This window comes from uncultured Tateyamaria sp., from assembly GCF_947496075.1.
In the GTDB taxonomy this organism is placed as follows: Bacteria; Pseudomonadota; Alphaproteobacteria; order Rhodobacterales; family Rhodobacteraceae; genus Tateyamaria.
In genome coordinates, this window is the sequence record NZ_CANMBJ010000004.1 from 616,869 (window position 1) to 731,160 (window position 114,292).

The 114,292-nt window shown below is 59.7% G+C and carries 113 protein-coding genes (2 of these 113 only partly in view); 46 read left to right on the forward strand and 67 right to left on the reverse strand.

Going from position 1 to position 114,292, the window contains the following annotated elements; genetic code table 11:
• Positions 1-263: the start of an RluA family pseudouridine synthase gene (locus tag Q1A51_RS15400; RefSeq protein ID WP_299600377.1), read on the reverse strand. It extends 385 nt beyond the left edge of the window; only the first 263 of its 648 coding nucleotides appear in the window; its start codon is at positions 261-263; its stop codon lies off the left edge, out of view.
• Positions 264-368: 105 nt separating this feature from the next.
• On the opposite strand from Q1A51_RS15400, the gene Q1A51_RS15405 reads away from it, so the two are divergent.
• Positions 369-1,166, forward strand: coding sequence for an alpha/beta fold hydrolase (locus Q1A51_RS15405; RefSeq protein WP_299600380.1), 798 nt, complete (start codon positions 369-371; stop codon positions 1,164-1,166).
• On the opposite strand, the gene rarD is transcribed toward Q1A51_RS15405, so the two are convergent.
• The 9 genes from rarD to Q1A51_RS15450 all read right to left on the reverse strand — a co-directional run bounded on the left by rarD (position 1,163) and on the right by Q1A51_RS15450 (position 11,283).
• Positions 1,163-2,056 carry an EamA family transporter RarD gene (gene rarD / locus Q1A51_RS15410; RefSeq protein WP_299600383.1) on the reverse strand — a complete coding sequence of 298 codons (894 nt, stop codon included), beginning with the start codon at positions 2,054-2,056 and terminating at the stop codon, positions 1,163-1,165. The genes Q1A51_RS15405 and rarD overlap by 4 nt on opposite strands.
• A gap of 47 nt (positions 2,057-2,103) precedes the next feature.
• Entirely contained in the window at positions 2,104-4,551 is a 2,448-nt protein-coding gene (locus Q1A51_RS15415; RefSeq protein ID WP_299600385.1) for an FAD-dependent oxidoreductase, read from the reverse strand.
• Positions 4,552-4,560: 9 nt separating this feature from the next.
• Complete coding sequence (locus Q1A51_RS15420; RefSeq protein ID WP_299600387.1) at positions 4,561-5,454, reverse strand: homocysteine S-methyltransferase family protein; 894 nt, start codon at positions 5,452-5,454, stop codon at positions 4,561-4,563.
• A gap of 30 nt (positions 5,455-5,484) precedes the next feature.
• On the reverse strand, positions 5,485-7,929 hold the full coding sequence (locus Q1A51_RS15425; RefSeq protein ID WP_299600390.1) for an FAD-dependent oxidoreductase: 2,445 nt from the start codon (positions 7,927-7,929) through the stop codon (positions 5,485-5,487).
• A gap of 12 nt (positions 7,930-7,941) precedes the next feature.
• Complete coding sequence (locus Q1A51_RS15430; RefSeq protein ID WP_366870038.1) at positions 7,942-8,370, reverse strand: GFA family protein; 429 nt, start codon at positions 8,368-8,370, stop codon at positions 7,942-7,944.
• Positions 8,327-8,947 (reverse strand): LysE family translocator, encoded by a 621-nt coding sequence (locus Q1A51_RS15435; RefSeq protein WP_299600396.1) that lies wholly within the window; start codon positions 8,945-8,947, stop codon positions 8,327-8,329. Before Q1A51_RS15435 ends, Q1A51_RS15430 begins: the two co-directional genes overlap by 44 nt.
• Positions 8,947-9,519, reverse strand: coding sequence for a helix-turn-helix domain-containing protein (locus Q1A51_RS15440; protein ID WP_299600398.1), 573 nt, complete (start codon positions 9,517-9,519; stop codon positions 8,947-8,949). The genes Q1A51_RS15435 and Q1A51_RS15440 overlap by 1 nt, the downstream gene beginning before the upstream one ends.
• A gap of 66 nt (positions 9,520-9,585) precedes the next feature.
• Positions 9,586-10,038, reverse strand: coding sequence for a GAF domain-containing protein (locus Q1A51_RS15445; protein ID WP_299600402.1), 453 nt, complete (start codon positions 10,036-10,038; stop codon positions 9,586-9,588).
• 72 nt (positions 10,039-10,110) lie between these two features.
• On the reverse strand, positions 10,111-11,283 hold the full coding sequence (locus tag Q1A51_RS15450; RefSeq protein WP_299600405.1) for an acetyl-CoA C-acyltransferase: 1,173 nt from the start codon (positions 11,281-11,283) through the stop codon (positions 10,111-10,113).
• 91 nt (positions 11,284-11,374) lie between these two features.
• Between Q1A51_RS15450 and Q1A51_RS15455 the strand changes: the two genes are divergently transcribed.
• The 3 genes from Q1A51_RS15455 (at position 11,375) to Q1A51_RS15465 (ending at position 14,004) form a co-directional block, all read left to right on the forward strand.
• The gene (locus Q1A51_RS15455; RefSeq protein WP_299202772.1) at positions 11,375-11,713 is read left to right on the forward strand and encodes an STAS domain-containing protein; all 339 of its coding nucleotides are present in this window, start codon (positions 11,375-11,377) and stop codon (positions 11,711-11,713) included.
• Between the two features lie 29 nt (positions 11,714-11,742).
• The gene (locus tag Q1A51_RS15460) at positions 11,743-12,192 is read left to right on the forward strand and encodes an ATP-binding protein (RefSeq protein ID WP_299600409.1); all 450 of its coding nucleotides are present in this window, start codon (positions 11,743-11,745) and stop codon (positions 12,190-12,192) included.
• Positions 12,193-12,429: 237 nt separating this feature from the next.
• Positions 12,430-14,004, forward strand: coding sequence for a gamma-glutamyltransferase family protein (locus Q1A51_RS15465; protein ID WP_299600411.1), 1,575 nt, complete (start codon positions 12,430-12,432; stop codon positions 14,002-14,004).
• Between the two features lie 37 nt (positions 14,005-14,041).
• Here Q1A51_RS15465 and hspQ read toward each other — a convergent pair whose 3' ends face one another.
• The gene (hspQ, locus tag Q1A51_RS15470; RefSeq protein WP_299600413.1) at positions 14,042-14,368 is read right to left on the reverse strand and encodes a heat shock protein HspQ; all 327 of its coding nucleotides are present in this window, start codon (positions 14,366-14,368) and stop codon (positions 14,042-14,044) included.
• Positions 14,369-14,453: 85 nt separating this feature from the next.
• On the opposite strand from hspQ, the gene Q1A51_RS15475 reads away from it, so the two are divergent.
• On the forward strand, positions 14,454-15,335 hold the full coding sequence (locus Q1A51_RS15475) for an AEC family transporter (RefSeq protein ID WP_299600415.1): 882 nt from the start codon (positions 14,454-14,456) through the stop codon (positions 15,333-15,335).
• A 69-nt stretch (positions 15,336-15,404) separates the two neighbouring features.
• Positions 15,405-15,980: a lytic transglycosylase gene (locus tag Q1A51_RS15480; protein ID WP_299202786.1), complete on the forward strand. Its 576-nt coding sequence runs from the start codon at positions 15,405-15,407 to the stop codon at positions 15,978-15,980.
• A gap of 9 nt (positions 15,981-15,989) precedes the next feature.
• Here Q1A51_RS15480 and Q1A51_RS15485 read toward each other — a convergent pair whose 3' ends face one another.
• The 4 genes from Q1A51_RS15485 to Q1A51_RS15500 form a co-directional block, all read right to left on the reverse strand.
• The gene (locus Q1A51_RS15485; RefSeq protein WP_299548996.1) at positions 15,990-16,583 is read right to left on the reverse strand and encodes an outer membrane lipoprotein carrier protein LolA; all 594 of its coding nucleotides are present in this window, start codon (positions 16,581-16,583) and stop codon (positions 15,990-15,992) included.
• 96 nt (positions 16,584-16,679) lie between these two features.
• The gene (locus tag Q1A51_RS15490; protein ID WP_299600417.1) at positions 16,680-19,571 is read right to left on the reverse strand and encodes a DNA translocase FtsK 4TM domain-containing protein; all 2,892 of its coding nucleotides are present in this window, start codon (positions 19,569-19,571) and stop codon (positions 16,680-16,682) included.
• A gap of 18 nt (positions 19,572-19,589) precedes the next feature.
• On the reverse strand, positions 19,590-20,768 hold the full coding sequence (locus tag Q1A51_RS15495) for an aminotransferase class I/II-fold pyridoxal phosphate-dependent enzyme (protein ID WP_299600421.1): 1,179 nt from the start codon (positions 20,766-20,768) through the stop codon (positions 19,590-19,592).
• Positions 20,769-20,981: 213 nt separating this feature from the next.
• Positions 20,982-22,310 carry an amidase family protein gene (locus Q1A51_RS15500; protein ID WP_299600424.1) on the reverse strand — a complete coding sequence of 443 codons (1,329 nt, stop codon included), beginning with the start codon at positions 22,308-22,310 and terminating at the stop codon, positions 20,982-20,984.
• Positions 22,311-22,394: 84 nt separating this feature from the next.
• Between Q1A51_RS15500 and Q1A51_RS15505 the strand changes: the two genes are divergently transcribed.
• Positions 22,395-23,621 (forward strand): FAD-dependent monooxygenase, encoded by a 1,227-nt coding sequence (locus Q1A51_RS15505; protein WP_299671402.1) that lies wholly within the window; start codon positions 22,395-22,397, stop codon positions 23,619-23,621.
• A 146-nt stretch (positions 23,622-23,767) separates the two neighbouring features.
• Here the strand turns inward: Q1A51_RS15505 and Q1A51_RS15510 are convergent, their stop codons facing one another.
• From Q1A51_RS15510 to Q1A51_RS15600, 19 genes are all read right to left on the reverse strand, one after another.
• Positions 23,768-23,944 (reverse strand): Trm112 family protein, encoded by a 177-nt coding sequence (locus tag Q1A51_RS15510; protein WP_299202801.1) that lies wholly within the window; start codon positions 23,942-23,944, stop codon positions 23,768-23,770.
• Positions 23,941-24,582, reverse strand: a complete 642-nt coding sequence (locus Q1A51_RS15515) for an LON peptidase substrate-binding domain-containing protein (RefSeq protein ID WP_299202804.1) — start codon at positions 24,580-24,582, stop codon at positions 23,941-23,943. Before Q1A51_RS15515 ends, Q1A51_RS15510 begins: the two co-directional genes overlap by 4 nt.
• Positions 24,583-24,609: 27 nt before the next feature.
• Positions 24,610-25,527, reverse strand: coding sequence for a co-chaperone YbbN (locus Q1A51_RS15520; protein ID WP_299600430.1), 918 nt, complete (start codon positions 25,525-25,527; stop codon positions 24,610-24,612).
• Positions 25,528-25,561: 34 nt separating this feature from the next.
• The gene (locus Q1A51_RS15525; protein ID WP_299600432.1) at positions 25,562-26,038 is read right to left on the reverse strand and encodes a GNAT family N-acetyltransferase; all 477 of its coding nucleotides are present in this window, start codon (positions 26,036-26,038) and stop codon (positions 25,562-25,564) included.
• Positions 26,035-26,823: an exodeoxyribonuclease III gene (locus tag Q1A51_RS15530; RefSeq protein ID WP_299600434.1), complete on the reverse strand. Its 789-nt coding sequence runs from the start codon at positions 26,821-26,823 to the stop codon at positions 26,035-26,037. The genes Q1A51_RS15525 and Q1A51_RS15530 overlap by 4 nt, the downstream gene beginning before the upstream one ends.
• 271 nt (positions 26,824-27,094) lie before the next feature.
• Positions 27,095-29,185 carry an FAD-binding protein gene (locus Q1A51_RS15535; protein WP_299600437.1) on the reverse strand — a complete coding sequence of 697 codons (2,091 nt, stop codon included), beginning with the start codon at positions 29,183-29,185 and terminating at the stop codon, positions 27,095-27,097.
• Positions 29,186-29,204: 19 nt separating this feature from the next.
• A complete protein-coding gene (locus Q1A51_RS15540) occupies positions 29,205-30,371 on the reverse strand; it encodes a Gfo/Idh/MocA family oxidoreductase (protein WP_299600439.1) in 1,167 nt (388 codons plus the stop codon).
• A 91-nt stretch (positions 30,372-30,462) separates the two neighbouring features.
• Entirely contained in the window at positions 30,463-31,467 is a 1,005-nt protein-coding gene (locus Q1A51_RS15545; protein WP_299600441.1) for a LacI family DNA-binding transcriptional regulator, read from the reverse strand.
• Between the two features lie 36 nt (positions 31,468-31,503).
• Positions 31,504-31,812, reverse strand: a complete 309-nt coding sequence (locus Q1A51_RS15550) for a Dabb family protein (protein WP_299600443.1) — start codon at positions 31,810-31,812, stop codon at positions 31,504-31,506.
• Positions 31,809-33,404, reverse strand: coding sequence for a GMC family oxidoreductase N-terminal domain-containing protein (locus Q1A51_RS15555; RefSeq protein ID WP_299600445.1), 1,596 nt, complete (start codon positions 33,402-33,404; stop codon positions 31,809-31,811). The genes Q1A51_RS15550 and Q1A51_RS15555 overlap by 4 nt, the downstream gene beginning before the upstream one ends.
• On the reverse strand, positions 33,401-34,894 hold the full coding sequence (locus Q1A51_RS15560) for a GMC family oxidoreductase (protein WP_299600448.1): 1,494 nt from the start codon (positions 34,892-34,894) through the stop codon (positions 33,401-33,403). The genes Q1A51_RS15555 and Q1A51_RS15560 overlap by 4 nt, the downstream gene beginning before the upstream one ends.
• Positions 34,894-36,006 carry a sn-glycerol-3-phosphate ABC transporter ATP-binding protein UgpC gene (gene ugpC / locus Q1A51_RS15565; RefSeq protein ID WP_299600451.1) on the reverse strand — a complete coding sequence of 371 codons (1,113 nt, stop codon included), beginning with the start codon at positions 36,004-36,006 and terminating at the stop codon, positions 34,894-34,896. Before ugpC ends, Q1A51_RS15560 begins: the two co-directional genes overlap by 1 nt.
• Before the next feature lie 5 nt (positions 36,007-36,011).
• Positions 36,012-36,893, reverse strand: a complete 882-nt coding sequence (locus tag Q1A51_RS15570; protein ID WP_299202839.1) for a carbohydrate ABC transporter permease — start codon at positions 36,891-36,893, stop codon at positions 36,012-36,014.
• Positions 36,893-37,786, reverse strand: a complete 894-nt coding sequence (locus tag Q1A51_RS15575; protein ID WP_299600455.1) for a sugar ABC transporter permease — start codon at positions 37,784-37,786, stop codon at positions 36,893-36,895. Before Q1A51_RS15575 ends, Q1A51_RS15570 begins: the two co-directional genes overlap by 1 nt.
• 91 nt (positions 37,787-37,877) lie before the next feature.
• On the reverse strand, positions 37,878-39,137 hold the full coding sequence (locus Q1A51_RS15580; RefSeq protein WP_299600458.1) for an ABC transporter substrate-binding protein: 1,260 nt from the start codon (positions 39,135-39,137) through the stop codon (positions 37,878-37,880).
• Between the two features lie 36 nt (positions 39,138-39,173).
• Entirely contained in the window at positions 39,174-40,694 is a 1,521-nt protein-coding gene (locus Q1A51_RS15585) for an aldehyde dehydrogenase family protein (protein WP_299600460.1), read from the reverse strand.
• Positions 40,695-40,698: 4 nt separating this feature from the next.
• Positions 40,699-41,466: an enoyl-CoA hydratase/isomerase family protein gene (locus Q1A51_RS15590; protein ID WP_299600462.1), complete on the reverse strand. Its 768-nt coding sequence runs from the start codon at positions 41,464-41,466 to the stop codon at positions 40,699-40,701.
• Positions 41,463-43,034 (reverse strand): CoA-transferase, encoded by a 1,572-nt coding sequence (locus Q1A51_RS15595; protein WP_299600464.1) that lies wholly within the window; start codon positions 43,032-43,034, stop codon positions 41,463-41,465. The genes Q1A51_RS15590 and Q1A51_RS15595 overlap by 4 nt, the downstream gene beginning before the upstream one ends.
• Positions 43,035-43,417: 383 nt before the next feature.
• The gene (locus Q1A51_RS15600) at positions 43,418-44,104 is read right to left on the reverse strand and encodes a response regulator transcription factor (RefSeq protein WP_299202856.1); all 687 of its coding nucleotides are present in this window, start codon (positions 44,102-44,104) and stop codon (positions 43,418-43,420) included.
• 162 nt (positions 44,105-44,266) lie between these two features.
• On the opposite strand from Q1A51_RS15600, the gene ribA reads away from it, so the two are divergent.
• Positions 44,267-45,355 (forward strand): GTP cyclohydrolase II, encoded by a 1,089-nt coding sequence (gene ribA / locus Q1A51_RS15605; protein WP_299600467.1) that lies wholly within the window; start codon positions 44,267-44,269, stop codon positions 45,353-45,355.
• Entirely contained in the window at positions 45,352-45,846 is a 495-nt protein-coding gene (locus tag Q1A51_RS15610; RefSeq protein WP_299600470.1) for a L,D-transpeptidase family protein, read from the forward strand. Before ribA ends, Q1A51_RS15610 begins: the two co-directional genes overlap by 4 nt.
• On the opposite strand, the gene Q1A51_RS15615 is transcribed toward Q1A51_RS15610, so the two are convergent.
• From Q1A51_RS15615 to Q1A51_RS15625, 3 genes are all read right to left on the reverse strand, one after another.
• A complete protein-coding gene (locus tag Q1A51_RS15615; RefSeq protein WP_299600473.1) occupies positions 45,843-46,325 on the reverse strand; it encodes a hypothetical protein in 483 nt (160 codons plus the stop codon). The two genes, Q1A51_RS15610 and Q1A51_RS15615, sit on opposite strands and share 4 nt — an antisense overlap.
• A complete protein-coding gene (locus tag Q1A51_RS15620) occupies positions 46,325-46,978 on the reverse strand; it encodes a YggS family pyridoxal phosphate-dependent enzyme (RefSeq protein WP_299600476.1) in 654 nt (217 codons plus the stop codon). The genes Q1A51_RS15615 and Q1A51_RS15620 overlap by 1 nt, the downstream gene beginning before the upstream one ends.
• A gap of 121 nt (positions 46,979-47,099) precedes the next feature.
• Positions 47,100-48,089, reverse strand: coding sequence for a porin (locus tag Q1A51_RS15625; protein ID WP_299600479.1), 990 nt, complete (start codon positions 48,087-48,089; stop codon positions 47,100-47,102).
• 265 nt (positions 48,090-48,354) lie between these two features.
• On the opposite strand from Q1A51_RS15625, the gene Q1A51_RS15630 reads away from it, so the two are divergent.
• The 4 genes from Q1A51_RS15630 (at position 48,355) to holA (ending at position 52,945) form a co-directional block, all read left to right on the forward strand.
• Entirely contained in the window at positions 48,355-48,840 is a 486-nt protein-coding gene (locus Q1A51_RS15630; protein ID WP_299600482.1) for a DUF3576 domain-containing protein, read from the forward strand.
• 81 nt (positions 48,841-48,921) lie between these two features.
• The gene (gene leuS / locus Q1A51_RS15635; protein ID WP_299600484.1) at positions 48,922-51,474 is read left to right on the forward strand and encodes a leucine--tRNA ligase; all 2,553 of its coding nucleotides are present in this window, start codon (positions 48,922-48,924) and stop codon (positions 51,472-51,474) included.
• Positions 51,475-51,479: 5 nt separating this feature from the next.
• Complete coding sequence (lptE, locus tag Q1A51_RS15640; RefSeq protein ID WP_299600487.1) at positions 51,480-51,947, forward strand: LPS assembly lipoprotein LptE; 468 nt, start codon at positions 51,480-51,482, stop codon at positions 51,945-51,947.
• Entirely contained in the window at positions 51,944-52,945 is a 1,002-nt protein-coding gene (gene holA / locus Q1A51_RS15645; RefSeq protein ID WP_299600489.1) for a DNA polymerase III subunit delta, read from the forward strand. The genes lptE and holA overlap by 4 nt, the downstream gene beginning before the upstream one ends.
• A 98-nt stretch (positions 52,946-53,043) precedes the next feature.
• On the opposite strand, the gene Q1A51_RS15650 is transcribed toward holA, so the two are convergent.
• Positions 53,044-53,487, reverse strand: coding sequence for a GFA family protein (locus tag Q1A51_RS15650; protein ID WP_299600492.1), 444 nt, complete (start codon positions 53,485-53,487; stop codon positions 53,044-53,046).
• A 118-nt stretch (positions 53,488-53,605) separates the two neighbouring features.
• Between Q1A51_RS15650 and Q1A51_RS15655 the strand changes: the two genes are divergently transcribed.
• Positions 53,606-54,196 carry a glutathione S-transferase family protein gene (locus Q1A51_RS15655; RefSeq protein ID WP_299601134.1) on the forward strand — a complete coding sequence of 197 codons (591 nt, stop codon included), beginning with the start codon at positions 53,606-53,608 and terminating at the stop codon, positions 54,194-54,196.
• On the opposite strand, the gene Q1A51_RS15660 is transcribed toward Q1A51_RS15655, so the two are convergent.
• Positions 54,193-55,365, reverse strand: a complete 1,173-nt coding sequence (locus Q1A51_RS15660; RefSeq protein ID WP_299600494.1) for a TIGR03862 family flavoprotein — start codon at positions 55,363-55,365, stop codon at positions 54,193-54,195. The two genes, Q1A51_RS15655 and Q1A51_RS15660, sit on opposite strands and share 4 nt — an antisense overlap.
• Positions 55,362-56,636, reverse strand: coding sequence for a mechanosensitive ion channel domain-containing protein (locus tag Q1A51_RS15665; protein ID WP_299601136.1), 1,275 nt, complete (start codon positions 56,634-56,636; stop codon positions 55,362-55,364). Before Q1A51_RS15665 ends, Q1A51_RS15660 begins: the two co-directional genes overlap by 4 nt.
• Positions 56,637-56,767: 131 nt before the next feature.
• Here Q1A51_RS15665 and Q1A51_RS15670 point away from each other — a divergent pair, with 131 nt between their 5' ends.
• Entirely contained in the window at positions 56,768-57,073 is a 306-nt protein-coding gene (locus Q1A51_RS15670; RefSeq protein ID WP_299203627.1) for an HNH endonuclease, read from the forward strand.
• Between the two features lie 222 nt (positions 57,074-57,295).
• On the opposite strand, the gene Q1A51_RS15675 is transcribed toward Q1A51_RS15670, so the two are convergent.
• Together Q1A51_RS15675 and Q1A51_RS15680 are read right to left on the reverse strand one after the other, a co-directional pair.
• On the reverse strand, positions 57,296-57,904 hold the full coding sequence (locus Q1A51_RS15675) for an enoyl-CoA hydratase/isomerase family protein (protein ID WP_299600497.1): 609 nt from the start codon (positions 57,902-57,904) through the stop codon (positions 57,296-57,298).
• Entirely contained in the window at positions 57,901-58,653 is a 753-nt protein-coding gene (locus Q1A51_RS15680; RefSeq protein WP_299600500.1) for an SDR family oxidoreductase, read from the reverse strand. Before Q1A51_RS15680 ends, Q1A51_RS15675 begins: the two co-directional genes overlap by 4 nt.
• Positions 58,654-58,778: 125 nt before the next feature.
• Here Q1A51_RS15680 and Q1A51_RS15685 point away from each other — a divergent pair, with 125 nt between their 5' ends.
• The 6 genes from Q1A51_RS15685 (at position 58,779) to lpxK (ending at position 65,067) form a co-directional block, all read left to right on the forward strand.
• Positions 58,779-60,314 carry a DUF2125 domain-containing protein gene (locus Q1A51_RS15685; protein ID WP_299600503.1) on the forward strand — a complete coding sequence of 512 codons (1,536 nt, stop codon included), beginning with the start codon at positions 58,779-58,781 and terminating at the stop codon, positions 60,312-60,314.
• Positions 60,315-60,401: 87 nt separating this feature from the next.
• Complete coding sequence (locus Q1A51_RS15690; RefSeq protein ID WP_299600506.1) at positions 60,402-61,751, forward strand: TldD/PmbA family protein; 1,350 nt, start codon at positions 60,402-60,404, stop codon at positions 61,749-61,751.
• Positions 61,738-62,520, forward strand: coding sequence for a 3'(2'),5'-bisphosphate nucleotidase CysQ (locus Q1A51_RS15695; protein ID WP_299600509.1), 783 nt, complete (start codon positions 61,738-61,740; stop codon positions 62,518-62,520). Before Q1A51_RS15690 ends, Q1A51_RS15695 begins: the two co-directional genes overlap by 14 nt.
• Positions 62,521-62,598: 78 nt before the next feature.
• Positions 62,599-62,841, forward strand: coding sequence for a DUF4170 domain-containing protein (locus Q1A51_RS15700; protein ID WP_299202908.1), 243 nt, complete (start codon positions 62,599-62,601; stop codon positions 62,839-62,841).
• A gap of 7 nt (positions 62,842-62,848) precedes the next feature.
• On the forward strand, positions 62,849-64,069 hold the full coding sequence (locus tag Q1A51_RS15705; RefSeq protein WP_299600513.1) for a glycosyltransferase N-terminal domain-containing protein: 1,221 nt from the start codon (positions 62,849-62,851) through the stop codon (positions 64,067-64,069).
• Positions 64,069-65,067, forward strand: a complete 999-nt coding sequence (lpxK, locus tag Q1A51_RS15710) for a tetraacyldisaccharide 4'-kinase (protein ID WP_299600517.1) — start codon at positions 64,069-64,071, stop codon at positions 65,065-65,067. Before Q1A51_RS15705 ends, lpxK begins: the two co-directional genes overlap by 1 nt.
• A 133-nt stretch (positions 65,068-65,200) precedes the next feature.
• Here the strand turns inward: lpxK and Q1A51_RS15715 are convergent, their stop codons facing one another.
• Both Q1A51_RS15715 and Q1A51_RS15720 read right to left on the reverse strand, forming a co-directional pair.
• On the reverse strand, positions 65,201-65,899 hold the full coding sequence (locus Q1A51_RS15715; protein ID WP_299202917.1) for a DsbA family protein: 699 nt from the start codon (positions 65,897-65,899) through the stop codon (positions 65,201-65,203).
• Complete coding sequence (locus Q1A51_RS15720) at positions 65,896-66,417, reverse strand: DciA family protein (protein ID WP_299202920.1); 522 nt, start codon at positions 66,415-66,417, stop codon at positions 65,896-65,898. The genes Q1A51_RS15715 and Q1A51_RS15720 overlap by 4 nt, the downstream gene beginning before the upstream one ends.
• A gap of 82 nt (positions 66,418-66,499) precedes the next feature.
• Between Q1A51_RS15720 and mutY the strand changes: the two genes are divergently transcribed.
• A complete protein-coding gene (gene mutY, locus Q1A51_RS15725) occupies positions 66,500-67,543 on the forward strand; it encodes an A/G-specific adenine glycosylase (protein WP_299600522.1) in 1,044 nt (347 codons plus the stop codon).
• Between the two features lie 82 nt (positions 67,544-67,625).
• Positions 67,626-68,762: an alkane 1-monooxygenase gene (locus Q1A51_RS15730; RefSeq protein WP_299600525.1), complete on the forward strand. Its 1,137-nt coding sequence runs from the start codon at positions 67,626-67,628 to the stop codon at positions 68,760-68,762.
• Here the strand turns inward: Q1A51_RS15730 and Q1A51_RS15735 are convergent.
• The 4 genes from Q1A51_RS15735 to Q1A51_RS15750 all read right to left on the reverse strand — a co-directional run bounded on the left by Q1A51_RS15735 (position 68,759) and on the right by Q1A51_RS15750 (position 72,673).
• On the reverse strand, positions 68,759-70,111 hold the full coding sequence (locus tag Q1A51_RS15735; protein ID WP_299600527.1) for an adenylate/guanylate cyclase domain-containing protein: 1,353 nt from the start codon (positions 70,109-70,111) through the stop codon (positions 68,759-68,761). The genes Q1A51_RS15730 and Q1A51_RS15735 overlap by 4 nt on opposite strands.
• 136 nt (positions 70,112-70,247) lie before the next feature.
• On the reverse strand, positions 70,248-71,348 hold the full coding sequence (locus tag Q1A51_RS15740) for a site-specific DNA-methyltransferase (protein ID WP_299202930.1): 1,101 nt from the start codon (positions 71,346-71,348) through the stop codon (positions 70,248-70,250).
• Between the two features lie 87 nt (positions 71,349-71,435).
• Entirely contained in the window at positions 71,436-72,035 is a 600-nt protein-coding gene (locus Q1A51_RS15745) for a ribonuclease HII (RefSeq protein WP_299601138.1), read from the reverse strand.
• Between the two features lie 188 nt (positions 72,036-72,223).
• Positions 72,224-72,673 carry a hypothetical protein gene (locus tag Q1A51_RS15750; protein ID WP_299202932.1) on the reverse strand — a complete coding sequence of 150 codons (450 nt, stop codon included), beginning with the start codon at positions 72,671-72,673 and terminating at the stop codon, positions 72,224-72,226.
• Between the two features lie 173 nt (positions 72,674-72,846).
• On the opposite strand from Q1A51_RS15750, the gene Q1A51_RS15755 reads away from it, so the two are divergent.
• The 3 genes from Q1A51_RS15755 to Q1A51_RS15765 all read left to right on the forward strand — a co-directional run bounded on the left by Q1A51_RS15755 (position 72,847) and on the right by Q1A51_RS15765 (position 74,730).
• Positions 72,847-73,128 (forward strand): hypothetical protein, encoded by a 282-nt coding sequence (locus tag Q1A51_RS15755; protein WP_299202935.1) that lies wholly within the window; start codon positions 72,847-72,849, stop codon positions 73,126-73,128.
• Positions 73,100-73,804 (forward strand): hypothetical protein, encoded by a 705-nt coding sequence (locus Q1A51_RS15760; protein WP_299600530.1) that lies wholly within the window; start codon positions 73,100-73,102, stop codon positions 73,802-73,804. The genes Q1A51_RS15755 and Q1A51_RS15760 overlap by 29 nt, the downstream gene beginning before the upstream one ends.
• A gap of 158 nt (positions 73,805-73,962) precedes the next feature.
• On the forward strand, positions 73,963-74,730 hold the full coding sequence (locus tag Q1A51_RS15765; protein WP_299600532.1) for an HpcH/HpaI aldolase/citrate lyase family protein: 768 nt from the start codon (positions 73,963-73,965) through the stop codon (positions 74,728-74,730).
• Here the strand turns inward: Q1A51_RS15765 and Q1A51_RS15770 are convergent.
• Positions 74,727-75,857 (reverse strand): DUF3095 domain-containing protein, encoded by a 1,131-nt coding sequence (locus tag Q1A51_RS15770; protein WP_299600534.1) that lies wholly within the window; start codon positions 75,855-75,857, stop codon positions 74,727-74,729. The genes Q1A51_RS15765 and Q1A51_RS15770 overlap by 4 nt on opposite strands.
• 103 nt (positions 75,858-75,960) lie before the next feature.
• Between Q1A51_RS15770 and Q1A51_RS15775 the strand changes: the two genes are divergently transcribed.
• The 3 genes from Q1A51_RS15775 to Q1A51_RS15785 all read left to right on the forward strand — a co-directional run bounded on the left by Q1A51_RS15775 (position 75,961) and on the right by Q1A51_RS15785 (position 79,930).
• Entirely contained in the window at positions 75,961-77,133 is a 1,173-nt protein-coding gene (locus Q1A51_RS15775; RefSeq protein WP_299600536.1) for an MFS transporter, read from the forward strand.
• 63 nt (positions 77,134-77,196) lie between these two features.
• Positions 77,197-78,219: an aspartate-semialdehyde dehydrogenase gene (locus Q1A51_RS15780; RefSeq protein WP_299553607.1), complete on the forward strand. Its 1,023-nt coding sequence runs from the start codon at positions 77,197-77,199 to the stop codon at positions 78,217-78,219.
• Between the two features lie 97 nt (positions 78,220-78,316).
• The gene (locus Q1A51_RS15785; RefSeq protein WP_299600539.1) at positions 78,317-79,930 is read left to right on the forward strand and encodes a DUF4139 domain-containing protein; all 1,614 of its coding nucleotides are present in this window, start codon (positions 78,317-78,319) and stop codon (positions 79,928-79,930) included.
• Positions 79,931-80,435: 505 nt separating this feature from the next.
• Here the strand turns inward: Q1A51_RS15785 and Q1A51_RS15790 are convergent.
• From Q1A51_RS15790 to Q1A51_RS15800, 3 genes are read right to left on the reverse strand one after another with little or no spacing between them, the layout of a single operon-like run.
• Complete coding sequence (locus Q1A51_RS15790; protein ID WP_299202956.1) at positions 80,436-80,747, reverse strand: transcriptional regulator; 312 nt, start codon at positions 80,745-80,747, stop codon at positions 80,436-80,438.
• Positions 80,748-80,750: 3 nt separating this feature from the next.
• Complete coding sequence (locus Q1A51_RS15795; RefSeq protein WP_299600543.1) at positions 80,751-81,728, reverse strand: sodium-dependent bicarbonate transport family permease; 978 nt, start codon at positions 81,726-81,728, stop codon at positions 80,751-80,753.
• Positions 81,729-81,752: 24 nt separating this feature from the next.
• Positions 81,753-82,403, reverse strand: coding sequence for a carbonic anhydrase (locus Q1A51_RS15800; protein WP_299600545.1), 651 nt, complete (start codon positions 82,401-82,403; stop codon positions 81,753-81,755).
• Between the two features lie 209 nt (positions 82,404-82,612).
• On the opposite strand from Q1A51_RS15800, the gene Q1A51_RS15805 reads away from it, so the two are divergent.
• The 3 genes from Q1A51_RS15805 to Q1A51_RS15815 all read left to right on the forward strand — a co-directional run bounded on the left by Q1A51_RS15805 (position 82,613) and on the right by Q1A51_RS15815 (position 85,169).
• Complete coding sequence (locus tag Q1A51_RS15805) at positions 82,613-82,957, forward strand: hypothetical protein (protein WP_299202964.1); 345 nt, start codon at positions 82,613-82,615, stop codon at positions 82,955-82,957.
• A 74-nt stretch (positions 82,958-83,031) separates the two neighbouring features.
• A complete protein-coding gene (locus tag Q1A51_RS15810) occupies positions 83,032-84,402 on the forward strand; it encodes a M17 family metallopeptidase (RefSeq protein ID WP_299600547.1) in 1,371 nt (456 codons plus the stop codon).
• Entirely contained in the window at positions 84,399-85,169 is a 771-nt protein-coding gene (locus tag Q1A51_RS15815; protein ID WP_299600548.1) for an NlpC/P60 family protein, read from the forward strand. Before Q1A51_RS15810 ends, Q1A51_RS15815 begins: the two co-directional genes overlap by 4 nt.
• A 90-nt stretch (positions 85,170-85,259) precedes the next feature.
• Here Q1A51_RS15815 and Q1A51_RS15820 read toward each other — a convergent pair whose 3' ends face one another.
• Entirely contained in the window at positions 85,260-85,607 is a 348-nt protein-coding gene (locus tag Q1A51_RS15820; protein ID WP_299601140.1) for a DUF2794 domain-containing protein, read from the reverse strand.
• A 115-nt stretch (positions 85,608-85,722) separates the two neighbouring features.
• On the opposite strand from Q1A51_RS15820, the gene paaI reads away from it, so the two are divergent.
• A complete protein-coding gene (gene paaI, locus Q1A51_RS15825) occupies positions 85,723-86,157 on the forward strand; it encodes a hydroxyphenylacetyl-CoA thioesterase PaaI (protein WP_299600550.1) in 435 nt (144 codons plus the stop codon).
• The gene (gene paaK / locus Q1A51_RS15830; RefSeq protein ID WP_299600552.1) at positions 86,154-87,446 is read left to right on the forward strand and encodes a phenylacetate--CoA ligase PaaK; all 1,293 of its coding nucleotides are present in this window, start codon (positions 86,154-86,156) and stop codon (positions 87,444-87,446) included. Before paaI ends, paaK begins: the two co-directional genes overlap by 4 nt.
• Before the next feature lie 8 nt (positions 87,447-87,454).
• Here the strand turns inward: paaK and Q1A51_RS15835 are convergent, their stop codons facing one another.
• From Q1A51_RS15835 to Q1A51_RS15860, 6 genes are all read right to left on the reverse strand, one after another.
• The gene (locus tag Q1A51_RS15835) at positions 87,455-87,997 is read right to left on the reverse strand and encodes a septation protein IspZ (protein ID WP_299600554.1); all 543 of its coding nucleotides are present in this window, start codon (positions 87,995-87,997) and stop codon (positions 87,455-87,457) included.
• Between the two features lie 188 nt (positions 87,998-88,185).
• Positions 88,186-90,492, reverse strand: a complete 2,307-nt coding sequence (locus tag Q1A51_RS15840; RefSeq protein ID WP_299600556.1) for a glycoside hydrolase — start codon at positions 90,490-90,492, stop codon at positions 88,186-88,188.
• Between the two features lie 11 nt (positions 90,493-90,503).
• Positions 90,504-91,376, reverse strand: coding sequence for a polysaccharide deacetylase family protein (locus tag Q1A51_RS15845; RefSeq protein ID WP_299600558.1), 873 nt, complete (start codon positions 91,374-91,376; stop codon positions 90,504-90,506).
• Entirely contained in the window at positions 91,354-92,199 is an 846-nt protein-coding gene (locus tag Q1A51_RS15850) for a penicillin-binding transpeptidase domain-containing protein (protein ID WP_299600560.1), read from the reverse strand. Before Q1A51_RS15850 ends, Q1A51_RS15845 begins: the two co-directional genes overlap by 23 nt.
• Positions 92,200-92,583: 384 nt before the next feature.
• Positions 92,584-94,242 (reverse strand): DNA polymerase Y family protein, encoded by a 1,659-nt coding sequence (locus Q1A51_RS15855; protein ID WP_299600562.1) that lies wholly within the window; start codon positions 94,240-94,242, stop codon positions 92,584-92,586.
• Positions 94,243-94,315: 73 nt separating this feature from the next.
• On the reverse strand, positions 94,316-94,933 hold the full coding sequence (locus tag Q1A51_RS15860) for a TetR/AcrR family transcriptional regulator (protein WP_299202996.1): 618 nt from the start codon (positions 94,931-94,933) through the stop codon (positions 94,316-94,318).
• 137 nt (positions 94,934-95,070) lie between these two features.
• Between Q1A51_RS15860 and mbfA the strand changes: the two genes are divergently transcribed.
• From mbfA to Q1A51_RS15895, 7 genes are all read left to right on the forward strand, one after another.
• Positions 95,071-96,045, forward strand: coding sequence for an iron exporter MbfA (gene mbfA / locus Q1A51_RS15865; protein WP_299600564.1), 975 nt, complete (start codon positions 95,071-95,073; stop codon positions 96,043-96,045).
• 28 nt (positions 96,046-96,073) lie between these two features.
• Positions 96,074-96,997, forward strand: coding sequence for an AEC family transporter (locus Q1A51_RS15870; protein WP_299600566.1), 924 nt, complete (start codon positions 96,074-96,076; stop codon positions 96,995-96,997).
• A 100-nt stretch (positions 96,998-97,097) separates the two neighbouring features.
• The gene (gene fghA, locus Q1A51_RS15875; protein ID WP_299600568.1) at positions 97,098-97,928 is read left to right on the forward strand and encodes an S-formylglutathione hydrolase; all 831 of its coding nucleotides are present in this window, start codon (positions 97,098-97,100) and stop codon (positions 97,926-97,928) included.
• Positions 97,925-98,374: a YaiI/YqxD family protein gene (locus Q1A51_RS15880; RefSeq protein WP_299600570.1), complete on the forward strand. Its 450-nt coding sequence runs from the start codon at positions 97,925-97,927 to the stop codon at positions 98,372-98,374. The genes fghA and Q1A51_RS15880 overlap by 4 nt, the downstream gene beginning before the upstream one ends.
• Positions 98,371-98,991, forward strand: coding sequence for an HAD family phosphatase (locus Q1A51_RS15885; protein ID WP_299600573.1), 621 nt, complete (start codon positions 98,371-98,373; stop codon positions 98,989-98,991). The genes Q1A51_RS15880 and Q1A51_RS15885 overlap by 4 nt, the downstream gene beginning before the upstream one ends.
• Positions 98,988-99,902 (forward strand): ornithine cyclodeaminase, encoded by a 915-nt coding sequence (locus Q1A51_RS15890; RefSeq protein ID WP_299600575.1) that lies wholly within the window; start codon positions 98,988-98,990, stop codon positions 99,900-99,902. Before Q1A51_RS15885 ends, Q1A51_RS15890 begins: the two co-directional genes overlap by 4 nt.
• Positions 99,899-100,813: an alpha/beta hydrolase gene (locus Q1A51_RS15895; protein ID WP_299600577.1), complete on the forward strand. Its 915-nt coding sequence runs from the start codon at positions 99,899-99,901 to the stop codon at positions 100,811-100,813. The genes Q1A51_RS15890 and Q1A51_RS15895 overlap by 4 nt, the downstream gene beginning before the upstream one ends.
• Here Q1A51_RS15895 and Q1A51_RS15900 read toward each other — a convergent pair.
• Positions 100,810-102,051, reverse strand: a complete 1,242-nt coding sequence (locus tag Q1A51_RS15900) for an MFS transporter (RefSeq protein ID WP_299600579.1) — start codon at positions 102,049-102,051, stop codon at positions 100,810-100,812. The two genes, Q1A51_RS15895 and Q1A51_RS15900, sit on opposite strands and share 4 nt — an antisense overlap.
• A 135-nt stretch (positions 102,052-102,186) precedes the next feature.
• On the opposite strand from Q1A51_RS15900, the gene zapE reads away from it, so the two are divergent.
• Entirely contained in the window at positions 102,187-103,242 is a 1,056-nt protein-coding gene (gene zapE / locus Q1A51_RS15905) for a cell division protein ZapE (RefSeq protein ID WP_299600581.1), read from the forward strand.
• On the opposite strand, the gene Q1A51_RS15910 is transcribed toward zapE, so the two are convergent.
• The 5 genes from Q1A51_RS15910 to Q1A51_RS15930 form a co-directional block, all read right to left on the reverse strand.
• Positions 103,239-103,805 (reverse strand): hypothetical protein, encoded by a 567-nt coding sequence (locus Q1A51_RS15910; protein WP_299600584.1) that lies wholly within the window; start codon positions 103,803-103,805, stop codon positions 103,239-103,241. The genes zapE and Q1A51_RS15910 overlap by 4 nt on opposite strands.
• Before the next feature lie 139 nt (positions 103,806-103,944).
• Complete coding sequence (locus Q1A51_RS15915; RefSeq protein ID WP_299600586.1) at positions 103,945-105,222, reverse strand: folylpolyglutamate synthase/dihydrofolate synthase family protein; 1,278 nt, start codon at positions 105,220-105,222, stop codon at positions 103,945-103,947.
• Complete coding sequence (accD, locus tag Q1A51_RS15920; protein ID WP_299600588.1) at positions 105,219-106,157, reverse strand: acetyl-CoA carboxylase, carboxyltransferase subunit beta; 939 nt, start codon at positions 106,155-106,157, stop codon at positions 105,219-105,221. The genes Q1A51_RS15915 and accD overlap by 4 nt, the downstream gene beginning before the upstream one ends.
• Before the next feature lie 57 nt (positions 106,158-106,214).
• On the reverse strand, positions 106,215-107,120 hold the full coding sequence (locus tag Q1A51_RS15925) for a CPBP family intramembrane glutamic endopeptidase (RefSeq protein ID WP_299600591.1): 906 nt from the start codon (positions 107,118-107,120) through the stop codon (positions 106,215-106,217).
• A complete protein-coding gene (locus Q1A51_RS15930) occupies positions 107,120-110,203 on the reverse strand; it encodes an ABC transporter transmembrane domain-containing protein (RefSeq protein ID WP_299600593.1) in 3,084 nt (1,027 codons plus the stop codon). Before Q1A51_RS15930 ends, Q1A51_RS15925 begins: the two co-directional genes overlap by 1 nt.
• A gap of 166 nt (positions 110,204-110,369) precedes the next feature.
• Here Q1A51_RS15930 and ilvD point away from each other — a divergent pair, with 166 nt between their 5' ends.
• Genes ilvD through Q1A51_RS15950 form a run of 4 tightly spaced genes read left to right on the forward strand, consistent with a single transcriptional unit; the run spans position 110,370 to position 113,969 of the window.
• Entirely contained in the window at positions 110,370-112,133 is a 1,764-nt protein-coding gene (gene ilvD, locus Q1A51_RS15935; protein ID WP_299203044.1) for a dihydroxy-acid dehydratase, read from the forward strand.
• A complete protein-coding gene (locus Q1A51_RS15940; protein WP_299600596.1) occupies positions 112,114-112,761 on the forward strand; it encodes a hypothetical protein in 648 nt (215 codons plus the stop codon). Before ilvD ends, Q1A51_RS15940 begins: the two co-directional genes overlap by 20 nt.
• A gap of 49 nt (positions 112,762-112,810) precedes the next feature.
• Complete coding sequence (locus Q1A51_RS15945; RefSeq protein ID WP_299600599.1) at positions 112,811-113,584, forward strand: DUF6478 family protein; 774 nt, start codon at positions 112,811-112,813, stop codon at positions 113,582-113,584.
• Positions 113,585-113,597: 13 nt separating this feature from the next.
• Positions 113,598-113,969, forward strand: a complete 372-nt coding sequence (locus Q1A51_RS15950) for a hypothetical protein (protein WP_299600601.1) — start codon at positions 113,598-113,600, stop codon at positions 113,967-113,969.
• On the opposite strand, the gene Q1A51_RS15955 is transcribed toward Q1A51_RS15950, so the two are convergent.
• Together Q1A51_RS15955 and Q1A51_RS15960 are read right to left on the reverse strand one after the other, a co-directional pair.
• On the reverse strand, positions 113,966-114,151 hold the full coding sequence (locus tag Q1A51_RS15955) for a DUF2783 domain-containing protein (protein WP_299600604.1): 186 nt from the start codon (positions 114,149-114,151) through the stop codon (positions 113,966-113,968). The two genes, Q1A51_RS15950 and Q1A51_RS15955, sit on opposite strands and share 4 nt — an antisense overlap.
• On the reverse strand, positions 114,151-114,292 hold the 3' end of the coding sequence (locus Q1A51_RS15960) for an FAD-dependent oxidoreductase (protein WP_299600606.1). The gene runs 1,475 nt beyond the window's last position; 142 of the gene's 1,617 nt are visible here — the last part of the coding sequence; the start codon falls outside the window, past its right edge; its stop codon occupies positions 114,151-114,153. The genes Q1A51_RS15955 and Q1A51_RS15960 overlap by 1 nt, the downstream gene beginning before the upstream one ends.

Consider the following 114,292-nt stretch of genomic DNA (forward strand, 5'->3'; position numbering starts at 1 on the left):
CGCAGTTCGAATTGCTTGGACAGGAACCGCTGGGCATGTGGTGTAAGACCAAATACCATGACACCGCTTGTATCCCGGTCCAAACGGTGCACCAGCAACGCCTGCGGCCACACCGCCTGCACCCGTGCGATCAAGCAATCTGACAAATGCTCTCCCTTACCTGGAACACTAAGCAGGCCAGAGGGTTTGTCGACCAACAGCATCTCCGCATCATCATGCAGAATGTCCAAAGGATCGTTGGGCGGGGCATAGACATCATCCATGTCCCCGCCTCTCAAATGCGCAGCTCAAAGACAACCCCCATCACGTTTCGGCGAGGCTCGCATATCCTGTTTGCCTGAATCAGCGCGCCATGATCGTTGTGCGTTATGAAGTATTTAGCTGCCCTTTTGCTCGCCCTCCCGACCTTTGCCTTTGCCCAGTGTGGACCCGATGCGCCCTGTAAAATAGACGGCGGCAGTTATCACATGATCGACGGCAGCGAAGGCACGGAAGGCGCCCCTGTACTGGTCTTTTTCCACGGCCACAATGCAACGGGCCAGATGATCTTTCGCGGCGGGATCAAATCCGACTTCGCGGATGCGGGCTATGTCGTCATCGCCCCCAACGGCCAGCAAATACCGGGGCGGCAAACGCGCTTCTGGCCGGGGCGGGATGGCAGCGCGCGCGACGATATCGCCTTTACCCTCGACGTGATTGAAGATGCCAAGACCAGGGCGTCCATCGACGCCGACCGCATCTATGTCGCCGGGTTTTCCGCAGGTGGATCAATGGCTTGGCTCATGGCCTGCAAAGCCGCGGAACAGTTCGCTGGCTTCACGTCCATCTCTGGAGCCTTGCGGGAACCCAACGATACAACGAACTGCCCGACCACGCCTGTTCGGTTCCTGCAAATCCATGGATTTGCCGACAACCAGGTCCCCTTCGAAGGACGTGCCATTCGGGATTGGCATCAGGGCAGCCTGTGGGACAGTCTCGCACTGGCACGCGCCAGCAACCAATGCCGCACGCACCCAGACACAATCGACGTCGGCGACCGTTTTCGCTGTCGCGATTGGAACGCAAGCTGCTCAGACGGTGCGATAAAATTCTGCGAACATGACGGCGCCCACGGGATGCCACGCGGCTGGACCACTCTTGCCCGCGACTGGTTCGAGGGGTCCTAGGCCGTCGCCCGCATTTGACGGATCATGGAGGCCGAGTAGATCACCAGAGCCGCCCAGATCATCGGGAACGCCATAAGCCGCCCTTGGTCTAATGGTTCCTTGAACACAAACACAGCAATCAGAAAGATCAGAGTTGGCGCAAGATAGCCAAGAATGGCGATGGTGGTCAGGCGCAGTCCCTTGGCCCCGTTTGCATAAAGCAGCAGCGGTGCGGCCGTCACCGCACCACATCCCAGCAGCAACAGGGTATCACTTAAATCTGTTGTCAGGAAATGCCCTTGTCCGCTTGCACTTAACCATACTGCATACCCAAGCGCCGGGATCAGCAGGATCAACACTTCCAGTAAGAAACCCTGATTTGGGCCGATAGGCAGCTGTTTCTTGGCCAAAGCATACAGCCCCCAGGACAGGATCAGCCCGACGGCAACCCAAGGCACGCTGCCCGCCTGCCAGATCAGAACAACCACGGCGATCGACGCCAGCCCAATGGCAATCAACTGCAACCGCGTCACACGCTCGCGCAAAACCAACGCGCCCAGAGCGACTGAGAACAAGGGGTTTATGTAGTACCCCAATGCGGCATCCACCGTCTGATCCGAGGCAATGGCCCACACATAGATACCCCAGTTGATCGACACCAAAGCGGCTGTCACACAGCCCATGGCCAACATCCGCGGATTGCGCACCGCGGCCAGAAGGTCGCCCGTTCGCTTCAGTAAAATCAGAACCACTGCCGCGATGGGAACCGACCAAATGATACGGTGCGCCACCACTTCCGCCGCGCTGATATGGCTGACCATTTTCATATAAAGCGGCAGAAACCCCCACAGGAAATAGGCGGAAATGGCAAAGCCAAGCCCTTGGGGCGTGTCACCGTTCGATTGTGTCATGGAGGTGGTCCTTTCCGGCCCACCCCTAGCACCAGATCAACGTGGCGTCACGCTTTCACGCGCTCGGATTTCGGGTCATACATTGGCTTCAGCGATGCCTCTGCCCGCACGCGTGTGCCGGCCACGTCGATCTCGTAGGTCGAGGCCAGAACATCCGCCGCAGCTTCGCCCTTGCACGGCACGTATCCAAGGCCCATGGCCCCGCCCAGATGGTGGCCATAAGCACCCGAAGTCAGGTAGCCGACGATCTCACCATCCCGCACGATCGGCTCGTTGTGATAGAGCAGCGGTTCCGGGTCTGTCAGTTTGAACTGCAGCATGCGGTTGGACAGCCCCTCGTCCTGCTTACGCAGCACCGCGTCACGCCCGATGAAGGACGGTTTGTCCTTCTTCACGGCAAAGCCAAGGCCCGCCTCCATCACATGGTCTTCGCAAGTTATATCATGGCCAAAGTGGCGGAAGCCCTTTTCGATCCGGCAGGTATCCATCATGTGCATGCCGCACAGTTTCAGCCCCATGTCTTGACCGGCATCATACAGCGTCTCGAACACGTGGCCTGCCATGTCGGAAGAGACATAAACCTCCCAACCCAGCTCACCCACGTAGGTCACGCGGTGAATACGGGCGAGGCCCATGCCGATCTCAATCTGCTGTGCGGTGCCAAAGGGGTTCGTCTCGTTTGACAGGTCCGCAGGCGACACCGCGTTCAGCAACTCGCGCGACCGTGGCCCCATCACGGCCAGCACACCTTCGCCCGGGGTCACATCGGTGATCACCACGTTGAAGTCGCCCACATGGCGCTCCATCCAGGTCTGGTCCGCCAAACGCGTCGCTGCCGGTGTCAACACCAGATAGGCGGTCTCGGTCAAGCGCGTGACGGTCACATCCGCCTCGATCCCACCTCGATTGTTCAGGAACTGGGTGTAGACGATCTTGCCATTCGGCACCGAATAGTTTCCGCCGCCCACGTAGTTCATGAACGCCTCAGCATCGCGCCCTTCGACACGGATCTTACCGAACGACGACATGTCATACATACCCACGTTCTGACGGATCGCCATGTGCTCTTCGCGCACGTTGTCAAAGAAGTTCTGGCGGCTCCAGCTGTACTCGTATTCCGGCGTTTGACCGGCTCGCGCGATCCAGTTGGCACGCTCCCAACCAGCGAATTCGCCCATCACCGCGCCACGCTCCATCAAGTGCCCGTGGAAAGGGGAGCGGCGAACACCACGAGCAGTCGCCTTCTGACGGAAGGGGAAGTGATCGGCGTAAAGCAGGCCCAGTGTTTCCGTGGACCGCTCGGCCAGATAGGTTTTGTTGCCCTGGAACGGCTGCATCCGGCTGATGTCCACGTCACCCAGATCAAAGGGTTTGTCTCCATCCTCCATCCACTGTGCCAGCGCCATACCCGCGCCACCTGCGGACTGAATACCGATCGAGTTGAAGCCACAGGCAACCCAGACATTGTCCATCTCGGGCGCAAGGCCAAGGTGATAGGCGTCGTCGGGGGTGAAAGACTCGGGCCCGTTGAAGAACGTGTGAATGCCTGCCTCGGCCAGCATCGGCAGACGGTTGACCGCAGCCTCAAGGATCGGCTCGAAATGGTCAAAATCCTCGGGCAACTGGTCGAATTCAAAATCCTTCGGAATGCCGTCAACAGCCCACGGCTTGGCATTGGGCTCAAAGGCGCCCAGCAGAATCTTACCCGCATCTTCCTTGTAGTAGGCGCATTCGTCCGGAATACGCAGCACGGGCAGCTGCTTCAAATCCTTGATGGACTCGGTGACAATGTAAAAGTGTTCGCAGGCCTGCAGCGGCACGTTCACGCCCGCCATGCGGCCAACCTCATGGCCCCACATGCCCGCACAGTTCACGATCATGTCGCAGGCGATGCGGCCATCACTGCCATCCTCACCTTTCCAGTCCACGCCTGTGACCCGGTGGCCCTCACGCACGATGTTGGTAACCGCAACACGCTCCTGCACCTTGGCACCGTTCTGACGCGCGCCCTTGGCCAATGCCAGCGCGATATTGGCCGGGTCGCCCTGACCGTCGAGGGGCAGGTACACGCCGCCGGTCACACCGTCGATGTTCATATGCTCATAGCGCGCTTTCACTTCAGTCGGCGAGATTTCCTCGACATCCACACCAAAGGATCGCGCCATCCCTGCCTGACGGCGCAGTTCTTCAAGCCGCTCATCGGTCAAGGCCGCCGTGATCGACCCCACGCGCTTGAAGCCTGTGGCAACACCGGTTTCAGCTTCCAACTCTCCATAGAGTTCCTGCGAATAGCGGGCCAGCTTGGTCATGTTGGCCGTCGCGCGCAGCTGCGCAATCAGGCCAGCGGCATGCCATGTCGTGCCCGATGTCAGCTGCTTGCGCTCAAGCAGCACCACGTCTTTCCACCCAAGCTTGGTCAGGTGATAGGCAACCGAACAGCCAATGACGCCACCACCAATGATGACAACGCGGGCGTTGGAGGGAAGATCAGGCATAGTACATCCTCAGACGATTACATGCCCGGCGGCTTTCAGGCGTCGGGCGATTTCAGCGATATGGGCGGGGCCAACCTCGCAACAGCCGCCCACGATGGTGGCGCCTGCATCGATCCACGACATCACGTGGTCAGCATAGAGAGCGGGAGTGAAGTCGCGCCGGGCCGACAGGCTGTCGACCGTGGGTTTGTCTTCAAGAAAATCGGAGGTGATCTGCTCGAACCCGTTGGCATAGGCACCGATAGGCACATCCAGACCCTTGAGCCCGGCCAGTGCTGCGGGAATGGCCTCGGGCGCGGAACAATTGATCAGCACTGCACTGGCGCGGCCGCGTGCGATGGGTACTACATCTGCAACGTCTTCGCCCGAGCGCAGCTTGCTGCCGTCCCGATCCTCAACGGTTAGGGCCAGCCAAACGGGTTTGCCTGTGGGCACGGTCCCTGCGAGCACATCTTGCGCATGGGCAAGCGACGCTACAGTTTCGCAGATCAGCAAGTCACTGGACGGGGCCAGCAGGTTCGCCACTTCGGCAAAAAGTGGTACGGCAACATCCGGATCCGGATGCAGGTCGGGCCGGTAGCTCGCACGCAATGGACCAATGGCCCCGGCGATACGGCCCGATCCGTGGGCACGCCGTGCAGCCCGCGCCTCGAACAAGGCACTTTGATGAAGGGCGGTAAACGCGCCCTCCACCGGAGTATCTGTCAGACGGTCGTGATGAATGGCGTAGCTGTTGGTGGTCGCTATCGTGGCGCCCGCGGCAAAAAAATCCGCGTGCACCTGCGTAACCAAGCCCGGATGATCCAGCATGATCTGTGTCGACCAAAGCGGCGTGGGTTTGTCCCCAGCGCGATGCACCAGTTCCTGCCCCATGCCACCATCCAACAATGTGATCTCAGCCATCCGTCAGCTCCGAAAGAAATCCAAAAACGATCACGCCCGAAGCCGTTCGTTTTCAGGATCCCAGAGCGGTTGGTCCGTCTGCACGACTGCCTTGTAGCGTTTGCCATACATTTCGACCTCCAGCTCGGTGCCCGGAGCGGCAAGATCGTTGCGCACCACTCCCAGGGCGATAGATGCATTGATCCGATAGCCCCACGCGCCGGATGTGGTTTCGCCGACAACCTCGTCGCCGTTCCAGACGGTGGACATGTAGGGCGCGTCCTGATCGCCCGCCTCGATCAACATGGTGACAAAGCGTTTCTTCGACCCTTGCTGTTTCTCGGCTTGCAACGCCGCTTTGCCTGGGAAGTCCTGTGGCTTATCCAGACGAACAAAGCGGTCCAGACCACCTTCAAACATGGTGTAGTCGGTCGACAGATCGCCCTTCCACGTCCGATAGCTTTTTTCCAAGCGCATTGAGTTCAGCGCGTACATGCCAAACGGTGTGGCACCCGCATCACGGATCGCCTCATAGACCTTGGCCGCCTGATCGGTTGGTGCGTGCACTTCCCAGCCCAGCTCACCTACAAAGGACACGCGGGCCATGGCAACAGGCACGCCAGCCACCGTGGCGGATTGGTGCGTCAACCAGCCCAAGGACAGGTCCGCGTCCGAGATATCGGCAAACAGGTCCCGCGATTTGGGCCCGGTGACCAACATGGTGGTGACCTCTTTGGACAGGTCCGTCAGCTCAACACCTTCGGGCGCACGGCTGGCAAGCAGTTCAAAATCGTGCCACTGCGCAACAGCAGCGGTCATGATAGTGAAGTCATCCTCACCATGCCGGATCACCGATACTTCGGTCAGGATACGGCCACGGCTGTCGGCAAAGTAGGACAGGTTCATCCGGCCCGCTTTGGGCAGTGCGCCGGTGATCTGTGTCCGCAAGAACTCTGCCGCACCCGCACCCTTAAGGGCGTAACGCGAGAAGCCACACATATCGATGACACCTACGCCATCGCGCACGGCTTCGACTTCTTCCTTGATCCGGGCTTCCCATGGGCCGTTGCGATCCCATGTCTGTGTCGCCTCTTCGGACGTGTCGTCGCCATCCTTGGCAAACCAGTTTGCGCGCTCCCAACCATTGTAGGCGCCCATCTGGCCGCCATCAGCCACAAGACGGTGGTGGTTCGGCGACAGTTTCTTGTTCCGCCCGGCAGGCCATTCGTGATGCGGGAAGTGCATCGCGTATTCGTGACCGTATGTTTCCAGCGCTTTCGACAGGCAATAGTCGTGATCGGCGTGGTCGGTGTAGCGGCGCGGGTCAACCGCCCACATGTCCCACTCGGTCTCGCCATGCATGATCCACTCGGCCAGCGTCTTGCCTGCACCACCACCTTGGGCGATGCCGAATGTAAAGGAATGCGCCTCAAACGCGTTCTTCACTCCGGGCATTGGGCCAATCATTGGCAGCCCGTCAGGGGCGTATGGAATCGGGCCGTTGATGTTGCGGCCAACGCCAGCAGTGCCCAGTGCAGGCACACGTTCCATCGCGTCCTCGATGTAGAATTCAAGACGTTCCAGATCGTCGGGATAAAGCTGGAAGCTGAAGTCCTCTGGCATCGGATCGTCAGGCGTCACCCAATGCGCCTTACAGTTCCGCTCGTAAGGCCCAAGGTTCAGACCGTTCTTGTCCTGACGCAGGTAATAGCTGATGTCCACGTCGCGGATCATCGGCATCTTGTGACCTTTTTCCTTGGTCCACTCGGCCAGTTCGGGGATCTCTTCGGTCAGGAAGTACTGGTGGGACATGACAACCATGGGCACCGTGCGGCCCCCAAATGGCTTGAACATCTCGCCCACGCGCTGTGCGTAGTAGCCGGCACAGTTGGCCACGTATTCGGCGCGAATTTCGCCCTTCTCGGTCTTCACGATCCACTCGTCGCCATCGCGGTCAATGCCGATGACAGGGCAGAACCGTTCGATACGACCGCCCGCATCACGCGCACCCTTGGCCAGCGCCTGGGTCAACTGGGCAGGATCAATGTCACCATCCAGCGGATCCCAAAGACCACCGGCGAGATCGTGCGTCTCCATGAACGGGTTGAACTCTTTGAGTTCATCCGGCGTGCACATCTGCATCTCAAGGCCCTGATAGCGGCCCATACCTGCGACCCGCTCAAACTCCTGCATCCGCTCTTTCGAGTGGGCGAGGCGGATCGCGCCGGTGACGTGGTAATTCATCGGGTAGTCGACGTCGTCAGCCAGGGTCCGATACATCTCCAGCCCGTAGCGCTGCATGTTCATCACGGCCCAGGAGGACGAGAAGTTCGGGCAGTTGCCTGCCGCATGCCAGGTCGAGCCTGCCGTCAGCTCATTTTTCTCAAGCAGAACACAATCGGTCCAACCCGCCTTGGCAAGATGGTACAAGGTCGAGGTGCCGACGACACCACCCCCTATGATGACCACGCGGGCCGTTGTTGGAAAATCTGCCATTTGAATAGCTCCCTATTGGTCGTGTTGCGGACGTCCATCCGCAATGTCGTAATAGTCGCCCTTGTCGGCGACAAAGATGTGTTTTTCCGTGGTGATCCCGGTCGGCCCGTCCAATGTCCCCGACATGACAGACACGGCACCGCCATCGTCCTCATGTCGCCAGAACAGGGACGAACCGCAGTGGCTGCAAAAGCCACGTTGGGCCTTGGGCGAAGACTGGTACCAGACCAATGTGGCATCGCGCGTGATCTCAAGCTGGACAGGCGCCACTTGCGTTGCGGAGACATAGTGTCCGCTCATCTTCCGGCACTGGAGGCAATGACAAGCAACGGAGTTGCGCAGCTCTCCCGAAAGGCTATAGGCGACACCGCCACACAAGCAGCTTCCAGTCATCATGTCAGGACCTCCCCGGTGTTGCTGACGCGCCCAAAAGCAACCCATAGACAACGAAACATGTTGCCATGACACGCCGGAACCAGACGTTGAACACCGCGCCGATGGCGGCCCGTCCGATACCTGCACCCAATGCGGTGAAGCCCGAATAGCTGAGCGCGGTGATCGTCAAAGCCGTTGGAATGATCTGCCACATCTGATCCCAGACAGGCACGTCTGGCTGCACAAACTGCGAAAAGGCAGCAAGATAGCCAGCCACGCTCTTGGGGTTGATTGTCGCAATTGCGAAAGCGCGGACATAAACGGATTTGCCCGATTGCACGGCCAGCTTGGGTGGCGTTCGTGCCGCAAGCCAACCACGAACGCCGAGATAAATCAGGAATCCTGCTCCGATCAGCTTCGCCACGAAAAACGCAGTTGGAGACGCGGCGATGAGCGCGGTAATGCCCGCCGCTGACAAGATGAGAAACAGCAGCGCCTGCGTCAGGATCGCAAGAATGCCGGGGACCGACCGACGAAAACCCAGGGTCATGCCGTTGTTGATGCAATTGACAGCGTTTGGGCCGGGCGTGGTAACAAACACCACCCAAAACATCGCGAATATGGCCCAGGCTTCGAACGACATCAGTACACCGGCGGCGCAATGACCCAGATCGCGACCGCAGGCGCGTCATAGGGATTCTTCCAGCGAAAAGGCTCGCCCCGGATGCGGAAACTGTCACCCGGCGCGATGGCATAGGTCTGGCCGGCAATTTCAAGGTCCAGACGGCCAGAGATCAGATATCCCACCTCCTGTGTCGGGCGCGTAACAGCTTGGGCAATCTCGCTGTGCGGCTCAAAGGTCGAATGCACCATCTCGAAATCATCTGTCAGGTCGGGTGACAGCAACTCTTCGACCAATCCCGCCGTACGTGATCCGATGGGCCGCCGTGCACCGCTGCGGACGACATAACCCTCTTCGTTGGCAGGGGCCGCGCCCCGGCGAAACAGGGTCGATACGGCAATGTCCAACTCGGCCGCGATGTGGCGCAAATCGGTGATCGACGGCTCGGACAGATCACGCTCCACTTGGCTGACCCACCCCACGGATCGACCCAATGCGTCCGCCAAATCCTGCAATGTCAGCCCACGCGCCTTGCGCAAGGCACGCAGGTCCGCGCCAAGGCTGTGGGCAATGGTTGGGTCTGATTGCAGCATGAGCCGTGAAATTCCCTTTCAGAATTTCACGTAAGGGAAGTCAAAATGAAAAATCAAGATAGATTTTCACGTGCGGGCAAAAACATTCCCAAGAATCGCGGCCAAAGCATCGGCATCGCCCTGTGTGAAGGCATCCGATTGATCACTGTCGATGTCGAAAACGGCGATCAGGTCTCCAGTGGCCGCCTTGACCGGCAGCACAAGCTCGGAGCGGGTGGAACTGGCACAGGCTATGTGGCCCGGGAAGGCATCCACATCCGTTACCAATTGCACCTCGCCCGTCCGCGCCGCCGCGCCGCATACGCCGCGTGAGAATGGGATTTGCAGGCAGCCATGCCCGCCTTGATAGGGGCCGATCTTCAACATCTCCGGGCCGGTCACACGATAGAACCCAGTCCAGTCGAACCGACCGTCACTGTGATGCACTTCGCACGCAACCGTCGCCATCAAAGCGATCGTATCGTCCTCGCCTTCGGTCAGGCTTTGGATCGTTTTGGCAAGCAGGTCGTAATCTGGCACCGGTAGTCTCCCTTGGCCGGGAAGGACTGGGGCGCTGCCCCAGACCCCGTCGTATTTTCAGTCAGAAGAAACTCAGACGCGTTCTATGGCGATCGCAGTTCCTTCGCCACCGCCGATGCAGATGGCCGCAACGCCGCGTTTGAGGTTTCGTTTTTCCAGCGCATTCAAAAGCGTCACGATGATGCGGGCACCGGACGCACCGATCGGGTGACCCAGCGCGCACGCGCCGCCGTTTACATTCACAACCTCGTGGTCGAGCCCCATTTCACGCATGAACGCAAGCGGCACCACCGCAAAGGCCTCGTTCACCTCCCATAGGTCTACGTCGTCCTTTTTCCAACCGATGCGGTCCAGCAGCTTTTGCGCAGCAGGCACAGGCGCCGTGGTGAACAAACCCGGCGCCTGGGCGTGGCTCGCATGACCCAGAACATGCGCGCGCACGGTCATGTTTTCCGCCTCAGCGATCTCCTCGGACGCCAAAACAAGCGCAGCGGCCCCATCCGAGATCGAGGACGAATTGGCTGCTGTTACAGTGCCGCCATCCCGAAAGGCCGGTTTCAGGTGAGGGATTTTGTCAGGCCTTGCACTGCCCGGTTGTTCGTCCGCGTCCACCGTCACCGAGCCCTTGCGGGTTGGGATTTCAACCGGTGTCACTTCACCCGAAAAAGATCCGGTCTCGATTGCGGACTGCGCTCGGCTCAGGGAAGCGATGGCGTAATGATCCTGCACCTCGCGGGTGAATTGGTAAGTCTCAGCGCAGTCCTCGGCGAATGTGCCCATCAAGCGGCCCTTGTCATAGGCATCTTCGAGACCATCCAGAAACATGTGATCAATCACCTGCCCATGCCCCAAACGCGCGCCGCCTCGCATCTTGGGCAGCATGTACGGCGCGTTTGTCATGCTCTCCATCCCGCCAGCCACCATGGTGTCAGCATGGCCCAGCGCGATCTGGTCAAAGGCCATCATCGCCGCTTTCATTCCCGAACCACACATCTTGTTAAGCGTCGTTGCCGGAACATCTTCGGCCAAACCCGCAGCGAACCCGGCCTGACGCGCCGGGGCCTGGCCTTGACCGGCAGGCAGCACACAGCCCATCAACACCTCGTCCACGGTCGACACACCAGCACCGTCCATCGCGGCCTTGATCGCGATACCTCCGAGGGCCGGTGCAGACATGTCTGACAATGCGCCCTGAAACCCGCCCATGGGTGTACGCGATGCTCCGGCGATCACAACTGGTTTCATGCCTTGGGACTCCTGTCAAAAGGTAGCAACTGAATAGTAAGGTTTGCGACCTAGACAGACAATGTAACCAGAGAATTGCAAGAGGGCGCGCATGGATCTTCGCAGCAGATCAGAAGACAGCCTACAAGTGGTGTCTGTACATGGTAGCCGAATCGACGCGGCAGTGGCCATCGAGTTCAAGGAAGCGATGCGCAGTGCCACCGATAGCGGCGACGACACCGTCGTTCTGGACCTGAGCGAGGTGCAGTTCATCGATTCGAGTGGCCTGGGCGCAATCGTCGCCGCGATGAAACAGATGGGTCAATCACGCAAATTGGCCCTCGCTGGCCTGACGCCGACCGTGGAAAAAGTGTTTCGCCTGACACGGATGGACAGTGTTTTCCCGGTTTTCCCCACACTTGACGGGGCGATTGCCGAGCTGAAGACCTAACTTTGTCGACCCAGATGGAAGTCCGTTCGATGACCCGCACAACATTCTTGCCTGCATTTCATATTTCGGTGGTGAGTGGTCAGATGGCCGTCAGAACGGCGCTCGGCCAACTGCTTGATGGTCTGAAACCCCTGTCGCTTGATGTAGAAGAGGCAGGAACGGTTGAGCTGGTTATGGCAGAGGCGCTCAACAATATTGTCGAACACGCCTATCCCGAAGACGAAGGGAGTGGGCAGATTGATATCACATGCGCCCATGCATCGGACGGGCTACATTTGACAGTCGTGGATTCGGGGCGGGCAATGCCAGATGGCCAGACCCCCGTAGGTGGTGCCGCAGATATTGATGTTGACTTCTGTGACATGCCGGAAGGCGGGTTCGGATGGTTCCTGATCAAGGATCTGGCCAAGGACGTCACCTATCAGCGACAGGATACAGAAAACCAGCTGCAGCTTCGACTTGCTGTTGCCCTGGCATAGGCCGTCGGTCGCGCGCCCTGCGCGATGATTCCGCAAAACAGCCTCCCGCCGACCATAATCCTGCCCGAATCCACCGGCATACCAGTACCCGTAGCTGCAAATAGCTTCCCTCGGTGTCGCGTGTAATTGCCCCCACCCAGTGCGCGGCACCGAGGATCTTCTCTCCCCCATTCTTCTGTGGACAAGGCATCTGCGACAGTTAGGTTGCCCGGTGCAATCAGACTATGGGGATTTCCAATGCGCGACTTTCACCTGCCCGGCCGTTCACCTGTTCTTGCATCGTCCGGCATGTGTGCCACGTCGCACCCGCTTGCAGCCCAAACAGCCGTAGAAATCCTGAAAGCTGGCGGAAACGCCATGGATGCAGCCATTGCCGGGGCGGTCTTGCTGGGCATCTGCGAGCCGCAGATGACCGGGATCGGCGGTGACTGTTTCGTCCTTTGGTCTGATACCGACGGCAATATGCATTCCCTAAACGGGTCAGGTCGCGCACCCATGGCGCTCGACGCCGCCGAGTTGCGGGCCACGGGCGAAACAACCGTCCCACCCTACAGCGCGCATGCAGTCACCATTCCAGGCGCCATAGATGCGTTCTGCACCCTGTCCGACCGTGTCGGTCGATTGGGCCTCGACCGCATTCTAGCGCCTGCAATCCACTACGCTGAAACCGGCGTCCCCGTTGCCCCCCGCGTCGCCTTTGACTGGGCCAAAGACGAAGCCGTCCTCCAAGGGTCCGCCCGCGACGCTTACCTTGTAAACGGCACGGTTCCAAAGGCCGGCGAGATATTTGCCGCTCCCCAACAAGCCGAAGTCCTGCGCCGCATCGCCAGGAATGGGCGCGACGCTTTCTATGGCGGAGAGGTGGCCGAAGACATGCTGGCCACCCTCAACGCCTTGGGCGGCAAGCACACCGCAGAAGATTTCGCGTCGACCAAATGCACAGACACCACGCCGATCAGCAGCAGCTATCAGGGTCTGGACCTGATCGAACATCCGGCAAACGGGCAAGGCGCAACAGCGAATCTGATGCTCAATATCCTCAAGCATTTTGACGTCGCGGATATGGGCCCATGGGGCACCCAGCGTGCGCATATCGAAGCGGAAGCCGCCAAACTGGCCTACGACGCGCGCAACCGCTTCATCGCAGATGCGGATTATGCCAACCGCATGGATCATATGATGTCGCCGGAAACAGCGACACAGCTCGCTGCGCTGATCGACCCCGGCAAGGCAATGCCGAATGCCACAACGCTCAGCGAACAGGTGCACAAGGACACGATCTATATCACCGTCGTGGATCGCGACGGTATGGCCGTCTCGCTGATCTACTCAATCTTCCATGGGTTCGGATCAGGCATCGCCAGCGACAAGTTCGGTATCCTGTTCCAGAACCGCGGCGCCGGCTTCACACTGGAAGAAGGGCACCCGAACGAACTGAAGGGCGGCAAACGTCCGATGCACACCATCATCCCAGGGATGCTGGCCAAGAACGGCAAACCGATCATGCCCTTTGGCGTGATGGGTGGGGCATACCAACCCAACGGGCACGCGCGTTTTGTCTCCAACCTCACGGATTTCGGCCTCGACCCGCAAACAGCAATCGACGCACCCCGCGCCTTCTCAGACGCAGGTGATATGAAGGTCGAAAGGGGCTATTCTGATCAGGTCCGGTCAGAGCTTGCAGATCTGGGCCACAATGTCAGCATTCCAGACACCGCAATCGGTGGCGCACAGGCCATCCTGATCCGGGACGACGGCGTGTTGGAAGGCGCAAGTGACCCCCGCAAAGACGGCTGCGCGCTGGGGTATTAGGAACCGGGTAAGGCGGAGGTGTCCTCCGCCCCGCACGTCAATTCAGCTGGAAGTGCAACGGATAGGATCCGTCTTCAAACGGACCAAACAGGTCCGGAATGTCTGGGTGATCCACTGGCTCCCCGGAATAGTCAGCAACAAGGTTCTGCTCGGACACATAAGCCACGTAGTAGCTTTGATCATTCTCAGCCAGCAGGTGATAGAAAGGCTGGGCCTTTATCGGGCGGCTGTCCTCTGGAATCGCCTCGTACCACTCTTCGGTGTTCGAAAACTCGGGGTCCACATCAAAGATCACCCCGCGAAAGGGGTGCTTCTTGTGACGGACCACCTGGCCCAGATGATATTTTGCGCGTGTTCTAAGCATAACATTGCGCCCCCTACGGCACGTGACTACACGGTGCAAGGGACACTTGTCCAATAATTGAGCACAATTTCGCTGGAAACAGTTTGTGAACCTAACCTTAACAGTCCTCCAAATCGTCGCCCCTGTTTTCCTGCTCGCAGGCATCGGATTCACATGGGTTAAGGTCGGCCTGGAATACCGTATTCAGTTCGTCACGCAGTTGGCCATGACCCTCTCATTGCCCTGCCTCATCTTCGTCTCCCTGATGCGGACAAAGATTGATCCCGTGGCCTTAGGAACCCTGTCAGTTGCATCGGTCGTCGCTTACGCCGCCGTCACTCTGGTCATGCTGGCACTGGTGCGCATCGCGCGTCTGAACACGCGCACATATGCCGCCCCCCTGATCTTTGGAAACACCGGAAATCTGGGCCTGCCCCTCGCCCTTTTTGCGTTCGGCGATGTCGGACTCAGCTACGCGATCATCGTCTTCGCCATCATGGCGCTCTGGTCATACACTTATGGTATATGGCTGGTGGCTGGGGCCGGTGCATTCGGCAAGGTGCTGCGCGAACCCCTGGTGTGGGGCACGGTTCTGGGCGCGCTGTTTCTTTGGCAGGGCTGGCAGACGCCCACCTTCCTCACCAACGCGCTTGATCTGATCGGGCAAATGGCGATCCCGATGATGTTGATCACGCTGGGAGTCGCCGTGGCCCGGCTGTCGACCAAGGGGATGCTGCAAGCCGCGGGGCTTTCCGCCATCAAGCTGACCCTGTGCACGGGCATTGCATGGGGGGTCGGACGGTTCTTTGCCCTTGATCCAGTTGCCTTTGGCGTGCTGGTTCTTCAGGTCGCCACGCCCGTTGCCGTGACATCCTATCTGCTTGCGGAAAAGTACGGCGCGCAGTCCGATAAGGTCGCAGGGCTCGTCGTTGCTTCCACCCTGATGGCAGTCGCGGCACTTCCTGTGATCCTTGCGCTTGTGCTTTGACAAAACGTGATTTCCACGCGGCTCATTTTCCTGTAAACTAACAAAAAAACATAAAAGCGAGTGAGGCAGATGAGCAGACTCTTTCGCGCAATGGCTTTGGTTCTTTTGGCTGCCAGCTGTGGTGGCGGGTCGGGTACGGCCCCCAACCAGTTGGACAACGCCTGTTCCATTGTCCGTGAGCGCCCTGAATACCTTCGCGCCTTCAAGGCGGTTGAACGCAAATACGGCGTGCCGGTGCACGTGCAGATGGCGACGATCTACCAGGAAAGCAAATTCATATCGGACGCGCGGCCCCCGTACCGCTATGCAGCCGGGGTGATCCCCACGGGCCGCATTTCCAGCGCCTTCGGCTACAGCCAGGCCCTTGATGGGACGTGGGATGAATACCGCACATCCACCGGCAAGCGCGTCGCCCGCCGCGATCGCATCCGCGACGCGACAGACTTCATGGGCTGGTACATGGCGGAAACCAACGCACGGCTGGGCATTCCCCTCAGCGACACCCGCAACCAGTACCTTGCCTATCACGAAGGGCGCACGGGCTATACGCGCGGAACCTACCGCAACAAGGCATGGCTGATGCGCGTCGCAGGCGAGGTTGATGCCCGGTCCGATCAGTACGCGGTGCAGCTGCGGTCCTGCTAAGGCCCCGGTCTAGTCTGACGTCCGGCGCGGCGCATCAAACAGGCGGTTCGAGAGAGAGCCGCCTGTTTGCAGCTCTCCCAGGACAACGGTCGTCTGACCACCACCACTGTCATTCACGACCCATTGGCGCAATTGCACCGGGTTACCCGTGAACTTCATTTCGATATTGCCATATTCCGGATGCTCGGGATCCTGCGCCGTGACAACGGTCGCCGTGCCGTCAAAGTCATGGCCGACCACCATATTGGCCTGACCCAGATTCACATTCCGCGCGAGGATCAACGACAACGGCGTGCGGCGCAGCGGATAGGTTTCGGGCGGCTGGTTCGACTTTGAGTCGACGATGTAAACGGCGTTCGCACTCGCAATCATCAGCGTTTCATTGGGTGCGTTGTACTCGAACCGCATCTTGCCCGGCCGCTTGATGTAGATATTGCCGGTGTCGACAGTTCCATCATCATTGACCTGCGTGAACGTCCCCTGCGCTGTCCGCAAATCGTTCAAATAGCTGGAAATCGCGTTCAACGGCAGCTTGTCCGCCCACGCGGCTTGCGCTGTTACAACCGCGACAGAAATCGCTGCAATCCGGGTCCATAGGGTCATACCGCCCACCTTTCACATCTTTGTCTTGGCGATGATATAGGCCGGGACGGCCTGTTATACGATATCAACAGGCCGTACGGTACGGCAGGTCCCCGCTTACCCTTGTTCGGGGACCAGAATTTCGCGCTTGCCCACGTGGTTCGCGGAACTCACGACACCCTCGTCCTCCATCTGCTCAACCAGACGTGCCGCCTTGTTGTAGCCGATGGCCAGCTTCCGCTGGATGTACGAGGTCGAGCACTTGCGATCCTTGATCACAATCGCCACCGCCTGATCGTACAGCGCATCCTCGCCATCCGTGTTGCCACCAAGACCCAGAACAGCGTCAATGTTGCTTTCCTTGTCCTCGGGCGGTCCTTCCACAACGCCCGACACATAGTCCGGCGCGCCAAAGGCCTTGAGGTGGTTCACGATCTCTTCGACCTCTTCGTCGCTCACAAACGGGCCGTGACAGCGCGTGATCTTGGCGCCACCAGCCATGTACAGCATGTCACCCATGCCCAAAAGCTGCTCGGCCCCCATCTCGCCCAGAATGGTGCGCGAGTCGATTTTCGAGGTCACTTGGAACGAAATCCGCGTCGGGAAGTTCGCCTTGATCGTCCCGGTGATCACATCGACCGAAGGGCGCTGTGTCGCCATGATCAGGTGAATACCAGAGGCCCGCGCCATCTGTGCCAGACGCTGGATGCAGGCCTCGATTTCCTTGCCCGCGACCATCATCAGATCGGCCATCTCGTCCACGATGACCACGATATAGGGCATTGCCTCGGGCGCGAATTCCTCGGTCTCGAATACGGGTTCACCCGTCTCGTCATCAAACCCGGTCTGCACCGTACGGCTGAACATCTCGTCCTTGGCCAGCGCCTCTTTCACCCGGCCATTGTAGCCGTCGATGTTGCGCACGCCCATCTTGGACATCTTGCGATAGCGTTCCTCCATCTCGCCCACGACCCATTTCAGGGCCACAACCGCCTTTTTCGGATCGGTCACAACAGGGGACAGAAGGTGCGGAATACCGTCATAGACGCTGAGTTCCAGCATCTTCGGGTCGATCATGATCAACCGGCATTCCTCGGGCGTCAGCTTATACAGCAGCGACAGGATCATCGTGTTGATCGCCACCGACTTACCCGACCCGGTCGTACCAGCAATCAAAAGGTGAGGCATCTTGGCCAGGTTCGCCACAACCGGATCACCACCGATGTCCTTACCCAAGGCAAGCGGCAGCTTCTGGTTGCCATCGCCAAAGTCACGGCTGGCAAGAATCTCGCGCAGCACAACCTTTTCGCGGTTCTCGTTTGGCAGTTCGATACCAATCACGGACCGGCCGGGCACGGTCGACACACGGGCCGACAGGGCGGCCATGGACCGGGCGATGTCATCGGCCAGACCAATCACACGGCTGGCTTTCAAACCGGGCGCAGGCTCCAACTCGTACATGGTGACAACGGGACCGGGACGGACCGAAACGATCTCGCCCTTCACGCCGTAATCATCCAGCACGTTCTCAAGCATCCGCGCGTTTTCTTCCAACGCCTCGTCACTCAGATGATGACGCTGCACGACGCTGGGACTTTCCAGCAGATTCAAAGGGGGCAATTCGAAACCGGGATGGGTGTCCTCAAAGCTCAGCTTGGGCTGTGCCTCCAACTGCGCGCGTGTGCTGGGCTGCACCGGCTTGCGGGCCGGCTGATGAACCACTGTGCGCGGCTCGGCCACAGGAATGACCGGAGCAGCTTCAACAGGTTCCGGAATGGGTGCGTCCAGTTGTTCCGGCTCCGGCGCGTACTCCTGCATAGGTTCAGGTGCATAGTCCTGTACCGGCTCAGGCGCATATGCACCGGGCGCAGCCGTCAAAGGTGGTTCCGCACGACCAAGCGATGCGGCAGCGGTCAACGGCGGTTCCGGCGGCAAGATCGGTTGTGACGCGGTGTTCAGCACCAGCGGATCCGGTCCGCGCCCACGGCCCTTGGTCAACGGTGCAACGCTTTCCGCCTGCACGGCCGGGTTCGACCGCACACGCGCCTTGATCACGTCGGCAATCTTCGTCTTGATCCGCTCGTCTCCGGGACCTTCGCCCACATCCACGTCGCTGTAAGTCTCGATCAGCTCCTGCTCGGGCATCTCATCCGGCATCTGATCGGGGCGTTTGATCAGCGTTGGCATCCGCGACAACAGGCTGGGTCTGGCTGGCTCTTCGACAAGCGGCTCATCATAGGCAGGCATCGGCGGAACCGCAGCAGCGTAGGCTTCGGCCTCTGCCGCCTCGGCCTCACGCGCCGCACGACGTTCTGCCTGACGCTCCTGCATGGTACGTGCCGCCTGCACCGCGCCGCTGGCACCACGGCCCAGAACGGTCATCAGCATGGCATAGACCACGACCAGCCCGACAAGCAGGAAGCGGGCCAGACGCGCAATCTCGACCCGGGTAAAGCCCAGAACAAAGGCGCCAAAAACCACGATACCAATGCCCATCAGCAACGACATCAACTTGACGGTAAAGCTCGATCCAACAGGCAAAACCGTAAGGATAAAGGCCATGACAGTATCACCAAACAGGCCGCCCAGACCGAAGCCGTGGGTCGCTTGCCACACGTCACCCGGTTGCAGGGTCGCGGCATAGATCGACCCGAAAGCAATCGCGATGGGGGCAAAGATCAGACGGCCCAGCGCCCGTTCGGTCCCCAGATGCAGCCCAAAACGCACACCCCACGCCATCAGAACGATGGCAATGCCAAACACGCCCCAACCGCCGATCATGAACAGCGGCGCAGCGATAGAGGCGCCCGTGCGACCCAGCCAGTTCTGCACCGGCGCATCGGTCGAAGCCATCCAGTTCGGATCATCCGGCGTGTAGCTCAGCATCATGGCTGCGGCCATCAGACCCGCGATCAGCAGGCCAATACCCACCAACTCCCGCCCGCGTTTTTCCAACGCCGCCTGCATTCCGTGGTCAAAAAGCGGATCCCGCCGTGTCTGATATGCCATGCTTCGCCTCGTCTTTTCTTATGTGGCATAAAGAACGTCGCGAATGGCCGTCAGGCCCCGCTCCGTCTCTGCCCTTGGGGCCACAAGTGCAGCCCTGATAAACTCATGTCCGGGATTGAACCCGTCGATCTCACGCGCCAGATACGCGCCCGGCAGTACACGCACGCCGGTTTCTTTCCACAGCTTCAACGCCGCCGCCTCGCCGTCACCAACAGGCAGCCACAGAAAAAACCCGGCTTCGGGCGACATATATCCCGGCACATTGCCTAGGATACGATCGGCCATGTCGTACTTCTCATGATACTGCGCCCGGTTCTCGATGACATGCTCTTCATCCGCCCAAACTGCCGCCGCCGCGTGTTGAAGCGGCGAAGGCAACGGTGTGCCTGCATAGGTGCGCAACTGCTTGGCCTCGCGAATGGTCGCAGGCCCACCCACGATGAACCCGGACCGCAACCCAGGCAGGTTCGACCGCTTGGACAGCGAATGAAAGGCCACGACCCGCTCGGGGTCCGCATCACCAATGCACTCCAAAACACCCACGGGCGGCACATCACGATAAATCTCGGAATAGCACTCGTCGGCAAAGACCTGAAAATCGTACTTCTCGGCCAGCGCGATCAAGTCCCGCCAGTAATCCTTGCCCGCCACAGCGCCCTGCGGGTTCGCAGGCGAACACATGTAACACGCAACGGTGCGGTTCAGAATCTCCGGATCAACCGCCGTGTAGTCCGGCAAATGCCCCGTCTCTGCCGTGGCAGGCACCAACACGGGTTCCGCCCCCGCCGAAATCGCGGCGAGCATATAGACTTGGTAAAAGGGGTTCGGCATCAGCACGACAGGCTGTTGCCCATTCTTCACCTCGGGGCAAAGCGCCATCCCCGCATTATAAAGACCCTCGCGCGTCCCATTCAGCGGCATCACATTCGCATCGGCATCCATCGACACGCCATAGCGGCGGCTCAGCCAATCACAAAACGACTGCCGCAGCTCGGGCAAACCTTCGTTCGGAGGATAGTTGTTAAAGCCCGCCGCATGCTCGGCAATCACATCCGTGACCCATGCGGGAAAGGCATGTTTCGGCTCCCCAATGGTCATATGCACGACATCGCCGCCCGGATCGTGATGATCCAACAGGGCGCGCAAACGCGGGAACGCATAAGCCGGAAGGTTCGAAAACCGCTCGGGAAACTTCATCAAACTGCCTCAGGTTCGGGATCATTTTCGCCCCGTTTGCCTGAATGTACCCCAAGGGTGACTCCCTCGTCCAGAAAAACCACGCCAAATCGTCACCTTGTGGCAAATCCGCCAATCAGCCCCTTCTTCTGACCGAAAATACCATGGGGGAGGCCAAAGGCCGGGGGTGAAACCCCCAACAAAATATGGTGTCGCCGCAAGGCGGCCTTTGGATCAGCCCAAAGCCGCCTCTGCCGCAACCCCCAACCGCAACAACGCCTCTTCGCCGTCCTGCACACCCATCATCATCAGGCCACAGCTCGGCACACCCGTCGGCAAGGTCAGGGCACAAATGCCCATCAAGTTGCCCACCCGCGTGTTGCGCAGGGCCAGCAGGTTCTCGGTCTTGTAGTAGTCACTGTCGCTGTTCAGCCGTTCCAGATTCGGCGGCAGGATCGGCGCCGTTGGGGCCAACACGGCGTCATAAGGCGCCACGGCCACATCCCAAGCCTGCCGAACCGCATCCAGTTTGGCCCAAGCCGCGTTGTAATCCGGCGCGCTGAATTCCTTGCCCAAACGGAACCGCTCCAGAATCTCGGAATACATCGCCTCCGGCTGTGCCTCGATCACATCGCGCCATAACCCGTACACCTCGCCGGGCATCAAAGGCCCAGCCTGCGCCATGGCCTCTTCCAACTCCGGCACTTCCAGCGGCTCAACCTCTGCCCCAGCCGCACGCAACTTCTCGACAGCACCCTCAAACGCAGCCTTGGGTGCATCCCGAATGTCATCCAAAACAACGGTTTTCAGCATCGCAAACCGGCGCCCCTGCAACGATGCACCGCGCAAATCCCCCGGATCACGCCCCTCCAGCGCCGCCATCAACAGCACTGCGTCCTCAACCGCCCGGGTCAAGGGTCCCACCGTGTCAAACTTCAGCGAAAGAGGCACACAGCCTTCCAAGGACAACCGCCCATGTGTCGTCTTCAGCCCCACCAGATCATTCCAAGCCGCAGGAATACGCACCGACCCACCCGTGTCAGATCCAATAGCCGCAGGCGCCAGACCAAATGCAACCGACGCCGCAGCGCCCGAGGACGAGCCACCCGGCACAGCATCGGCATCGTTCACACATGGGGGCGTCGCGGTGGAGGGATTGTAACCAAGACCGGAAAAGGCCAACTCGCTCAGATGCGTCTTGCCCAGACACACCAACCCCATGGCCGTCGCATTCTGCAAAACAACGGCATCTCGGTCCGGCACACGGCCAGCCAACAGCTTCGATCCAGCCTCGGTCCCGTCACCTGCGGTGTCAAACAAGTCTTTCCAACTGATCGGCACACCGTCCAGTAAGGACAAACGCGCACCAGCCTTGGCGCGGACAGACGCGGCCTGCGCCTCGGCCATCGCACGGTCTTCGGTCAGTCGGGCGAAAATGCGGTCTGACAACGCATGTGCCTTGATCCGCTCAAGAAAGGCTTGGGTCAAATTGACGGGATCCACCTCGCCCGCACCGATGGCGCGGCCCAGATCCGCTGCACTCTTGTCCAACCACGCCTGCATGTCCTGCCCTCCATCCGGTTTTGTTGGACGGTAGCGACGTGACAACGCATGGACAATCCCAAGCACCCGTCCATATTGCGCGACATGACGCATGACAGCGATATCCTGATCGTCGGCGGCGGGCTGTCCGGCCCCATTCTCGCCCTCGCCCTCGCACAAACCGGGCAACGCGTGACCGTAATCGACGCGCTCAGTGAAAAGGTCCGCAAGAACGCAGCCTTTGACGGGCGCAGCTACGCGGTGGCATTGACCTCGCAACGGCTGTTGGATGGTGTCGGCGTCTGGGACGCTATCGCGGACAACAGCCAGCCGATCCTTGAAATCAAGGTCACGGACGGTCGCGCGGGCGAAGGACCATCGCCCTTCTTCATGCATTTCGATCATGCCGAGATCGAGGAAGGCCCGATGGGCTACATGGTACAGGACCGGCACATCCGGCGCGCACTTCTGGAGGCTATGGCGGCCACAGACGGCATCACGCACCTGTCGGGCGAAACAGTGACGGCACAGCATATCGACCCCGGCGCGGCTGCCGTCACGCTGGCATCGGGCAAGGTGCTGACAGGTCGCGTTTTGATCGGCGCCGACGGGCGCGGCAGCGGCACAGCCGAACGGGCGGGGATCAAACGCACCGGCTGGGGGTATGGCCAAACGGCGCTGGTCTGCGCAATCGCCCATGAAAAACCGCATCACGGGATCGCACACCAGTTCTTCATGCCGCCGGGCCCGCTCGCCATCCTGCCGCTGACCGGCAATGTCAGCTCCATTGTCTGGAGCGAAACGGATGAAACGGCGGCAGCGTTCAACGCCCTGCCGGATGTCGATTACCTGACCATGCTGCGCCCCCGCTTCGGCGACTTTCTGGGTGAGATCAGCCTGTCGGGCCAACGCTATACCTATCCGCTGTCCCTGTCCTTGGCACATAGGCTGGCGGACGAAAGGCTGGCGCTGATTGCTGACGCAGCACACGGCGTACACCCGATCGCAGGGCAAGGGCTGAACGCGGGCATGCGCGACATTGCTGCACTGGCTCAGGTGATCACCGACGCGGTGCGCCGAGGTGAAGACCCCGGCAGCATTGCAGTACTACGCCGATACGAAGAGTGGCGGCGCTTTGACAACACGACGCTTGCCCTTGCCACGGACGGGTTCAACCGTTTGTTCTCAAATGACAATACGATGGTGCGTGGACTGCGCGATATCGGGATGGGCGTCGTGAATGCACTGCCCGGTCTGCGCCGCAGTTTCATCCGGGAAGCCGCCGGGCTGACCGGAGACCTGCCCCGCCTGATGCAGGGCCAACCCCTTTGATCGTAAGGCGGAGGTGCCCTCCGCCGGGCGCACGGCACGTGCGCCTTACAGTTTCAAAACAGCATTTCGGGGGCGTCGCCGTGGGGTCGCAGCAAGCTGCGCCTTACCTAGCAATCGTAAGGCGGACGCTTCGTCCGCCCCGCGCGTCAATCCAACTTGCGCGCTTCGTCTTCCAACATGACAGGAATGCCGTTGCGGATCGGATAGGCCAGCTGCGCCGCGTCCGAGATCAGCTCTTGTTTCTCGGCATCATAGCGCAATGTCACATGGGTCAGCGGGCAGATCAGTGCCTCCAGCATCCGGCGATCAACATCCGTACTCATTGCATCATTTCGCCTTCACCGCCACGCAACGCAAACTCGATCAAGGTGATCAAGGTTTCGCGACGGGTACTGAGGGACGGCGCCTCGAGCAAGGCCTGTTTGTCCTCTGGGTCGAAGTCCAGCATCATCGACAAGGAATTGATCAGCAATTCGTCATCTGCGTCCTTCAACGTCTCCCAATCTGCCGACAAGGATTGCGCCGCAAAATAGCGACCCAGAAGGTCCAGAAACGTGGGCCGGTCAAAACTGGGATCTTCCTCGCAGCGGCCCTGATCACGATCAAAACCGGACCATGACACTTCGCATCGACGATACGGCGTGAACCCATCCACCTCATTCTGCACCCGAAAGCGCGAGATACCACTGAGGGTGATCAGGTACCGGTTGTCCTCGGTCTCGGAAAACTGTGTGACCCGGCCCGCGCAGCCAATCGTTTGCAGCCCATTGCCTTTGCGCCCTTCCACCTCGTTGGGCTGCACCATACCGATCAAACGGTGCGGCGTTTTCAGAGCGTCATCAAGCATTTGCAGATAGCGCGGTTCGAAGATGTGCAGAGGCAAACGAGAGCGCGGCAACAGCAGCGCCCCCGGCAATGGAAAGACCGGGATTACGCCGGGAAGGTCAGCCACTTTTATCATGCAATGTCAGCTAGCCCGTGAATCGCATCAGGCAAATATCATTGAGCTCAAACGACGACGTCCATTCAGAACAATCGGGTCGTTTGGCTTGAGAGCATCGAAGATGGTGAAGAGCTGTTCCTTGGCAGCGCCGTCGTTCCACTCGCGATCCCTGCGGAATATTTCGAGCAGCTCATTGACCGCTGCCTCTGCATCTCCGCTGGCGTGCAGCGCTTGCGCCAGTTCGAACCGGGCCTCCGAGTTACCCTCGTCCGCCTCAACTGCGGCGCGCAGCTCGGCGACCGGCCCCGCATCCTCGGCCTGACGGGCCAGTTGCAATTGGGCATGGGCCGCTTCCACTTCGGCACTGTCAGAGATTTCGGCAGGTGCCCCGTTCAGGATCGCCTCGGCCTGATCCAAATCTTCCATCGCGATATGCGCTCGGACCAATCCACCGTAAGCGCCTGCATGGTTGGGGTCCTCTTCCAGGATCGCGGCAAAGGTCTGGGCCGCGTCCACGGCAGCACCTTCGGTCAGCATTTCTTCGGCGGCTTCAACGGCATCGTTCAGGCTGTCCCCGGGCGCTTCACCGCCGGCCGCCTTGATCACCCGATCCACGAACTCCGTGATTTCCGAACCCGGAACAGCGCCTTGGAATCCATCCACCGGCTGGCCTTGCCAGAATGCGTAGACGGTCGGGATTGACTGGATGCGCAGCTGACCCGCGATCATCTGCGCCTCGTCTACGTTGATCTTGACCATCTTGACGGCGCCCTTGGCCGCCTTGACCGCATCCTCAAGCAGGGGGCCAAGCGTCTTGCACGGGCCACACCATGGCGCCCAGAAGTCCACGATCACCGGCACGGTCTGACTGGCCTCGACCACATCCTGCATGAAGCTCGCTTCCGAGCCGTCCTTGATCAGGTCGGCGTCATCGGGGCCTGCGGACAATCCCAAATCCATCATTTTGTCATTCCTTCTTGGCGCGGCGGGTCGCGCTTTATATGGACCCGCAGGCGTCCGGTGCCAAGCCACTAAGGTCAATCTGCATGAGTGGCAGGGTGCGACCGACGATGGCCTCGGACGGAACGCCCCCGATCACACGCGCGCCCAGGCGTTCATAGAATGGCACAGCATCCGGGTCCGCTTCGATCTGCATCTGTGTGGCCCCCTGCGCACGTGCCTGGTCAATGGCCCAAGATACAAGAGCACGCCCGACACCCTGTCCCATTGCTTCCGGATCAACAAACAGCTTGTCGAGGTCCGCGCGATCCTCACGGACCACCAGCTTGCACAGACCCTGCGGACCGTTGTTGTCAAACACACGCAGTTCGCCGCTCTCAATATCTCGCGGAGTCAAAACCAGAACGGCGCGGGCGGCCTTCATGAAGTCCTCGTCATAGCCCCAATGCGCCTTTGACCGATGCATCAGATCGGTCAGTGCATCCAACTCATCAAGACGTGCAGGCCTGATCAAAGATCGAAGCTCGCAAAGACCGGGGCATGGTCACTGGGTTTCTCCCAGCCACGGGCATCGCGCATGATGCGGCTCGAATGGGCGGCGTTCGAGATGTCGGGCGTGGCCCAGACGTGATCCAGGCGGCGTCCCTTGTCAGCGGCATCCCAATCCTTGGCCCGGTAGGACCACCAGGAATACAACTGGCCCTCGGGGATATCGGCCCGTGTGACGTCAACCCAGCCGCCCGCATCCTGGGTTTCGGCCAGGTGTTCGACCTCGATGGGTGTGTGGCTGACGACCTTCAGGAGTTGCTTGTGGGACCACACATCATCCTCGCGCGGGGCGATGTTGAGATCGCCGACGAGGATGGATTTCTGCGGTTTGTCGCCGTGGAACCAGTCGCGCATATCGGTGAGATAGTCGAGTTTCTGACCGAATTTCTCGTTCTTCTCGCGGTCAGGCACGTCGCCCCCCGCGGGGACATAGAAGTTGTGGACGGTCACGCCATTTTCGAGCTGTCCCGCAATGTGGCGGGCGTGGCCAAGGCCCGCGAAATCCTGCGCGCTGGATTCGACCATGGGGATCTTCGACAAGATGGCGACGCCGTTATAGCCCTTGTCGCCACGCGCAACCATGTGGGTGTAGCCCAGCGCCTCGAACCCTTCGCGGGGGATCTTGTCGACCGGGCTTTTGCACTCTTGCAGGCAAAGCACATCGGGGCCTTCTTCCTTCAGCAGCTTGAGCACGATGGGTTCGCGCAGACGGACGGAATTGATGTTCCAGGTGGCGAGGGTGAAGGACATGGGCGGCTCCAGAAATCCAAGTTTGGAGGCCAGACTAGACGCCGAAAACCGCAGTCTCCACCCGGAAAATGCGTTTTGTCCCCGCGGGGACAAGCCCTTCGGTCTGCTTACGGGATATCAATGGTTCTGAGATTGTCACGACGTGTCAGCAGGTTGGGTGTGCGGGCGGTGGATTATGTCGATTTTAACCGGTGCGCACACAGACTGACCCACGAAGGCGGGCGGCTTCGCGGGTTAAGCCCGGCACTGCCTGCATGTGATCGCCCCGACTTCAGGGCGTTTGATCACTTTCCCCAGACAGATCGTAAATGTCGCCAGTGAGCCAGGCAGGCCAATCCCGTTCGAAAAAGGATTTCGCATTGGCGTCAAACGCACGGTTGGGGCGGGTGGAGATCACCATGTCCGTGCCGTCGAGCCGCACAAGAATTTGCTCACGCATGTCTTCGTCACGTTCGGGGCGGAACCTGACATGTGGCAGTGGACCTGTTCGGGCCTCGGGCAAGGCAGTGCCTTCCGGATCGCAGATGGCCCGTGCGCCGCGGCTGCCCCCGCCGTTCGAGATGTAGTGATCTAGGGCGGACAGCACCGCCTCGGACGCGAGTGCCATTTGCTGCCATTGCAGGGCGCGGCCAATTTCGTTTTCGCGCGTGTAGGCGATGCCGTTCCGGCGGATGGCATCGTTCAATTGCCGCGCCTCTGAACGCGCCGATGTCACGTCTTTGGCGGTGCAGAGAATACCTGCGTGATCGCTCATCCGGGCCTGTATGTTGCTGCGAATGTCCTTGATCGTGTGCGGACTGTCCGTTTTGAGGACGGCCTTTATTTCAGTGATGGCGCGGTCGATGTGCGGCTTAGTATCTGAGGGCGCATGGGCTTTGCCGCTGGCGGCCACATGTTCGGCCACGCGGGTGCCAAACACCTGACCGGCATTCAAAGCCGAGCCGCCGGGCCGGGTCGCCCCGTGCGTACCTGACGCTTCGCCCACCGCGTAAATCCCGGCGATGTTGGTCCGCCCCCATGTATCGACGGCGATACCACCGTTCATGTGCTGATTGTTGACCGCAAATTCCAGCGGGTCAGAGGTGATGTCGACCTTGTAGCGTTTGTAGAGCTCAATCGCGAGCGGGTTCATGTGGCGCAGCCGATCAATGGGCAGGTCGTGCGACGCACCGGCATTCGTGAGGTAGCTGCGCACGTCACCATCCAAACGGGCAAGGTTAAAGTCCTGGTCCCCCGGCACAGGCAGCGGGTTGCGGTTGAAGTCCATGAAGACCCGCCGCCCTTTCTGGCCTTCGGTGAAGATCGCGAGGTCCACGAGGCTGGACTGGAAATCGAGCATCCGACTAGCGTGGAAGGGCCATTGATAGCCCTTGCGGAAGATGTTCGAGGCCATTTCCTGTGTGGTGCGATAGTAGTCGGCGAGAAAGTGGTGCTCGGCCCCCGTATCATCCACGGAATAGATATGCGGGATCACCTGCACGTAGGTGCCGGACAGGTTCCACGGAAAACCTTCACGGCGGGTGCCGATGCCAAACTGGCTTTCCGTGATGTTGACCAGTTCCAGCCCGGTTTCAAGTGCGAGCCCAAGCGTGCCAAAACACCCGTTGGGGAACACGCTGTCGCGATAGAGCTCGCCCGGACCGCCAGCCGCAAAGACAAGCGCGGCGCATTGGAACAGCGCGAGACCAAGCGGGTTGGTATCCGTGCGTGCCTTGGGCCGGATCGTCAGCACACCCGTGACTTGCGTCTGATCCCTCTGCCCGTCGGTCAGCACCTTCAAGGCGGTGGTGTGGTTGAACAGTGGGACGCCAAGGCGGATCGCTTCCTTGGCCAGCACCTTGACCATGAGCCGGGAGGTGCGCGGCCCGCAGGAGGTGGCGCGCCCAACCTCGTCATGGTCGGTCTGATACCGGAGCGTGCCACCAAGATCGTCCTGCGGCAGCGGCAGACCGAGATATTGCAGCGAGGCCATGGCCCGGATTGACCCGACAGCTTCGATATATGCCGTATCTTCGTCCATCGCGCCGCCTGCGCGGATGGCGGCGGCCATGGTTTGGAAATTGTCGCCCTGGTCCTTGGTGTTGGCCGTGTGCAACGTCTGCTTATCCGACCCGGAACAGGCCGACGTTCCGCCCCATGCGCTTTGGCTGATGACCGTGACATCCACGTCGCGGCGCTTCATCTCGACCGCGGCACGCAGGCCTGCCGCGCCGCTGCCGATCACGACGGCACCACAGGCAAACACGGGGATGTCGTAGCCCGAGGCTGTTACGTGCCGGTCCGGCGCAGGCTCTGCCGGCAAACGCGGCATGACCACGTCCGTGAGCGCATCAAGAATGTGCTGGGGAACAGAAAGGCTCATTCATCCGGATCCTTTGGGATTAGTCGATGTCGACCCAGCGTTTGAGACGCGCGGAATCCATGCAGGCGTCTACGATCTGGCAGATGTGGTGGCCCGCCTCAAAGGTCGGCCACATGGGTTGGTTCGAGACAATGGATCGGATGAGCTCGGCCACTTCGATGATCTTGCCCTCGTTATAGCCCAGCGCGAAGTTTGGGAGCGGCAGGAACGCGCCATAGGTCGGGTGTTCCGGGCCAACGTCGATCTCACGGAAACCCCGCCGTCCGGTTGGGTCATCGTTGGAGTAAAACCGCAGGCGATTGACCTCGTCGAACGTGTAAGCGAGGCTGCCCTTCGTGCCGTAGATTTCATATGTTTGCATGAACTTGCGGCCAGTGGCGACGCGACTAAAGTCAATGATGCCTTTTGCGCCGTTCTCAAAGGTACAGAGCAGGTTTGTACCATCCGGGTTGGTGACATCACCCCACTCGGTCTGATCCGTGATCTCCGGGGCTGCGCCACCAAAGTCCACCCCTTCGATCTTGGGTCGCTTCGGGGCGGTAATGTAGCTGTCGGCGATCAGCGATGAGACGCGCCCGATCAGAAAATCCATAAAGCTGAACACGTGGCTGCCGGTGTCGCCGATGATGCCCGTGGGGGCAAGGTCGCCATTGGCGCGCCACATATAGGGGGCGAGCGGGTCGGCATAGATGTCTACGTGCTGGCAGCCTTTGAACAGTTTGATTTCGCCGATCTCTCCGGCATCGATGATGTCTTTGGCGCGGTCATGGACCGGGTTCCGGGGGAAGGAATGACCGACACGCGTGATCAGGCCCTTTTCGCGGGCTATGTCCGCAAGTTCGCGCGCCTCTTTGGCGGTGTCGGCCAATGGCTTTTCACAATAGACGTGCTTGCCGGCCAGAAGCGCCGCCTTGGCTACGTCATAGTGCAGGTTGTCCGGCAGGCAGATGTCGATCAAGTCGATGTAGGGATCGTTGACCGCCTCTTGCCAGTTGGTCAGGATCTTGGCCCCCGGAGCCCGAAAGGCCAGACCCTTGGCCGCATCGGGGTTGGCCTCGACCAGGGCTGTGACGCGGGCGGTGCCACCACCGTCTCCGAAGAAATGCGGAAAGGTCTGGTAAGCCATGGTGTGGACCTTGCCCATCCAGCCCGACGCGCCCAGAACTGCGACTTTTACTTCCGTCATGTGCTTTTCCTTCTTTGTCGCTGGCGCTTGGAACGTTCCATCGTTTTGGCGCAGCGTGTTTCGGGGCCACCCACTGTCGGGCGTGTTGTAATCAGGGTCCGCTAGAGGCCCTCTTGATCAGTTGGACCGGGCTGCGGGCGGTAAGCGCAGGGCGTTTGCCGTCCTTGATCCACCCTAGGATTTGCGCAGCCGTTGATTTTGCGAAGTCGGGGATGTTGCAACTGACCGAGGTCAGGGACGGATAGCTGTCGCGGCAATCTTCGATATCATCAAAACCCACGACACGCAGGTCGGTGCCGACGCGCACGCCAAGCTCGGGACAGGCTGCAAGCACGCCGAGGGCCACAAGGTCGTTGAAACACAAGACACCATCGACATCCGGGTGTTTGGCTTGCAGGTCGGCGGCCATGGATTTGCCAAAGGATCGCGTCGCTTGACCGGTTAGGACTACCGGTTCCATCCCGGCCTCGGACAAGACCGCAAGGTAGCCGCTCATCCGTTCCTCGGTGACGGGGCGGCCATCTAGCCCGCCCAGAAACGCGATGCGCTTGCATCCCATCTCGAGCAAATGCTCGGTCGCGAGGCGCCCGCCCTTTTCATAGTCCGGTGCGACGAAGGGGAATTTCCTGTCGCCTGCATCGAGCGCGCGGAACACCTGCAGCGTGGGGGTATTGGACGCTTCAAGGACGGCGAGAGCGTCTTGTTCAGCGCCATAGCTGGGCGAGACGATGAAGCCGGACACACCATGTTCAACCAGCGAAGAGATCATGCGCGTCTGCAGGTCCGGGTCTTCGTCCGAGTTGGCAAGCACAGTTGCAAACCCGTTCTTGGCCAGTTCCATCTGAAACAGGGCCGCGAATTCGGTGAAGAACGGGTTGCGCAGGTCGTTGATTACCAGACCGATCAGCCCGGAGGAGGACGAGCGCAAGGTTGCAGCCGAACGATTGTAGACATAGCCGATGTCGGCCATCGCCTGCCGCACCGCCTGCCGGGTCGTTTCCTTGACCGTCTTGTTGCCTTGCAGGACAAGGCTGACGGTCGATTTCGACACGCCCGCCCGTTTGGCAACATCCAGTATGGTTGGTCTTTGACCCATCTGCAGGCTTTCCTTTGCTATCGGCCTTTTCTGGTCTCAAACATCGAGGTCGAGCACAAGGATGCCGTCGATCCCGCCCACGGCATTTTCAACAAGTTGCCCGCCAAGTGCCTTGTGTTCGTCATTGTCGGCATAGGTTTGCAGCGCATCCCAGCCATCAAAATCAATCACGAAGCCATGCATGTAGCCGCGTTCGATCTGTTCCGGGCTTTCGGACCGGCCGCCGGTGAAGTTTTGTGCGCCGGGCAATTTGTCCGCCAGTGCAGACAGGCCCGCATAGATACCGGCAATCTTGTCTTCGGACGTGTCCGGCTTGAACTTGGTGAGTACGATGTGACGGATCATTGCATGAGTCCCTGATCTTGCTTGATCATGTCAGCGGCCTTTTCACCGATCATGATGGATGGAGCGTTGGTGTTGGAGGAGTTGACCGTAGGCATGACCGAGGCATCGGCCACACGCAGCCCGTCGATCCCATTGAACCGCAGGCGGGGGTCCAGCACCGCATCGGCATCATTGCCCATGCGGCAGGTGCCCGCGCAGTGGTGCGATGTTTTGGAATGCACGCAGATGAAGTTGAAGTAGTCCTCATCCGTCTGCACATCTCGCCCCGGCAAACGTTCGGCCATGATGAAAGGTTTCAGAGCGTCCTGCGCCAGAATGTTCTGTACCAGCTTCAGGCCCCGGATCGACATTTCGCGATCATAGGGGTCTGACAGATAGTTCGGGTCGATCAGGGGCATATCGGCGGGATTGCCGCTTTGCAGCCTGACGCTGCCGCGAGAGCGCGGGCGTAAGTGGCAGGCGTTGAGGGTCACACCGCCGTTTGGCATGGCTTCGACCCCGGCCTCGATCCCAGTACCAAGCCCGAGATGCATCTGGATATCGGGCGACCGCGCGTTTTCATCCGCATACCAGAAGCCGCCGGTTTCAAAGAGGCTGGAGGCAACCGGCCCCTTGCGCGTGAACATGTATTGCAGCCCGGCCAGCGCACTCAGGTGCAGTTTGGCAAAGCGATCATATGTGTGTGGACCAGTCACCTCGCAAATCGCATAGAGATCAAGGTGATCCTGAAGGTTCGCGCCGACCCCCGGCTGGTTCAGCACAACGTTGATGCCAAGCCCGTGCAGGTGATCCGCCGGACCGATACCCGAGAGCTGCAAGAGGCGGGGTGATCCGATGGCGCCGGAGGACAGGATAACTTCGCGATCTGCTGTGACCTTGGTGCCGTCTGCCATCTCGACCCCTGTGGCGTGCCCGTTTTCGACCGTGATGTGTCGGACCTGCGCCTGCATCTGAATGGTCAGGTTGGGCCTCGATCGGGCTGGGGTCAGAAACGCCATCGCAGCCGAGGATCGGCGCGCATTGCGCTGTGTCAGCTGATAGTAGCCTGCGCCGTCCTGCTTGGCCCCGTTCACATCCGTGGTCTTCGGGATGCCCAGTTGTCCTGCAGCCTCGATAAACGCGTCACAGATTGGCAGCGGTGCGGCAGGCATCGAGACGCCCACTGGCCCCCCCTGGCCGTGATAGTGGCCATTGTACGTGTCGTTATCCTCGGACTTCTTGAAATAGGGCAGAACGTCTTCATAGCTCCACCCCTCGCACCCCATTTGCCGCCACTCATCGTAGTCCTGAGCCGCACCGCGCGTGTAGATTTGCGCGTTAATGGCCGAACCGCCGCCAATAACCTTGGCCTGGGTATAGTTGAACACCTTGTCCTGCATGGATCGCTGCGGCGTGGTCGACCATCCCCATGATCCGATGCCCTTGGTCATCTTGGCGAAGCCTGCGGGCAGGTGGAAAAACGGGTGGCGGTCGCTGCCGCCAGCTTCGAGCAGCAAGACACGCGCGTCTGGGTGTTCTGACAGCCGCGCTGCAATCACCGACCCCGCCGATCCGCCCCCGATGACAATGAAATCGTAGCCCTTGGCCGTCATGCCGCAAGCTCCGTCTGGGCAATGTGCCGCCCGGCCCGGTGCGCAAGTGCCGCGATGGTCAATGCGGGGTTCACGGCGGCAGATGTCGGCAGGACCGAGGCATCGACGATAAACAGGTTCTTGTGGTCATGGCTGCGGCAGAACGTGTCCACGACGTTTGCCGCCGGGTCGGCCCCCATGCGTGCCGTGCCACACTGGTGTGATGGGGTGCGGCGGTCGAAGGGCCGCGCCATCACGATGGGAAACCCTGCCTGTTTCAGTTTGGCCGTGAGCTTTTTCACCAAAAGTTCGTGCCCGGCCCAGTTTGACCGCTGCCAGTCAAGTTTGATCTGTCCGTCCTTCAACGTGACGCGGCTGTCCGGGTTCGGCAAGTCCTCGGACATGGCGTAGAAATCAAAACTGCGCGCGGCGATCTGGTGGGCCAGCCAGCGCGGCAGGCGTGCATTGGCCGCAAGAATGGGGCCGGTGATTTTACCAAGCAACTGGATGTTGCCCAGAGGCCCGTCGCCGTCACGGCCCAGGTAGTAGTCATTCACCAGCAGCGTTTTCTGGTACACCGCCCGGTTGCGCCGGAACGGATGCAGGGCCATCACGGCGCTGCAATTGTGGTTCATGAAGTTTCGCCCGACCTGATCCGAGCGGTTGGCAAGTCCCGTTGGGCAGGTGTCATTGGCCGAGGCAAGCAGCAGGGCAGCCGTCTGCACCGCGCCTGCAGCCAGCACGATGATCGGTGCTGTCAGCGTTTCGGTGCCACCATCCACTTCGCAAGTCACACCTGTCACTTGACCGTTCGGGTCAGCGATCAGGGCCGTTGCACGGCACCCAGTGCGTATCTGGACGTTGTCATGGGCCAGTGCGGTGGACAGCCCGCAGGTTTCCGCGTCCATCTTGCCGCCGCAGGTGTCGGGATAGGCATCCCACGTGGTCTGACCCGCCGCCAGCCAGCGGTCGATGTCGACGCCAAGCGGGAGATGGCTGGGCGTCAATCCAACCCGTTTTAACCGGGCGCGCAGATCGGCGATGTCGTCCTCATCCGGCACCGGTTTGTGCGGGTAGGTGCCGGAGTGGGGCGGCTCTGTCGGGTCATCGCCCAAGGCCCCCCGCACGGCATAGAGCTGTTCAGCCGCCTGATAGTCGGGTTCAAGATCGTCATAGCTGATTGGCCAACCGGGAGTCGCACCGCCTGTGTGCTGCACCACGCCGAAATCCTCGGCCCGGTACCGGATCAGCACGGCACCGTAGAATTTCGAATTGCCGCCGACATTGTAGTAGTTGCCGGGGTTGAAGGGCTGGTCTTTGCCATCCAGCCAAACCTCGTCCGGGCGAAAGACACCGTCCCCGAAAATCGCCTGCGTGTCACGGTCCTGTGGCGACGGGCGCAGGTGGTCCCCCCGTTCAAGGATCAGGATGCGGCGGCCCGTGGGAGCAAGCACCGCAGCCAGTGTCGCGCCGCCCATGCCCGAGCCGATTATGATGACGTCCGGCTGCATCAAGGCGCGATGCGCGCCTCGGTCGCGGGATCAAAGGCGACCGCTTTTTCCATGTTCACGGCAAAGGTGAAATCCGCGCCCGGATGTACCTCGGCATCGGAACGCATCCGCGCGATCACGTCCTTGCCGCCCATCGTCATCGTCACGAAAGTGTCGGAGCCTGCGGGTTCCGTCACAACGATCCGATTGGTCATATGCGCGATGTTCGAGGATTTGCGGTCTGCCGCGTCCTCGTCCGTGATCGTTTCAGGCCGGATGCCCAGAAGGATGTCTTTCCCGTCCCAGCCCTCCATGTTGCCCTGGCTGAACGGCAGGGCAGTTTCGGTCCCGTCGTGCAACGCAACGCGCGCCATGGGCTTGCCGTTCTCGACCGCGACCCGTGCCGGCACGACGTTCATTGCCGGCGACCCCATGAAGGTCGCCACAAAAATGTTCGCGGGCGTGTCGTAGATATCCTGCGGCGTGCCAAGTTGCTGGACATAACCGCCGTTCATCACCGCGATGCGCGTCGAGAGCGTCATCGCCTCGATCTGGTCGTGGGTCACGTAGACGATGGTGGTGCCAAGCTTCTGGTGCAGCTTCTTGATCTCTGTCCGCATGTCCACGCGCAGTTTCGCATCGAGATTGGACAGCGGTTCGTCGAACAGGAACACATCCGGATCGCGCACCAGTGCGCGGCCCATGGCAACCCGTTGCCGCTGCCCACCGGACAGTGCACCGGGTTTGCGATCAAGCAGTTGTTCGATCTGCAAGAGGCTGGCCACCTCCTTCATCGCCTTCTCGCGCTCGGGCTTGGGCGTGCCATGCATTTCCAGCCCGAAGGTGATGTTCTGCCCAACCGTCATGTTCGGATAGAGCGCGTAGGATTGGAACACCATTGCGATGTTGCGCTTGGACGGGTGGACCCCGTTCATCACCCGATCCTTGATCCGGATTTCACCGCTGCTGATCTCTTCCAGACCGGCAATCATGTTCAGAAGCGTGGATTTCCCACAGCCTGACGGGCCAACGAGGACAAGAAACTCGCCCTCTTCAATCGAGATGTCCACGTTATGCAGAACTTCGACCGCGCCATAGGACTTGGTTGTGTTGTCGATATCGAGAAAGCCCATGGGTCTTATCCTTTGACGGAGCCAGCCATCAGACCGCGCACGAAATAGCGGCCCGCGACGATGTAGACGAGGAGAGTGGGAAGTGCGGCCAGGATCGCACCGGCGAAGTGAACGTTGTATTCCTTCACCCCGTGGCTGGCCTGCACCAGATTGTTAAGCGCAACCGTCATGGGCTGGCTGTCAGCGCCAGCAAAGGAGGCGCCAAAGAGGAAATCGTTCCAGATGTTGGTGAACTGCCAGATGATCGACACCACGGCGATGGGGCCTGACGAGGGCAGAAGAATACGCCAGAATATCTGGAAAAAACCTGCCCCGTCGATCTGCGCTGCGCGCACCAGTTCGGTCGGGAAGACCGCGTAGTAGTTGCGGAAGTACAGCGTCGTGAACCCGATCCCGTAGACCACGTGCACCAGCACAAGCCCCCAGGTTGTTCCGGCCAACCCCATCAGGCCCAGCATCCGCGCCATGGGGATCAGAACGATCTGAAACGGGATGAAACAGGCAAAGAGCATGAGGCCAAACAGGATCGTGTCGCCACGAAACCGCCATTTGGTCAGCACATAGCCATTGAGGGCGCCCAGGATGGTCGAGATGGCGACAGCAGGCACGACCATCTTGATCGAATTCCAGAAATACGGGGACAGGCCCGTAGGCTCGACCCCGATCTGGGCCGAGGACCACGCCTTGGCCCACGGTTCCAGCGTCCAGAGCTGCGGCAGGTTCATCATGCCGCCGCCTGTGATTTCTTCCAGCGGCTTCACCGAATTCACCAGCATCACGTAAAGCGGCAGCATGTAGAACAGCGCAAACAGGATCAGCACGAGGTAGATCAGCATGCGCACGGCACGCCCTGTGCGGATGGCGGTATCTTGAGTCGCGTGCGCCATCACTTCTTCTCCCGCAATTCGGCGTAGAGGTATGGGATCATGATGGCGGCAATGGTCATCAGCATGATCGTGGCCGAGGCCGCGCCGATCCCCATCTGGTTCCGTGAGAACGTGTAGGAATACATGAAGGTCGCGGGCAATTCGGTTGCCCGCCCGGGGCCACCGCCGGTTAGAGCGATGACAAGGTCAAACGTCTTGATGGCGAGGTGGCTGAGGATCACGAAGGCCGACAAGAACGCGGGCCGCAACTGTGGAATGATGATCCGGCGATAGAGGTTCCAATTCGAGGCGCCATCCATCTGCGCCGCCTTGAGGATTTCGTTGTCGATCCCGCGCAGACCCGCAAGGAACATGGCCATGACAAACCCGCTTGTCTGCCAGACGGCGGCAAGAACCACGGTGTAGATGGCGAAATCCCGGTTCTTGATCCAATCGAATTCGAAACTGGTCCAGCCCCAGCTTTGCATGACATTCTCAAGCCCGATGCCGGGATCAAGAAACCATTTCCACGCCGTGCCCGTGACGATGAAGCTGAGTGCCATCGGGTAGAGGTACACGGTTCGAATGAACCCTTCGGCCCGGATTTTCTGATCAAGAAAGATCGCGAGGCTAAGCCCAAGGACCGTGCAGATCCCGATATAGAGCAGGGCAAAGATGCCCATGTTGGTGATCGACGTTTCCCAATGGCTGAGGCGCCAGAGCTTGGAGTAATTCTCCCATCCGATCCAGCCGAAGGACGGCAGAAGCCGACTGTCGGTAAAGGACAGATAGACCGAGAACGCGATGAACCCGTAGACAAAGATCAGGACCATGGCCAGCGATGGTGAAAGCACCAGCTTGGGCAACCATGTCTGTAGCCGTGTCTTGAAATCCGCGTTGGCAGCCTGTGCCATGACGCGCCCTCCTCACCCAGAAGTCATTGGTTTGTTGTGCATCCAAAGCGGCGGGGCGACGGCATTATTCCACCGCCCCGCCAAGGGAGGATCACTTGGCGATCGACACCGCGTCGACAAGTTCCACAATAGCGGTTTCGCTGTCGTACTCGCCGTTGAAATGCGCCGTGACCACGTCGTAGATCGCGTTCTTCACCGACGCAGGGTTGGCATGGCCGTGGGCCATGGAACCAAAGAGGTTGCCCGATGATGCGGCGGCAGCCAGATCGGCCATGCCTTTCTTGCCGCAATCGTCAAACGCCTCGTTCGACACGTCGGTGCGTGCGGGAACCGACCCTTTCACCACGTTGAAGGCGGATTGGAACGAGGGCGACAGGATCGCCGTGGCGAGCTTGGCCTGTTCCGGGGAAACGGCTCCGCCTTGGTCGAACATCATGAACTGGTCCGCGTTGAACGTGACCTGATCAGACGTGCCGGGGAAGCGGAAGCACAGGAAGTCCTGGCCCGGCACCTTGCCCGCGTTCAGAAACTCGCCCTTGGCCCAGTCGCCCATCATCTGGAAACCGGCTTCGCCATTGATGACCATGGCAGTTGCGAGGTTCCAGTCACGGCCCGAGAAATTCTCGTCCACGTTTTCGCGGATCACGGCCATACGGTCGAACGCCTCTTTCATGCCGTCGCCACCCAGAACGCTTTCATCAAGGTCGATGAACGCGGCCTGGTAGCCATCAGGGCCAAGCACGGACATCGCCACCGCGTCGAAGACGGTGGCATCCTGCCAAGCCTGCCCGCCGTGCGCGACCGGCGTCACGCCTGCTGCCTTGAGGGTATCCAGAGCGGCGGTGAACTCCTCCCATGTGGTTGGGACAGCGATGCCATTGGCATCGAGCACGGCCTTGTTGGCCCAGACCCAGTTGGTCGAGTGCACGTTCACGGGGGCCGAAACCCACTTGCCATCGACCTTTGCGAATTGCTGCAGGGCAGCCGGGATCACGTCGTCCCACCCTTCTGCCGCGGCGACATCATTGAGGTTCGCCAGAGCGCCCTGGTTTGCCCAGTCGAGAATGTCAAAGCCAAGGCCCTGAACGGCCGTGGGCGCATTGCCAGCAGTGACGCGTGCGCGCAGAACAGTCATCGCCTGTTCGCCACCGCCGCCCGCAACCGGCATATCGGTCCAGCCGACGCCCTGACCTTCCAGGTCTTCCTTCAGAACGTTCAACGCGGCGGCCTCACCGCCCGATGTCCACCAGTGCAACACCTCGACACCGCCATGCCCATCTGCGTGAGCGGCACCGGCGCTGACCGTCAGCGCCAGCGCGATTGCTGTTTTAGTCTTCAAAAAAGAACGCATTGGTTTCCTCCCATTTTGCGATTGCAGTGACGCACGCTATGCGCACGTCTCGACCCAAGGTGCCCGGCTGCGTCCGATGCGCATGACCATTGATTTCACCTCGAGAAATTCATCAAAGCCGTAGCGGCCAATCTCGCGTCCCTGCCCCGATTGCTTCATGCCGCCAAAGGCCAGTTCTGGGTATCCGTCCATCCAGGTGTTGGTCCAAACCGTACCCGCTTCGGCGCGGCGTGCAAACTCCAGACAGGTGTGGACGTTTTCGCTCCAGACGCCTGCGGAGAGGCCATAATCGCTGTCATTGGTCAGCGCGATGGCCTCGTCCAGCGTGCGAAATGTCAATACCGACAGAACGGGGCCAAAGACCTCTTCCCGCGCAATTGCCATGTCGGGTGTCACACCACTGATGACGGTCGGCTGATAGAATTGTCGGCCAAGCCCATCGACGGACAGAGTGTCCCCACCAAGCTCAAGCTTGGCACCGGTGGCAATGGCGGCCTGCACATACCCGTCAATCTTGGCGTTGTGTTCAGGCGTAACGATGGCACCGACTTGCGTGGACGGATCAAGCGGGTCGCCAAACTTCACCTGTTTGGACAGCGCAACCACGCGGGCCACAAACGCATCCGCGATATCCTCGTGCACGATGATGCGGCTGGACGAATTGCAGCACTGCCCGACGTTGAAATAGACGCCGAAGGTTACGGCATCGGCGGCGCTTTCCAGATCGGCGTCGGGAAAGATCACCTGAGGGTTCTTGCCGCCCAGTTCAAGCGCGACCTTTTTCAGCGTCCCGGATGCACTTTGCGTGATCAGCTTGCCAACGGCGGTTGAGCCGGTAAAGGTCACCATATCGACGTCAGAATGGGTCGACATCAGACTGCCGACCGGCTCACCGTAGCCCAGGACGATGTTGCAGACGCCCGCAGGCAATCCCGCCTCCATCAGCAGTTCGCCCATCATCACAGTTGAAGACGGCGTCATCTCGGACGGTTTGACCACCACCGTGCAGCCAGCGGCCAAAGCGAAAGGGAGTTTCTGGGACAGGATCCAGAACGGGAAGTTCCACGGCGTGATGATGGACACCACGCCAATTGGTTCTTTGACGACGACACCCAGCATATCCTCGCCAAGCGTGTTGTGACTGTCGCCATGCGTGGTCCGCGCAAGTGATGCGGCGTAGCGCCATAGGTCTGCCGCACCGCCCACTTCGCCACGCGCCTGGGAGATTGGCTTGCCACTTTCCAATGTCTCTTGCAACGCGATGCGTTCAACTTTGGCCTCGATCAAGTCCGCGACCCGAAGCAGAACGGTCGCACGTTCCTTGCCCGAGATGCGGCTCCAAACCCCCGCATCATAGGCACGCCGCGCGGCGAGAATGGCTTGCTCTGTAACCGCCGCGTCGCCCTTGGCCGATACACTGACAACCGTACCGTGCGACGGCGATACACGGTCGAATGTCTCGGTGCCTTCGACCCATTTGCCCTCAATCAGATGACGCCCGGCAAAGGCAGAAGGCAGTGCGTAGTCAATCGCCTTATTGATCGTCAGGTCATTCATCGTCTTAAGATCCATCAAAACTGGCTGCGCGCTTTTTAAGGAATGCCTGCACGCCTTCATCACGGTCGGCGCTGGCGGCAGCTGCCGCGCTGCCAAGCACCTCGATCGCGGCGCCCCGATCTTCGCCCACGGCACCGTGAATCATAGCCTTGGTCAGTTCGTTTGCGCGTGGCGATAGGGCGCTCAAGGATGCGGCCATTTCTTTTGCGGTGGCCAGCGCATCGTCGGTCACATCCGCGGCAAATCCGAGCATGTGGGCGCGTTCAGCAGTGATGCGCCGCCCGAATATCGCCATCTCTTTTACAACCGGCTCAGAAAGAAGCCGCACAAGGCGCTGTGTGCCGGACCAACCCGGCACAATGCCGACCTTGCCTTCGGGAAGTCCAAGCGTCGCCTGAGTAGAAATCACGCGCACATCACAGCAGGCGGCCAGTTCCAGTCCACCACCAAACGCATGGCCATTTATGGCCCCGATCGTCGGCTTGGACAGCCGTGCCAGCATATCAAAGATCCGGTGTCCGTCCCGGATCCAATGGCGCGCAAACTCGGCCGGGCCAAGTCCGCCCCATTCAGCGATGTCTGCACCACAACAAAACGCTTTCGGTCCCGCACCGGTCACAATGACAGCCCGAATGTCGGGGCGGTGTTCAATTTCAATGAGATGTGCCTCAAGCGATCTCAGCATTGCCGTTGTGAACGCGTTCAGCTTCGCCTCGTTGGACAGCGTCAGAACGGCCGTGTCCCGATGATATGTGCAAACAACCTCACTCATAGTGCGAGGCCCATTGGAGCGTCGGCAAGCAGTGCCTTCGGCATGATCTTGGCATTCTCCGCCACTTGCACACGGCCTTGCGAAGGCCCGACGATATGCTCTGCCGGGTCCACACCCGGCATGATTTCGGTGGCAACCAGACCGTTGCCGGTCAGCGCGATCACGCATCGTTCGGTGACATAAAGCACGTTCTGCCCCTGTTCGCGCGCGCGCTTTCCCGAGAAGGTCACATGCTCAACCTCGTCCACCATCTTGGTGAACTTGCCGGGTTCCGCGATTTCGATCTTGTCATCGAGCAGCTTGACCTTTGCCCCCGCCTCGAACCACCCGGAGAACACAATGTTTTTAGCCCGGGCAGTGATGTCCACAAATCCACCGCATCCAGCCGTCAGATAGGGTTTCTTGCCAAGCTTCGAGACGTTGACGTTGCCTTCCACGTCGACCTCAAGAAATGATAGGAACGACATGTCAAAGCCGCCCCCCTGAAAGTAGATGAATTGCTGCGGAGAGGGCACGAACGCATCCGCGTTCGACGCGCATCCAAAGGCGAAGCCGGTCAGCGGCACACCCCCGACAGCCCCCTGCTCAATGGCCCATGTCACGCCGTCTGGATGCCCTTCCTCAAGCAGGACCCGAGGCACCATGGCGCTGATCCCGAACCCAAGATTGGCTGTCATCCCACGACGCAGTTCCATTGCTGCGCGGCGAGCGATCACTTTTTCAATGCCATGGTTCGCCAGCGAGAAGCTGTCCCAGGGCCGCATGATCTCTCCCGAAATTGCCGGATCATAGGCTGTTTCAGTGGTTTGCTTCTGATCCGCATCGACAACGACGTAGTCCACGAGATGGCCGGGAACCCGCACATCATGGGGCCGAAGGCTACCATTGGCAGTCACACGCTTGACCTGCGCAATGACCACCCCGCCGTTGTTGCGCACGCAAATGGCCTGTTCCAGACCGCCCAGATAGGCGCCTTCGTGTTCGTAGGTAAGATTGCCGCGCTCATCCGCTGTGGTGGCCCGAATGATGGCCACATTCGGTATGACATTCGGGAAATGCAGCCAGGTTTCACCGTTGAACGCCACTCGGTTGACGATGGGCGCTGCGGCGCCCTTGTCGTTCATCGCACAACCCTGAAGATTTGGGTCCACGAAGGTTTCAAGCCCCACTTTGGTCAAGACACCGGGACGATGCGCCGCCGCCTCACGATGCATGTCGAACATGATGCCGGACGGAACATTGTAGGCGGCAACGCGATCCTCGACGATCATCTTCCAGATCTCTGGCATTTCGACACTGGATGGACCGGACGGATAGGACCCGGCCAATACGCGGGCAAGCAAACCGTCTTTGGCAAGATGATCCATGCCTTTGACGCCATACACATCCCCGGCCGCAATCGGATGCAGTGAAGTGATGTTGCGTGGATGCCCTTCGGTTGTGAACCGTTCGCCAATTGCCTTGAGCATCGCGTCCGGACACCCCAACGTCGAAGAAGAAGATACGGACAGCACGGCCCCATCCGGAATCTGACGCGCGGCTTCGGCAGCTGGCACGACCTTCTTCATAGTATCCTCCCCACGCCAAGCTCATCGCTTTTGGAACGTTCCATTAATCACTACTGGAACGTTCCAATTCTTGCAAGACGTAATCTCATACCCGGCAAGGTGTTCAATTTACGGAACGAACTCCAAGTTTACTGGGTTAACGGCTGTGCGTCGCGCTTCATCCAAGATGAAGGACACGATCACCAGTGCCGTGACCGATTCGGCTGGAGATTTCGCGTCGCCGACCACAGAACCGAACCGCAATAAAAAAACCCGGGCACTCAGGCCCGGGCAAGTCCAACAGGGAGGTACATGCTTTGCCGCGCGGCGGCCCCGGCATGTGCGGGCTTTCGTGCCTTCAATCTGGGCCATGGCAAACATGTCTGCCTTGACCCAAATCAATCTCAGGCAATCAGACGATACCCACCGGATTCGGTCACAAGAAGGCGGGCATTGGACGGATCTGGTTCAATTTTCTGGCGTAGACGGTAGATATGCGTCTCGAGCGTGTGGGTCGTGACGCCTGCGTTGTACCCCCAAACCTCGTGCAGCAGCACATCGCGCGCCACCACGCCTTCGGTCGAACGGTAGAGGAACTTGAGGATGTTCGTTTCTTTCTCCGTCAAGCGGATTTTGCGGTCATCTTCCGTGATCAGCATCTTCACGGACGGCTTGAACGTGTACGGCCCAAGGGTGAACACGGCGTCTTCAGACTGTTCGTGCTGGCGCAGCTGGGCGCGGATGCGGGCCAAAAGGACGGGAAATTTGAAGGGCTTGCTGACATAGTCGTTGGCACCTGCATCAAGGCCGAGGATCGTGTCCGCATCAGTATCGTGGCCGGTAAGCATCAGAATGGGCGACTTGACCCCCTGCTTGCGCATGACCCGGCACAGTTCGCGACCGTCGGTGTCGGGCAGGCCGACATCAAGGATCACGAGGTCGTAGATCGCTTCCTTGGCTTTAACCAATGCGTCCTGACCGTTACCCGCTTCGAACACGTCGAAATCTTCGGTCATGATCAGCTGTTCGCTGAGCGCCTCGCGCAGGTCCTCATCGTCGTCGACCAGCAGAATTTTTTTAAGTTGCGCCATGGGCCTCGTCTCCCTTGAAGTTGAATGATAAATGCGCTGCCTTCGCTGTTTCAGCAAGTTATGGGCCTTTTGTTTCACGCCCATGTGTCGGTGAACGGGCAAATGTTTCAATTCTCGCGCGATTTGCTTATGTCGGGCGGGGTGTAGGAGAGGATTTGTTACATGGGGCTGGGCCCGGATATCGTCGAGACGCTGGCGCGGGCACGGGCCGATCTGCGGATGGGTGTGCCAATTGTGGTCCTGGGTGACACCCATATGTTGGCCGTGGCAGTCGAGACGTTGACCGAGGCACGGTTGGTTGGGCTGCGAGCCCTTGGCGCAGCACCCGAGCTAGCCCTGACAGGCTGGCGGGCAGACACTTTGAAGGCCCGCGTTTACGATGGTGATGTGGCCCGGATCGCTGTGCCTGAAGCTGCGGCCTTGGGGTGGCTGAAGTCTTTGGCCGATCCGGCTGACGACTTGGCGACGCCGATGAAAGGGCCCTTGCGTTCAGTCCGCGACGGGGATGCGGCTCCGCATCGTGCGGCGTTACAGTTATGCAAATCAGCTCAGTTATTGCCAGCCGCGCTGTGCGTTGAGATTACAGACGGGTTAGGTTTTGCGGCCACACATGGCCTGACCGCCGTGCCGCTGGCATTGGCAGCACCCCTGTTGGGCGGCTCAAGCCTTTTGCATCCGGTGGTGCAGGCCCGATTGCCGGTCGAAGCATCCGAAGCCGGGCGTTTGCATGTCTTCCGGCCCGACGATGGCGGCGAAGAGCACTATGCGTTCGAGATTGGTCGGCCAGACCGCAGCCAGCCTGTTCTGGCCCGTTTGCATTCGGCCTGTTTCACCGGCGACGTGATGGGCAGTTTAAAGTGCGATTGCGGGCCGCAGCTGCGCGGCGCCTTGGCCCAGATGGGGGCCGAAGGGGCAGGTGTTTTGCTGTATATGAACCAGGAGGGCCGCGGGATTGGCCTGGCCAACAAGATGCGCGCGTATGCGCTACAGGATCAGGGCTTTGACACTGTAGACGCAAATCACCGCCTGGGGTTCGAGGATGACGAGCGGGATTTTCGGCTTGGGTCAGATATTCTGAAGTCCATGGGATTCACGGCAGTGCGATTGCTGACCAACAACCCGGCGAAAGTGACGATGATGGAAGCGAGCGGCATTACCGTGGCTGAGCGCGTGCCGCTGAAGGTTGGTGAAAACCGGTTCAACCGAGACTACCTTGCGACCAAGGCGGCGAAGTCAGGGCATTTGTTGTGACACCACGGGACATGGTGGTGACGTCGCGCGGGATGCGCTTTGCCGGGCGATGGTTTCCCTGCACAATTGGCAAGGGCGGTATAAGCGACACAAAGCGAGAGGGTGATGGGGCCACACCCCGCGGCTGCCACAGGATTGTGGGTATGCTTTATCGCCCGGACCGCATGGCCCCGCCGACAGATTGGGCGGTGCCTATTCGGCCCGGGGATCTTTGGTCTGATGACAGCGACGATGACGACTACAATCAAATGGTGCGGGCACCTTATGCACCAAGTCATGAGCGGTTGCGCCGGGCCGATCCGCTCTATGATCTGGTGATCCTGACCGATTGGAACTGGCCCTATGCCGTAAAGGGCCGTGGATCGGCCATATTCATGCACCGTTGGCGCAGACCCGGCTATCCGACCGAAGGGTGTATCGGACTGCGGCCAGACGATCTGCGATGGATCGCCCCTCGGATCGGTTATGAAACCCGGCTGATTGTCCTCTAGCGGTTAGGCAAGCCTGCTGAGCGACGTTGCGCACGCAATTCAGATTTTGGTGGGATCGCCGCGATCAACTCATCCAGCCCCGCAAGCACATTGGCGTGGATCGCACCAAACCGCCCGCGCGGATAGGCCGGATCATCATTTTCAGCAGCCCATTTGCGGGCGCATTCCAACGCCGCAATCCAGTCGTCACGATCCCCGCCCAGCCATTGATTGATCGGTCGCGCCACGGTTTCGTTCAGGGATGCAAACAAGGCCGGGCCACCGTCGGACGACTGGTCCGGGTCTGCCAACAACATCAGGCGCGCACGAAACTGGCCGCGATACATGACACAACCCGCCTGCACCCGCGCACCTGCGTTGAACAGTTCGGCCGCGCGGCGGTAATCATCCCAGGCCGTCGGCGTGATGGGACCCGGTTTCACGCCTTGTGCAATTGCAAGAGCGGGCCAGAACATGGCAAAAAACAGGAGATACCGCATCAGGTGGCCTGCCGTTCGCCAAAGATCGCGGAACCCACGCGGACATGGGTGGCCCCAAGCGCGATCGCACTTTCGAAATCGCTGCTCATGCCCATTGATAGTCCGGTCAGGTCATTGCGCTTTGCAATCTTGGCCAGAAGCGCAAAATGCAACGACGGCTCTTCATCGACAGGCGGGATGCACATCAGCCCGTGGACGGGCAGGTCAAGCGCACGGCATTCGGCAACGAAGGCGTCAGCCTCTGTCGGAAGCACACCGGCTTTCTGAGGTTCTTCACCGGTGTTGACCTGAAGAAAGATATCGGGGCATTTACCAATCTCTTGCGCAAGGCGCGCGATGGTTTTCGCCAGTTTAAGGCGGTCAACAGAATGGATGGCTTGGAACAACTCCATTGCCTGCCGGGACTTGTTGCTTTGCAGCGGGCCAATCAGATGCACGTCGATAGCACCGTATTGATCGCGAAAATCAGGCCATTTGCCCGCCGCCTCCTGCACGCGGTTTTCGCCGAACAGGCGGTGCCCTTCGTCCAAGACGGCCTGAACCCGGTCAAGCGGCTGCACCTTGCTCACGGCGATCAGCTTGACAGTATCTGCTGCCCGCCCGGCCTTGATACAGGCAGCTTCGATCCTGGAATTGATTTTGGAAAGGGACATGGGTGCGCCTTTTGCATCTTGGATAGGGCGCAGAAAGCATGGAGCGATGAGAATTGCAAAGGTCCAGAAACGAAAAGGGGCAGGCCAAAGGCCCGCCCCAAATCATTAGGCTGTGCCTGACTTAGAAGTCGAAGCGAACACCCAGGTCTGCAACGGTGTCGCCAGCAACTTCCGCAACACCACCTTGCAGCGATACACCGCCGCCCAGCGAGTGGCGGAAGCCGATGCCGTAGGCGTCGGTGTCGGAGCCAGCTGCGCCGGTTTCGGAGTAAGCAAAGCGGATTTCAGTCGCTGCGCCAACATCGTACTTGGCCGACACACCGTATGCGGTGTCGGGGTTCGCGTCGGTGTCTGCAACCAGCAGGGTGAAGGCGAATGCGCCGATTTCACCACCGAAGCCCAGGGCCCAGAAGTCGTTGTCAGCGTTCGAAGTCGCCGCTGCGCCACCGTCTACAACTGTCACAGTTGTGACGTCTTCGTTACCGAAGGCGACGCCAACATTGTAGTTGCCGAAGTTGTAGCCAAAGCCGATCTGCCATTCTTCACGCGACACTGTTGTGTCTGTCACAACGACAGCACCGGAACCAGCTGCGTTAACGATCGACTGCGATGTCACGTCGCGGTCGTCTGTGATCGACGCTGCAACTGTGAAGTCACCTGCGCTGTAGCGCAGTTTGATGGTTGCAGGCACATCGTCGTCGCCGCTGATGCCGGAAACAGGCAGGCCAAAGCCGGTCGATGTTTCGACGATCGCTGTCAGGCCTACGCCGTAACCGTAGTAGTCCAGAACGTCGCCGGAATCGATCACGTCGGAAGTGTTACCGATGTCCAGACGGAAGCCGCCGGATTCAACGTTGAATTCAGCCGCGCGAACGTCAGAGTCTGCACCGTCGTTGGTCTCGATACGCGCACGCGCACCAAATTCCAGACCGTTGTCGGATGTTGCAGTACCTGTGATGTTCAGGCGGAAACGCTGCTCGATGCTGGTTTCGTCGTCAGCACCATCGTTGTAGATCAGGCCGAAACGGCCAAAGCCACCAAAGCTAATGTCTGCAGCTGCCATGCCCGTGGTGGCAATCAGCGCAGTTGTAGCGAAGAGAACTTTTTTCATGAGTTTTCCCTCGGTTTTCAGTCACACGCCCTAACCGGGGAATCCGGCGAGGGGATGGATGCTGTCTCAACCATTTGCCTCGGCATCTCAAGCGACGCATCGGGTCGTGGCCGCAATTCCGACATGGTTGGTGCAGCTTTGCCACAGTACTGCCATCCTGCGCAGGTCACTTTTCCCACCAGCCTACCTGGTATGTGACCCCGTCTTGCGAGCGCAGGTCAACTTGGCTATCACGGGCGTCAACGAATATGGGTTGGGAATTCCGATGCGTAAAACGCGAGTGGCAGGCCGGATGGTCACAATGTGCATGGCCATGTTTCTGGCTGGATGTGGGGGGTTAAACTTCCGTGGAAGCACCCCATCTTCTGACCCTGAAACATCTGGGCGCGAAAGAGGCCAGCGGAACGAAACCACCCTTGGCGAAGCCTTGCGTGCGCGGCGCAACCAGGAATCGATCGTCCGCGTCAACAAGTACATATGGTCGGCAAGCCTGCAGGTGCTGGATTTCCTTCCAATTCAATCCGTTGATCCCTTCACAGGCGTTATCGTCACCGGCTTTGGCACCCCGCCCGGTGGCGGACGCGCCTACCGCGCAACTGTACTGATCAGCGATCCGGCCCTTGACGCACGATCGCTCAACGTGGCCTTGCAAACCCGCAATGGCCCGGCCAGCACAGCAACCGTGCGCGCGATCGAAGATGCGATCCTGACCCGCGCCCGCCAGCTACGGGTGGCTGATAACCGCCTTTAGGCCCTTTCAGCGCAACCCATTCCCTATTATCAGATGCGCCGGGCTTCATGCCCGGCGTTTTTACATTCAGGACCAGAACCCATGGCCACCTACACCCCATCCGAGATCGAAGCCCGCTGGCAGGCCGCCTGGGAAAAAGCCGGCGTGTTCACCGCAACCCGCAGTGCCGACAAGCCGAAGTACTACGTGCTGGAGATGTTCCCCTACCCCTCGGGCCGCATCCACATGGGTCACGTGCGCAACTACACAATGGGTGACGTGATTGCCCGCTACAAGATGTCGACCGGACATAACGTGCTGCACCCAATGGGGTGGGATGCGTTCGGGATGCCCGCCGAAAACGCCGCCATGGCCATCGGAGGCCACCCCAAGACGTGGACCTACGACAATATCGCGGACATGCGCGGACAGATGAAGCCGCTTGGCCTGTCTATTGACTGGTCTCGCGAATTTGCCACTTGCGACCCGGAATACTACGGCCAGCAGCAGGCGCTTTTCCTCGACATGCTCGAAGCCGATCTCGTCTATCGCAAGAACGCGCAGGTGAACTGGGACCCGGTCGATATGACTGTGCTCGCCAACGAACAGGTAATCGACGGCAAGGGCTGGCGCTCGGGCGCCGAGGTAGAACGGCGCGAACTGACACAGTGGTTCTTCAAGATCAGCGATATGGCAGGCGAGCTGAAGGATGCGCTTGGCAAGCTTGACAACTGGCCCGCCAAGGTGCGCCTGATGCAGGAAAACTGGATCGGCGAAAGCCGAGGCATCGACATTCCTTTCGTCCGCGCGGATGGGCAGGGCACCATCCTTTGCTATTCAACCCGCCCCGACACGATGCGTGGCGCGTCGTTTGTTGCCGTTTCACCAGACCACCCTGTTGCCAAGGCGCTTGAGGCCGACGATCCTGACCTTGCGGCGTTCATCGATGAATGCCGCAAGATGGACACGACCGAAGCCGCAATGGAGAAGGCCGAAAAGAAAGGCATCGATACGGGTATTCGGGTCAAGCACCCGGTCTATCCTGATGTCGAACTGCCGGTTTGGATCGGCAACTTTGTTTTGATGGACTACGGCACCGGTGCCGTCTTTGGTTGTCCTGCGCATGATCAGCGCGACCTGGATTTTGCGCGCAAATACGATCTGAACGTTCAGAACGCATTTTACATGCCCGGTGACACCACCGAGGTAGAGAACGAAGCGCTTGTTCCGGCCAAAACGGAAAAAGTCGACTTCATCGACCACTTTGCAGGCATCGGTGAGGTCACAAGCCAGGAAGCCATAGACGCCACGATCGATTATTTCGAAACCAACGGTCTTGGGAAGGGTCAGACACAATACCGTCTGCGCGACTGGGGCTTGTCCCGCCAACGCTATTGGGGCTGCCCGATCCCGGTTGTCCATTGTGACGATTGCGGTGTGGTGCCGGAGAAGAAAGAAAACCTGCCGGTCGAATTGCCAGACGATGTCAGCTTTGACATTCCGGGCAACCCGCTTGATCGCCATCCGACGTGGCGGAATGTGCCCTGCCCATCGTGTGGCAAACCTGCGCAGCGCGAAACTGACACGATGGACACGTTCGTTGATTCCTCGTGGTACTTCGCCCGCTTTACAGCGCCGCGCGCAGCGACGCCCACCGATCTGGAAGACGCAGCCTATTGGATGAATGTGGACCAGTACATTGGCGGCATCGAACACGCGATCTTGCACCTGCTCTATTCCCGCTTCTTTGCGCGGGCCATGCGCATCACCGGGCACTTGCCGCAAGGTTGTGAGGAACCGTTTGACGCGCTGTTCACGCAAGGGATGGTGACGCACGAGATCTATGTGACCCGGGACGAGAATGACCGGCCCGTCTACCATCTGCCCGAGGATATCGAGTGGACCGAATCCGGCGCCCGCCTTGGTGCCACTGGCGCCATGGTCCAGGTTGTCCCGTCGGCCAAGATGTCGAAGTCAAAAAAGAACGTGGTCGATCCGCTTGGCATTATTGCCAGCTACGGGGCAGACACGGCACGCTGGTTCGTGCTGAGCGACTCGCCGCCCGAGCGCGATGTGGAATGGACAGCCTCGGGCGCTGAGGCCGCGTTCAAACACCTGTCCCGCGTTTGGAACATTTGCGACCGCATCGGACAGATGGACAAAGACGTCGCGGGCACAGGCGACGATGACCTGCTGCGCGCCATGCACAAGACGATCCGTGATGTGACATTGGGCGTCGAATCCTTTGGCTTCAACGCGGCCATCGCCAAACTCTATCGCTTCACCGCAACCTTGCAAAAATCCAAGGCCAGCCATGCCGCCCAGCGCGAGGCCGTGATGACGCTTGCCCAACTCATGGCCCCCATGACCCCGCACCTGTCCGAGGACATCTGGGCGCATCAGGGCGGCGAGGGCCTTGTGATCAACGCCCCGTGGCCGACAGCAAACGAGGCGATGCTGGTGTCTGACACCGTAACCTTGCCCATTCAGGTCAACGGAAAACGACGCGGTGAGATCACCGTACCTGCCGACATGGACAAGGCCGAGGTTGAAAAACAAGCGCTGGCAACCGAAGCTGTGCAAAAGGCGCTGGACGGCGGCACCCCCAAGAAGGTGATTGTCGTGCCGGGCCGTATCGTCAACGTGGTGGTCTGACCGACATGCGCATCATTGCAGCTCTTGCCCTGACCCTGATCCTGACCGGCTGCGGGTTCGAGCCCGTCTATGGCCCGGGCGGCACGGGCACGAAGCTGCAAAACCGTGTGCAGGTCGACACGCCCATCGACCGCGAAGGCTTCCTTCTGGTGCGGCAGTTGGAAGAGCGGCTGGGGCGCGCGGGTGACCCCGCCTACCGGCTTGGCATCGAGTTGGCGGTGCGGGAAGAAGCGCGCGCCATAGACCCGGATGGAGACATCCGCAGGTTTCACGTGATTGGCGATGCCACATATACACTTTCGGACACTGCGACAGGTGCCGTTCTGCGGTCAGACACTGTGGATAACTTTGTGGGTTATTCGGCAACCGGCACAACTGTTGCGACCCTTTCGGCCAAACGAGATGCCGTCGAACGGCTGATGACCATCCTTGCGGATGAAATTGTGCTGCAACTGCAGGCCTCTGACCTGTGAAGCTGAACACGGCCCAGGCGACTGCGTATTTTGCCAAGCCGGACCCGGATGCAGCGGGCCTGTTGATATACGGTGCCGACGGCATGCGCATCGCCTTGAAAAGGCAACAGGTTGTGGCTGCCCTGATCGGTCCGCAGGGTGAAGAAGAAATGCGCCTGACCCGGATTGCAGCGGGTGATTTGCGCAAGGAGCCCGCCCTGTTGCTGGACGCGACCAAGGCCATCGGATTTTTTCCCGGCGCCCGTGTTGCCTTGGTCGAAGATGCAAACGAAACCGTCGGGCCCATCATCACCGAGGCCCTGTCGGATTGGGTGGCCGGGGATGCACAGATCGTGGTCACCGCAGGCGCACTCAAGCCCACGTCAAAACTCCGCAAGGCGTTCGAGGCACACCCATCGGCCAATGCCGCAGGCATCTACGACAATCCCCCGACGCGAGACGAGATTGAACGCGACCTAACCGCCGCTGGCATCACCAACCCGCCGCAAGAGGCGATGCACCTGCTGATGGACCTCGCACGCCAACTGGAGCCGGGAGATTTTCGACAAACACTGGAAAAGGTCGGGCTGTACAAGCTCAACGATCCAGACCCGCTAAGCGCAGACGACATTGCCGCTTGCGCGCCAGCCTCAATCGAAGCGGATGTCGACGACGTTCTGCTGGTTGTGGGTGACGGAAACGCAGCAGCGATCGGCCCGGTGATGCAGCGGTTGCAGGCGCAAGGGGTAAACGCGGTCAGCTTGTGCATTGGTGCCATGCGCCATTTTCGGTCGCTGCACCGCGCAGCTTGCGATACCTCCGGTCGTCCCCAGATCTGGGGACCGAACCGCGACAAGATGCTGGCGCAAGCGCGAAACTGGGGAGCGCCCAAGCTGGAAATGGCCCTGACGGAACTGACTGACACAGACTTACAGTTGCGCTCAGCCGGTCAGAATGCGCCGGCTCTTGCGCTGGTCGAACGCTGCTTCATCCGGCTTGCCATGCTTGCGCGTCGATAGATCAAGCGAGCGTCCTTCTTTCCTATCAAGAACCCATCTGAGCGCGTATCGCGAGGCGGAGCCTCTTCAATAATGTCGTCGCGCAAGCGGCCTTTGGATCACGGGTGCTCTTCAGGCGGGGCCGCAAACATAGCCATCACTTCAGTCTCCGTCATCTGGTGCCGCCCTTCACCGGCAAAGGCATAGCCGTCGGGTTTCAGGTCGATAAACAGTTCGCCGGTTAATGGAATGCCCGAAGCGTCCGCAAAGGTTCCCATTCCAACATGCATGTCGCCATTCATGGGACCGGGCGCCGTCACTCGATAAAACATGGAAGAGCCGCAGTGTTTGCAGAACGCCCGTTCGGCCCATTCCGACGAGGTGTAGACGGTCAGGTTGTCCTCCCCCTCAATCTGCATTCCACCTTTCGGCACCTGCACACCCAGGAAAACGCCACCGGACCATTTGCGGCACATGCTGCAATGGCACGCGCCGGTTTCCGTGATGGGTTTGGCTATGGTGAATTTCACGGCTCCGCACATGCAGGATCCTGATCGCGACATGGTGACCTCCTCTGGCTCGTTGCCCATGATGTATCCCACCCAACTGCCAAATTCTGTCAGTAACCTTGCAGCGTCGCCCCGGGCCTGCGATCCTCTGACCAACCAACTTGGAGGCCTCATGTACCGCGTCATTGGAACCGTCAAAAGCCGCGCCTTTCGCGTGCTCTGGATGCTTGAGGAGTTGGAGCAGCCCTATGAGCTGGTTGAGGCATTCCCCCGCTCGGACGAAGCGACAGCGCATAACCCGCTGGGCAAGATACCGGCACTGGTAGATGGAGATGACGTGCTGACCGACAGCGTCGCCATCATGACATACCTTGCCGACAAACATGGTGGGCTGACAGCCCCCGCCGGAACAGCAGCACGCGCACGGCAGGACGCCATCACCCTATGGCTGATTGACGAGTTGGACGCACTGCTCTGGACGCACAGCAAGCACACCTTTGTTCTGCCAGAAAAGCTGCGGCTTCCCGATATCTCATCGACGCTACACAAGGAATTTGCCCGCAATGCCGACATCTTTGCTGGCATGTTGGAACAGTCCGGTGATTTCATCATGGGCGACCAGATCACTTTGCCGGACCTGCTCGCTGTACATTGTTTCGGCTGGGCCTTTGGGGTCGAGTTTCCACAGCTGCCCGACAGCATTAAGGCGTACTCGAAACGCCTGCGTGCGAGGCCCGCGTTTCGTGCAGCGGCGGGTCGCTAACGCTTCAGGTAGCGCACGGCGCCCTGTCCGACCCAGCGGCCCGTGGCGAGGCACGCGGTCAGAAGGTAGCCTCCTGTCGGCGCTTCCCAATCCAGCATTTCCCCGGCGCAAAACACTCCCGGCCGTGCCCGCAGCATGAACGCGTCGTCCAGCGCACAGGCAGGCACACCTCCGGCAGTTGAAATAGCTTCATCCATCGGGCGCAGTCCGCTGTGTGTAATCCGCAACTTCTTCAGCCGCCGGGCAATCTTCAGGGTCTCAACCGGCCAAGGCCGCCCCCATTCCTGAGCCAATGCGATTTTCAACGGCGACAGGCGCAGCATCTTTCGCAAATGATTGGCAAAGCTCGCCTTGCCGCGGGGGCGGTTCAGCCGGGCGACCACATCATCCACACTCAAATCAGGCAGCAGGTCCACATACAGATCAGCGCCTTCGCGCACCCCGCGCGAGACGGAATAGATACCGCCGCCTTCGAGACCGCGATGTGACATCACCGCTTCCCCCCGCGAACGATACGGACCTGAACGCCACGCGACGCCCTTGATCGGTTGGCCGATATGTTTGGCCATATGATCGGACCACCCCACCGCAACTGCGGCATTCGCCGCCGCGAAGGGGTGCGTGTCGACACCGATCCAATCCGCCCAAGCCCCATCGGACCCAAGCCGTGCCCAACTGGCCCCGCCGCAAGCCAACACGACAGCGTCGGCTTCTATGGGTGACACCGTTCCATCCGGCCCTTTCATCATCGGTTGCTTACCCTCCCAACCGATCCACCGATGTCGGGGCAAGATGTTCACCCCCAGACCGTCCAGCCGTTGCAACCATGCCCGCAAAAGCGGTGATGCCTTCATCGCCTTGGGAAACACGCGACCGGTTGAGCCTGTGAACATCTCTTGCCCCAAACCTTCGGCCCAGCGGACAACAGCGGCGCTGTCCCACGCCTGCAGCGCCGGGGCCAGCCAATCCGTTGCATCCGAATAGTGCGGCAACATGGTGCTCAGATCTTCGGCTTTGGTCAGGTTCAAGCCCGACTTCCCGGCCATCAGGAACTTGCGTGCGACGCTTGGCTTTGCCTCATAGACTGTGACCGCGAGTCCCGCCTCGGCCATCACTTCCGCAGCGGCCAACCCCGCTGGTCCACCACCGATCACGGCAACGCGGGTCACTCTGAAGTGGTCCGAAGCTCACCCTTCATCTCGACCACACGATGCGGATATGGGATTTCGATGCCATTGTCCTTGAGTGCATTCCAGATCGCAAAAAGCACATGACTCTTGTATTTGTTCCGCCCGTCATCGATTCCGTTGACCCAGTATTCAACCGCAAAGTCGATGCCGCTGTCACCAAAGCCCACAAGCTCGCAATCCGGCCCTTCCGGTTTGTGCAGGACAAAAGGCAGCTTGGAGACGGCAGCGTTGATGATATCCGGTACCGCGTTGATATCCGTATTGTAGCTGACCGAAAACGGTGCCTCGTACCGGTTCGCCGATCCGCTGTCGGAATAGTTCACGACCCGGGTGGTAATGAAGTCCTCGTTCGGGACAACGATCCAGCGGCCATCATAAGTTTCGAGGATTGCAGCGCGGGCGGTCATCTTGACGATGGTGCCCGCCTCGCCTCCATCCAGTTCAACATAATCACCAACGGTCGCCTGCCCTTCGACAAGCAGGATGACGCCCGAGATGAAGTTTGACGCGATCTTTTGCAGGCCAAAACCCAGGCCGACGCCGATCGCGCCCCCAAGCACAGCGAGGGCAGACAGGTTGATACCCATGATGTTCATGAGCACGAGGAACGCGACACCAAAGATTAGGAATTCGACCGATTTCGCCACCAGTTGCCGGAGCGATGGACGCATCTCTTCCTGTTTCTGGATGAAGGTGCTGGACTGGCTGTTGGACCACTGCCCAAGCCAGAATATCACGCCACCAACGGCCAAAAATTGTAAGAGCCAGAGCAAGTTGAATGACAGGTTGCCAAGCGGCACAACCGTCTCTTCAAGGCGGGTCGCAGCCAATTCGAGCAGCCCCAGAGCATAAAGCGCTGCAATCGGGATCAGAACGTACCGCCCCAGAAGTTTCAGGAACGGATCGCTGATAATGTCCCGCACCAGCGCACGCACGGCCAGAAACAAGAACACCCGTTTGCCAAAGGCGATAACAGCGCCACTGTCAAAGATCGAGCGGACAACGCTTTCGCCGATCCCGGTCAGTACATAGGCCAGAAGCGGAAGCAGAAGCGGCAGGAATTGCGCCACGAAACGGCGTGCCTTGGCAAGGATGCCGTCACTATCGCCCGGGTCAAGCACGCGGGCCAGCGTCGGCCGCAAGCGGCGCGTAATCACCACGGCAGCCAGATAAGCAACGATCAGCAGGGCAAACTGTGACCATGCCGCAGGGCTGAGCAGCCAGGACAGCGCCAGCTCCCATCCTTGCATGGCGTAGCCCGCAATGGTCTGCACAATCTCGGGCTGGCTTTCGAGATCAAACTCCACAGCGCACCTCTTGCCTCATTCAAACAACGCGCCAATTGTCACGGGCAACCCCATCTGCGCAAGAGAGCATACCACTGTCCGACCCGACCAAAGCCCCAATTTGTCCGCTCTGTGGCCGTCCTATCCCACCAGAGGCGCCGCAAAGCCTGCATCACCTGATCCCGAAACTAAAAGGTGGCAAAGGCGGCCCGACGGTGTTGCTGCATCACATTTGCCACCGCGAGATCCATGCAACGCTGACAGAGGCGGAATTGGCCCGCGACTACAACACGCCCGAAGCGCTGCGCGCACATCCGCGGTTGGCCAAGTTCTTTGCATGGGTGGCAAAACGTCCACCGGGCTTTGCATCAAAGGTCCCGGGGGCCCGCCGCAAGCGTTAGCGTTTGCGCGGGGACGTATCGATTGTGCGCTTTTCCTCAAGCCGAATGCTAACGTCACGCAATACGCCTGAAACCAGCAATTCTACACGCTCACACGTCGTTAGTTCCCGCGAACCCTGAGCAGGTTTGGGGTCGCGCCGTGCGTAGTCTATGCGTGAGTCGCGGGCCATTGATAGAAAGCCTACAACGTGTAACGTAAAGTTGACAACCGTTGTGTCTGAACTATCTACACATCGCCTTTATTGCGCGCGCCGTTTCACTCTTTGCCGCCGCAATATCGATACATAACTGCTGAGCCCGATCCAACACGGCCCCGTTCTCGACCAGTTCATCGACCAAGCCAAATTCATAAGCTGTTGCGGCAGGTAACTTTTGACCACCGAGGAAGATCATCTTGGTCCGTGCGGGACCGATCAGCGCCGCCATGCGGACCGGATCGCTGGGTTGTGGCAAGTACCCCAGCTTCATGACCGGATAAAAGAACTTGGCCGATAGCACGGCAATGCGCAGATCGCAGGCAAGCACCATCCCTGTGGCGCCGCCTGCCACCGTTCCGTTCAGGGCTGCAATGGTCAGGCCGGGCAAGTCAGCGATGGCCCCCGACAGTTCCTCCCACAAGGGAGAGGTTGCGAGGCCCGCGCGCGCCGCATCCAGATCAGCACCCGCACTGAACACCTTACCCGTCCCGGTCAGGATAACAGCGGCAGCTTGCCGTGCATCCCGTGCAGTGTCGCGCAGATCGACCAGCATCTGTTCGGTCAGCGCCCCCGCTTTGTCCGGGCGATTGATCGTGATGGTCCAGATCGGGGCAGAGCGATCAACCTCTATCATGTCAGACCCACCCGTGTACGAATGTCGGGATCTCGCAGTGAAATCTCCTGCCCGATCCAATCGTCTGCATCGGAGGAACACATCCAAAGGAGCGCCTTGGCGGGCCAGTCGGCTGGAATGTGATCGGACCAATCAAGCTGACTGACCGGGTTGATACCGCTGGCCTTGATCTCGCGTTGCATCTGGGTGGCCACGGTGCCGGGCGACAGTCCCATAGCGCGGATACCCGAGCCCGCGTTTTCCTTGTCCACGCATCGGGTCAGCATGGCGGCTCCGGCCTTGGACGCGCAGTAATGCGACCAGGCTTCGACCGGACCATGCGCAGCGCCGGAACTCACGGTCAAGATCGTGCCGCCCCCTGCCTTCAACATGAAAGGCAGGGCCGCGCGCATGCCATAGAAGACGCCTTTGAGGTTGATGTCGATCGCGTGGCCCCAGGCATCCGGGTCGGCATCGGACAAATGAGAGATGGGTTCAATCACGCCAGCGTTGCCGACTAGCACATCCAGACCTCCGAACTGGCGAACCGTGTCGTTCATAGCACTTTCGACGGCAGCATAGCTGCTCACATCACAGGGCAGAGCGATGGCTTGCGGGCCAATTTCGGCAGCCAAGGCAGCGACAGCATCGGAACTGCGCGCCACAAGGGCAACATTTGCCCCGGCTTGGGCAAAGACGCGGGCCGTGTCTGCGCCTATCCCGCGGCTGGCACCGGTGATCAACGCCGTCTTTCCGCTCATATCCTGCATTCTGTCCTCCACTTCATAGACTTGGTCTTGTGGTACGGACAACAGCGGCTTAGGTCCAGCCTGCGGCCTTGACGCTCCGCGCACTGTCCCGGACGATATGGCCAAAGCTGTTTAAGGATTCTGATATGTCTCGTATTTCTCATCTTTTTTCCGGCACCGCCTTGGCGCTGTGCCTGCCCGCCACTGCCGCTTTAGCGGATCTGACAGCCGAGGAGGTATGGGCCGATTGGCAGTCTTACATGTCCAGCGCCGGCTACACTATTACAGCATCCGAAGCAGTCGAAGCCGGGAGCGTTTCCGTATCCGACATGACCCTGGACGTGGAATTTGCGGATGACACCGGTGCGGGTGCCTTCAAAGTGGTGCTTGAGTCCATCAACTTCGTCGAGCAAGGCGATGGCACTGTGGCAATCGAACTGCCCTCAAACACAACAATGAACATGTCCTTTACGCCGGAAACCGGTGAAGACGTGACAGTAGCTGTCGATTTTGACCAAACCGCGCCGAGCCTGGTTGCGTCCGGTGATCCGGGCGACCTGACATACACATATGCGGCTGAAGCCGCACGCATGGCCTTGCAAAGCCTCACAATCGACGGCGTCTCGGTTGGCCCCGAGATCGCGCAGGTGGACGTGACCATGACCGATCTGGCACAGGTCGTTCAAACGTCGGTGGGCGAAGTGCGAAAGATGTCGCAGGACATGTCCATCGCATCCGTCGACTATGACTTCGCGTTCAACGATCCGGAAAGCGACGACAATTTCCAGATCAAGGGCGTGATGAACGATCTGAAACTGGACGGCACAGGTGATCTGCCTATCGAAACAGATGTTCAGGACATGAACGCAATGCTGAACGATGGCTTTCAGGCGCAAGCGTCTTTCACCACGACCGGTGGCAACTACGACATGTCGTTCAGCAGCGAGGAGGATGGAAGCGGCACCGCCAACGCGACATCGACCGGTGCAGAGTTTGACTTTTCCATCGGACCGGATGGCCTGCTGTACGACGTGGCGCAAAGCGGTGTGGACATGAACATGCTGCTCACAGAGCTGCCGCTGCCTTTGTCCTTCTCGGCCGCAGAGATCGGTACACGCTTCCTGTTGCCTTTGCAGAAGTCCGATGACGAGCAGGATTTCGGCATGGCTGTCACGCTAACCGATTTCTCAATGTCAGATGCGATCTGGAGCTTGTTTGACCCAACTTCGCAACTGCCCCGGAACCCAGCGACACTTGTTGTCGATCTGAGTGGTAAGGCAAAGGTGCTGTTTGATTTCCTGGACCCCGACCAGGCCGAAGCGCTTGAGCAATCGGATACAGTGCCCGGAGAATTGAACGCACTGACCGTCAACAAGCTTGAGCTTGACGCGGTTGGCGCGCGTCTGACCGGTGCCGGTGACTTCGTGTTCGACAACACCGATCTGACCACATTTGATGGCATGCCGCGCCCTGAAGGCGCGGTTGATTTGACGCTGGTCGGTGGCAACGGGCTGCTCGACAAGCTGGTGGGCATGGGCCTGCTGCCCGAGGATCAAGCCATGGGTGCCCGTATGATGATGGGCCTGTTTGCCGTGCCTGGTGAGGGCGAAGACACCCTCAACTCGAAAATCGAAGTCAACGGTGAAGGCCACGTGCTGGCCAACGGTCAGCGCATCCGCTGACGCAAACATGCGGGGCGGCGCCTGTCGCCGCCCTTGCACCTTACCCACTGCACCGCTACCTCAGGCCCAAGATTGCGGAGCAGACCAATGACCCCACCCGACCTGTCGATCCTAAGTCAACGCTTGCTGCAAGCGGCCAAATCCGCCGGCGCAGATGCCGCCGATGCCATTGCAGTTCAGGGGACATCCCTGTCTGTGGATGTCCGCAGCGGGGCACTGGAACAGGCCGAACGGTCCGAATCCGTCGACATCGGCCTGCGCGTATTTGTTGGGCAGAAACAGGCCAACGTCTCGGCCTCAGATATCAGTGATCGCACAATCGAAGAGATGGCAATGCGGGCTGTCGCCATGGCTGCTGAAGCGCCCGAAGACCCCTTTGCGGGGCTTGCTGAGCCGAGCCAGTTGGCGACCGATTGGGACATTGAGGCGCTCGAACTAAACGACGCGTCGCCAGAACCAGCCGCCGAAGATCTGCAGTCCGATGCCCTTGCAGCCGAAGCCGCCGCGATGGACGTGCAGAATATCAGCCAGGTCGAGCAAGCCTCGGCCGGTTATGGCGCGCGCAACATATGGCTGGCGGCCAGCAATGGGTTTTCCGGGGGCTACCGTCGCACCGACCGGGCGCTGAGTTGTGTTGCCATCGCAGGTAGCGGCACAAATATGGAGCGGGACTACAGCGGCGACAGTCGTATCTTTCAATCTGACCTGCGCAGCGCAGAAGACATCGGAACCGAAGCAGGCATGCGCACAATTGATCGCATCGGCGCCCGGAAACCACCCACCGGCACCTACCCGGTGCTGTTCGACGAACGGATTTCATCGTCACTGATTGGTCATCTTTTGGCGGCTGCAAACGGGTCAAACATTGCACGTGGGTCGTCCTGGCTACGCGAGAAACTGGGGCAAACTGTATTGCCGGAGGGCCTGAACCTGGTTGAAGACCCGCACCGCCCTCGTACGTCGGGCACACGTCCCTTTGACGCCGAGGGTTTGCCAACGCAACGCCGAACCATTGTCGAAAACGGCGTTCTGACCGGATGGACACTTGACCTTTCAACCGCGCGGAAGTTGGGAATGGCGCCGACAGGCAATGCAGCACGGGGCACATCCGCCCCGCCCAGCCCATCCAACTGGAATGTAACGTTGGACGCGGGCACCGCCACGCGCGACGACCTGATCCGCGATATGGGTACCGGTTTACTCGTCACCTCGATGATCGGTTCGACCATCAACCCGAACACCGGCGACTACTCACGCGGGGCGGCGGGTATGTGGATCGAGAACGGACAGATCACATACCCGGTCAATGAATGCACCATTGCGGGCAACTTGATCGAGATGCTGCGCCAAATGACACCAGCCAACGATGCACGCACACATCTGAGCCGCGTGGTCCCGTCCTTGTTGATCCCGAGCATGACCCTTGCCGGCAGCTGATCTGCCCCTTTTGGTTGATGCCGCCCGCATCGCGGGGCGGGTTGCGACCAGCTTTGTCGGTCCATCTGCGGCCCGGTGGGACAAACCCGACGATGCAGGCCCTGTAACCGAGGCCGACCTGGCCGTGAACGATGCGCTTGCATCAAGCCTACGCCTTGCGCGTCCAGATTATGGCTGGCTGTCGGAAGAGACGGAAGATGACGACGCTCGCCTTTCGGCTGACACGGTTTTTATCATCGACCCAATCGACGGAACACGCAGCTTCGTCGAAGGCGGACGGACCTGGGCCATCTCAATTGCCATCGCACACAAGGGACAGATCAGCGCTGCCGTTATCTATTTGCCGCGCCGTGGCAAACTCTATGCCGCTGGCATTGGTTTGGGGGCCACGTTGAATGGCGCATCACTGACAGCGACACAGGCTGGCATGGCACCTGACAGCACCGTTCTGGCTGCACGACCCACGTTCCATGACAAGCACTGGCGCGATGGCGCCCCGCCAATTGATCGGCATTATCGCCCGTCGCTTGCGTATCGTTTGTCGCTTGTCGGCCAAGGCCGGTTTGACGGAATGCTCACCCTGCGGCCCAGTTGGGAATGGGACATCGCGGCTGGTGCGCTGATCGTGACAGAGGCAGGCGGCAGGATCACGGACCGCACGGGAGCACCATTGCGTTTCAACAACGCCCATCCGGCTTTGAATGGTGTCGTCGCGGCGGGACCGCATCTCCACAGCGCATTGGTTGGTCGGTTGGGGCCTGTCCGTTAGACCTGATTACCTTGACCCTCCGACCCATATGCGCAAACTGCGCGCGGCATGCCCAGCCCATAGTTAAAGGAAATTGCAATGACACAGCGCCTGCATCTCGTCTTTGGTGGCGAACTGGTGGACCCGTCCCGGAACGTGTTCAAGGACGTTGACGATTTGCATATCGTCGGGATTTTCCCGAACTACCAGGCAGCCTACGACGCTTGGAAATCCGAAGCGCAGCGCACCGTCGATAACGCGCACATGCGTTACTACATTGCGCATCTCCACCGCCTGCGCGACGAAGAGAACGCTGCAACTGCAACCGAAGAACTCGGCTGATAACCACGTGCGCGGATCGCTTGGGCTGTCGGCCTATCGCACAGTGTCAGGGCGGCGCGCGCCGCCCCCCTTTGCACCCACTCGGGACAGACCATCCGGTGAACTGGTTTGGATTCATGCGGCCGAACCGGGCAACAACCGTGCGCTCAATGATCTAGCCCATCGGCTGACCGCAATGCGACCTGGATGCAGCGTTTTGTTGACAGCAGCGCATGATGATTTTGGCGACCGCGGCTCTGACTGCATCTGGCAGGAATCGATGCCGCCCGATCATCCCGTTGTTACAGACGCGTTTATTGCCCACTGGGCGCCCGATGTTCTGATCTGGGCCTGGGGTGATCTGTTGCCCAACTTAATCCTGTCTGCGGCCGAGAAGGGTACCCACATGATGTTGGTGGATGCTGCCCGAGATGGATTTGAAAGCAGACGTGACCGGTGGCTACCGGAAGTGCCCCGCGCCCTTCTTGCGCAGTTTGACCACGTCACCGCGCGCGACGAAGACGCGCATCTCCGTCTTGCGCAGATGGGTCGCCCGGTCTCTGCAATGGAACTGGCACAGCCGCTGCATCCGTTTGGTAAAATGATGCCCGCTGTTGAAAGTGATTTGGCAGATCTGGCGGCCGCGCTTGGGGGGCGACCGACATGGCTGTCTGCACGCACCTCGCCGGCGGAATGTCCAAGCGTGTTGGCAGCTCATAAAACGGCGCTCAAGGCATCGCACCGGTTGCTGCTGGTGCTGCACTTCTCCGATCCAGCGCAAGCGCAAGAAGCGGAAAAACATGCAAGCGACCAGGGGTTGCGCGTTGCCAACTGGGCCGACAGTGCCTTTCCGGACGAGAACACACAAATTCTGATCGCTGACGAAGATGCGGAACTCGGGTTATGGCTGCGCGTGGCCACCGTAACATTCCTGGGTGGGTCCATGAGAACTGGTTCAGACGTATGTGACCCTTACTCCGTTGCAGCACATGGAACGGCTATCATTTACGGCCCCCATGTCGGCCCCCATGTCGATGCTTTCACGCGATTGATGAATGCGGGTGCCGCCCGGATCGTGAATGACACCACGTCACTCGGTAGGGCTGTGGGTCAGATGATCACACCCGATCACGCTGCACATATGGCCATGGCCGGATGGGATGTGGTGACACGCGGCGCGGACAGTCTCGACCGGATCATCTCGCTGACGCAAACCCGCCTTGACGCACGACACAAAGGAAAACCCTAATGCGGGCCCCGGCTTTCTGGTCCAAACCGCAACCTGACTGGACGGCGCGGCTGCTGAAACCACTTGGTGCGCTCTATGCACGCGCCACGGCACGCCGACTTGCCCGCGGCACGCCGGAAAGGGTGCCGGTTCCCGTCATTTGCGTTGGCAATATAAACGCAGGCGGCACCGGTAAGACACCCACGGTGATGGCAATCGCCGAACGGCTAAGGAACGCCTTTCACGACCCTCATATTGTCAGCCGTGGCTATGGTGGAACCGAAACTGGCCCCGTTGAGGTAAACCCGACCCAACACAAGGCCGAACAAGTTGGGGACGAACCGCTACTGCTCAGCGCCTTTGCCCGGACATGGGTTGCCCGCGACCGCGCTGCCGGGGCGCATGCTGCGATTGCGGCCGGGGCAACAGTGATCATCCTGGATGATGGTTTCCAGAACCCAACCCTGCACCAAGACATATCCATCGTAGTTGTGGATGCCGAAACCGGCTTCGGCAACGGCCTGTGCCTGCCGGCAGGACCATTGCGCGAACCTGTGGAAGCCGGACTGGCGCGGGCGGACATGATATTGTCGATCGGCCCGAAAGAGGCACAAAGCCAGTTTGACACCAGCCGCCTTCCACAAGCGTTGCCGCACATCCGGGCCGACCTGCAGCCGCTGCAAACCGGGATGGACTGGACGAACACACCAATGGTCGCCTTCGCCGGGATCGGACGACCGGACAAGTTTTTCAACACCTTGCGCGGGCTTGGAGCAAACGTTGTCCGCACCGAAGCACTCGGCGATCACCAGAAACTCAGCACTGCATTCCTGACCCGTCTGGAACGCGAAGCACGCAGCATCGGTGCACAACTGGTCACAACGGAAAAGGATGCAGCGCGATTGCCGGCCGCTTTCCGATCAAGGGTCATCACCCTGCCCGTCAGACTCGTCTTCGAAAACCCGGACCAACTGGACGCGAAACTCAACGCGCTGCCAAAACCAACTTCTTCTGACTGAAAATACCACCGCCGGAGGCGCAAACGCAGCCGATAGGCGCGTATGGAAAACATCATGTCGCGCGTTAGCGCGTCTATTCGACAGATACAAAAAGCGCGGTGCCCAACCATCAGGCCGGGCACTGCATATCAGATCAGCTGCCTGCCGCCTCGTCGATCAGGCGGGACATCTCGTTGTAAGCCATATTGTTGTACTTGGTGCCGTTGATGACAAAGCTTGGGGTCGAATTGATGCCATCCTCTGCCGCGTTCTGCTGATACCAAGCGACAAGTGTACGAAGGTTGTCAGCATCTGTCAGGCACGCCTCAATCGTGTCACCCGACAGACCGGCCAAGCGACCGATCTTGCGCAGCTCGTCCGCGATCTGTGCTGGATCCCCGCCACCAGCACGCGCCCATTCGGACTGCCCGGAATACAGCATATCTGTGACGCCAAAGAAGGTTTCAGGCGTGCCAGCGCAGCGTGCAATGGCCGAGGCCCAGAGGCCAAACCGGTCAAAGTACACTTCGCGGTAGATGAAGTTGACCTTGCCCGCATCGATGTAGTCCGACTTGAGTTGCTTGTATGCACCGGTGTGGAAAGTCGCGCAGTGCGGGCAGGTGTAGCTCGCATACTCAATCACTGTGACGGGCGCATCTGGGTTGCCCAACTGCATTTCGACCACCGATGACGTGTCGATATCATCCGATGCTTCCTGTGCATTGGCCGCACCAAGCAAGCGCTCGGCCTGTGCCTGTTCCTGCGCGCTAGGCCCGCTGGATTGCATCGAACTATAAAGGAAATACCCTCCAACGCCGACAACAACGGCGAGGATAGCAACGATACGGTTCATGTGCGTGTTCCTTGTTTTTCTTTTGTAAGGATATGTGCACCCAGCCGTTCCAGGGCTGCGCGCAATGTTTCGTCTTCGACAGGGGCAACCACATGGGCTGCAGCCTGGGTCATCTCAGGCGCTGGCTCTGTCGGCGCGGTGTCTTTAGACCGATGTTCAAACGCCACCTGCCCATCGGCAAAACCGGTGGCCGCTGTTTGCGTGATCCGAATACGCGCAATGGCATTGTAGCCATAGACCGCGTTTACCCGTTCGCGCAGCTGGTCCTTCTGCATCTCCAGCATTGGGGCTTGTGCCCCCGTGGTCAGCAGGGTCAACGTCGCCCCCATACCGCCACGGCCATAGCTGACCTCGACCGGGCGAGCAATGGCAGCCACGTCTGCCCCAGCCACTTCGGCCCAATCTGTCAATAGGCGGCTCTGGGCAAAGCCCCGGCTTTCACTGGCCTGCCGAATCCGCCCGGTCAGCAAAGATGCTGTCCGTTTGAACCCTTTTGTACTGGCACGCCGCATGGCCATGGCTATGTTCCCTGTCACTCACTCGTGATCATAGCGGATCAATGCGTGATCACCAGCAATCTCAATAGGAGAGCCATAACTCTTGCGTGACCTCAGCAGTGAACTTCTGGACTGGTACGATGTCCACGCCCGCAAGATGCCGTGGCGGGTTGGCCCGGCAGACAGGAAAGCGGGCGTGCATCCGGACCCATATGCTGTCTGGATGTCCGAGATCATGCTGCAACAAACCACTGTTGCCGCCGTCACCGAATACTTCAAACGGTTCATCGCGCGCTGGCCTACGGTAACCGACCTCGCGACAGCGGAAGACTCGGAGGTCATGGGAGAATGGGCCGGCCTTGGATACTACGCCCGCGCCCGTAACCTGTTGAAATGCGCACGCGCCGTTGTCGCCGATCACGATTGCGCATTTCCTGCTGACCACGCCGCCCTGCTCAAACTGCCCGGCATCGGCCCCTATACGGCCGCTGCCATTGCATCGATTGCCTTTGGCTTGCGGCACGTCGTGGTCGATGGAAATGTCGAGCGGGTCATGGCACGCATGTTCGACGAACATACCCCCCTACCCGCATCCAAGCCGATCCTGACCGAACATGCCGACAAGCTGACACCACAGAACCGCCCGGGCGACCACGCACAGGCGGTCATGGATTTGGGGGCCACCATTTGCACCCCCAAGTCGCCAGCTTGCGGCATTTGCCCCTGGCGCGATCCGTGCAAGGCGCGTGCGGCGGGAACGGCACCAGAACTGCCGAAGAAAACCCCGAAGAAAGCCAAGCCGATCCGGCACGGCACCGTCTACCTTGCCCAGCGATCAGATGGCGCATGGTTGGTCGAAACGCGCCCGGACAAAGGGCTGCTGGGCGGCATGATGGGCTGGCCCGGTTCAGATTGGGTAGACACCTCGCAACCGCGCCCGCTAAACGCGCCGCTTGAGACCGACTGGATCAAGCTGGAAGGAGAGGTGCGGCACACCTTCACTCACTTCCACCTGATTCTCGATGTGATGGTCGCCACGGTCAGCAACACGGAACCCGAGCGCGGATACTACCTTCCGCGAGACAAATTCCGGCCCTCCGACCTTCCAACCGTGATGCGCAAGGCCTTCGATCTGGCACAGAAGTGACGACACGCGGCGTCGCGTCACCCTTGGCAGAAACGGGCACTTGTCATTAAGCTGCGGCGCGCAACCAGAGGAGCAACCGAGCATGACACTCCCGCCGGAAACTGTCGCAAAAGTGCAGAATGCCCTGCCCTTTGCAATGTCCTTCCTGTTGATCCCGCTGGTGATCATCAGTGCCATCTACGGTGGGTGGACCGTGATCCTTTTACCCGTGGTGACATGGTACATGTTCTCGATCCTCGATCTGGCGGTGGGCCTGAACACCGACAACGCCGATCTTGAGGCAACCGATGATGACCTGTTCTGGTATCGGACGATCACGACGGCCTGGGTGCCCGCGCAATTCCTGATGCTGTTCGGCCTGATCGCTTACGTCGCCCCGGCAGATCACCTCAACACGCTCGAAAAACTGGCGATCTTCTTTGGCGTGGGCGTCATTACCGGCACGGTCGGGATCAACTACAGCCACGAGTTGATGCACCAGAAGAATAAGCTCGAACGCTGGTTGGGCGATGCGCTCTTGGCTATGGTGCTCTATTCCCATTTCAGGTCCGAACACCTGCTGGTGCATCACCGCTATGTCGCAACCCCACGCGACCCGGTCACGGCCCGCATGAATGAAAGCTTCTACCGATTCTACCCGCGCGTTCTGAAACAGTGCTTCCTGTCTGCGTGGACCGCCGAGAAGGCGATGCTGGCCCGTAAGGACCTACCAGCCACAGACAGCTCAAACCCGTTCTGGAAATACGCCTACCTACAACTGGTGTGCTTCCTTCTAGCCTTTGCGCTTGGCGGCTGGGCGGGCGTCGGCCTGTTCATTCTGCAAGCAGGCGTCGCCATCTGGCAGCTGGAACTGGTCAACTACATCGAACACTACGGCCTGACGCGCAAACATCTGGGCGATGGCAAATACGAACACGTGCAACCGCGCCATTCGTGGAACGCCGCACACAAGGCATCGAACTGGTTGCTGATCAACCTGCAACGGCATTCCGATCACCACTACAAGCCCGACCGCCGCTTCCCAGTGCTGCAAAACTATACCGAAGCCGATGCGCCCCAGTTGCCCTACGGCTACCCCGTCATGACCATCGCCGCGATGATGCCCAAGGTTTGGAAACGGGTTATGAACCCGCGCGTTCAGAAGTGGCGGGATATGTACTATCCCGAAATCACCGATTGGACGGCGTACAACAAAGCCGCGAACCCGCTCCCGCGCTAGTCCATCACCCAAACGGGCAGACGTTCGGCAACACCACGCACAGACTGGTCGGGCGCGCGGCAGAAACCCCCTGACGCTCCCGCAGCAGTTACAACAGCGTCGCTCACGATGGCCCGCACATTCAGCGTGCGTGTCATCGCTTCAAGCCGGTTTGCCACGTTTACCGTATCGCCAAGAACCGCGAACTCCAGCCGATTTGCACCGATATCCCCTAGAACAACTGGCCCGTAGTGAAGGCCAAATCGTGCATCGATTTCAGGCAAGCCATCTGCACGGCGATCAACATTCAGCGCATCCATCCGGTCCGCCATCGCCTTCACACAGGCCACGGCGCGGGCCGCGTCGTCCTGCAACGGCAATGGCGTGCCAAATGTCGCCATCAACCCGTCGCCCAGGTACTTGTCGAGGGTTCCACCATGGGCAAACACCTCGCTCTCCATCCTGGCGTGAAAGGCGCGCAGGGTCTCGATCACCTCTTGGGCCGGTCGCTTGTCGGCATAGGCGGTAAAACCCGCGATATCGACAAACAGCACCGCCGCATCATGGCTACGGATCTGGCCCAACGGCTCGTCCTTGGTCGACAACTCTTCGACCATAGTGGGGGAAAAATACCGCGCCAGGTTGGTCCGTTCGCGCGCCATTTCGGCACTGTCGAGGACAAGCATCTGATACCGGCGCACGGCCACGGCCAGGATCACAGCCACCACCAGAAAGACGACAACCTGCTGGAACCGCAAATCCCAATTGACGTTATTGGGGTCGAACGCCCGGGCCAGATCAGGATGGTTCGGAAACATCGCATTGGCTGCATCAGTCAGCTCAGGAAATGTCCGACCAAACCACCAGACACACAATGTCCCTATTAGCCACAGGGCCATGGTCCAGTTGCCAATGGCTATGATCGTTCGCCAAGAATAGGTCAGGACCCCGGCGGCCAGTATGATAAAGAAATACTGAAAAACCTCGAAGTTGTAGATCAACGCCGTCGGCATCGGTTCGCTCTGCAGCGGGTTAGGCACCAGCAGTGCAAGTGTCATCAGCAGAAGGTCCGCAAATAGCAGTGCCAACTCGGCCCGCGACTGTCCCACGCGGCCGACACGGCGCTGGGCCAAACCGACGAGAATCAGACAGAACAGCAAGAACAGATACCAGATCACGTCCCAGTTCGGGTTCAGAAAGACCAGCATTACCGCCGTCACCGACAACGCGCCCACACGCGCCTTCACCGCCAGGTCCATGCCTTCCCGCTTGTTGCGGGCCAGCGCTTCCTGCGCGTGCCGATGTGCGGGAATTTCGTCTTCGCGATCCGTGCGTTGCGACACCGGCAACGCACTGCTTGCATCCACCATGATCTCTGCCCTCTTTGCCTCCACCGTCTAATGTAAACCGTATTAACAAAAAAGCCCCGCCAAAAAGGCGGGGCGTAGGTGCAGTGCCCTATTGGGCCTTCAGTGAGGCCGCAGGCACCTGGCGGTGTCTCGTGAATTAGTCGTGCATCTCCGACCGGATCTGCTGGCGCAGCACGTCGATTGGCACAACCTTGCCCTCGCGTTTGAAACACCAATAGGTCCAACCGTTGCAGCTGGGCGCGCCCTCAAGATGAGCGCCGACTTGATGGATCGATCCCTTGATATCGTCGCCGATCAACGTGCCATCGGCACGGACCTTGGCCTTGTGACGCTTGTTCATGGAATACAGTTCTTCGCCCGGACGCAGCATGCCGCGTTCAACCAACTGGCCAAAGGGCACGCGCGGTTCGGCACGCTTGGAGGCGGACACGGACAAGGCTTCCTTGTCGAACTTGCGCACGGATGCGATGCGTTTCTCGGCAACCTTACGATAGGCGGCTTCACGCTCAATCCCGATGAATTCACGGCCCAGCATCTTGGCAACAGCCCCGGTTGTGCCCGTACCAAAGAACGGATCAAGCACAACGTCACCCGGATTGGTCGACCCAACCAGCACACGGTGCAACAGGCTCTCGGGCTTTTGAGTCGGATGCGCCTTGTCGCCTGCCTCGTCCTTCAGACGTTCATGGCCGGTGCAGATGGGCAGAACCCAATCGCTGCGCATCTGGATACCTTCGTTCAGGGCCTTCAGTGCTTCGTAGTTGAAGGTGTATTTGCTGTTCTCGTCTTTGCCCGCCCAGATCATCGTCTCGTGCGCATTGGTAAAACGCTTGCCACGGAAGTTCGGCATCGGGTTGGACTTGCGCCACACCACATCATTCAAGATCCAGAACCCTTCGTTCTGAAGCGATGCGCCCACGCGGAAGATGTTGTGGTAACTGCCAATGACCCAGATTGCGCCATTGGGCTTCAGCAGGCGACGTGCTGCTTTCAGCCAAGCTGTTGTGAATTCGTCGTAGGCGCGGAACGAGTTGAACTGATCCCAATGATCGTCAACTGCATCAACTTTCGAGTTGTCCGGGCGGTGCAACTCACCCTTGAGCTGCAAATTATAGGGCGGATCGGCAAAGATCAGATCAACGCTGCCAGCAGGCAGGCTGTTCATCACATCAATGCAGTCACCCGCAATAATCTGGTTCAAGGGAAGCGCGTCGGCGCCCTTTACATGTTTCGTCATCGTCTGCCTCTGTCCCGGCGCTTTGTGCGCTCATTGGTTGCAGCCAATGTGAGTCATACCCGATTCGCCGTCAAATTCTTTTTTGAATCAGGAGCTTACGATTTTTTCTTGATACAATATATTGTGGACGGGTTTAAAGGTTCGTCTATGGTGTGGGGTCACCCCAAGATTTTCCAATGCCAACCTGTGGCTTTTTGACGGATATCCCATGTTCGTTTCCCAACCATAGCCGGGATGCTGTTGCGCCAAATCCACCATGATCCGATCTCGACATATTTTGGCCACAATTGAGGCCGCCGCGATGCTGAACGACCGGGCGTCGCCGCGCACGATCGGGGTCGCAGGTAATGTCAGGCCACGCGGCAACATGGTGCCATCAATCAACAGGTGATCAGGGCACTCACGCAACCCAGCCACAGCGCGCTCCATCGCCAGATGTGAAGCACGTAGGATATTCAGTTCCTCGATCTCGTGTACGGTGGCATGGGCAACAGACACATCCGCAGTTGCCAGGATCGCCCCCCACACAGCCTCCCGCTTGCGCGCGGTCAGTTTCTTTGAATCATCCAACCCCTCGGGGATCGCACCAGGGTCCAAGATCACGGCTGCCGCCGTCACAGGCCCTGCCAATGGCCCACGGCCAACCTCGTCCACGCCAGCCACACGCCCGCCAATCCGCGCTTCCATCTCAAAGTCTGGCACAGCCTGTCCGTTTCTTCTGACCCAAAATACCACCGCCGGAGGCACAAAACGCACTTTCTGGAAGAAAGTGCAAACATCTCGTGTCGCCGCAATGCGATGCAACAAAAAAGGGCGGTGCCCGAACACCGCCCTTTGCAAGGTGGACCATGGGGGCATGGTCCATCCGCCCGCTCTTACCGACGGGCCAACTGATATCCATGACGGTTCAGGCATCGCGCCGCGTAACCCCGACGCCAGCCACGATCTGTATAGACTTCGCGGTGACATGCGGCAGGCAGGCTGCGCGCGAACTTGTAATGGTTGTTCAGACAACGCTGACCAAAGATGCGGCGATGACCGCGATCAGTGTTGAAGCTGCGCAGACATTTTTGCGGCAACAGCTTGCGGTCCACACGCTTGGGCAATGGCTTCGGATGCACCGGCGTGTGAACAGTATGACGACGCTTTTTGTCTTTCTTCTTTTCGTGAATGACGGCGCCCACGATGGCCAGACCCAACAAGGCAGCAAGCGCCGCACCAACCTCATCATCACCTGCTCGGGCAGGGGCAGCACTGAAACCTGTGATGGCAATGGCAACGGCGGCAATAGTTCCGATAAACTGGCGGTGAATGCGAAGTGTCATGGGGCGTCCTTTCCAACGTGATTTGACCGAGCAGACCAAGCAGCATCTGCGCTGGTTCAAACTTGGGGCCACCCCCGCCAGACAGGCAATAACGCCCCCTTGCTATCGAATATCAGGTATCTCAGCCCTCTGATGTTATTGAATATCTGCCCAAGTCAGCGCAGGTTGGGATCATGAAAAAGATCGCCATATCTATCGCCTTGTCGCTGGCACTGGCCGGGGCTGCTCAGGCCCAGTGCTTTGCGGACTACAAAGCCAAACAGGACAACCCCCTGCGACTGCATTATGGTGTGGCGCAAGTCTCTGGCGCGTGCAGCGCCGGGAATGCCACGCAACAACTCAGATCACGACTGGCGGCGCAGGGCTGGACATTGCTGCAGGTCCAATCTGTATTCGGCCCCGAAGGTCTCGATCAAAGGAAAGCCAGTGCAGGACAATACTACCTCCGCTTCTGACATGCGGCGTACGGGCGGCAGGCTCGTGACCCTTGGCATCGCGGGCATTCTCCTTCTTTTGGTTCTGGCCGCTGCCCTTCTGTTCTTCACCTTGCCGGATGCAGGTGCCTTTGACGCTCGCGTCGAACGCATGTTCATCGAAAATGCCGACCTCACGAGTCAGGCCGAAATCAAACTGCTGGAAATCCTCGCCCAGTCCGGCACCGCGTTCGCCGACACTCTGGCAAGCTACCGTTTGGTGATCTTCGTGCTGCTGGTCTTTGCCACCGCCATGATGATCGCCGCCCTCGTGTTCGTCATACTGCTGGTGGGCTTCAACCGCCGTATGGCCCAAATCGAACGGGCAGGTATTCAGGTGAACTCCCTATTGATCAGTCGCGAGGAAAACACGGTCTACCTCAACAACCTCGGCTTCAAACTGACAGACGCAGCGATGGAAACGATGTCTGTTCTGGCCGAAGCGCGCATGGACGACGACGTCCTCTCGGGCTCCGAAATCGAAGGGGTCATCTCGGGCCGCTCCGCTGCCGATTGCGAGGAAGCTGCGGGCGCCACCCGCATCAAGCGCCTGCGCGATACCCTCGGCAACCAGATCGTCAGTGAACTTCTGGTCAAGAACATCGCACGGCGCGGGTACATGCTGGCGGTCGAAAAGGACGTGATCAAAGTTCTCTGACAAGCCTCTTCATCTTGCCAAGTAAACTTCCGCCGGCGGCATACCCATCTGCCAGCGGCAGATGTATAAAATCGCGTGGGGCGTATGCGCCGCATTTCAGCAGTAGCCACCGGTGCGCGCGCGGGTCTAGGGTGCTCTCAAAGACAAGGAGACCACCCATGCCCGCCCCCATCAACCCGTTCAAAACCGCGATCAAAAGCGGCGACACCGTCATCGGCTGCTGGCTGTCATTAGGCGATCCGCTTGCCACCGAAATCGCGGGCACCGCCGGGTTCGACTGGCTGCTGATCGACGGCGAACATACACCTTATGATATCTCGAGAATGCGGATGCAACTCATGGCACTGGAAGCATCGGACAGCCACGCCGCTGTGCGCGTTCCGGTGGGCGAGACATGGATTATCAAGCAGGTGCTCGACGCAGGCGCGCAAACCGTACTGGTGCCCATGGTCGAAACGGCGGAACAGGCTCGGCAACTGGTGCACGACGTCCGCTACCCCCCGACCGGCGGGCGCGGGGTGGGCTATTCCGGCGCGCGGTGCAGCCGCTTCGGCGCAATCACCGACTACGGCCCCACCGCCGATGACCAGATCTGCCTGCTGATCCAAGTAGAAAACCGTGCAGGCATCGCCAATCTCGACGACATCCTCGCGGTCGATGGTATCGACGGTGTCTTCATCGGCCCAGCAGACCTCTCTGCAGATATGGGCCACATGGGCCAACTCACCCACCCCGAGGTGCAGGCCACGATCAAGGACGTCATCGCCCGGATCGAAGCGGCTGGCAAAGCGCCCGGCATCCTCGCCACAACGCCCGACTTCACGCAGGACGCTCTCGACTGGGGCGCACGGTTCGTCGCCACGGGGCTTGACCTCCTGATCCTCGCCAAAAGCCTGCGCGAGTTGGCGCAACGCTGGAAACGCTAGGACGCCGCCTTCAGCCCGACCGACGCCTGTGTGTAGCCGCCCGCAGCGCCGTCGATGAAGTGCACATGGGTGTCATCCATGATGGAGGGCACGATACATGTCATCATGGCTTCGTCTTGGGTGTGCATGCCGTAGCGCACGACACCCTCGGCCCGCGCCTTATCCAACACATCCCGCAATCGCGCGACCGTGCCCGCATCGCAATCAATCGTCATTTTGAGCCCGTCATCGAACTTGCGGAAATCCGCGTTGCCGCCGACCGTCTTGCGATAATGCGTTGGATCAAAACCACCGAGCTTGATGCCGGTCTTGATCAACACCCAGGCGATAAACGTCTCGAACAATACCTTACGACGCGCCGCCTTCACACCTTTTCCGCCATGGCTTGCATGCGCCTCAAGCGTTGCCCCCACCGGCGGCCAATCCGTGCCCGGACCCTCGGGCGGCGACGGGTGACCGCCCCGATCCAGATGCGCTACCTCAGCCAGCACAACCTCGACCACCGCGCCAAACCGCGCTTGATCCACTCTCTCAACCGGCGACAAAAGCAGCGAGAGGATTGTCCCGTTCCGCGCCTTCATGTGGCTCCACCGACAACTTAAGCCTGTCAGATCGGGCTGTGTCCCCGCGGGGACAGGCGGCACGGTGTCGGCTCCTGCCTTCATCTCTGCCTCGGCCCAACTGACCCCGCCACCGGCAAACATGGCGTAATCCACTCCGTCCGATACAGCATAGCGGGCCACGGCCACCTCTGGCCCAGCAGCCCGAATGTCGGCCACGGAATATTGCCCCACACGCAGACCCATATCAAATTCGGTGCGTGCCCAGTTTTGAACTGCAGACAGCGCCCGTCCCGCCTCTTCCGCGAACTCCGGCGGGTGTGCAAAGGCCGCCCCATCCCCGCCAAAGACAAAAGGAAAAGCCCGGCCGCCAGCCGCATTCATCTGGGCCGAGATCACCGCCGCCCCAATCATGTTCACCGTCTTGTACTTGCCCGCAGCCACCGCATCCGTGGACCCCACGATGTCAGAAACACCGACCACCCAATCGTCAGGCAAAGGCGTGTAGTGGCTCAAATCAGCCACATCCGCAAAGACCGTCAATCGCGGCAGATCGTCATAAAACATCTTGTACCTCTTCCCCCCGACCCTATCACGGGCGGGTCCCCACACAATGCGCCTTGCACCTCCCCGCGCCCCATGCCACGCAAGCGGCAGAAGTGAGGACCCCATGCAAACCGGATTGATCCTGCTGGCGCTGGCCTATGTGCTCAGCCAGTTCTTTCGCGCCTTTCTGGCAGTTCTGACAGGCCCGCTTGAGGCTGATCTAGGCATCACGCCCGACGTGCTTGCCACGGCCTCTGGCTATTGGTTCCTTGCCTTCGCACTTATGCAACTGCCCGTGGGCAAGGCGCTGGATACGCTTGGCCCACGCCGCACGGGTGGCTGGCTGTTTCTGGTCGGTGGCGCAGGCGGGGCGGCCCTTTTCGCTGTGGCCCAAGGCCCAATCTACATCCACGCCGCCATGGCCCTGATCGGCATTGGCTGCTCACCCGTCCTTATGGCCAGTTTTTACATCTTCGCGCGCGAGTTTGATCCGGCCCGGTTTGCGACGCTGGCAGCGCTGATGATCGGGATTGGCACCATCGGCAACCTGATCTCCAGCTACCCCATGGCCTTTGCGGTCGACACAATGGGCTGGCGCCTCAGCATGTGGGCGCTCGCAGCCGTCACAGCCATTGTCGCAATAGGAGTCCTGCTGTCTGTCCGCGACCCGGCCAAAGCAGACTCTGCAGGCAATGGATCCTTGTTTGACCTGCTGCGCATGCCGGTCCTGTGGCTCATCATTCCGATCATGTTCGTCAACTACGCTCCTGTCGCTGCCGTGCGTGGCCTGTGGATCGGGCCCTACCTGCGCGACGTATTCGACCAGACGACGGCCCAGATCGGGATTGCCACGCTGGTAATGAGCCTTGCCATGATCCTCGGCACCATCGCCTATGGCCCGCTCGACCGAATTTTTGGGACCCGCAAGTGGATCGTCTTCACAGGCAATGCCCTGACGGTTGCAATTCTGGCCCTGGTGATCTTCTGGATCGACGCTGGCCCATGGACCTCGATCATTCTGTTTGCCGCCATCGGCGCACTTGGCGCGTCCTTCCCGGTCATCATCGCTCACGCGCGCAGCTTCTTCCCCCCGCACCTTACCGGGCGCGGTGTTACCCTGATGAACCTCTTTGGAATCGGGGGCGTCGGAGTCATGCAAACCATCTCGGGGCGCATCCACACGGCCACGGCAGGCGGCGATCCATCCGCACCCTACATCGCGATCTTCGGCTTTTTCGCCATCGCGCTCGCGATAGGTGTGGCGATCTATGCACTAAGCCGTGACTCCACCGACTGACGCCCTTTCCCCCATCCGGCAATGGGTGTAAGGGCCACGCACCTACCCGAAAAGGAGTCGATTATGGGGTATCGTGTCGTCGTCGCGGGCGCCACCGGTAACGTGGGCCGCGAAATGCTGAACATCCTGGCCGAGCGCCAGTTTCCTGTGGACGAGCTCGCCGCGCTGGCAAGCCGCCGTTCGCTGGGCACGGAAGTGTCCTTTGGGGAGCAGACATTGACGACAAAAGACCTTGACACGTTCGACTTCACGGGCTGGGACATTGCGCTCTTTGCCATCGGCTCGGACGCGACCAAGAAATACGCGCCCGTCGCAGCCAAGGCCGGCTGCGTGGTCATCGATAACTCGTCGCTCTATCGCTACGACCCTGATGTGCCGCTGATCGTGCCCGAAGTGAACGCCGACGCGATCGAGGGCTACGCGAAGAAGAACATCATCGCCAACCCCAACTGCTCGACCGCGCAAATGGTCGTGGCGCTGAAGCCGTTGCATGATCGCGCCAAGATCAAGCGCGTGGTGGTCAGCACTTACCAATCCGTGTCCGGTGCTGGTGCTGCCGGCATGGATGAGCTGTGGGACCAGACCAAGGCCGTGTACAATCCCACGACCGATGTAGAGCCCGCCAAGTTCACCAAGCAGATCGCCTTCAACGTGATCCCGCATATCGACAGCTTCATGGACGACGGCTCGACCAAGGAAGAATGGAAGATGGTTGCCGAGACGAAAAAGATCATTGATCCGTCGATCAAGGTCACGGCCACTTGCGTGCGTGTGCCCGTGTTCGTTGGCCACTCCGAAGCTGTGAATATCGAGACAGAGGATTTCCTCGACGAAGACGAAGCGCGCGACATCTTGCGCGAAGCGCCCGGGATCATGGTGATCGACAAGCGCGAGGACGGTGGCTACGTCACGCCGGTGGAATGCGTGGGCGACTTTGCCACGTTCATCAGCCGCCTCCGGCAAGACAGCACAATCGACAACGGCCTGAACTTCTGGTGCGTGTCGGACAACCTGCGCAAGGGTGCTGCCTTGAATGCCGTGCAGATTGCCGAAGTGCTGGGCACACGGATCCTGAAAAAGGGCTGAAGCCAAAACGCATATTGCGGGGAACAAGGGGCCAATCGGCCCCTTTTCTTTTGCCCGCCCCGGTGCAGAGTAGGGATATCAAACAAAAGGTGTCCACATGCGTTTTGCCGTGATCCTCGCCCTGCTGCCATTGCCCGCCCTCGCCGATACATTTGTGGTTCAGGCCCCACCGGTTGCGGCAACCATCTATGCCCAAGGAGCCCTTGTTTCACGCAACACCAGCCTGCAATTGCCTGCCGGTCAGCACAGGCTGGAACTGCGGGACATGGACCCATCCCTGTCGCTGGATGCGATGAACATCCGCCTGAACGGAGCAACCATAACCTCGCGCAGCTGGACCGCTCGACCGGACGGCCCCTATCGTGCGCCGCGCACCCCCGAATGGATGGTAGCGAAAGCCGCACTGGAAGCCGCCACAGAAGTCTTGGCCGCACTTGATGATGAAATTGCACTGGCTCAGGCCTCGGCCCAGGCGGCGCAAGATCAGATAGACTTCCTGAACGGCCTGACCGTTTCCGAGGATACAGCGACGGATGTGGATACGCTGCGCGCCATCGGGCAACTGATTGCAAGCGACGGAACCGCCGCGCGCGCGGCCATGCGAGGTGCCGAGGTCGAGATACGGAAACTGAAGCGCCAGCGGCCCGACCTTGAATTCAGTGTTGCCAAAGTGCAGGCGGCATTGGATGCAGCAACACCAACCAACACGGCCCCCGCGACGCTGTCCTTGAGCATCGACGTGCCTGAACAGACAGAGGCAACGCTCGACCTGTCCTACATCACAGGCGGTGTGTCATGGGCGCCCGTCTATGCCTTCGATCTGGTCGACAATACATCCCTTTCAATCGCGCGCAGTGCCGTCATCTCGCAATTCACAAACGAGGATTGGACCAACATCGAACTGACGCTATCCACGCTCGAACCCTTTGCCCAATCCGAACCCAGCCAATTGTGGCCACAGCGTCGCCGGATCGAAGACCCGGTACAGCAGAAACGTGAACTGCTGCGCATTGAATCCGACAGCGCCATGGGTATTGCCGAGCCCATCATCGAAGCGCCGGTCATCGTCCAAGAGGTGGCCTCCGCCAATTTCGACGGCATCGGGGTGACCTACACCCTACCCACACCCGCAACTATCCGTGCAAAAAGCGAAGAGCTTGAGATCGCCCTGGATACGTTAGTGATGGACGCAGCGCTGAGCGCGCGCGCTGTCCCGCGCTTTGATGACGCTGCTTTCCGACTGGCTAAGGTCACCAACACCAGCGCCGAAATCCTACTGCCGGGGCGCGCATTGCTCTATGTAGACGGTCAGCTTGTGGGCAACACCCAAGTAAGCGCGCTGCCGCCGAATGCTGAGGCAGACATATTCTTTGGCCGCATCGACGGCCTGCGCCTGACCCGTACCGTCCTCAACCGCAACGAAGGTGATCGCGGGATTATCACCCGCTCGAACGAGGAAACCGAAGAGGTGCGGATCGAGGTTGAGAACCTGACCAATCAGGCATGGGATGTGGCAGTGCGTGACGTCGTGCCCTTTTCAGAACAGGAAGACCTCGTGATTGATTGGTCTGCTTCGCCTGCGCCGAACATCAGCGCGGTGAACGATCAGCGCGGCATTCTCGAATGGCAAATGTCAGTCCCAGCCGGGCAAACACAAAGCATATCGGTCAATACGAAGCTCACTTGGCCCGAAGATAAGGTGCTGCGCTAGTAACGGCCTAATAGCGGTGATCTAGGCGGTTTCGTCAAAGTTTAGCCAAGTAGAGACCTCACTCAATCACCTGATTTTGTTCAGTGTTTACAGGCCTTGGGCGATTTTCGACATAATGCTGGTTTCTGGAAAGGAATCGGTAATTCTGCGCTGGGATACTTACATCACCAACGGGCCCCTCGGGCCGCATACGACGCAGGACACCGCAACCCCGGTTGCCCATAATCCTGCAATCAGGGCGATGCAAAAGCGCGCCTGTCTGCAGTACATGATGCTGCATGGGTCAGTGGCAGGACGCCATGTTTAATTCGCCTGATCGATGGATGCGCGGGCTTCGGGTTTTTGCACATGCATCACAGCTTCGACAGCGCTGCGCCTCGTGCTGTGCCATCGAAACAAGACTTCTGCGCGGTGAAGGAACCAGTGAATGGGTGAGTGGCGTGCGGATGAGTGAGGTAACGAGTGGTTTGGGCGGTGCATCCAGTGGGAGGCACCGCCCCTTTTTTTAAAACCGTTCGGCCCGTAGCACTTCGCAATCGCCCACAGTGACAATGCCGATATGACGCTCCACCACGGTAAAAGCCGCATCCAACAATGCGTCCAACCGCTCGGGCCGGATCACACAGATCACTTGCACCATGCCCGTACCACGGCTGACCTGACCTTCACGGCTCCATGTGCCAGACTGACCGGACCCACCCAGAACGGGCAATATGGTCCATCCCGTTACACCAGCGTCGGCCATGGCATCAGTCAAACGACTCTGCATCACTTGCTCAATGATGATGGCAACGCGTTTCGCCTTGTGCGTCTGCATGGTCTATCCTCCGGTCAGCGCGCTGGCGGCGGCAACATAGATCGGGATGCCCAGCGTCAAGTTGAATGGAAACGTGACCCCCAGCGACAGGGTCAAATAGATGGATGGGTTCGCCTCGGGCAGCGCTACGCGCATCGCGGCGGGCACGGCAATATAGCTGGCTGACGCAGACAGCACCATAAACAGCGCCACGCCCCCGGTGCTGACGCCCAGCAGCAGACCTGTAAGACAACCAAACGTGGCGCCAACCAGCGGCATCACCATACCAAAAGCCAGTACACCTGGGCGCAAAACACCTGATCCACCGCGCAGGCCGCGCCCCGCAACCAGTCCCATGTCCAACAGGAACAGGCACAGCACACCCTGAAACGGCGACACGATAAACGCCTCTATCTTCACCAGCCCGTCCGTGCCGGTGATCCAACCAATCAAGAAGCTGCCGACCAACAACACGATTGACCCGTTCAACAAGATCTCACGCATCAGTTCAGGGTCCATGCGACGGCTGTCCCCACCGCGAGAGATCAGCCACAAGGCCGACAAGATCGCGGGCGCTTCCATAGCTGCGGCAACGGCCACCATGTACCCTTCGGCCGCAATCCCACTACCTTCCAGCACAGACGATGCTGCCACAAAGGTCACGATGGAAATCGAGCCATAGTGGGCTGCCACCGCTGCTGCATCCAGGCGGCTGAGGTTCCCCATCACCTGCAGCAACCCAAAGGCCACCATGGGCAAAGCCGCCGATAACACGATCCCCGCCAAAAGGGAGGCCGCCAGCGTTCCGTCAATGCCGTGATCAGCCACGCTCACGCCGCCCTTGAAGCCGATGGCAAACAGCAGGTAGATCGACATGCCCTTGGCCACGGCCTCTGGAATATTAAGGTCGGACCGCGCCAGCGACGCGGCCACACCCAATGCAAAACTCAGAATGATGGGCGACAGCAAGTTTGTCGCCGCAAGGCTCAGGATCTGATCCAAATCTGTCCCCTCGGGTGTGCCGGCTCAGACCGGCTGGAAATCAAGTGTTTTGCCCATGAATTGCTTCAACCCGCCCTCGGCGATGTCTGTCCAAAGGCCGTGAATGCTCAAAGAGCCAGTGTTCACCCGCTCTTCGACAAAGGGGAAGGACATCAGGTTCTCCATCGAGGTCACGACGGCCAACTGTTCAAGACGCTCGGCCTTGTCCTCTGGGGTTTTCATATCGGCCACTTCGGGGAACTTCGGACGCAGGATGTCCATCCAGCGCCCCACAAAGCTGCCCTTTTCTTCCAGCTCGGGCGCGCGCCCCTCGCACATGTCAATACAGCCCTGCACGCCGCCACAACGGGAATGGCCAAGCACAACCAGATGCGCGACTTCCAGAACATTGACCGCATATTCGACCGCCGCCGAGGTACCGTGATGTTCGCCATCCGGTTCAAAGGGCGGCACCAGATTCGCAATGTTGCGATGGATAAAGAACTCGCCCTGGTCCGCGCCAAAGATCGACGTCACATTCACCCGGCTGTCACAGCAAGAAATGACCATTGCGCGTGGGCGCTGCCCCTCGGTCGCAAGGCGTTTATACCAAGCGCCATTCTCGGCATAGGTCGTCGCCTTCCATCCCTGATAGCGCTGCAAAAGGAAGGTAGGAAGCGGCTTGATCCTGTGCATGTGCGTCCCCGGTTCATCTGGTCATTGCTTGTCTGGCAGGGTGACTAGCCCGAATTCTTGTCAAATTCGAGCGAAAAGACTGACCCATCATAACGATTTGGGAAGAGTGTTTGACCCATAACGGATCGAAGCCGTGGGGGCATACCGACTTTTGGGTGAGTAGAGGTGACGTTTTGTCGACAGTAACACAAATTCAGTTGCACGAATCCGTGCAAGTCAATCATGACCGCCTGAATGCGCTATACGGGGAGATGGACCCCGCCAATGCCGAAGATGTCGTGTGCCGCGCGATGGAGGAGTTGGCTCTGCGCATGGCGCATTGCGATCGGTTGTATCGCAAGGGTGAACTGGACGACCTGCGCCGCGCAGCCAAATCCATGATCGCAATTGCGGATCAGATTGGCATGGATGTGCTGGCAGGCGTTGCGGGTGACGTTGTCCGGTGTGCGAAGGCGCGGGATCAAGTGGCACTGGCAGCCACGCTTGGTCGCCTTATGCGCACCGGCGAAGGATCGTTGAGTGCGATTTGGGATCTGCAGAACATCACTTTGTGATCTGTACGACCACTTGCGGCAGCAACCAAACAGTCTAGGCTCTGCGCGACACGCTACGCAGGACCTTCACCGCCATGAACCTCAGCTTTGCCAAGCCGGATGACGCAATCCGCCCTATCCACGTTCTTGATGAGACTGCGGCGCCTGATTGGCTGAAAAAACAACCACAGGCTGTTCAGAATTGGGCCACGGCACATGACTTCAAGGGCGCGCTGGGACAAGCTTTGCTTTTGCCAGATGATGCAGGGGCGGTCATTGGCTACGGCAATGAAGAAACACGCGCCCGCGGCCGTTTTCATCTGGCCGCCGGGGCCGCCAAGTTACCCGTAGGCACGTACAGCCTTGTCTCCGACCTTGATGCCGACACCCTCGCCAACGAAGCCCTTGGCTGGCTGTTGGCCGGCTACCGGTTCGACCGGTACAAGGACCAACCACCGATGCGTGCCCATCTAATCGCACCGGACGGCGTAGATGCTACGCAAATAGAAGCCATCGCCAATGGCGAAGCGCTTAGCCGCACCTTGATCAACACGCCGGCCTCGGACATGGGTCCACCCGATCTGGAACAAGCCGCCCGTGACCTCGCATCCACATTCAACGCAGAGGTCAGCGTCATCCTTGGTGACGACCTGCTGACGCAGAATTTCCCGATGATCCACACGGTTGGCCGGGCCGCAGACCGCGCGCCACGACTGATCGACATGACGTGGGGCACCACTGGCCCGAAACTCACCCTGGTGGGTAAGGGGGTCTGTTTTGACACCGGTGGGTTAAACCTGAAACCCGGTGCGTCCATGGGACTAATGAAAAAGGATATGGGCGGGTCCGCCGCCGTGCTGGGCCTCGCCCATATGATCATGGCTACAGGCTTACCAGTCCAACTGCGCGTCCTGATCCCCGCAGTGGAAAACAGCGTCTCCGGCAACGCCTTCCGCCCACAGGATATCTTGACCAGCCGCAAGGGCCTCACGGTCGAGATCAACAACACCGATGCCGAAGGACGCCTGGTTCTGGCCGACGCATTGGCATTGGCGGATGAGGACAATCCCGACCTCATCATCTCCATGGCAACGCTCACCGGGGCGGCGCGCGTGGCAGTTGGTCCGGACCTTGCGCCCTACTATGCCGACGACGCCAGTCTCGTCGCAGCACTCGAAGCCGCGGCCCTCGCCTCCGCCGACCCGGTCTGGCGCATGCCGTTCCACGCACCCTACGAGGCCATGATCGAACCCGGCATCGCCGACCTCGACAACGCGCCCAAGGGCGGGTTCGCAGGTTCGATCACCGCGGCCCTCTTCCTTCGCCGGTTCGTGGAGCAAAGCCGCTACATGCATTTCGACATCTACGGCTGGCAACCCACCGCTGCACCCGCCCGCCCCAAAGGTGGCGTGGGTCAGGGCACGCGTGCGCTGTTCGCCGCCCTACCAGACATGTTGAACCTGTGACGGACCGCCGAACCACCCCCGATCCACGTCTGGTGGACGGCAACAGACCGGGTCAGGTCATCGTGCCTCACGTGGATCTGCTGTCACGCCCGAATGGCCCCCGCGACCGGCAACTGATCGGTGGCGCCACGCTCACAGTGCTCGGCAACAGCGATGACCACGCCTATGTGCGCGCCGATCTCGATGGCTATGTCGGCTTCGTCCCCGCCGCTGCGCTTGGCCCTGTCACGAACCCCACACATGTCGTCACATCACCTGCCGGACACGCCTATTCAGACGCCAGCATTAAATCCCCAGAAACGGCCAACCTGACTTTCGGAACGAGGCTTACAGCCCTCTCCAACACGCAGGATTTCATCGAAACCAGCCTCGGCCACGTCCCAAAATCACAAATCTCGCCTGCGCCCTACGCAGCAGACGCCATCCAGACCGCACGCCTCTTCCTCGGGACACCCTACCTCTGGGGCGGCAACACGCGGTCCGGCATCGATTGTTCTGGCCTCGCTCAGATCGCATTGACCACCGCGGGCATACCCTGCCTCGGTGACAGCGACCTGCAGGAAACAGCCTTCAAAGACGCCACGGGGCCATACGCACCCGGTGACCTGCTCTTCTGGAAAGGACATGTCGCGCTTGTGACCAGCCAAACCCACATGATCCACGCGAACGCCTTCCACATGGCCGTGGTCGAAGAGCCTATCGCCGACGCCACAAAACGCATCGCACAAAAAGGTGACGGCGATATCACGAGCCACAAACGCCCCTGATGTTCTTCTGACCAGAAAATACGATCGGGGAGCTCGAGGGGCGGACAGCCCTTCGTCAGCAAAAAATAAATCGCGCCCGCGCAGCGGACCTTATTCGACGGCGCGGATCAGCTTGCGTTCCAACACGCGCAACACGGTCTTCAGGTCCTGCCCGCGGCGCAGCACCTGACCATCCATGCCAATCACCGCGTACATCCCCTGCTTGCCCCGTAGCTTCGGACGCTTTTCGATCCGGTACATCGGGTTTTCGGCCGTCCGGCGGAACACTGAAAACACAGCCACATCGCGCAGGCAGGAAATGCCGTAGTCGCGCCATTCGCCAGCGGCCACCATACGGCCATATAGGGACAGGATCACCGACAACTCGGTCCGGTGAAAGGCCACCTGTGGGCTCGGCATCTCGCGTAGATTTGAGGGGGAAGGCGTGTGCAACGTCATGCCGCCACAGTTGCGCGACCCGCTCACAATTTCAAGAGCCATGGCAACACGCTTGAAAGCGTTACAGAAGCGGGGCAAAGTCGCGCGAGTCTGAAACGCATGGGGAGGATGCCGGATGACACCACAAGAACGCGCCCAGCGCTGCGCCGACACCATGTGGGCGACGGATGAGGCCAGCCAAGCGCTGGGGATGCGGATCGTGCACATCGCGCCCGGTGCGGCGACGCTCACCATGCAGGTGCGCAAACATATGCTGAACGGACATGGCATCTGCCATGGTGGCATGATCTTCACACTGGCTGACAGTGCCTTTGCCTTTGCGTGCAACACCTACAACCAGATCACGGTCGCTCAGCAAAACCAAATCACATACCTTGCCCCCGGCAATGCGGAAGAGGTCCTGACAGCCACCGCCACGGAAACCGCCCGCCAAGGCCGCTCCGGCACCTATGATGTCACTGTCACTGGTGCGGACGGGCGCAAGATCGCCCTGTTTCGCGGCCTCTCCCGCACGATCACAGGCACTCATTTCGACGAGGACCCGACATGAAAGACCTCACACCCGACCGCAGCACACTCGATCCCATCGAAATCGCCAGCCGGGACGAGATAGTGGCGCTGCAAGTCGACCGTCTGAAATGGTCCCTGAGCCACGCTTACACGAATGTCCCGCACTACAAGGCCGCCTTCGACGCAGCAGGTGTGCACCCGGACGACCTGACAGCGCTCAGCGATCTGTCGAAATTCCCCTTCACGACCAAACAGGACCTGCGCGCAAACTACCCGTTTGACATGTTCGCAGTGCCGCGAAACCAGGTTAAGCGCATTCACGCGTCCTCGGGCACCACAGGCCAGCCAACCGTCGTGGGCTACACGGAAAATGACCTGGCCAACTGGAGTCAGGTCGTCGCCCGCAGCCTGCGTGCAGCGGGCATGCAACCCGGTGACCTTCTGCACAACGCCTATGGTTACGGGCTGTTCACTGGCGGGCTTGGCATCCACCTCGGCGCCGATGCACTCGGGCTCACCACCATCCCCATCTCGGGCGGTATGACCCCGCGACAGGTCCGCCTGATCGAAGATTTCAAACCAAAGGGGATTACGGTCACACCGTCCTACGCCCTGTCTGTTCTCGATGAATTCAACGCGCAGGGGCTCGACCCACGTGCCTCCTCTCTCGAAGTAGGCATATTTGGCGCAGAACCCTGGACTAATGCCATGCGGACCGAGATTGAGCAGGCTTTCGATATGCACGCTGTCGACATCTACGGTCTATCCGAAGTTATCGGCCCGGGCGTGTCGATGGAATGCGTCGAAACCAAGGACGGGCTGCATATCTGGGAAGATCACTTCTTGCCCGAAATCATCAACCCTGAAACGGGCGAACCCGTGGCTGATGGCGAAATAGGCGAGCTTGTCTTTACCTCACTGACCAAGGAAGCGTTTCCGATTGTTCGCTACCGCACCCGTGACCTGACACGGCTGCTGCCAGGCACGGCGCGCAGCATGCGGCGGATGGAAAAGGTCACGGGACGCAGCGACGACATGATCATTCTGCGCGGCGTCAACGTCTTCCCCACCCAGATCGAAGAATGCCTGATGGCCTCGCCTGGCCTCGCCCCGCATTTCCAGATCGAACTGAGCAAGCCCGACCGCATGGACCAGATGCGCGTGCTTTGCGAGGCGGCAGATGCCAGCACAAATCGCGCGGATGCAGGGAAAACACTGGCCAGCCGGATCAAGCAAACCATCGGGATCAGCGTCGCCGTGGATGTGGCCAATCCGGGTCAGGTTGAGCGATCACAAGGCAAGGCAGTGCGGATTCTGGACAAACGATAGGGTCGCGCTCAGGCCTCGCTCTCTTCGATCCAATACCAGTACGCCACCGACCACGTCGCCAACCAGATCAAGCCAAACAACGCCGGGTCAGATAGCACGTTGTAAATGGCCCACTGATCTGTGGTCAAAGCCCGCCGTGCCATCTCGTTTGCTCCAGCCGATAGCAGCGTGATCGCGATCCACGCGGCATGCAACACATGCCAGCCCTCAGGCTCAATCTCCAGCGCATGGCCCAACGTGCGCTCCAGCAGGCTGGGACGCGCCAGTGCACCAACAGCAAGGATACCAGCAAAAGCAACGGCCCCTACGGTCGGGCGGATCAACACGAATGTCTCATCGTTCAACACGATACCAAAGGCGGTCAGGATCAAGGCAAGGACCAGCGTCGACACCGCCAACCACGGAACACTGCCATCCCACCGCCATCGCACGGCGACAGCCAGGGCAGTTGCCACAACGGCCAAAGCGGCGGCCCACAAAAGCCCGCCGATCATATGCCCCAGCAGAAACGCGGCGCCGGGCAACAGCTCCAGTACAATGCGGCGATCCATTGGAGCGATAAAGTAACGCGCTGGCCTTGCGACAAGATGCAGGGCGACAAAACTGGCAAGGGACAGAGCTTTTCTGCCTCAGCATTTGCGAGTTTGGACGGTCAAAACGCTTCCGCGCCGTATAGGGAATACTTCGCACAATTGATGTATTGGGCGGCTTGAATGTTACCGAGCCGCAATGCTGAAACTCAGTCAGCCCCGACCTGAGCGGTGGACAGCACAAAGGGATCATGCCCGGCCAGTTCTATTCTGATTGAAAACGGTGGTATCTCATGCCCATCCGGTGCCACACGCGCGTGGTCCGAAAAATTTGCCAAGGCTGTTGTGCCATCTGCAAACTCTGTCCTCTGCACCAACCGATCCTCCGAGACGAATTCAAAACCTGTCATCTGTTCGGTCATGAGGCGGCGATGCAGCGGAGCGAAATCCGAGACATAGCGAGCGATTCCGGGCAGATCACGCTCAAGCACACTTGTATTGAGATGATAGAGAGGCGGCACCGCATAGAGTAATCCAACTAGCTCGTTATGCGTACGCTCACCTTGCGGTTTGAGAGTGCTGAAATGCCAGTGATGTGTCGTAACCACGCTGTCCCCAAGTGCGATCTGATACAGCGGAATACGGTTGGCGGGGTCAAACACGATCTTACGCATATTGGGCGGAGGCGGTGTGGGTTCAAAGAAGCGGACCGGGGCCTCGGGGGGCCAGTAGCCGCCGACATCATAGGCCGGGTCCGGATCGCGCCGCATTCTTGGGTCCATCCAATCGAACGCGGGGGTTGTGACACCGTGTGCGAAATCAATGTGAGGCGCAAAGGCGGCCACGCCAACCTCTGATCCCAGAACCAGGCTGAGATCTTGTGTCACAAAATCAAGTCGTTGCTTCACTGCCTCCAAGGCCGCAGCTCGGGTGGTCCGGCGTCCGGCCGTATAGTCCTCAAACAACAGGCCGGTGGCATCGACATCAAGAAAGTAGCTGTTGAAATCAACACTTTCGGACACCGCCGTGATGCGGGGTTTTGCATAATCGGCGACGGCGCTTGGGTTCACATAGGCCCCGATCCCCCGAAAGCCGGACCGCGCAGACCCATCTGGGCCAATGACCCTCGCGTGCTCAAAAAGGGTGTCCCCCATTTGAGCGGTCGGCCAAGTCTGCTGAGCGCCCTCGGAATGGGCGCTTGCGTAGCTGTCATAGGGGCCGATCAGATAGCCCCGCGCCTTTGCCTCAGCCACGGCCTCGGGATGCCCAATGGCGTGACGCCAGTTTTCCACTCCAAGCCAAACCGCGGAAATCCCGGCCTCGGCAAGAGCCTCCAGCATGCGCAACCCAATACCGCCGCCCCATGTCTCTGGTAAAGCAAGAGTGCCCTCAAACTCTTCGAACAGATCCGAACGCAACTCCATCATATGCGCGCGTTCCTCAACAGGATCATGTCCACCAGCAAGCGCCGTGTCGGTCGGGAAGGGTCTGGCGCGCAGCATGGCTGTGTTGAGCGCGCGTGTCACATGCGTCCGGCTGTACTGTGACACAAATCCATCGGCGCCTTGCGCCTCACGGATCGCAGTCTCAAAATCCGCACGCATATCGTTGGGCACAGCACGCCAGAGTTGCTCGGACAAAGTCATGGCAGTCTCGCGCTTCCGGGCGAACTGACGCATGAAACGGCGCCATGCGATAACATCCTGCGGCGCAAGCAATCCGTCCGACCACAGATAAATGTGAGGTGCGCCAGCGAGCATGGCGACATCGGGCCTCGCCGCGATTTTTTCGTTCAAGCTGCGGAACACACCCGTCTCTTCCAGATGCGCCCTGTACAAGCGCGCACCGATCACCGGGTCACGGGGGCCGAGTTGAGCAGTCATGCGATATGGCTGATCCAAATTGAGCGACGTGAACTGCTGAACAATACCCACGGTCAGAGCAGGTTCCGTGTCCAGAAAGGACAACCGCGCGTCCCAAGGGCTGTTCATGCGCCATGTGACTGACCCCTCAGCGTCCAGACGTGTCCAGAAGGGTTGCGAAAACTGCTCTCCCGCAGCGCCGCCATCCAGAACATCCACGAGAAACGTACGCCAGTTTTGATCCCGCGCTTCAAAAAGGCGGCCTTCACCGAGAATGGGCAAAGCCCACTCATCCGAAGGTCGTGCGGGGACTTGCGGCCATGCCAAGTCCGTCAGGTGATCCGAAGCGATTTCGAAGGTCACACGCTCACCAATTGCGCGGGCAACGATGGAGAACTGTCCGCCATCGATGTCGATCTGCCATTTAGCAGCGGACCCGTCCCTGACCAAACCCTGCGTCTCTCCGGCAACAGCAGGCAGCGCGATCACCTCCTGCTCCGCGCCGATCAGGGCCGCAGATACAGCCAGTGTATCCGTATCGACTTCGAACGTGGCGGCGCCAGTCTGCAAGGTTACTTGTTCGGCGAGCGCAGAGTGACCCAGTAAGCCCATGCAGAACACTAGGCTAGGCAGCATATAAGCGTTTGTTTTCATGTCGAATAACCCTATTGGCGTGGCAACAGAAGTACATGGGCTGGATGACGCCCAAGCGTTTGCACGGCAAGCGCGTCGTAAAAGTCGATCGTCTCGACAAGAACCTCGACGTAGACCTGTTCGAGTTTGTCCATGTCGATCTGGTGACCTGCCTCAATGGCCTCGGCCACCAGTGCCTGCATGTACCAATCATAGGTGTCGATGGTGACATAGCCGTTCGAAAGACCACGCGCCGTTAGTCCATCGACCACGTTCAGCCGTTTTTCCCTCGTGTTACCCTCATCCAGATATGGGTAGCGAAAGTAGGGTTGAACATAGTCGAAGGGGCGCAGCATCTCGGCGGCCAAGTCGATATCGGCGAGGTAGGCTGTTGGCGCAGTCTCACGCAGCCAAGGATGGGTGTGCGTGTGATTTGCCAGCACATGCCCGGCGCCGGTGTATGCACGCAGACGCGCAGCGCCATCGGGGTCGTGAACAAGTGATTGGGTCAGAACAAAAAATGCAGCGCCATGGATGTCTGCTGTTTCAAGCGCCGCGATCAAGGTTTCCGTTCGTTCCAGACCGTTCAAAAGCGGGCCGTCGCCCATAGGCGCATCAGCAAAGCTGAAGGCGATGCGGCGTGTTTCTTCGGCCAAAACCACGCGTTCACAGCACAGCATAGTCAGAACTGCGAGGCAGCCGACGCGTAAAAGGCGTGGCGCTCCGGTCCAGCGGGCTTTGGTCCACCGCTTCCAAGATGTCTTTGTCACGATCACCTTGGCATCCTCTTGCAAACCTGTCGCGATACGGACCAACTTGGCCCGGTACAGGTGGTGCGCCGGGTCAGCACGGCGCGGCGCCGTGCTCCCTTGGCAGATGTCTTCACTGGCAATCGAAAGCGCCAATTGCCTCCAGCACGGCAGTAGATGTCGTGATGCGCAAGTTCCGAAAGGACGCGTCGGGGATGTCCATATTCAGCGCAAACACATAGGTGTCTGAACCGCACCGCACCCAACCGGCGTACCAGCCGATGTCCATGATATCGGCCCCATGGCGCCAGCCGGTCTTGCTGTACATGGTCCAACCATCGCCCGTATCTGTCTGCATGATCGCATCGGCGGCGGCGTAGGTTGTATCAGAGAGCGGCAGGTCACGTTCGACCAGGCGATGCAGGAAATTTACCTGCTCCACTGCCGAAACCAGCAAGATATCCTGCAGCCAGTACGTGGTCAGCGTTGCCTCGGTCCCGATATTGGCGTTGCCGTAATCGAACCGATCCAGCCACTCCGCCATGCCCGCAGCGCCAACGCGCTGCACGATGTCCTGATAAACCCAGACGGCCGAAACCTGGAAAGCTGAAGTCAAACTCTGGTCGCGGTTCCACGCATCGACCCAGCGTGACTTACCGTCCCATTCGAACATCGTATCCGGCGCGGCAACACCGGTTTCGAGGGCGATCAGCGTGTGCGGAATCTTTGATGAGGACGCAGGCGAAAACCGTTCCTCAGAGCGCGCGGCATTGCTGACCCAGACTTGTCCGTCCGACAAGCGTTGGACCATTACAGTCGATGCCGCTGCTTCAACACCATTGTCCTGAACAATTTGCGATATATCGATTGGTTCGGTCGCACCGCCTGTTGCGTCTGATACCGTTAAAATCAAGCTGGCGATTGCGAGCACGCTCGCCTTTAGGGACCAACCTGTCCGGTTGGGGAGATTACTGCTCATGTTTTTGTTCCTTGATGCACAAATTCGAGGGTCGAACAGGAATTTGTGAATTTTTTACAAAGGTTTAGGTTTAAACGCATATGTCAGAAATTGACCGACGGCGTAGCGCCGCATGCAACTTCAGCATGAACTTTGACCGCCGGTTCGGCAAGCCGCTTACGCAGGCTGATACACCTGTGGGCCGGAAATTGCCTAGCAGTCGTCGGGTGCCTATCAGGACTGCGCGAAGCAGGCTGCGCAGCACTGATATCTCCGCGTCATTGACACCGTATAGGAACCGTTACCTGCAGAATGAGAGGCGCCGATAACGACGGAACAGGCATCATTCGCCGAACATTGATGTACTGGCTGGTGATCTCGAAGCCTGCGTTAACCCCGGAGCGCTCAAGCAAAAGACCCCTGACAAAACCAACCTGACGACATGGCGGCACCGTGCGCATAGAACAACCACAGCCGCTGCCCGTCCTCTGTATCAGCGATCCAGTAGTCACGGGTGCCTGACCGCCAGTTTGGGTCGTCCAGCCACCATTCCGGCGCAATCCGTTCCGGGCCGATGGCACGGTGCCGCTTCAAATCCATACCGCGCCACCGAAAAGTCTCCGGCAATTCAGGTGTGGCAGGGGCATGCACCGGCTCGGGGTGCCATAACAACAAAGGCCGCGGATTGGTCGGCCGTGGCCAGGGCCCCTTGTGTGGCTTCGACCACGCGGCCGCCATGATTTTATGGGACTTCTCGGGGATATGACTGTCCGCAGGTTCAAAGCGCCGGATCGCGTCCAGCCCAACACGCGCACCCAGTCGCCCGATCAAATCGTCCATGGCGTTGGCATTGTTCAAACGCGCCTGCACCGCCGCGCCCGCCTCGCGGTGGCCGACGGTCATGGTATCATGTACGGGCTCGACCTGCACAGCCAGCAAGCGGATCATATCGATCCCAAAGCCTGCATCGATGTCCTCGATCTTCATTTCCAGCAAAGGGCGGATGCGATGTGGGTCATGGCTGGGACGGGCCAAACCCACCTCAACCATCTCGACCGCATGGTCACTTCGATAGGCTTGCAGCATGACCTGCCGCGTACCTTTCCCCTTGTCCTCCAGCATCTTGCATAGGCGGGGCAGCACACGGTCTATGGCCGCCATAACATCTTCGACCAGCCCAATGGGGTCAGGCAAGGTCATCCGGACTGCAAAATGATCAGGCGGCTTGGCCGGCGACACAGGCTCGGGCGCGCTGCCCATCGCCTGATCCAATCGCAAAACCACCCCCCGGCCAAAGCGGCGCGCCAGCCCGGCGCGCGGTTGACCCAGTAAATCCCCGACGCGACGCAGCCCAAGGCGGCCCAATTGTGCTGTCATATCAGGCTCCAACCGCAGTGCAGCAATTGGTAAGGGGGACAGCGCACTATACGTTTGACCCGGTTGCGCAATCCGCCTGATGTCCGGGGCTTGGGCAGTAACGGCAGGGGCAGAGCCTCCCTTGGTCCAATGCCGCCGCTTGCCCGCACGCGACCGTGTGGCACGAGCCTCCTGGTCAATGGAATCCCCTGATCGATCCGATCCTGTCGCCTTGCCCGCATACCGGGCCAAAGCCCATGCCGCCCCCCGCGTATCAGCCAGCCCTATCAGCGCGCTCAACCCCAGATCAGTGCAATCGTCCTGTACGACCTGCATCAACCGCTCTTCGCCTCCGAACAGATGCGCGCAACCGGTCAGGTCCACCACCAGTGCATCTTCATCCTCGGGCGCTACCCACGGGCTGAAGCGGCTCGCCCAGCGCTGCAGCGCTTCCAGGAATTGTGTCTCACCCTGTGGGCTCCGGGGAAATGTCAGTAGCCCCGGACACATGGCATGCGCATCCCGTACGGGCTGCCCAATCTGCAAGCCATCCGCCTGCGCCATCCCGTTCAAGGATGTAATGACCTGCATGTTGTGATGTTCTTCAACCACAGCCACAGGCCGATCCCCCAGCATGGGTTGGCGACGGATCAGACGCTCGGCCCCCAGCCGGGGGAACCAGATGGACAGGATACGGCGATTAGACATAAGATGTTCTACATTTGTTCCAATTCTGAATACGCTGAGTCGCCTGTCAGAGTCGAGCAATCAGATCCGGAGATCAGGTGCCGTAGCGGGCCAGAAAGGTCTGGACTGCATTATCCACAACCCGGTCGATATCTGCATCCGACACCGTATCGACCACACCGAACATCAGACGCGGCCAAACGTCAGCTTTGCACAACTCGCCAAACTGATCAGCAGCCAACGTAAAATCGTCGATATCAAGGTCACCGCGTTCAACCGCAGCGCGGAAGTACTCCCCCATCACGGCCCGCATACGTTCAGGGCCAGACTTGTAAAAGGCGCGTCCGATCTCTGGAAAACGATCCGACTCTGCCACGCATATGCGAAAAATCTGTTGCCCGAACTTTGAAGTGATGAATCGCAGAAAATGTTTACCTGCCTGACACAACACATCTCGCGGGGCGGCATTCATATCGATGAAATCCACGGCAGACTGGCTTTGCCGCGCGCATTCCATGTTGGCGACTTCCATAAACAACAGCCGCTTGTCCGGGAAATAGCTATATAGCGTCGCTTTGCTGACCCCGGCAGCGCGGGCAATATCGTCAACGCTCGCCCCCTCGAACCCATCCACCATGAAAACGTCGCGTGCACCATCCAGCACTTGGTCAAATTTCCGGCCTTTGCGGACAATCGGGGTCGCGTCGTTCATCGAGATTCCTGCATGAGAGACACCGCACAATATAAACTGTTCCGTTCAGTTTCTATAAAAAAACGACAAACGACATTGCATCATCCATCAGGAACGCCTTCATTGTTTGGAACAGTTCTAAAGAAGCAGGCAGCCACATGCGCTTCACCATCCAACGCAAACGCTTCAGAGACTTGTCGGAACAAGAGGTTCTGGCCCTCGCCATTTCCTCCGAAGAAGACGACGCACGCATATATCGGGGTTATGCCGAACGACTGCGCACAGACTACCCCGCCAGCGCAGCGATCTTCGAGGAGATGGCGCTTGAGGAAGACAGTCATCGCCACCGCCTCATCGATCTGCACCGCGCCCGGTTCGGCGAAACAATCCCATTGATCAGGCGCGAACATGTGTCCGGCTACTACGCGCGCAAACCCGTCTGGCTGGTTGAAAACCTAAGCCTCGCGCGTATCCGCTCAGAGGCTGAAGCAATGGAGCGTGATGCCGAACGCTTCTACACTGCTGCCGCCGCCCGATCATCCGACGCGGCCACCCGGAAGTTGCTTGGCGATCTTGCTGCGGCCGAGGCTGGCCACGAAGCCAAGGCCGAAACACTGGAGGCGACCCACCTTGATCCCGACACCCGGACGGAAGAGGACGATAAGGAACGGCGCCAGTTCATACTGACCTATGTCCAGCCGGGCCTTGCCGGTCTGATGGATGGCTCGGTCTCGACTCTCGCACCCATCTTTGCTGTGGCCTTTGCGACCCAAGACACATGGACCACGTTCCTTGTGGGTCTGGCCGCGTCCGTGGGCGCAGGCATCTCAATGGGATTTACCGAAGCCGCATCCGATGATGGCGAACTCTCGGGACGCGGCTCACCCATCAAACGCGGCTTTGCGTCTGGCATCATGACGACGGTTGGCGGGCTGGGTCATGCGCTGCCTTACTTGATTCCCGATTTCTGGACAGCCACCATCACCGCGATCTTCGTCGTATTTGTCGAATTGTGGGCCATCGCATGGATCCAGAACAAGTATATGGACACACCTTTTTGGCGCGCGACTCTGCAAGTGGTCGTGGGTGGGGCTCTTGTTTTTGCGGCAGGGGTACTTATCGGCAGTGGATAGGCAACGCAACACGCGCTATCCCTGATCCATGCTGCCGATCCTGTTGAAGACCCTGCCCTTTTTTGCCCTGATCGGCCTTGGATACTGGGCCGGACGCACGCGGTTTTTTACTGAAGAGGCAACCGCGTACCTGACCAAGTTCGTATTCTACTTCGCGCTGTCTGCGATGATCTTCCGCTTTGCGGCCAATCTGGAACTGGCACAGGTCTGGGATGGGCGTTTGGTCGCCGCCTACCTCTGGGGAACGGCCTTCGTCTACGGCATTGCGACGTTGGTCGGCTTCCTGCGCGGCCTCGACGTCCAAACCAACGCAGTCGAAGCACAATGCGCCGTCATTGGAAACGCAGGGTTCCTCGGCCTGCCTATGCTGGCGCTTCTCTTTGGCCCACAGGCCATCGGCCCTGTGATGCTGGTTCTAGCAACCGACCTGATCGTCTTTTCCAGCCTGATCGTCATCCTGATCACCGTTGGGCGCGACGGGCGCATGTCTCCGGCGATCTTCAAGACCATTGGCGTGGGGCTGATCAAAAACCCGATGATCGTTGCCATGGCGCTTGGCCTGACGTGGTCCGGCCTGCAAATCCCGATCCCTGACCCTATGAATGATTTTCTGAGCATCCTGGGTGGTGCCGCCACACCCGGCGCACTCTTTGCCATCGGGGCCTCGCTTGCGTCAAAATCGACCGAACGCATCCAGATCGCGGGCTGGCTCAGCTTCTGCAAACTGGTGCTGCACCCCGCCTTTGTCGCGTTTTCGGCGATCTTCCTGTTCAGCGTTGAACCTTTCGGCGCGGCCATGATCATCGCCTGCGCAGCAATGCCTGTGGCGGGCAACATCTACATGCTCGCGCAGCACTACGGCGTTGCTCCTCAACGCGTCTCGGCAGCTATCCTTGTCTCAACGACACTCAGTGTCGCAACTTTGACTGCAGTTATTGCCTGGATCAGTTGAGCCTCCTTCATCTTTCCAAATAAACTTCCGCCGGAGGCTCCCGAAACTTGCCGCACGGCCCACCGCCAGATAGCGATAGAGCAACGAAAGGATCACGCCCATGGAAACCAAATCCGAAAACGCCTGCTTCGGCGGCACCCAAGGGGTTTACACCCACGCCTCATCCTCCTGCTCGTGTGACATGACATTCGGACTGTTCCTGCCGGAAGAGACCAAGGACGGGCCGGTGCCCTTGCTGTGGTATCTGTCGGGCCTGACCTGCACGCACGAGAATGCCATGACCAAGGCCGGAGCACAGGCCTGGGCGGCTGAACACGGTATCGCGCTCTGCTTTCCCGACACCTCGCCACGCGGCGATGATGTGGCAGACGACGAAGGATATGATCTGGGCAAGGGTGCGGGGTTCTATGTGAACGCGACCGAAAAGCCATGGGCCCCGCACTACCGCATGTGGGACTACGTGATGGAAGAGCTGCCCGCTTTGCTGGGTGAGCATTTTGCCCTCGACATGGACCGCCAGTCGATCACCGGACACTCCATGGGCGGGCATGGCGCACTGACCATGGCGATGTCCCCGCGGGGACAGTTCCGATCGGTATCCGCCTTTTCGCCCATCACCAACCCAACCGCCAGCGATTGGGGGCGTAAGCAACTGACTGCATATCTGGGCACCGACGAAGAGCTTTGGTCACCCCATGATGCGACCCGGTGCATGCGCGCACATGGCTTCGATGGCCCGATGCTGATCGACACAGGCACCGATGACCAGTTCATTGACCTGCTGAAACCCGAGGCGTTGGCAGAAGCCGCTGCAGCCCGTCGCCAGCAGATCCAATTCCGGCTGCAACCGGGATACGACCACTCGTATTTCTTCGTCTCGACCTTCATGGAAGATCACGTGGCCTTCCACGCCGAACACCTCTGGGCATGACAACGCTCTACATCGATGCAGACGCCTGCCCCGTCAAAGCCGAGGCGGAGCGGGTCGCCACAAGGCATAAAGTGCCTATGAAAGTCGTGTCGAACGGCGGCCTGCGTCCGTCGCAAAATCCTTTGGTAGAGACTGTTATTGTTCCAGACGGCCCCGATGTCGCCGACATGTGGATCGCCGACCGGGCGGGCGCAGGTGACGTCGTGATCACAGGGGACATCCCCCTCGCCGCCAAATGCGTGGAAGCTGGCGCACGGGTTCTAAAGCACAATGGCGAAGCGCTGACACAGGCCAATATTGGCAACGTGCTGGCCACCCGCGACCTGATGGCAGACCTGCGCGCGGCAGACCCGTTTCGGCAGGGCGGCGGCAAAGGCTTTACCAAGGCGGACAGATCGCGTTTTCTGGACGCATTGGAACGTGAATTGAGGGCAGCCAAACGATGACGATCAAAGCTGTAGTATTCGACATCGGAAACGTGTTGATCGAATGGCAACCCGAGCGCTTCTATGACAGCGTCATCGGCGAAGAGCGCCGCCGCGCGATGTTTGATCAGGTCGATCTGCACGGCATGAACGACAAGGTCGACATGGGGCATCCTTTCAAGGAAACGATCTATTCCGCAGCCGAAGAGTATCCCGGTTGGCGAGACGAGATTCGCATGTGGCATGACCGCTGGATCGAGATGGCCTCGCCTGCCATCGACCACTCCGTTCGCTTGATGAAGGCGCTGCAATCAAAGGCGATACCGGTCTTTTCCCTGACTAACTTCGGGATTGGAAGCTATGATTTTGCCGCCACGCGCTACGACTTTCTGAACGACTTCGACCGCGATTTCATCTCGGGCCATATGCAGGTCATCAAGCCCGACCCGAGCATCTACGAGATGCTGGAGCAGACCAGCGGGTTGAACGGCGACAGCCTGATTTTCACGGATGATCGCGCCGACAACATCACCGCTGCTCAAACGCGCGGTTGGCGGACCCATCATTTCGATGGCCCCGAAGGCTGGGCCAAACGTCTTGTCGCAGAGGGGCTGCTGACCGAAAGCGAGGCGGCGTGACATCCGTTCCGTTCATCCCCTTTGCAGAAGGCGAGGTCCTACTGGACTGGATCGGCCTGACCGACGCGCTGGCAGCTGGGCACGATCTACCCAAGGCCGAGATTGGGGACACATTTCTCTACCGCGATCCAGATACGCTGCTGAGCCGGGCAGCATGGATCGACGGGATGGGCATGGCAGTCAAGACGGCTACAGTATTTCCGGGCAATCCCGGTCGCGGTGCGCCGATGATCAATGGCGGCGTGAACCTGTATTCCGACGGAGACGGGACACTGCAGGCCATCATTAACTTTCATCTGGTGACCAAGTGGAAGACGGCAGGCGACAGCCTGCTGGCCGCACGGAGGCTGGCCCGCCCTGACAGCAAAAACATCCTGATCGTCGGGGCAGGAACGGTGGGGCGGTCGCTGCATGACGCGTACTCGGCCGCGTTCCCTGAGGCACATTTCCAGGTCTGGAATCGCACCCGCGCCAACGCGCTGGCCATGGCAACAGAACGCCCCATGCTAACCGTGGCCGACGATCTGGAACAGGCCGTACGCAGCGCCGACATCATCACAAGCGCCACCATGTCGACCGAACCGCTGATTCATGGCGAATGGCTTCAACCGGGTCAACACATCGACCTGATCGGTGCCTATAGACCTGACATGCGCGAAGTGGACGACACGGCCCTGCAGAAGTCCCGTATCTTTGTGGATAGTTTTGACACCACCATCGGCCATATCGGCGAAGTAAAAATCCCAATCGATGCGGGCACCATCACCCGCGACCACCTTTTGGCCGACTACTATGATCTGGACACGTTCCAACGCGCGCCCGACGACATCACCCTGTTCAAGAATGGCGGAGGCGCGCATTTGGATCTGATGACCAGCCGCTACATCCTGGATCGGTGGACGGCAAAATGATGTGGGTCACGCTGGTACTGCTTGGCCTGCTGGCAATCCCGGTCACCACGGAACTCACCCGCTCCGGCATGACCGACGCAGTGCGGACCAAGGCGCCCGGCCAGTTCGCACTGCTATCACAGGGCACCACGCATTTCGAATGGTTGGGGCCTGAACGTGGTCCGATCGCCGTGTGTATTCACGGCCTAACCACACCGTCTTTTGTCTGGTACGGCATGGCCAAGGGGCTCGCATTAATGGGGTTCCGGGTGCTTGTTTACGACCTCTATGGCCGCGGATACTCGGACCGGACGCGCGGAAAACAGGATGCCGATTTCTTTAACCAACAGCTGACCGACCTCTTGGCACATGAGAACGTCGGCAATCACCTGACGGTCCTTGGCTACTCAATGGGCGGGGCAATTGCGGCTCATTTCACAGCACGTCACCCACAACGGGTCAAACAACTGATCCTGCTAGCCCCGGCTGGCATGTTCGAACTGGGAGGGCGCAAGATCACGCTTGCCCGTGACCTTCCAGTGATCGGTGATTGGCTTTTCCTGGCCGCCTACCCCTGGGAAGTCCGCCGCGGAATCGCATCCGAAGCACATTTGCCGACGTCGGTTGAGGGTATCCACGATCTGCAACAGGAAGAGACCGGGCGCCGGGGGTATTTTCCCGCTGTCTTGTCCAGCCTGCGCGGGCTGCTGAGAAAACCTTGCGAAGACCAGCACCGCGCCATCGCCGCCGCTGGCGTTCCCGTTCTGGCCGTCTGGGGCGATCAGGATGATGTGATCCCACTGACCTGCAAAGACACTCTGGCCGATTGGAACTCGGCCGCGCAGCAGGCAATGATACATGGTGCAGGGCATGGCCTCCCCCACACGCACACAGAGGCTGTGCTGGACGCAATCCGGTCGTCGCGCGGTTAGGCGGTGGCGGGCTGACCCAAGGGCCGTTCGCGGATCGGCAGATGCACGACCGCGCTGAACGCACCGATTGCCACGCCAATCCACCACACCTGCTCATACGACCCATAAAGATCGTACAAACGACCGCCCAACCAGACACCCAAAAACGACCCCAGCTGGTGGCTCAAGAAAACGATGCCATAGAGCGTTCCCATGTATCGCAAGCCGTAGATATGTGCGACCAACCCCGATGTAAGCGGTACCGTCGCCAGCCATAACGCACCCATGGAAATGGAAAAGACGATGACAGTCATCGGTGTCATCGGAAAGATGATGAAAAGGGACGCCACAACGGTCCGGCCCGCGTATATACCCGCCAGCAGATACTTTTTGGGGAAATGCTTGCCCGCCCATCCTGCCAGCAACGTGCCTGCGATGTTCGCCAAGCCGATCAATGACAGCGCAACCGCACCCAAGGCTGACGTCGTTGTGATACCAATGTTGTGCAGCATGCCACCCGGGACGATGGGACCACACACTTCGGTCACAAAGGCGGGCAGGTGGGCGGTCATGAACGCGACCTGATAACCACATGAGAAGAAACCAAGGAAGATCAGGGTATATGACGGATCACGAAAAGCCTTGATCAGAACCTGACCAAGCGATTCCTCCAGCTCCGCCTTCGTTGCCATCGGCGGTACGCGCATCGCTGGCAAGGTCAACACCAGCAAAATGACAGCAAGCGCAAACCACAGGAACACCGATTGCCATGGCATGAAACTTAGCATCCATTCAGCCACCGGCGCACCAAAGATCTGGCCGCCCGACCCCATGGCCGCCACGATAGCAAGGGACATGGACCGGTTTTCATCGCTGCTGGAGCGGCCCACAACGGCAAGGATCACGCCAAAGCCAGTGCCAGCAACACCAAATCCAACCAACCAGGCATAGAGTTGATGTTCGATAGGTGTGGTTGCCCCGGCACTCAACACGAGGCCCACGGCATAAATCACGGCACCCATCAGGATCGCCTTGCGGTCCCCGATCTTCTCGGCAATTGCGCCAAAGATCGGCTGGCCGATGCCCCAGGCAAGGTTCTGGATCGCGATGGCCAGCGAGAATTCGGTCCGCAGCCAGCCGAACTCTTCGGCAATCGGGATCTGGAAGACGCCAAAGGACGCACGAACCGCGAAACTGACCATAATGATGACGCAACCCACGATCAGAACGGGGGTAAAGATGGGGGTGCGAGTAGCCATGGGAAATCCCTCAAACGTGTGTGGTGACTGTATGGACGTGATGGCCTGCGTCAAATCAGGAATTCTGCGCCGCGCTTAACCATTCCTGAACTGACCATGCTTCCCATGGGCGAACCTGCGCGCTACCACGGGGAAATGACTAATTTGCTGACTGAATATCAGGCGCTTGTAGACAAGGGCGAGTTACAGGCTGATGCCGCACAACTGGCTGTTCTGCCCGAGTTCGAGCGCATCCGTGCCGCCCTTGCAGCGCCGGTCAAAAAGGGGCTGTTTCGCAAGGCGCCCGAGCCACCCAAGGGGCTGTACCTGTGGGGTGGTGTAGGGCGCGGAAAATCCATGCTGATGGATTTCTTTGCGTCGCGGCTTGATGTGCCTGCCCGGCGCGTCCACTTCCACGCCTTCATGCAGGAAATCCATGCGGCGATGCACGCGGCACGCAAACGCGGCGTAGACGATGCGATAGCCCCCGTTGCTGCTGACGTCGCAGCATCGGTTCGCCTTTTGGCTTTTGACGAAATGCAGATCACGGACATCACGGATGCCATGATCGTCGGACGCCTGTTCGAGGCTCTGTTCGCTGCAGGGGTTGTGGTGGTCACCACGTCAAACCGCGTGCCAGATGATCTGTACAAGGACGGGCTGAACCGGCAACTCTTTGTGCCCTTCATCGACCTACTCAAGGACAAGATGGTTGTCTGGGAGCTCGCCTCGCCCACCGATTACCGGCAGGACCGGCTGTCTGGCAGCCCGGTTTACTTCACGCCCTTGGGCGCCACTGCACGGGCCGAGATGGATGACATCTGGGCGGATCTGTCCGGCGGAGCGGCTGATCCGCTTGATTTGACCGTCAATGGGCGCACCGTGAACATTTCTCTGTTCCGAAACGGAATCGGGCGCAGCAGCTTTTTCGATCTGTGTTCAAAACCACTGGGACCAGCCGACTACCTTGCCATTGCCGAAGCCTGCAAAGCACTAATGATAGATGACATCCCCTGCCTGGGACGCAGCAACTTCAACGAAGCCAAGCGGTTCGTCACCCTGATCGACGCGCTCTACGAGGCGCGTGTGCGGCTGATTTGCTCGGCCGCCGACACGCCCGAAATGTTATACCTCGAAGGGGAAGGTACGTTCGAATTTGAACGCACAGCCTCGCGCCTACGCGAGATGCAAAGTGTGGATTGGGCTGCCTAGCCTTGTGATTGACTGATCAGTGCCGCCAAAAGGGTTTCTGTGTCCAGACGCCCCGCCGTCGTGGTCAGCTGGCGCGGCAAGGTGAACTCACCTCGTGCGGCCGCCGTGTTCAAAAGCGCGTCGATGTAGGCATTTGATTGCCCCTCGGTCAGGGCCTGAACCAGCAACGCTTGCAAGCGGTCATCTTGGGCAGGCGTGTATCCAAAGCCGATCAGAACGATCCGTGTCAGGCTGCGCAGGTCCGTATGCCGCGCATCGGTGTCGGTCAGCCGGATTGGCTGACGCAGCTGACGGCTGACAGCCTCGGAGGCAGGTAGGGGTTGCGGCTCCAGCAAGGAGGTATCCGCACGCGTAACCTCGGCCTCGTCTTCAACGTCAATTGCGATCTCGGCAAAGGACTGGTGTTCGATCGTAGGCCCACCCGGTTGCATCAGGATCAAGCCAATTGTCACGACCAAAAAGGTCGCCGCAATCACCAGCATCTTGATGTTGGACGAGGAGTATTCCTCTGGCTCTATGGCCGCTCGCGACACCGTTTCGGTCGCATCATCACGCCTGAACATACTGCTTCCCCAAAAGCAGACCCGTCACGGTTGATCCGTGTTGGGGCCAAAAACTATACTAAATGTAGCAAATACGATGCCGTTTGGTCAATATCCTGTGATTTGACCGGATTGCATGTCGCTCAGGGGTTGAGCGTTCTCATCCGTTTTCGCGCAAGACCGCACCAGCGAGATAAAGCGATCCGCAGATCAGAACGCGCGCATGCGGATCACGGGCAAGGATCGCATCCAAAGCCGCACCCACATCTTCCGCCTCGTGCGCCACCATGCCCACCTCGCGCGCCGCCTTGGCTGTATCTGCCGCAGACAGCGTATTGGCCTCACCCGGAATGGAAAGTGCAGTCAGGCTGTCCACCTCTGCTGCAAGAGGCGCCATGTAACCGCCCGCATCTTTGGTGTTCAACATGCCGCAGATCATGTGGGTGGGTCGTTTGGGTAGGCTCCGCAAAACACTGGCGAGCGCCGCCCCGGCCGCAGGATTGTGCCCGCCATCCAGCCACAGCTCTGCCCCGGCTTGCGCGGCTCGTTCGGCCAGTGGACCTGAGCACAGCCGCTGCATCCGCGCAGGCCAATGCGCTTGCGTTACCGCAGCGTGGCATGCGGCCTCATCACAGCCAAGGTGGCGCAACGCGGCCAAGGCCATTCCGGCGTTCTGGATCTGGTGATCGCCCGGCAGAACCGGGCGGGGCAGGTCCAGCAGGCCAACCTCGTCCTGGAATATCATTCCATCCCGTTCAGGCGCTGCATGCCAATGCTGCCCATACGCCTGCACAGGCGCACCCAGTCGAGCGGCCTGCGCCTCGATAACATCCAGCCCTTCTTCGTCCTGCGGACCGACGATACAAGGCACGCCGCGCTTGATGATCCCGGCCTTCTCTCCCGCGATCTTTGCCAAGGTGTTCCCGAGAAACGCCTCGTGATCCATAGACACGGGCGTGATGATCGTCAGCGCCGGGGTATCAATGACATTGGTCGCGTCCAAACGCCCACCAAGGCCAACCTCAAGCAGTGTGTAATCCGCCGGAGTCCGAGCAAAGGCAAGGATGGCGGCGCAGGTTGTGATCTCGAAATAAGTGATGTTGGCCCCGCCATTGGCGGCATAGCATTCATCCAGATAGACCGTCAGATCGGGTTCAGAGATCAACTCTCCGGCAAGCCGGATACGTTCATGAAATCGCGCGAGGTGGGGCGACGTATAGGCATGCACCTTGTGACCCGCAGCCTCAAGCCCAGCGCGGATCATGGCCTGCGTCGATCCTTTGCCATTTGTCCCGGCAATATGAATGACGGGTGGCAGGTCGTTCTGCGGATTGCCCAGCGCCTCAAGCAGTCGCCACACGCGGTCCAGCGTCAGGTCGATCACCTTGGGATGCAGCGCCATCATCCTTGCAAGGATGGCGTCGGAACCCGTGCTCATTCCTTGGGTGCGTCTTCGACCACCGGTTCTTCCGGTGCAGGGTCAGCATCCGGTTCAGGGGCCGGCAAATCGCCTTTGATAGCGGGTGGCTGACCCATCAGCATCCGCGCGATGGTGATCAATTCTTCCCGCATTTCGGTTCGCTTGGTCACCCGGTCAAGCATCCCGTGGTCCAGCAGATACTCGGCCCGCTGGAACCCCTCAGGCAGCTTTTCGCGAATGGTCTGTTCAATGACGCGCGGTCCAGCAAAACAGATCAGGGCGTTGGGTTCGGCGATATGCACGTCACCCAACATGGCGTACGAGGCCGTCACACCGCCGGTCGTCGGATGGGTCAAAACGACGATGTAAGGCAGGCCCGCCTCTTTCAACATCTGCACAGCAACAGTGGTACGCGGCATCTGCATCAGGCTCAGGATACCTTCCTGCATACGTGCGCCACCGGCGGCGGAAAACAGGATCAGCGGGCGCTTCAGCTTCACCGCTTCTTCAGCCGCGGCGATAATGGCATTGCCCACATACATGCCCATGGACCCACCCATGAAGGAAAAGTCCTGCGCACAGGCCACGATGGGCGTGCGGCCCATCTCACCCGCAGCGACAAGCATCGCTTCTTCTTCGCCCGTGGACTTCTGGGCGGTCTTCATGCGGTCGGGATACTTCTTCTGATCACGGAAATTCAACGGATCGGCCAGCGGGGCCGGCACCTCGACCTCGGTAAAGATGCCACCATCGAACAGAGCCGTGAACCGGTCCCGCGGCGTGATCGCCATGTGGTGATTGCAGTTGGTGCAGACGTTCAGATTATCCGACAGCTCGCGGTGAAACAGCATGGTGCCGCACTCATCGCACTTGGTCCACAGATTGTCCGGGGTTTCGCGCCGCGAAAAGATCGAGTTGATCCGAGGCCGGACGTAATTGGTGATCCAGTTCATAAGGGCTTCCTGCTGCCGTTCCGCATTTCAGATAATCTGGTGGACCAGCAAATGCAATCAGGCGCGGATGGCAAGGCGGGCCGCCAACCAACTGACAAGCATGAACCCGAAGTCGACCGGCAACCATGCAGCCATCGCCGCTTCGTCCCCCATGCCAAAGGGCAGAACATACAGTGCAAGGCCTGACATCTCGTCCGGGGTGGCGGTTAGAACCATGGCAGAAATGTTGTTGGAAAAGTGCACCGCCATCGCTGGCCCCAACGTACCGGACCGGGCAGTCAGGTCAGCCATAAGCAAACCAAACATGGTCGCCCAAAGGGCAATGGTGAACGCGTTGCTACCTGCGCTTTCCGGCAAGTAATGGCCAGCCCCAAACAGGGCTGCAGGGGCAATCATCCAGATCAGGGGCGACCGGAACCGCGCCGCCAGTTGCTGCTGAAGATAGCCGCGAAACACGATCTCTTCTGCGCCAATCTGCACCAGCACGGCAACAAGAGCGAAAGGCAAGAGGATCAGCCATCGGCCAACGGGCATGTTCAGAGCAAGCGGCTCACCCGCATCGTAGGGCGGCAACACCCACAGCGCGACGGTCAGCAGGAACATCATGAACAAAACCGACCCGAACTGTCGCACGGCCAGGCCAATCGGCCCGATCAGCGTCGAAGGACGCCGATTGTGCACCATGATCACAACCATGGCTGCCGCGACTCCCAACAATCCCAATTGGAACAACAAGAGCAACATGCCACCGGCTGTCTGACCCGTTCGCGCGCCCCTCAAAATCGCGCGTGCAGTCTCCGGGTCAAGCAGCCCGAGAATGGCACCAAACACCAACTGACTGAGCACAAGGAAAAAACCTGCAACAAGCACAACGCCCAGAACCAGACGCCAGATTTGTGCCCGATCCCTTGCCGGCGCAACGAAAAGGTCATGCGGTCGGTAGTCGAAGCTCAGAACACCCATCACACGTCCAACGGAGGAGGCGGCGGCCCCTCATCTTGCGGAATCTGCACATTGGCTTGGCGCAACAACTCGGCGGCGCCCGTCAGATGCCCGGCAACCGTGTGCAAGAGGCTCATCAGAACCGTCGCATCCTCTTCCAAAACCGCGCGGAACTCGGCGGCGCCAATACGCAGGAACGTCACCTCGGTCAAAGCGGTCAGATGCAGCTGGCGCGGCTCGTTCAGGATGATGGCGAGATCGCCAATCAAGCGACCCGGCTCAATGACGGACACCTGACGATCTTCGCCGTCATCGCTGTCGTAGCTGAGAACGGCGCTGCCCTTGACGCACAGATAGGCCGCGTCCGGCTTTTCTTCCATGGAGAATATACGCTGACCCGGTTCGGCGGTGTACCATTGCGCGGCAAAGGCCAGCAGGCGCTGGTTCCGGCTTTCCACACCGGAAAACAGGTCGGCCCGTGCGATGACGCGCAGCTTGCGGCTTAGGTCATCGGTTTCTTCGTCATCTTCATCGTGTGCTTGAACACCGTCAACGCGCCCGTCCTTGATCTCGACAAACAGATCGTAGGCATCGGGGTTATTGAAATTCTCTTCCAGGAAGATCAGCGTGGCATCGGGCAAAAGCTTGCGCAACGCGGCTCGGGTCTCGCGCCGTTGATCGGCGCTGTGACTTGCCAGCGCGCGATCCAAAACAAGCACATCTGGCCGCTTGATCCCGGCACGGGAAAAGGCAGCACGCTCATGGAAAATCGTGGGCAAATTCGACCCACCCAAACCTGTAGGTATATCAAAGACGGTTTCGGCAACCTGACGACGTAAACCGTTGTCATTAATCAGCTCGGCCACCAGATCCTCGATCAGATCGCCCTTGGTACCTGCCACCATCGAAACCCGGCCATACAATGCATTTTCCAACAGATTCAGGCGCGGCAGGTATGTATCCGGCTCTATAGGAATAAAGATTTCCTCGGTCTGCGCCCGCAATGCGGCCCCGCTCGTCTTGCGAATCTGTACGATCTCGTTCTTGAAGCTTTCGGGAAAGGCGGGACCGATTTGTTCAGCCGTGAAAGCGAATGGAACAGTCAGCAGCAACGAAAACTCGTCATCGGTCAGCGCGACATCGCCACGCTCTCGTCGGCGCTGGGAAATGTCGACAAGCTGCTCGTACATTTCTTCTTCGATGTTGAGCGCAGTAAACAGCGGATGGCTTGTGCCATCGCGACCAAAGGTCTGGTGCAGCGTCTCGATCAGGGTCTGCGATATGGCGATACCCTGTTCCGCCAGCCCATGTTCAAAGACCAGGTTTATGAACCGATTGTCACGGGCAAGACCCTGTTGCGAAATCTCACGCGAGGGGGACGCAAACAACAGGTTCCCGCCAAGCGGCACAGCCGGATTGAATTCGTCCGGGTCAAAACGATACACCGCGTCCAGCACACCCTTTTCACGCAGGCAGTGTTCGACAGCTGGACGCAAATCCACAATGGCCTTGGCCAGTTCCGGGTGTTGTTGCGGATCGATGTGACTGACCAGCATACGGCGGAACATGAACTCGTCGATGCCCATCGCCTCGACCAGCTCGAACCACCACGCGCGCACCTCGTCCTCTGTCCCGAGACCGGCAAGGCCGGGATCAACCCAATCCACATCCACACGGTCCGCGCTGTTGCCAGACCGCATTGCTTCGTTTGTATATCGATCCTTTCGCCCCTGATCCCAAGGCACGGAGTTCGGACGGGTCATCAGCGGCATCAACAGATTGCTGCCTAGTGTTCCGTCAAAAAGATACGGGCGCGACTGGGCGTAACCGATCCGGGCAGACACGACCTCTTGGTGCAATAGCGACAGATCGTGCCCTGCAATGGTGATCACGCCCCGCGTTGGCAACACCTCCCGCGTCAGCAACTCGGCCAGCGCCGTTCGCTCGGTCTGGTTCTTGACCTGGATCGCAACACGTGCGCCCTTGGGAATGGTCAGATCAATCCGCTCCAGAACGGGCGTGTTCTCCGTGTTGCGGATGGTCACGTTGTCCAGAACAATATCGCCCTGCAGATGCGGAATGACCTCCGGCTCACCTTCGAACAGCGCCTCGTCGATCATGTCGCGCGGGGCAAAGCGATCGGTGACAATCTCCCACCGCAGTGACATATCCTGCGTCTGGTTGTAGTAGGTTAGTAACTCTTTCCACGGGCTGGACAGGTCCTTGTAGGCAGCAATCGCGGCCACAAGTGCACCCACCGTGATGTCACCTCGGATGGCAAGATACCCCCCAACGGAATAGAAGAAGAACGGCGTCAGCTGCGTGATGAAGTTGTTGAGAAACTTCATGAAGAATTTCTGCTGGTAGATCTTGAACCGCAGCTCAAAGATCCGGCTCAGCCGGTCGGTAAACTGCGCCTGCCGATAGCGCAGACCACCATTGGTGCGCAGATCAGAAATACCCGCGGCACTCTCGCCAATCTCGGCCGAAAAGGCACGGACCTGCTTGATCCGGTCCTTGTTCAGCAGGTTGATCCGACGCTGCAACATGGGAATGATCCACGCCTGCAGCGGGATCAAGGCGATACCGGCAAGCCCGAACCACACGGACTGTAAAAACAGGAAGACCACGATAATCAGCATCTGGCCCGCCTGGAACACCGGTTGGGCCACCATATCGCCCATCAACCCGCCCATCGGCTCAGCCTCGGACGTGACCATGCTCACCAGCTCGCCCTGACTGGTGGACCGGAAGTAACTGCGGGGGAACCGCAGCATACGGCTGATCAACTGGAAGCGGAACCGGCGTAGCAGCCGTTCGGCTGTCACACCCTTCATCGTGTTCAGCCGCATCTTGAGCAAACCATGCGCCAACACGGCTGCCAGATAGCCAAAGCACAGGGCCAACAGAAACTGGATCTGGCTCAGCTCGTAACCGAAGGCGTTGATGACACTGTCCGTTGCACCGATGGCATCGTTGATGATGCGCTTGGGCAATTCCAGCGTGGCGTAGAGAAACGGGAACGTCACCACGGTCAACGCAAGTAGCATCAACTGATCACGTTTTGAGTGCCTCCAGATGAAAGCAAAGATAGTGGAATCCATTGTCTATCCCAATCGGCAGCGCCCCTGTCCAATTGGCCGCCAATTCAGCCTGGTGCCACGCGTTGGAAACAACTAGTGCCAGCAACGCTTTATTACAACCGCGGGCGCTTGCAGCAGGGCAGGGCAATGGCTATTGCAGTGCGGACGCTTTCAGGGGAGACGCCAGATGCTTAAAGGCAAGTTCGATAAGTCCAAGCTACCCAGCCGGCACGTGACCGAAGGGCCCGCGCGCGCGCCGCACCGGTCCTACTACTACGCCATGGGTATGACCGAGCATGAGATTCACCAACCGCTCGTCGGCGTGGCCACATGCTGGAACGAAGCAGCCCCCTGCAACATCGCCCTGAACCGTCAGGCACAATCGGTGAAGATGGGTGTAAAATCAGCCGATGGCACGCCCCGCGAATTCACCACCATCACCGTCACCGACGGCATCGCGATGGGGCACGAGGGCATGCGGTCTTCGCTGGCCAGCCGCGAGGCTATCGCCGACACTGTTGAGCTGACCATGCGTGGCCACTGCTACGACGCCCTTGTCGGCCTTGCAGGTTGCGACAAATCCCTGCCGGGTATGATGATGGCGATGATCCGTCTGAACGTGCCGTCCGTCTTCCTCTATGGTGGATCGATCTTGCCGGGCCGTGCGCCCGTCGGCGCCAAGGTGCCCGCGGAATATGCCAACCGCGACTTGACCGTGCAGGACATGTTCGAAGCGGTTGGCCACCAGCAAAACGGCACCATGACCGAGGCGGAACTGGACGTGCTTGAGCGCGTCGCTTGCCCCTCTGCCGGGGCCTGCGGCGGCCAGTTCACCGCGAACACCATGGCCTGTGTGTCCGAAGCGATCGGCCTTGCGCTGCCCAATTCTGCCGGGGCCCCCGCACCTTACGAGAGCCGCGACCAATACGCCGAAGCGTCCGGTGCCGCGGTCATGAACCTGATCGAAAAGAACATCCGCGCGCGTGACATCTGCACACGGCAAGCATTCGAAAACGCGGCCCGCGTGGTTGCCTGCACGGGTGGCTCCACCAACGCCGGTCTGCACCTGCCCGCCATGGCGCACGAGGCAGGGATCGATTTCTACCTCGATGACGTGTGCGAAATTTTCCGCGACACCCCTTACTTCGTCGACCTGAAACCGGGCGGCCAATACGTCGCCAAGGACATGTACGAAGCGGGCGGCATCTATGTGGTGATGAAGGAACTGCGCAAAGCGGGCCTGATCCACGAGGATTGCATGACCGCCACCGGCAACTCCATCGGAGAAGAGCTGGACAAGATCAGCCTCGAAGCCGACGGGCGTGTGATCTACCCCATCGAAAACCCGATCACCAAAACGGGCGGCGTTGTGGGCCTGAAAGGCAACGTGGCCCCCGAAGGCGCCATCGTCAAGGTCGCAGGCATGGAAGCGCAGCACCAAATCTTCACCGGCCCTGCGCGCGTGTTCGAATGCGAGCAGGATGCCTTTGAGTCGGTCCAGAACCGCACCTACGAAGAAGGCGACGTGTTCGTGATCCGCAATGAAGGACCGTCTGGCGGCCCCGGCATGCGCGAAATGCTGGCAACCACCGCAGCCTTGTCCGGTCAGGGCATGGGCAAGAAGGTGGCGCTGATCACCGATGGCCGCTTCTCGGGCGCAACACGCGGCTTCTGCATCGGCCACGTTGGCCCCGAAGCGGCCCATGGCGGTCCCATCGCGCTACTGAAAGACGGCGACGTCATCACCATCAACGCGATCGAAGGGTCGATCAACGTAGACCTCTCGGACGAAGAGTTGGCAGAACGCAAGGCAGCATGGACCGGCGCGCGTGAAACCATCTATGCCTCGGGTGCGCTGTGGAAATACGCGCAGCTTGTGGGCGAGACATACAAGGGCGCGGTCACGCATCCGGGTGCCAAGGCGGAACGGCATGAATACTGGGACCTCTAAGGGTCTCCTGCTCGGCGCGCTGCTTTTCGGTCTTGCGGCTTGCGAAGATTTCGCAGGGCTCAACCTTGGCAGCGCGACGAGTGAAAACCTTGCACTCAGCAGCGCTAGACTGGCGGACGGCACGGTACGTTTAGTGCCGCCACCAGGCTTCTGCGTGGACAAGCGCAGCCTGCGCCAGAATTTTGCGCTCATGGCGCGATGTGACGCGTTGGGCGGTAGGCTCACGACAGACGCCCCGCTCGCCATCATCACGGCCACTACCGTCATCGCCAACGGTACGACACAAATCAGCACATCGGCCTTCGACAGCACCACGGAATCTGTGATCCAACGCATTGATGACGCGCCGCTCGCCCTTGTTCAGGTCAAGGGCAAGCCACCCAGCGCTGACATGCGCGACACCTACTGGCGTGGCGCGACCCGGATTGGGGATCGGGTGATTGGCCTTACGCTGTATCAAAAGGCCAATGAGGCGGATTTGGGCAATGTTGCACCCGATCTTTTGATCCAAACCATCGAGCAAACACAGGAACAATCCGTCGTCGCCGCTGTTGCACTTCAGGACAATTCTGCAACGCAGACGCCGAAACCTGCGGGCAGGGGGTTTCTCGCGGGTTTATTTGAGTGAAACCTTTGGCATAGATAAACTACCGGCAAGAGAACCGGCGCAGGGGCATATGGCAGGCAACCGCATCTCATTCCTGGACAGGGTCACGCACCGTCATACGGTGCGTCGTTGGGCACGCGCAGCCCGCAACGCCAATGATGCGCATGTTTCCGAGTTGCGCGGACTGCGCTCAGCCGCACGACTGTTGCGCAGTCATCTTGACCGTCTGATCCACCGCGCCGATGAACGCTTGGCCCTGCCCGCCATCGGCTCGACCGCCTTCCCGCGCCCGCACAACGCCGATTGGGCGTGGCGTCCCGAACTGTGGCGCGGCTCGTTGCCCAGCCCAGGCATGTCGTCGGTCCAGACGAAATCGATGCTTGGGAATGAGGTTACGCTGTTCCACGACTGCGCTTTCAGTGAACTGACCCTCCGCCAGCTTCGTAACCTGCGCGAAGAGGATCTGGCCCCCTATGGCGTGCGTCTTGATGTCTTCAAATTCGACGGCTCGTTCCTGTCGCTCGTGATCGATCTACCCGAGGATGCGGTCAAAGGGCTGACCAAGAACCATCTTCTGGGCATGAACACGATTGTCGAGATGGAAAAACCGCTCGAAATCTTTGCCCGTCTCAACGTGCGCCACGGCCCCAACACCGAACAGATCGTGCGCGAACTGCCCCTCAATCAAGAGGATGTCACGGTCGAGTTCGATCTGGCCTATTCCAAGCTGAACGAAAAGCGGGTCGAACGGGCCTGGATCGACCTGATCTTTGAAGGCCCCGAAATGAACCAGGTCACTCTGCGTGACCTCACCTTCTCGCGCCGCCCCCGCGCCGCCTTGTGATGAAAGGGAAGCGATGAGCACTCTGACCCTCACACCGACCAAGATGCGCTATGGGATCTGGCAGGGACTGATCCAGCAGAACGGCACCGGCGTGCCCCAGATCAAGGTGACCCACCTGAACAACGATGTCCCCGACGTGCAAGTCACCGAGCAGGACGAAGACGGGCAATGGCTGTTGCAGGTGCCCGTCCCGGCCGAGGCAATTGCCGACGGCGTGCAGGTCTTTGTTATCGCCGATGCGACCGACAACGAAAAGCTGGGCCATTTCACCCTTATTGCGGGTGAGGCCCTGGGCGACGATATCCGGGGCGAAGTTGCCCTTCTGCGCGAAGAGCTCGACATGCTCAAACGCGCCTTCCGCCGCCACTGCGTCGAAACCAGTTAGCGCTGCGCCGCCTTCAATGCGGCGGTCAACACGTCCCGATCCCCAACGTGATTGGCAAGGATCAGGATCAGCCGCGCGTTCAGCGCATCGCTGTCCTCTTTGCTCAGCCCCTGATGCACCGCCAGCAGCTCGTCATAGAACCCGTCCGGGTCCGCGATGTTCGGCTCAAGGTTCAGTTCCATCACGCGCCCTTTCCCAATGCGATCCGCATGGCGCTTGCGACATCATCGGCAGACGCCTCTGGCCAACGCGCCACAACGTGCTGATCTGGGCGGAACAGGTACACCGCACCCCTCGCATCGCCCAGGTAACGCTCTTTCAGA

Excerpts from the sequence above, each read along its gene's own strand:
- Q1A51_RS15490 (WP_299600417.1), bottom strand. The coding sequence starts at position 19,571 with ATGGCATATCAGACACGGCGGGATCCGCTTTTTGACCACGGAATGCAG.
- Q1A51_RS15440 (WP_299600398.1), bottom strand. The coding sequence starts at position 9,519 with ATGCTGCAATCAGACCCAACCATTGCCCACAGCCTTGGCGCGGACCTG.
- accD (WP_299600588.1), bottom strand. The coding sequence starts at position 106,157 with ATGAACTGGATCACCAATTACGTCCGGCCTCGGATCAACTCGATCTTT.
- Q1A51_RS15715 (WP_299202917.1), bottom strand. The coding sequence starts at position 65,899 with ATGAACCGTATCGTTGCTATCCTCGCCGTTGTTGTCGGCGTTGGAGGG.
- Q1A51_RS15450 (WP_299600405.1), bottom strand. The coding sequence starts at position 11,283 with ATGAAACCAGTTGTGATCGCCGGAGCATCGCGTACACCCATGGGCGGG.
- fghA (WP_299600568.1), top strand. The coding sequence starts at position 97,098 with ATGGAAACCAAATCCGAAAACGCCTGCTTCGGCGGCACCCAAGGGGTT.
- Q1A51_RS15615 (WP_299600473.1), bottom strand. The coding sequence starts at position 46,325 with ATGCGGTATCTCCTGTTTTTTGCCATGTTCTGGCCCGCTCTTGCAATT.
- Q1A51_RS15585 (WP_299600460.1), bottom strand. The coding sequence starts at position 40,694 with ATGAATGACCTGACGATCAATAAGGCGATTGACTACGCACTGCCTTCT.
- Q1A51_RS15415 (WP_299600385.1), bottom strand. The coding sequence starts at position 4,551 with ATGCCTGATCTTCCCTCCAACGCCCGCGTTGTCATCATTGGTGGTGGC.
- Q1A51_RS15420 (WP_299600387.1), bottom strand. The coding sequence starts at position 5,454 with ATGGCTGAGATCACATTGTTGGATGGTGGCATGGGGCAGGAACTGGTG.
- Q1A51_RS15550 (WP_299600443.1), bottom strand. The coding sequence starts at position 31,812 with ATGATCCGTCACATCGTACTCACCAAGTTCAAGCCGGACACGTCCGAA.
- Q1A51_RS15850 (WP_299600560.1), bottom strand. The coding sequence starts at position 92,199 with ATGAGCAGTAATCTCCCCAACCGGACAGGTTGGTCCCTAAAGGCGAGC.
- Q1A51_RS15780 (WP_299553607.1), top strand. The coding sequence starts at position 77,197 with ATGGGGTATCGTGTCGTCGTCGCGGGCGCCACCGGTAACGTGGGCCGC.
- Q1A51_RS15455 (WP_299202772.1), top strand. The coding sequence starts at position 11,375 with ATGGATCTTCGCAGCAGATCAGAAGACAGCCTACAAGTGGTGTCTGTA.
- Q1A51_RS15535 (WP_299600437.1), bottom strand. The coding sequence starts at position 29,185 with ATGAGCCTTTCTGTTCCCCAGCACATTCTTGATGCGCTCACGGACGTG.
- Q1A51_RS15555 (WP_299600445.1), bottom strand. The coding sequence starts at position 33,404 with ATGACGGCCAAGGGCTACGATTTCATTGTCATCGGGGGCGGATCGGCG.
- Q1A51_RS15485 (WP_299548996.1), bottom strand. The coding sequence starts at position 16,583 with ATGACCCTATGGACCCGGATTGCAGCGATTTCTGTCGCGGTTGTAACA.
- Q1A51_RS15880 (WP_299600570.1), top strand. The coding sequence starts at position 97,925 with ATGACAACGCTCTACATCGATGCAGACGCCTGCCCCGTCAAAGCCGAG.
- Q1A51_RS15730 (WP_299600525.1), top strand. The coding sequence starts at position 67,626 with ATGACACTCCCGCCGGAAACTGTCGCAAAAGTGCAGAATGCCCTGCCC.
- ugpC (WP_299600451.1), bottom strand. The coding sequence starts at position 36,006 with ATGGGCTTTCTCGATATCGACAACACAACCAAGTCCTATGGCGCGGTC.
- Q1A51_RS15575 (WP_299600455.1), bottom strand. The coding sequence starts at position 37,786 with ATGGCACAGGCTGCCAACGCGGATTTCAAGACACGGCTACAGACATGG.
- Q1A51_RS15835 (WP_299600554.1), bottom strand. The coding sequence starts at position 87,997 with ATGGATCGCCGCATTGTACTGGAGCTGTTGCCCGGCGCCGCGTTTCTG.
- Q1A51_RS15885 (WP_299600573.1), top strand. The coding sequence starts at position 98,371 with ATGACGATCAAAGCTGTAGTATTCGACATCGGAAACGTGTTGATCGAA.
- lpxK (WP_299600517.1), top strand. The coding sequence starts at position 64,069 with ATGCGGGCCCCGGCTTTCTGGTCCAAACCGCAACCTGACTGGACGGCG.
- Q1A51_RS15770 (WP_299600534.1), bottom strand. The coding sequence starts at position 75,857 with ATGTTTTATGACGATCTGCCGCGATTGACGGTCTTTGCGGATGTGGCT.
- Q1A51_RS15480 (WP_299202786.1), top strand. The coding sequence starts at position 15,405 with ATGAGCAGACTCTTTCGCGCAATGGCTTTGGTTCTTTTGGCTGCCAGC.
- paaI (WP_299600550.1), top strand. The coding sequence starts at position 85,723 with ATGACACCACAAGAACGCGCCCAGCGCTGCGCCGACACCATGTGGGCG.
- Q1A51_RS15940 (WP_299600596.1), top strand. The coding sequence starts at position 112,114 with ATGAATACTGGGACCTCTAAGGGTCTCCTGCTCGGCGCGCTGCTTTTC.
- Q1A51_RS15925 (WP_299600591.1), bottom strand. The coding sequence starts at position 107,120 with ATGGGTGTTCTGAGCTTCGACTACCGACCGCATGACCTTTTCGTTGCG.
- Q1A51_RS15430 (WP_366870038.1), bottom strand. The coding sequence starts at position 8,370 with ATGGGTTGCTTTTGGGCGCGTCAGCAACACCGGGGAGGTCCTGACATG.
- leuS (WP_299600484.1), top strand. The coding sequence starts at position 48,922 with ATGGCCACCTACACCCCATCCGAGATCGAAGCCCGCTGGCAGGCCGCC.
- ilvD (WP_299203044.1), top strand. The coding sequence starts at position 110,370 with ATGCTTAAAGGCAAGTTCGATAAGTCCAAGCTACCCAGCCGGCACGTG.
- Q1A51_RS15700 (WP_299202908.1), top strand. The coding sequence starts at position 62,599 with ATGACACAGCGCCTGCATCTCGTCTTTGGTGGCGAACTGGTGGACCCG.
- Q1A51_RS15810 (WP_299600547.1), top strand. The coding sequence starts at position 83,032 with ATGAACCTCAGCTTTGCCAAGCCGGATGACGCAATCCGCCCTATCCAC.
- Q1A51_RS15955 (WP_299600604.1), bottom strand. The coding sequence starts at position 114,151 with ATGGAACTGAACCTTGAGCCGAACATCGCGGACCCGGACGGGTTCTAT.
- Q1A51_RS15405 (WP_299600380.1), top strand. The coding sequence starts at position 369 with ATGAAGTATTTAGCTGCCCTTTTGCTCGCCCTCCCGACCTTTGCCTTT.
- Q1A51_RS15570 (WP_299202839.1), bottom strand. The coding sequence starts at position 36,893 with ATGGCGCACGCGACTCAAGATACCGCCATCCGCACAGGGCGTGCCGTG.
- Q1A51_RS15735 (WP_299600527.1), bottom strand. The coding sequence starts at position 70,111 with ATGGTGGATGCAAGCAGTGCGTTGCCGGTGTCGCAACGCACGGATCGC.
- Q1A51_RS15840 (WP_299600556.1), bottom strand. The coding sequence starts at position 90,492 with ATGAAAACAAACGCTTATATGCTGCCTAGCCTAGTGTTCTGCATGGGC.
- zapE (WP_299600581.1), top strand. The coding sequence starts at position 102,187 with ATGACTAATTTGCTGACTGAATATCAGGCGCTTGTAGACAAGGGCGAG.
- rarD (WP_299600383.1), bottom strand. The coding sequence starts at position 2,056 with ATGACACAATCGAACGGTGACACGCCCCAAGGGCTTGGCTTTGCCATT.
- Q1A51_RS15855 (WP_299600562.1), bottom strand. The coding sequence starts at position 94,242 with ATGTCTAATCGCCGTATCCTGTCCATCTGGTTCCCCCGGCTGGGGGCC.
- Q1A51_RS15755 (WP_299202935.1), top strand. The coding sequence starts at position 72,847 with ATGAAAAAGATCGCCATATCTATCGCCTTGTCGCTGGCACTGGCCGGG.
- Q1A51_RS15425 (WP_299600390.1), bottom strand. The coding sequence starts at position 7,929 with ATGGCAGATTTTCCAACAACGGCCCGCGTGGTCATCATAGGGGGTGGT.
- Q1A51_RS15910 (WP_299600584.1), bottom strand. The coding sequence starts at position 103,805 with ATGTTCAGGCGTGATGATGCGACCGAAACGGTGTCGCGAGCGGCCATA.
- Q1A51_RS15590 (WP_299600462.1), bottom strand. The coding sequence starts at position 41,466 with ATGAGTGAGGTTGTTTGCACATATCATCGGGACACGGCCGTTCTGACG.
- Q1A51_RS15515 (WP_299202804.1), bottom strand. The coding sequence starts at position 24,582 with ATGATAAAAGTGGCTGACCTTCCCGGCGTAATCCCGGTCTTTCCATTG.
- Q1A51_RS15720 (WP_299202920.1), bottom strand. The coding sequence starts at position 66,417 with ATGGCCATGCGGCGTGCCAGTACAAAAGGGTTCAAACGGACAGCATCT.
- Q1A51_RS15520 (WP_299600430.1), bottom strand. The coding sequence starts at position 25,527 with ATGATGGATTTGGGATTGTCCGCAGGCCCCGATGACGCCGACCTGATC.
- Q1A51_RS15655 (WP_299601134.1), top strand. The coding sequence starts at position 53,606 with ATGTACCGCGTCATTGGAACCGTCAAAAGCCGCGCCTTTCGCGTGCTC.
- Q1A51_RS15930 (WP_299600593.1), bottom strand. The coding sequence starts at position 110,203 with ATGGATTCCACTATCTTTGCTTTCATCTGGAGGCACTCAAAACGTGAT.
- Q1A51_RS15860 (WP_299202996.1), bottom strand. The coding sequence starts at position 94,933 with ATGAACGACGCGACCCCGATTGTCCGCAAAGGCCGGAAATTTGACCAA.
- paaK (WP_299600552.1), top strand. The coding sequence starts at position 86,154 with ATGAAAGACCTCACACCCGACCGCAGCACACTCGATCCCATCGAAATC.
- hspQ (WP_299600413.1), bottom strand. The coding sequence starts at position 14,368 with ATGCTTAGAACACGCGCAAAATATCATCTGGGCCAGGTGGTCCGTCAC.
- Q1A51_RS15870 (WP_299600566.1), top strand. The coding sequence starts at position 96,074 with ATGCTGCCGATCCTGTTGAAGACCCTGCCCTTTTTTGCCCTGATCGGC.
- mbfA (WP_299600564.1), top strand. The coding sequence starts at position 95,071 with ATGCGCTTCACCATCCAACGCAAACGCTTCAGAGACTTGTCGGAACAA.
- Q1A51_RS15545 (WP_299600441.1), bottom strand. The coding sequence starts at position 31,467 with ATGGGTCAAAGACCAACCATACTGGATGTTGCCAAACGGGCGGGCGTG.
- ribA (WP_299600467.1), top strand. The coding sequence starts at position 44,267 with ATGGGGCTGGGCCCGGATATCGTCGAGACGCTGGCGCGGGCACGGGCC.
- Q1A51_RS15820 (WP_299601140.1), bottom strand. The coding sequence starts at position 85,607 with ATGACGTTGCACACGCCTTCCCCCTCAAATCTACGCGAGATGCCGAGC.
- Q1A51_RS15685 (WP_299600503.1), top strand. The coding sequence starts at position 58,779 with ATGTCTCGTATTTCTCATCTTTTTTCCGGCACCGCCTTGGCGCTGTGC.
- Q1A51_RS15530 (WP_299600434.1), bottom strand. The coding sequence starts at position 26,823 with ATGTCCTTCACCCTCGCCACCTGGAACATCAATTCCGTCCGTCTGCGC.
- Q1A51_RS15630 (WP_299600482.1), top strand. The coding sequence starts at position 48,355 with ATGCGTAAAACGCGAGTGGCAGGCCGGATGGTCACAATGTGCATGGCC.
- Q1A51_RS15790 (WP_299202956.1), bottom strand. The coding sequence starts at position 80,747 with ATGCAGACGCACAAGGCGAAACGCGTTGCCATCATCATTGAGCAAGTG.
- Q1A51_RS15540 (WP_299600439.1), bottom strand. The coding sequence starts at position 30,371 with ATGACGGAAGTAAAAGTCGCAGTTCTGGGCGCGTCGGGCTGGATGGGC.
- Q1A51_RS15600 (WP_299202856.1), bottom strand. The coding sequence starts at position 44,104 with ATGGCGCAACTTAAAAAAATTCTGCTGGTCGACGACGATGAGGACCTG.
- Q1A51_RS15460 (WP_299600409.1), top strand. The coding sequence starts at position 11,743 with ATGACCCGCACAACATTCTTGCCTGCATTTCATATTTCGGTGGTGAGT.
- Q1A51_RS15580 (WP_299600458.1), bottom strand. The coding sequence starts at position 39,137 with ATGCGTTCTTTTTTGAAGACTAAAACAGCAATCGCGCTGGCGCTGACG.
- Q1A51_RS15510 (WP_299202801.1), bottom strand. The coding sequence starts at position 23,944 with ATGAGTACGGATGTTGATCGCCGGATGCTGGAGGCACTGATCTGCCCG.
- Q1A51_RS15775 (WP_299600536.1), top strand. The coding sequence starts at position 75,961 with ATGCAAACCGGATTGATCCTGCTGGCGCTGGCCTATGTGCTCAGCCAG.
- Q1A51_RS15625 (WP_299600479.1), bottom strand. The coding sequence starts at position 48,089 with ATGAAAAAAGTTCTCTTCGCTACAACTGCGCTGATTGCCACCACGGGC.
- Q1A51_RS15750 (WP_299202932.1), bottom strand. The coding sequence starts at position 72,673 with ATGACACTTCGCATTCACCGCCAGTTTATCGGAACTATTGCCGCCGTT.
- Q1A51_RS15690 (WP_299600506.1), top strand. The coding sequence starts at position 60,402 with ATGACCCCACCCGACCTGTCGATCCTAAGTCAACGCTTGCTGCAAGCG.
- Q1A51_RS15740 (WP_299202930.1), bottom strand. The coding sequence starts at position 71,348 with ATGACGAAACATGTAAAGGGCGCCGACGCGCTTCCCTTGAACCAGATT.
- Q1A51_RS15495 (WP_299600421.1), bottom strand. The coding sequence starts at position 20,768 with ATGAAGTTTCCCGAGCGGTTTTCGAACCTTCCGGCTTATGCGTTCCCG.
- Q1A51_RS15900 (WP_299600579.1), bottom strand. The coding sequence starts at position 102,051 with ATGGCTACTCGCACCCCCATCTTTACCCCCGTTCTGATCGTGGGTTGC.
- Q1A51_RS15785 (WP_299600539.1), top strand. The coding sequence starts at position 78,317 with ATGCGTTTTGCCGTGATCCTCGCCCTGCTGCCATTGCCCGCCCTCGCC.
- Q1A51_RS15650 (WP_299600492.1), bottom strand. The coding sequence starts at position 53,487 with ATGTCGCGATCAGGATCCTGCATGTGCGGAGCCGTGAAATTCACCATA.
- Q1A51_RS15595 (WP_299600464.1), bottom strand. The coding sequence starts at position 43,034 with ATGAAGAAGGTCGTGCCAGCTGCCGAAGCCGCGCGTCAGATTCCGGAT.
- Q1A51_RS15945 (WP_299600599.1), top strand. The coding sequence starts at position 112,811 with ATGGCAGGCAACCGCATCTCATTCCTGGACAGGGTCACGCACCGTCAT.
- Q1A51_RS15680 (WP_299600500.1), bottom strand. The coding sequence starts at position 58,653 with ATGCAGGATATGAGCGGAAAGACGGCGTTGATCACCGGTGCCAGCCGC.
- Q1A51_RS15620 (WP_299600476.1), bottom strand. The coding sequence starts at position 46,978 with ATGTCCCTTTCCAAAATCAATTCCAGGATCGAAGCTGCCTGTATCAAG.
- Q1A51_RS15950 (WP_299600601.1), top strand. The coding sequence starts at position 113,598 with ATGAGCACTCTGACCCTCACACCGACCAAGATGCGCTATGGGATCTGG.
- Q1A51_RS15915 (WP_299600586.1), bottom strand. The coding sequence starts at position 105,222 with ATGAGCACGGGTTCCGACGCCATCCTTGCAAGGATGATGGCGCTGCAT.
- Q1A51_RS15665 (WP_299601136.1), bottom strand. The coding sequence starts at position 56,636 with ATGCAAGGATGGGAGCTGGCGCTGTCCTGGCTGCTCAGCCCTGCGGCA.
- Q1A51_RS15505 (WP_299671402.1), top strand. The coding sequence starts at position 22,395 with ATGACGCATGACAGCGATATCCTGATCGTCGGCGGCGGGCTGTCCGGC.
- Q1A51_RS15800 (WP_299600545.1), bottom strand. The coding sequence starts at position 82,403 with ATGCACAGGATCAAGCCGCTTCCTACCTTCCTTTTGCAGCGCTATCAG.
- Q1A51_RS15675 (WP_299600497.1), bottom strand. The coding sequence starts at position 57,904 with ATGATAGAGGTTGATCGCTCTGCCCCGATCTGGACCATCACGATCAAT.
- Q1A51_RS15465 (WP_299600411.1), top strand. The coding sequence starts at position 12,430 with ATGCGCGACTTTCACCTGCCCGGCCGTTCACCTGTTCTTGCATCGTCC.
- Q1A51_RS15895 (WP_299600577.1), top strand. The coding sequence starts at position 99,899 with ATGATGTGGGTCACGCTGGTACTGCTTGGCCTGCTGGCAATCCCGGTC.
- Q1A51_RS15765 (WP_299600532.1), top strand. The coding sequence starts at position 73,963 with ATGCCCGCCCCCATCAACCCGTTCAAAACCGCGATCAAAAGCGGCGAC.
- Q1A51_RS15500 (WP_299600424.1), bottom strand. The coding sequence starts at position 22,310 with ATGCAGGCGTGGTTGGACAAGAGTGCAGCGGATCTGGGCCGCGCCATC.
- Q1A51_RS15745 (WP_299601138.1), bottom strand. The coding sequence starts at position 72,035 with ATGGAAGCGCGGATTGGCGGGCGTGTGGCTGGCGTGGACGAGGTTGGC.
- lptE (WP_299600487.1), top strand. The coding sequence starts at position 51,480 with ATGCGCATCATTGCAGCTCTTGCCCTGACCCTGATCCTGACCGGCTGC.
- Q1A51_RS15435 (WP_299600396.1), bottom strand. The coding sequence starts at position 8,947 with ATGTCGTTCGAAGCCTGGGCCATATTCGCGATGTTTTGGGTGGTGTTT.
- Q1A51_RS15560 (WP_299600448.1), bottom strand. The coding sequence starts at position 34,894 with ATGCAGCCGGACGTCATCATAATCGGCTCGGGCATGGGCGGCGCGACA.